This window comes from Lentibacillus halodurans, assembly GCF_900112045.1.
Lineage (GTDB): Bacteria > Bacillota > Bacilli > Bacillales > Amphibacillaceae > Lentibacillus > Lentibacillus halodurans.
This window is the reverse complement of the sequence record NZ_FOJW01000005.1, coordinates 173,014-273,643: the sequence shown is the minus strand read 5'-3', so window position 1 is coordinate 273,643 and position 100,630 is coordinate 173,014. Positions and strand designations below refer to the sequence as shown.

Sequence of the window (100,630 nt, the reverse complement as noted above, 5' to 3'; positions counted from 1 at the left end):
TCATCTCCATCACTGATGCCGTCTCCATCTGTATCCGGGTTCTCTGGATCGGTGCCTGCTTCGTTTTCTTCCTCATCTGTCAGGCCGTCTCCGTCTGAATCAGTATCTGCAAACGTTACAGTATCTGTGCCATCTAGGGAAGTTAAAAGTTCAAGATCTATAGCAGAGGTGTTAGCAGCAGATCCATATACTGTTACATCACCGGTAAGTTCTGTTGGCTTGTTAATTAATACATCACCATTAATGTTTGTTTCACCGAGCAATTGAAGGCTGCCAGCTTCTTCTGCTATATTCAAAGCGCCATTTTGAATATCTGTAATTAATTCATTCAGTGTTGGCGCTAAAGCATCGATTGACGTTTCAACAGTATCAATTATAGGATTAATTATTGGGGCAAGTGGACCCAGATCATCACCTACAGTTATTTCAATACTGTCTATGGCATTGATAAGATCTTGAACAGTTGAAACAACTACATCTTTTATAGCAGTCTCAATGTGATTATTTAAACCGTCAGAAAAATTAACGACTACTGATCCATCTTCGTTAACTTGCATAGGTGCTGTGTCTTCATACGCCGATAACTGGGACAAGGCGTCATCAATATTATTTAAATTATCTACAGCCGTTTGAAGCTCTGATATTCCGTCTACTGTTAAAACATCAGAATCAGTAGCATAGTCCGATAATTCTATTAACTGATTAATTACGTCGGTTGCAGTTCCCGTTACACCAGAAATTGCACCCTCAAGTGTTGGTAAATCTTCCAATGTAAGAGCAGTTAACTCTACCCTAACAGATGCGGGATTACCATCATCTTGAAGTAACCCTGCAAACTCTTCAGCATAAAATATAGCCGTCTTGTCAGGGTTTACCAATTCAATGCTTGTATCACCGCTTCCAGTCAAATCTAAGTTCAAGTTATATGATTCATCAGACTCTGTTAAATTGGTATCGATTGAAACATCTGTTAATAATTGAACTTCAGATAAACTAGCAGCTTCTACAGTATGATCAGGATTTATTAAAAGAGTTCCTAAGGGCATGCTAGGTGTGGTACTAAAAACCAGCGCTGAAGTAATGGCTGCGGTTGCTGCTATTCTTTTGGTTTTGCGGATATTAATATCATTTAATCTTTTAAGCTTACGTTTGTAATCATAATTTTTCACCAAAAAACCTCCCTATTTTTGAAACAGTTCTATGTCATGTTGAAAGTTTTTGAACTATCCTCCTTCCAGTATGAATTCGTGAGAGCGATAAGGATTGATCTTGTATCACCTCCTTAAGGGGGAGAGTTGATTATGACCATGTTGAGAGCAAACCTTGTTACACGACTAAATGTGAATTTTCCAATTACACGTTAAATAACAATAATCAGCAAATTTCGATTTTATTTGACTATATAGATTCCAGAAGACTTTAAAGCAACCGTTTATACGAAAATTAGGTATTATGTAATAATTTCGAAATATGTACACTGGACCATCATAACTATGAATCGCATAAATATAGTCATATAGAATCATGCATTTCATTTCAAAGATGTCGTAAATGCCAAAACATCATGTCGAATGAGTATCCATTTATTCTATTTCATTCAAGTTAACTTTAAGGAATTCTAAAATGCACCAGAGGAGGTTGTTATTAGGAGAGTGACACGAATTGATTGTTAATAGATTAGTGGATAATTGACAATAAGTTGACCGTAATGTAAGTCAAACTAGTAATAGAATTATTTCTCTTTTAGAAATAAGTACTAAAACTCGCTCTAAACTGGTAAGTACACTGTCATTTAATATGAGTTTTGGATCATGAAGAGCTCCTCCGTTTTGATGAACTATTCCCTCACACAGAATAAAGCGGGGAAATACCTGATTTTCATCGAACGAAAGACACTATTACCTTCGTCCTCCAATAGCTTTACGTATTACTTCCAAATTAAACTTGTTTTTTCCATGAGAAAAACACCTTCCACGAGCCGTTCATATCATGTACGACTGAGAAGGTGCTTTGTCCAATCAGTAAGATCTTTCCAAATTTTTTGTTTAACTTTTTTTATTACTTATCTAAAATAGTCCGGGCAATATTCCCATCCAATTCCTCAAATTCCGCCAATGAATTGATGTCATACAGTTCATCCCGTGTCTGCATATCCGAGAGTCCTTCTTTCTGGGTGCCTTTTTCCATAATGAGCTGGAATATGCGCTCATAGGCCTTCGCAGCTACCCTTAAGGACGTAACTGGATAAATCACCATACTAAAGCCCATATCCTGAAATTCCCGGGCGGAGAAATACGGTGTTTTGCCGAACTCCGTCATATTGGCGAGCAGCGGGGCATTAATCTTCTCCGAAAATAGATGAAACTCCTCTTCCGTCTGCAGAGCTTCCGGAAAGATGGTATCTGCACCTGATTCCACATAAAACGCAGCCCGATCGAGTGCTGCATCAATACCTTCAACGGCTTTTGCATCGGTACGCGCCACAACCACCAGAGACGGAGCCACTTCTTTGATCGCCTTGATTTTTTCGGCCAATTCTTCTTTCGCAACGAGTTGTTTTCCATTCAAATGCCCGCACTTTTTCGGGAGCTGCTGATCCTCAATTTGAACGGCCGCTACTTTAGCTTCAACCATTTCGGCTGCAGTCCGGGTGACATTCAAAACCCCGCCGAATCCTGTATCAATATCAACAAGCACCGGAAGATTGACAGCTCGAACCAATTCCTTGGCACGATCCGCCATTTCTGTGGAAGTAACTATACCGAGGTCAGGCAGTCCAAGGCTTGCTGTATAAGCACCACCTGACAGATATAGAGATGAGAAACCGGTTTTTTTGGCAACAAGTGCTGCCATCGCATCATGGGCACCAGGAATTTGCAAAATATCATTTTTCATGATTAGTTCCTTAAACTGATTCGCCAATTCTTCCTGTGTTGATGATTGTTCAACAATCCATACCATTTTCATTGTCCTCCTTTGCTAAGGGCGCTCATATTCATAAATTCCTCCGGGGCAGCGCGAAGAATTCACGCAACCCCACTTTGAGGATCTATTTATTTTGCACCTTTGACAGACAGCTTTCTATCAGACGAATAACGTCATAAATTCATTCACATTCATCGCTGCTAATCTTTGATAATCGAAACTGACTTCTTCTATTTCCTGTAATTGTTTTTTCGAGTATTTTGTTGAAAGATTATTCATGTATTTTTTCCGAATTTGCGGTATTGCTTCCTCGCGTCGAAACCGGTGACCCAATGGGTATTCACAAGCCACATTTTCGGTTGATGTCCCGTCTTTAAAATGCACCTGAACTGCATTGGCGATGGAACGTTTTTCCGGATCAAGGTAATCCTTCGTGTATGTTTCATTTTCCTGCAAAATCATTTTATTTCGCAATTCATCAATATTCGGATCAGCAGCTGCTTCTTCTTCGTAATCCTCTGCTGTTATGCCACCTTTTAAAAGCCCGGTGGCGGTGATGTACTGGATGCAGTGATCCCGGTCTGCCGGATTATGGAGCGGTCCTTTTTTATCAATGATTCTGATGGCGGACTCATGGGTCGTGATCGTGATCTGATCAATTTCATCCAGGCGATTCTTCACTTCGGGGTGCAATTGTACAGCGGCTTCTGCAGCAGTCTGCGCATGGAATTCAGCCGGATAGGATACTTTAAATAAAACATTTTCCATAACGTAACTATCAAGTGGCTGGCTAAGCACGAGCTCCTGCTTGTTAAACAAAACATCCTGGAATCCCCAGCCTGGTACACTCAAAGCCGATGGGTAGCCCATTTCCCCGTTGACAGCCATCATCGCCAGACGAACCGCCCTGCTAGTGGCATCACCCGCAGCCCATGATTTCCGGGATCCGGTGTTCGGTGCATGCCGGTACGTGCGCAGGCTGGCATTATCAATCCAGGCGTTGGATAATGCATTGATTATTTCTTCACGTCCACCACCCAGCATTTCCGTCACCACAGCCGTTGTGGCGACTTTTACATATAATACGTGATCAAGCCCGACAAGATTCAAGCTGTTTTCCAGGGCAAGAATTCCCTGAATTTCATGTGCTTTAATCATCATTTCCAGGATCTCTGCAACCTTCAGCGGAGGGTTCCCCTTACTGAGACGTTCCTGACTGACATAGTCTGCAACAGCCAAAATCCCGCCAAGATTATCGGACGGGTGCCCCCATTCAGCGGCAAGCCATGTATCGTTATAGTCGAGCCAGCGAATCATAGCCCCAATATTAAATGCTCCCTGAACAGGATCCAGTACATAAGACGTCCCGGGTACACGCGTCCCGCTTGGCACATGCGTACCAGGCACAACCGGCCCCATGAGCTTTGTGCATTCGGGATAGTTCAGGGCCAGAATCCCGCATCCCAATGTATCAATCAGCACATAATGGGCAGTTGAAAAAGCTTCCTCGCTCGTAATCTCCTTATTTAACACATAATCGGCAATTTCCTCCAAAATGGCATCTGCCGTCTTTTGTTCTTCCAATTTAACCATCATCAACTTCCTTTCCATCGGTTGGGAGAACCGGATATGGATCTCACTATAAACCGTATAGTCATACCCACTAGCGGATCAACAATCTACAAATACCGCTCGCCGGTATATTTCACCCTCGGCCTGAACAGACGGTTGTTGACATGCTGTTCAATAATGTGTGCACACAACCCTGCCGTTCTGGAACTAAAAAAGATGGGTGTATACAACGGAATTGGAACCCCTAACATCCAATAGACAGGAGCGGCATAGTAATCGAGATTTGGGTACAACCCCTTTTCCTGAGCCATGACCTTTTCCCCGGCTTCACACATATCAAGCAAGAGCGAATCACCTTTCAAGTCACATAGATGCTTGAGGGATTCTTTCATCATCAAAGCTCTCGGATCCATTTTTTTCATATAAACACGGTGCCCAAAACCCATGATTTTTTCTTTGCGCTTCAGTTTATCCCAAAGTATTTTTTCGAATTTATCAACCGAGTTAGCAGCATTCAGCATATACATGACTGCTTCATTGGCACCGCCATGCAAATTCCCTTTTAGCGAGGCAACAGCTCCCGTCAATGCCCCGTACATATCCGAATGTGTGGAAGCAATCACCCTTGATGTGAAAGTTGAATTGGGCATCTCGTGTTCGCTGTATAATAGAAGCGAACGGTCAAAGATTTCCGCCTCCAATTCTGTCGGTTTTTTGCCGGTAATCATGTACAAGAAGTTAGCACTGTAAGGAAGTGCCGGATCCGGATCAATCGGTTCCTCGTTATGCAGAATCCGGTAGCTGTTCACCGTAATGGCCGGGAGCTGCCCTAATATGTCATATGCCCGGGATTTATTCGCCTCAAGCGTCCGGTCATCAAGCCCCTTATCATATCCGGCTGAAGCCGATATGGCTGTCCGTTGTCCGTCCATTGGATTTGTTTCTTTCGGAAGCAATTTCAAAATATCCATGACAGCAGCGGGCACTTCATAATTGACCTTCAATTTTTCTTCAGCGGCCTGCCGCTCAGTATCTGATGGCAATGTCCCCTCCAATAACAGATAAATCAGATCCGCATATGTTTTGCTTGTTGACAAGTCAATCAAATCATAACCTCTAATAATGATCTTTTCCTGTTCCGTATCTAAAAGTGAAATCCCCGTTTCCGACGCAATAACACCTTCAAGTCCCGGAACAAATCTATCTTCCGTTTTCATCGACAACTTCCTCCCATCCGTTTTGAAATCCCTTTCAAAGTAATAAAAAATGCTTTCCGAACTTGGACTGTATTTCATCTATAAGTCCATTATAAAATTGAAATAGCAATCAGAAAAATATATAATTTTAATTATCAGCCATAGTTTTTTTCAATATCAGTGGGATGGATGGAGGATTTTCATGAAGCTTCAGGACTGGGAGATGCTGAATGCCTTATATGTCACAGAGAACATCACGAAAGCGGCAAAACGTCTTTTTCTGTCACAGCCTACATTAACGTCAAGAATTCAGAGCCTTGAGGATTATTACGAGGTCAAACTCATTATCAGAAAGCAGCGGGGGATTACGTTCACACCTGAGGGGGAAGAGCTTGCCCGCCATGCCCGGCAAATGCTGCATGAACAAGTGAGAATTGAGGAAAAACTGAACAACATGAAACAGCAAGTCTCCGGCACGTTAAGGGTAGGTGTTTCCAATTTCTTTGCGCTCAATAAAATGCCCAAATTACTGCGCCTGTTCAAACAACAATTTCCAAATGTCGAGTTTCAGGTTGTGACTGGCTGGAGCAGTGAAATGTACCGTCGCCTCCTGAACCACGATGTTCATATCAGCTTCATCAAAGGCGATTATAATTGGAAGGACAATAAGGAGCTGCTTTATGAAGAAGAAATATGCATTGCGTCCCCATGGGATTTTTCGTGGGACACGCTCCCCGATTTACCCCGCATTGATTATAATACCGATGAAAAAATGCGGCAAATCGCTGACAATTGGTGGTACAGCAACTATAAGCAGCATCCTAATATCAATATACATGTTAATCAGGTGGAAACGTGCAAAGAAATGCTTATCAACGGTCTTGGTTATGCAATATTGGCAAACCTCGTCGTGCGGCCACATCCCGAACTCGTGACCAAGCCGCTGCACCTTCCTTCAGGTGAGACCATCACACGCAAAACCTGGATGTACTACCATGATGATTCGCTGCAGATGAATATTGTCCATGCATTTGTCAATTTTATTCGGGCGCTCGATGTGAAGGCGTTATAGAGTTGGGGGATGAGCGGGAACAACAATTAAGACATGGATCTCGACCACATACCTGAAAAATGCAAGAGATTAAACCCTTGAGTGAGTTGAATGATCATGTTTATACTCGTGATTGCTTTGAGACCTAATCCCACTACCACCAGCGTGAATTGTTTATTATTGTTATTCAGTCATAATTAAAGCTTTTTATATTTTTCCTGTGATTCCTTATACCAGTCTCTTCCCTTCGAATCATTAATCACCATACAAGGGAAATCTTCAATTTGTATTTTTCGTATTGCTTCCGTGCCCAAATCTTGATATGCCACTGACTCTACCGATTTTATTTTCTTCGCCAACAGTGCACCAGATCCGCCTATAGCTGCACAATAAACGGCATTATTGTTAGCAATTGAATCAATGACTTCTTGACCCCTATAACCTTTACCGATCATTCCCTTTAATCCTCGCTCGAGCAAAGTGGCTGTAAATTTGTCCATTCTGCTGCTGGTCGTTGGTCCTGCCGAGCCAATAACTTCTCCAGGCTTTGCAGGCGTTGGCCCTACATAATAGATAACTTGATTTTTCAATTCAAAAGGAAGTTCTTCTCCTATTTCTATTTGTTCTGCCATTCGTTTATGTGCTGCATCTCTGGCAGTATACATGGTACCAGACAGCAAGATCTGATCCCCTGCTTTCAATGATTTAACAGTTGCTTCATCGAGAAACGGGACATTTATTTTTATTTGAGCCATGTAATTCCTCCAAAAACCTAGTTTTTTTAAAGTATGACATGCTTATGCCGGCTCGCATGGCAATTTAAATTGACAGCAACCGGGAGTGCAGCTATGTGACATGGGGAAATTTCTATCTTTATGTCAAGTGCCGTAGTACTTCCTCCCATTCCCTGTGGTCCAATACCTAATTTATTAATGTCTTGCGTTAATGTTTCTTCAAAAGCAGCAATATCCTGATTGGCGTGTCTTTCCCCAACTGGCCTAAAAAGTGATTTCTTGGCCAAGTAAGCACAAGATTCAAAGTTGCCGCCTATTCCTATCCCTACTACTAGTGGCGGACATGCATTGGGTCCTGCTTCCTGGACCGTATCCAAAATGAACTTTTTCACGCCTTCAACTCCATCACTGGGTGTAAGCATCTTAAGAGCACTCATGTTTTCTGCACCACCACCTTTTGCAGTCATGTGAATCTCAAGATGATCACCGGGCGTAATTTCAGTATGAATAACAGAAGGTGTATTATCCCCCGTATTTTTTCGGTTAATGGGATCATCCACGATTGAATAACGCAGGTAACCATCCTCGTATCCTATCCGCACGCCTTCATTAATTGCGTCATACAGGCTGCCGCCGGTGATATGACATTCTTGCCCCAGTTTTACAATAAAAACGGAGACGCCTGTATCCTGACACATTGGAACTCGATTCTGAGTGGCAATATTAGCATTGTCTATCAATTGATTCAGTACGTCTTTACCGGCCTCGGAAGATTCAGTTTGAACCGCCTTCTGGAATGCTTTTACAACATCTTCTCCCAAGTCATAATTTGCCTCCTCACACAGTCGTGCCACATTCTGAACAATATGCTTGTAATGAATCTCTTTCACTTGAACCACCCTCCTGTATTATTCAGTATTGGGGTTTATTTTTTTCCAGAACGTTCGCTAATAACTTATTTTCTTTTTTTGGTGCATAGTCTTTTTTATAAATCATAAATGTCCGTTTAAACGTAATGACGATTTCGCTCCTTTGGTTATAGCCGCTTGTTTTGACATTCACAATACCGACGTTGGGACGGGATTTGGATTCCCGCTTCCCAAGCACTTCTGAAAAGGAATAAATGGTATCCCCCTCGAATACCGGGTTTGGCAGGCGTACTTCATCCCACCCAAGATTGGCCATGGCATTCTGGGAAAGATCTGTAACGGACTGACCTGTAACTAAAGCAATTGTAAACGTTGAATCCACCAATGGCTCTCCAAACTCAGTCTGTTCAGAATAATAACTATCAAAATGAACCGGATTCGTATTTTGTGTCATTAACGTCATGTAGATATTATCTGTTTTTGTCACCGTTCGTCCCAGCGGGTGTGAATAAATATCCCCATTCTCAAAGTCCTCATAAAATCGCCCATTCCAGCCTTTTTTAACACTCATTAAATGTTCCTCCTCACTTTAAACGATTACTATTTAACCTTTCCGGAATACATGCCAATTTCATCTAAAATATGATCAGTATGCTCACCAAGGGCAGGAACCGGTTTCATGATTGACTCTACACCATTCATCGTAACAGGAGGTATAAGAGCAGAAATTGCCCCTTCAGGTGTTTGTACCTGTTCCCATCTCTTGCGTGCAGTCAATTGTGGGTGCTCAAAAAAATCCCTCATATTATTCAGACGCGCGTTGGCGATTTTTGCTTTCTCCACTCTTTCGATAACATCCTCAGAAGTCAATTCTTTGAAACGATCTTCAATTAGTGTTTTTAATTCTTCCCGATTGGCAGACCGCTTTGAATTATTTTCAAATCTTGGATCTCCAGCAAGCTCTGAATTTTCCAGTACAAATTCACAAAAATGATTCCATTCACGTTCATTTTGCAGCCCGATAAACACCGTTTTGTCATCACCGCATTTGAATGGGCCATATGGATAGATGGTTGAATGACTTGCGCCGGTACGTTTAGGTTCTGTTCCGCCGTATACTGCATAATAGGCTGGATATCCCATCCATTCTCCAAGCGCCTCTAACATGGATACTTCTATAATTGTACCTTTTCCTGTCTTCGTACGATTCAGCAAGGCTGTTAAAATACCGGTGTAGGTATACATGCCGGCAGCTATATCGGCAATGGAGATTCCAGCTTTGGACGGTGTCTCTTCACTGCCAGTTATGGAAACAAGGCCCGCTTCACACTGTACTAACAGATCATAGGCCTTCTTTTCTTTATAAGGACCATTCTTGCCATATCCGGATAAGCTGCAAACAATCAGCTCCTGATGTTTTTTGGTTAGTTCCTCCGGGTCAAATCCTATCCGCTCCAAAGCACCCGGGGCAAGGTTCTGTACGAGTACATCAGCTTTTTCAAGCAATCGGCTAAGTGCTTCTTTACCTTGGTCAGATTTCAAGTCGATCTCAACAGACTCTTTCGAACGGTTGCACCAGACAAAATGACTCGACATTCCATTAACAGCCGTATCATAATTTCGAGCAAAATCGCCTACTCCGGGTCTTTCCACCTTTATAACACGTGCACCCAAATCAGCCAATTGCCGGGTAGCAAACGGAACAGCAATTGCTTGTTCCAGGGCAATAACAGTTACTCCTTCCAAAGGTAACATACGATTCCTCCTATAATTTAAGTCTATAGTATAACCTTCATAAGAAAGCGCTTAGAAAATTATTGAAATTTTATTGGATATTGTGATATTGGATACAATTTATTTTAGTATACTCCCCTTTGTTTGTAAACCCAATTTTAAAATTTTTTCGACATTTATTTATATACTGTCTTTTTATTTCTTTAAAATAAAATCAGACCCTCAAAGGATTACCAATAAAGGATCTGATTGCTACTATACATTTATTTTATTTAAAGTCTTTATTTTCCAAAGAATTGAGCAATTCCTCGCCAGTTCTGCTAATATGATAAGTCAAATATTCAACAGCTTTTTCTTCATCTTCATTTAAAATAGCGTTTAGTATATCTTCATGTTCTTTATTGGATTTTTGAATTTGACCGGGAATAATTTGAGGAGTATCCTGAGCAAATCCGCGTGAAATAGTTCCAATAAATCCAAGAAGCCGGGGACTTTGACAGCGGCTGGAAAGCAACTGATGAAACTTTGCGTTCCACTCCACATATTCTTCCCCACTTTCATTCTCTATCATAGATTGATGATATGTTTTCAATGCCTCAAAATCATCTTTAGAAAAGTTTTTTATACTCTTTTTTAGGGCTAGCGGTTCCAAAACTGATCGCAGTTCGTAAATTTCCTGAATATCCTGTTTTTTGATTGGACGGACTACAGCTCCCCTGTGAGGTTCCATTTTAACTAACCCTTCTGTCTCAAGTGTTCTCAGAGCTTCCCTAATGGGCATCCGGCTGACACCGGTTAACTCAGCCAGTTCTGTTTGTACTAACCTCTCACCCGGTTCAAAATCACCTTTCAAGATTGCACTTCTCAGAACACTACACACCTGATTGTGAAGCATTTCACGGTTACCAATTCTTAAATCTACTTTCTCAGACATAGTTCAGTCTCCATTTCATTATAAGTGGATATTGTATACTAAATTATATCGTATGCCAGAGTTAAATTGAAGTCTTATTTTACAAAGACTTATATGTTTTAAAATTTTCCGAACCAAATTAATCTCAGGTTACTTTGCTTAAACTTAGAAGATTTCTCACAGTTCCAAGCTGCTCTAGATTCAAAACCATTGTCGATAATCTCTCCCTGTCACTCTCAGACCATGTTTTTCCCAGACGCCTAAATTTCTGTAATAATTCATGCTTTGAAACAGCATTTTCCGGATCTCCCTTTGGATAATCTGTTTCTTTTCTAATGGTCTCTCCGGTTTTCAAGTACACTTCTACGATTGCTCCCCACTTCGACGGGTATCGGGCATCGATTTCCTCATCAGCAATCACATCCACACGGCTCATTAATTTTCGAACATCTTCATCCCACAAGGTATTTTCATTAAAGATCTCCAGATTGCCCTGCCCCTTCAGTAAAGCAAGTGCTGTACAAAATTGCAAACTGAATTTTGACTCATATTGAGTGACAGGCTTTTTATTATCTGTAATATTTATAGCGACTTGATAAGTTTTCACCATAATTCGGTCAATGTCTTCTAACTTGATATCTCTTTCATTTGCCAATTCAATCATCAGGTCAATGGAATGATGCGTGTGCCGGCAGGAAGCGTGAATTTTGAAAGAATTTTCCAGTATCTTGTACTCATCTCCCAGATTATCTGTGATTTTGGATACATTATAACCCTCACTCATGGCTTCAAAAAAACCGCGTTTTCCTTCCAGAATTTTTTGGGCACTAGTAAAATCCTTTTCAGCCAATAATGCACTAATCAGTCCATTCATCGCTGCTTTCCCTGGGTGCAATTGTTTTGACATGGCTCCATCTTCAATAAACTCCCAGAGACCCGCAGCCTGGGTCCCGGCATTTCCCAGCGTATGAACAATTTGTTCTTTACTTAATTCCAGAAGCTTTGCCACCGCAGCAGCAGATCCAAATGTACCGCATGTAGCAGTATTGTGCCAATAATAGTAATGTGATGATGATACCGCTTCGCCGATTCGGTAACTAACTTCATAACCCACCACCACTGCATTAATTAAGTCTTTACCGGATAGATTTTTCCATTCAGCAACAGCTAAAGCTGCCGGAATCACGACTGTTGCCGCATGAATAATCGATTCTTTATGAATATCATCCTGTTCGACAATATGACTTGATGCACCATTCAGTAAGGCTGACTGATACACTGAGGAACGTCCGCCAGTAATTAGGGATGCCTGTGACTTGCCACCCATTTCCCTGACTAATTCATCAATTTTCTGAATTGGTTCCTTCTTTGACCCTGCAATGGCAGATCCAAAATAATCCAACATGCATAGCTTCGTAAATTCTACGACGTCTTCCGGCAAATCGTCATAATTTGTATTGATGATATAGTTAGCTAGCTTTTCACTTAAATTCATTAAAAGTCTCCTTTAAATGGTTAAAATGATCTAGGTAGGCCTAAAACATGCTGTCCTATATAAGTTGTTACCAAATTATTTGTAACAGGGGCAACAATGTATAAACGAGCCTCTCTGAATTTACGTTCTATGTTATATTCTGTAGCAAATCCGTATCCCCCAAATGTGGTCATCGTGGCATTGGCAGCCTTCCAGGTTGATTCTGTTGAAAGGTACTTAGCCATGTTCGCTTCAGCACCACAATCTTCAGCTGCATCAAACAAATTTGCCGCTCTATCCCTCATCAATGCTGCCGCCTCAATATCCATATAAGATTGCGAGATAGGAAATTGAACACCCTGATTCTGGCCGATTGGACGGCTGAATACTTCGCGTTCATTGGCATATTGAACGGCTTTATCGATAAAGTACTTTCCGTCCCCTATGCTTTCTGAAGCAATTAAAATTCGTTCTGCATTCATGCCGCTAAGAACCTGTTTAAAACCCTTGCCTTCCATACCAATTAAATTTTCTGCGGGAATTTCCGCATTATCAAAAAATACTTCTGTGGTCGCATGGTTAATCATTGTATCAATCGGCCGGATTGTAATATTATTTTTCTGATCTTTCATATCCAAAATAAATAAACTCAGCCCATCTGTTTTCTTCACTACCTGGTCCTTTGGTGTTGTACGTGCTAATAGAAGCATTAAATCCGAGTACTGTGTACGTGATATCCAGATTTTTTGACCATTAATAATGTATTTATCGCCTTCTCTTACTGCTGTTGTTTCTATGCTGGTCGTGTCACTTCCAGCTGTAGGCTCCGTAATACCAAAAGCCTGCAACCGCAATTCACCGCTAGCTATTTTTGGAAGATACCGCTGTTTTTGCTCCTCGCTCCCGTGTCTCAATATCGCTCCCATTGTATACATCTGTGCGTGTCCTGCACCGGCATTTCCCCCAGAGCGGTTTATTTCTTCCAATATGACGCTTGCTTCATACATTCCAAGGCCTGAGCCGCCATATTCTTCCGGGATAAGGACAGATAGCCATCCCTCTTTTGTCAATGTTTGAATAAATTCTTCCGGATAAGCTTTCTTTTCATCGGTCTCCCTCCAATAAGATTCAGGAAACTTTGAACAAAGTAAACGTACACTTTGACGGATCATATCAATTTCTTCAGCAGTGCTTACAGTCATATGAAAATCCCCCTTAAATATTTTTTCTACAAATCAACAGTAGCTACCTCCAAATTCATAAAAATAGCGCTTACATCATTATTTAAATAATGATTTCAAATCATCCTATTCAAAACATTTAGGATATTGAATATTGTATCCAGTATTACTATAAGTTTATTTTATATTTTATAAAAAGTCAATATTTTTCAACATTTACGCTAATGATACAATAAAGTCGAAAAAACACTTACTGGAACTATACGTTTTAGATATTTATCATGGATAGATATCTTTGGTTAAACGAAAAAGAAATGAGGTAAAATCCTTCACTTCTTTTTCGTTTTTGTTCCTTATTATATATGTTCTCTTTGTTTTTCTGGTCATCAGAGTAAAACTTTTACATAATTGGTTGGTGATTTTTAAAATTACTATAATCATGAAAAATTAAGAGAAGATTAATTTCCATATGGTCAAAAACCCAGACCAGTAGAGAAATTATTTCTATCCCAGCTTCTAATCCTTAATCTCCAGACCGGACATTTCTTCAATCAGCTTTGCATATACGGAATGATCCGCTCCTTTCTCACTTTTCGACTGGGCATATTGCCATAACTGATAAACTGTATCCGAGACAAAGGCTGGCATCTTCTCATTTCTAATGATATCCGTAGCAATCGTTAAATCTTTACACATTAAATCCATTGCAAAGCCTACGTCAAACTTTCTCGTCAATACATGCTGCGGAAATTTATTCTCGCTTGAATTGTTTCTTCCGGTACTATGATTGATCACCTCAAGCATTTTACTTGGACTGAGTCCTTTTTTAATACCAATGGAAAGTGCTTCTGCGGTAATGGCAAAGGTTGTTGCGGAAACCAGATTATTCAAAACCTTTATGGTATGTCCGGCTCCTAATTCTCCAACATGGGTTATATTTGATCCAATATCATTGAGCAGAGGCAAAACTTCTGAAAAGGTTTTCTCATCTCCGCCTGCCATGACGGCTAACTCTCCTTCTTCAGCCCTTTTCAAACCACCGCTTACGGGGGCATCCAGCATCCTGATCCCCCGCTGATCTAATGATTCACCGACTTCTGTTGTGACGTCTGGCACAGAACTTGTAATATCAATTAACACATTGCCGGGTTCCATTCCGGTAATCAGCCCTTCTTTCTCCAGAACAACACTTTTGACTACATCAGCATTTGGCAAGACCGTCATGACATAATAGCAGCTCCTAGCGAGATCAGGTAGTGAATCTGTTGTCTTTGCGCCTAATGTTCTAAAATCCTCTAAAAGATCGGAGTTAACATCGTAAACACATAGTTGATGTCCCCGCTCCATTAGCCGTTTGGCAATTCTGCCCCCCATATTTCCTAAACCAATCAAACCGATATTCATGTTAGTTACACTCCTTAAATAGCTGTCTTATTCATCCTCTTCCGCAAAGACTTGCTGAGCTGTTTTAAAACTGTCCAAAGCTGCCGGAACGCCACAATAAATTGCGGTCTGCAGGAAAATTTCTTTAATTTCTTCTTTTGTAACCCCATTCCTTAGTGCCCCTCGCAAATGAAGTTTTAGCTCATTCGGACGATTCAGAGCCGTTAACATGGCAAGATTAATAATACTTCGTGTCTTTTTCGGCAGCCCTTCTCTTGTCCAGATTTCACCCCAACAGTATTCGGTAACTAACTCTTGCATAGGTTTTATAAAATCATCCGCATTCGCAATCGATTTGTCAACATACGCTGCTCCCAAAACCTCTCTTCGAACCTTAAGACCCGCATCAAATTTTTTCTGATCCATTATAATTCCCCTCTCTAAAAAAATTAATGATTAAATGATTATTAATAAAAGTGACCTACCTCGCTTAAATTTTTGCTGGAGGCACTTTATTATCTATCTATTCAGCAACGGAATGAAGGAGCTTCATTAAATCCGACTTTGCTTCAAATCCAACTCCAGGTACATCAGGCATACGAACGTACCCTGATTCGACAGGAACATCATCAGCAAAGCCACCAAACGGTTCAAAAACACCAGGGTAAGATTCATTACCGCCCAATCCCAACCCAGCCGCAATATTCAGAGACATTTGATGACCACCATGAGGAATACAGCGACGAGATGACCACCCATATTTCTTCAACATATCCAGAATACGTATATACTCAACTAGTCCGTAACTTAAGGCGCAGTCGAACTGAAGATAGTCACGGTCCTGCCGCATTCCGCCGTAACGAATCAAATTTCGTGCATCTTGCATTGAGAAAAGGTTCTCTCCAGTAGCCATCGCGTTTTTATAATGTTTCGTCAATTCTGCTTGAAGTTCATAATCAAGCGGGTCGCCAGCTTCTTCATACCAAAATAAGTTATAAGGTTCCAATTTTTCAGCATATTGAATGGCTGTTTCCAAATCAAACCGTCCATTGGCATCGACCGCAAGTGAACGTCCATTTGGCACGATTTCCAGTACCGCTTCGATTCGGTGAAGGTCTTCTTCCAGGGAGTTCCCTATTTTCATTTTCACGACAGAATATCCATCATTGAGATAGCCGCGCATTTCATCTTGAAGCTCAGCAAGTCCTTTCCCCGGTTGATAATAGCCTCCGGCAGCGTAAACGAATACCTTATGATCAGGTTTTCCGTCGCCATATCGATCGGAAAGCAATTGATACAAAGGCTTGTCTTCAATTTTTGCGACAGCATCCCATACGGCCATATCAAGTGTACCGACGGCTACCGACCGCTCTCCATGTCCTCCAGGTTTTTCGTCTGTCATTAAAATATCCCAAATTTTATATGGATCAAGGTTTGAACCCTCGTCATTTACGTATTCTTTTGAATCAGCTTCAACCAGTCGGGGAATAAAACGATCATGCAATAAACCACTGGGTGCATAACGGCCATTGGAATTAAAACCGTAACCGACTACCCGTTTTCCGTTCTTTTCTACATCCGTAATAATAGCCACAACCGAAGCCGTCATTCTGCTGAAATCGATATAGGCATTGCTGATACTTGATTTGATCGGAACCACTTTTTCTTTAATATCTACTATTTTCATATAATCAATCCTTTCCTATACAGAAGCTTTGTTCCAAAAGTTAAAAGGTTAATAAGGGGAACAAATTCAATTGAAGTTTTATTGTTGCAAGTCAATCATTTCACTCGAGCCTAATACTTGTTGCAAAACATCAATCATATCATCGTAGTTTTCCAAAACGTAAACTCCAGCTTCTTTTAACTTCTGCATCTTTATGGAAGGACGGCCAAAATCACCTGATATCATTGTACCTGCATGACCAAATACTGTCCCTTCTGGCATCGATTCTGTAAAGTGGCCAGCAACGTATGAAATAATCGGCTTGGTAACCCCTCCATTTTTGATAAATTCTGCTGCATCTTCTTCAAAAGATGTACCAGGTTCTGAAAAAGTGACAATGGCCTTTGTATCTTCATCATGCTCAAATAAATGAAGCAAATCTTTGATGTTGGTCCCTATTAAACTATCTCCTCCAATACCGATCGTCATTGAAACACCATACCCTGCCCGTTTGATCATCCATGAAGTCTCGTTTGCCATTCCCCCGCTTCTGGAAATGACACCCACGTTACCTGGTACAAAGGAACGTTCGGGATAGTCTCCTCCGATTGAGCCTAACTTGATTTGATCACCAGGATTCACGACTCCGGCTGTATTCGGGCCAATAATGTAAACCCCCTGTTTTTTCGCAACGGCAAGCATTTTAATAACATCTAATTGCGGGACATTTTCCGTGGTTATCACAAGAATCTTAATTCCGTTATGGATTGCCTCAAGTACTGCATCAAATACAAAGGGAGGCGGTACGACAATCAGACTAGTGTTCACTTGATGCTTCTTAACTGCTTCTTTTACAGTGTCATAAACGGGAACACTGTATACGCTCTGTCCTTTTTTGCCGGGCGTTACACCGGCCAGAATTTCAGTCCCGTAGTTAATTGTGTGTTCTACAATCATTGCCGCTTCCCGTCCGGTAATTCCCTGAACAACAATTCTTGAATGTTTTCCGATTAAGATTGCCATCCGTATACCTCCTCCATGCGCTTAACCATCTTTAAGGCAGCTTGCTCAATCGTAATTTCCTCACCATAATATGTTACATTGGCATCCTCGAAGATTTTTCTTCCTTTCTCATCATTTACACCTGCTTCCCTTACAACCACCGGAAATGTTACGGGATCAATTTTCAACTCATTCAATGCTTTGATAATCCCCGCAGCCATTACATCAATCTGTGTGTTGTTTGAAATGTTATGAGCCACGTAAAGTCCTTTGACTTCCTCTTTCGACAATATCCCTTTGGTTAATCCGTACACTTTTTCAACAGGTGGATTACCTCCAGTTTCCGTATAGTTTGCCGGTTTTCCTCCATGTCGAGTTAAGGCGTCAAAACTTACAAGACTTCCTCCACCTCCTCCACACATAAAACCGATATCCCCGCCTTCTATTTCGGTATAGCGTGCAGTACCGCGATAATCCGCATCATTGACTTCAATCATTTGTTTTTCCAATTCTGTTAATGGCCGCCATGATCTTTCACTGCCAACTTCAACCATTCCTGCTAACTCCGATTGACGATAAAGGGCCGTATCGTCTACTCCCATAACTGAATCAGCAACAACAATGTTTCCATCTTTCGTCAGGGCTAAGGGATTAACCTCAAGAATAAAACAATCGTATTTCCAGAAGATATCGTAAAGCTTGGAAAGCACTTCTGTAACACGAACAAGCACTTTCCCTGTTACCCCCAGTGAACTCCATAATTCCTTAATCTGAAACGGGTGAATCCCATCAAACGGATCTACATGAAGGGTGGCAATTTTTTCTGGGTGGTCTTTAGCTAAATCTTCAATATCCATACCTCCATATGTCGTTACCATAATGACAGGTTTTTGCTCTTGGCTGTCTATACTGATGGATACATACCATTCTTCCTTGATGTTTAGTTTTTCTTCAACCAGTACTTGGTTTACCGGGAAATTATGAACAGTCATTTTTAAAAGTTCCTCGGTTTGTTGTTCAGCTTCCTCAGCTGTTTCCGGAAATTTAACTGCGCCAGCTTTTCCCCGTTTTCCAACGGGAACGAGAGCCTTTAACACGATGTTTTTATTAAATATGATGTTTCGGGCTTCATAGCCCCTTTCGACGACCCAGTTATCCGGGGTATTCACGCCATTTTTACGAATTAATTTTTTACTGAAATGTTCCAATATCTTACCCATGTTTTATCCTCCAATTTTCATTTGTTTCTAAAATGAAACGAGACCAACCCATCTCCACCAGGTCAGAGCTATAAAAATGGTTAATCCCATCATTAGCAATGTCATATAAATGCCAGGTATCAAATAATCACGTTGCGATATTTGTCCCGAACTATGAACAATCATGTTAGTCATGCTTTCAACGACGAGGATATAACCGTGTAAACAAGTCAGGGCTGCTGTATAACTTATGAGTATCGGATTACCCCCCGCTTCGACGGAAAGACCAATATAAATTGGTATTAATGTAACAACCGCAGTTGAGACATTGGAAATCAACAAGTGGATTATCTGGGTTGCAATCAGTACAAAAATCAATGCCAATATTGGTTCTTGCATTAAATATAAAATCCAGGAAGCTTCACCAAGCAACTCACCGATTTGTTCGGCAGCACCGGATTCATTCAGAGCATATCCCATGGAAAGTGTTGCTCCCAGTAATAACACAGTATTGAAGTTAATCTGCACAACATTTGTCCAATCGGCACAACCAATTCCGGGAAACGTCATCAGAAATACACCAATCAAAGCAGGGACACTGGGGTGCAGTCCGTGAAGCGGTTCGGACATCCACATCACAACTGTCAATGACAGAATGATCAAGCACCTTATTTCTTTCTTATCCAACGGGCCGAATTCTTTTACTTTTTGCTGTATTTCCAATTTCAAATGTGGAAAGGAATCATCTTTTTCTTTCAATGGAAAACATTTCAACAATACAAACCAGCTTCCCGGAATCAGTGCCAACCACAGTGGCAATGAATAAATGAACCATTCAAAATAGGTGATGTTAACATTGCGTATTTGATTAAGTATATCCACTGCCAAAATGTTTCCAATTGCTGCTGTCATCACAGCAGTACCGCTTATCGTACATCCGAAAGCGACTGCAAGTAAAATCATTTTTCGCAAAGGACTGTCCCGTTTAGCCCCAACTGTGTCAAGTACATTCAACGCCACCGGCAGCAGTAAACTTGTGCGGACGGCAGTGGCAGGAATAAAAAATGCTTGCACTTGTGGAATCACCAAGATACTTCCAAGTAGCCCTTTGGCATTGCCACCCCACCTGGACAATATAAGATAGGTAATGCGTTGTGCCAGCCTCGTTTCATTTACTGCTTTGGCAAGCATCATTCCACCGATAATCAAAAAAACGGCAGGTGAAGCAAATCCGCTAAAAACAACTTCGACAGAGACGGGATGAAGCAATAGCATTAACAGAAGGACTAAAATAGCCGTTAAACCAATCGGTATCGTTTCAGTTACCCAGAGTACAAGACAGCTGGTAACAATCGCTATTATCTTTCTTGATGCCAGATCAAAAGAATCCGGTAATCCAAAATACACCAATGAAAAAGCGATGACTCCCGCCAAAATCCCTATTAACTGATTTTTTTGCCCTAAGGAGCTATTTTGGTTTAAAAGATAGGTATCTTTTTCCTCTGTGTACTTGGCTTTTCTCTGAGAAACATTACTCATATTCAGCCCTCTCCAATGAAACAACATTCACTCCTCGCAAAAGAACAAAATCAGTTGTAAGACCCTCATTGGTTAAAATGAAAATGCGAGGAATGATTATCTGATAAACTATGATGTTATTAGTTTAAATCCACCATTTCTTTGGCCTTTTTATATACTGGATAATCAACAAGTTTGCCATTGACAGAAATGGAAGCTAAACCCTGAAGCTCGGCCTTTTCAAACTCCTCAACTATTTGTTCGGCCTCTCGTAACGCTTCTTCTTGGGGCGTGAACACCTTGTGGATGTGTTCGATTTGTTTGGGATGAATGATCAGTTTTCCGCCGAACCCAATCCTTTTAGCCAATATTGCTTCATCACCTAATCCTTCCAGATTGTCCAAATCAAAATAAACAGTATCGATAGGCTTGCTTATTTCAGCCGATCTTGAAGCAATCACAATTCTCGAACGAGCATAAAGAAGTTCATGTCCGCTTGCGGTCAATTCACAACCAATATCCAATGAAAAGTCGATGGAGCCGAAAGCAAGGTTGGATACGAAAGGGTGTGAATTTGCAATCTCATATGCAAACTGGATTCCTTTTGCAGTTTCCAATAGCGGAATGACATTAAAGTCTATTTCTTTCTCATTCAGCTCCATTTTTTTTAAAATGTTATAGGCCTCCTCGCAAACCCAACGAACATCTTCTTCACTTTCAGACTTCGGAATAATGACACCATTTGCTCCATATTCAACTGAAGCGACCAAGTCCTTTCTCCAGTATGAAGTGGATATATCGTTGATTCTTACATAGATTGATTTTTCATCCGTAAATGCTTTCAAAGATTCTTTGACAAGTTCTCTACCACTATCTTTTTCCGAATAAGCCAGCGCGTCTTCAAGATCCAGAATAATACTGTCAGCATCAGAACCCACGGCCTTACTTATCATGGATCTCTTTTTGGCAGGTACAAATAAATAAGAACGTCTATTATTCATGTACAAATATCCCCTTTCTAGACTCTACTAATCATTCAACAATCAACAGTGAAATTTGCGGGAACACGATGATGAGGATCAATACAATAACAAATATTGCAAAGAAAGGTACGACACCCCGTATAACTTGTTCGACCCTTTCTTTGGCAATACCACTGACGACAAATAGATTTAAGCCGACGGGCGGAGTGATCATACCAAGTTCCATATTTACAACCATAATAATGGCAAAATGAAACACATTAATATCCATTGTTTGTAAAATTGGCAGGAAAATCGGCAGTGTTATCAAAATAATCGCCGTTGGCTCCAGGAACATACCAAGGATGAAAAACAGGATACTTACAATGAGCAAGAACGTCCACTTGTTGAATCCACTGTCAATCACCCATTGTGCAAATGCTTGCGGGACTTGCTCAGTGGTTAAAAACATACCAAAAACAAGCGCAGCTGCAATAACCAGGAAAATCATTGATGTCGTATTGATCGATTGTTTCGTTATATTTATAAAATTTTTCCAGTTCATTCCACGATAAACAAGAACTGAAATGATTATCGCATATAATACAGCCACAAATGAGGCTTCGGTAGGAGTGACAATGCCTGTATAAATACTTCCAAGTATCAAAATCGGCATTATAAGTCCCCAAATTGCCTTTATAGATGGCTTCCATCTCTTGGACATGGGCACTTTTTCCAAGCCACCATAATTTTTTCGATTGGCAACAATCACTGCGGCAATTATCAACACTCCACCCAACAAAAGGGCAGGAAAAATACCCGCAGAGAATAGTTTTCCTGTCGATATCTCAGCAACTGATCCGTAAAGAATCAAAGGGATGGATGGTGGCATTAAAATTCCCAAAGTACCTGCTGTAGCAATAAGACCCATCGAGTATTTTTTTTCATAGCCCGCTTGCACCATCATTGGAATCATAATCGCCCCAATGGCTGCAGCAGTGGCCGGGCTCGATCCGGAAATCGCCGCGAAAATCATACAGGTGATGATTGTCACGACAGACAATCCGCCTTTCGTATGCCCGATCCACGCACGAATACATTCAATCAAGTATTTGGAGATACCGCCCTGCGCCATCAATAATCCTGCAAACACAAATCCGGGGATGGCCATTAGGGTAGTACTGTTAACACCTGTGAACATTTTCTGGATGACAGTATCCAATGAAAAGCCGACCATCCATAAGGCGATAATACTGGAAACTCCCAAACTGATTGCGATTGGAACCCGCAGAAAAGCCAATACGAATAATAAAGCGATTAATATTATTGTTGCCATTCCGTATTGCCCTCCTTATGTATATCTTCTTTTTTAACAAAAAAACGAAAGGCTTTTTCAACGAAACGTGTAAATAAAAGGGTACCACCTATTGGCATAATCAAATAGTTGATCCAAATAGGAAATTCAGCATCAAGTGTGGTGATTTCCTGTTGATATGCTGTTATAACCATTTCAATTCCTGTCCATATAAAAAAGATACTGAAAGCGATTCCAATAATGAGCGTAATAAATTCCGAGATCTTTTTCATAGCAGGATTAAACCGATCATAAAGGATATCTATTGTAATATGCTTATCATCCCGTAAAGCAGTTGAAAAGCCGATAAAAATTGCCCACACAAGCATCATGGTAAAAAATTCTGTAGCCCAGGACTGTGAACTATTCATCACGTAACGCATAAAAACGGCGTATAAGCTGATAGTAATCCCTGCCAGAAATAAAATTATAGAAATGACATTTTCAATCTTACCTAGTAATTTCATTAAGAGCCCCTTTCTTTTCTACAGATTCCATTTTACGTACTAGTAGTTGGCTTATAACCACTTTTTACATCAGATTAAAAACCACTCCCTACTCCTTGTATTTTGGATACAGATATTTTGGATACGATATAAAAATATAATAATACAATTCAATAATTATGACAAGTCAAAATAAATTAAAATATATTAATTTATTAATAATTCTTTACATTGATTATGAACTATGGTAATTTAATGATTAATCATTGTATCCAACATTCAAAATCCAAAAAAGAGGGTGATAGCAGAAAAAATGAAAGCCCTTTCAAAATTATTACAACCTACATCTCTACAGGGGGTGATAATTGATGGTGATGAATCGGTTCTTGTTTGTTTGATTATTATTTTCAAAACCAATACTTAGGGGGTAATAAGTTCATGAAAAAGAAATTGTTTAGTTTAATGATTTTGATACTTGTATTAGTTTTAACTGCATGTGGTGGTGACGAAAATGCTTCGGGAGAAAGTGATGATAGCGGAGGCAATGAAATTCAGGAAAAGACAATTAAATTCTCCCACGTAGTAGCAGAGAATACGCCGAAGCATCAAGGTGCTTTAGCCATGAAAGAGTATATTGAGGAAGAGTCTGACGGTAAAATTACGGTAGAAATCTATCCAAACAGCTCACTTTTTGGCGATCAGGATGAATATCAAAACTTAGTTTCAAACAATGTACAATTTATCGCACCTGACATATCAAAATTTGTTGGAAATAATCCACAATTTAACGTTCCTTCTTTGCCCTTCGCATTTGATAACGATGCTGCAGCTCTCGCATTCTGGGATGGGGATAAAGGGCAGGAAATTATGTCCAGCCTGACTGACGATGGAGTCCTTGGTCTTTACGTTTGGCCAAATGGCGGGAAGCATCTTACAAACAATGAACGACCAATTGAATCACCAGATGATTTAGAAGGATTGAAGTTCCGTACACAGGGAGGGCAGGTGCTTGAAGCCATTTATTCCGAGATGGGAGCCGGCTCTGAATCAATTCCATTTGGCGAATTGTATACCGCCCTTGACCAAGGTGTTGTAGAGGGACAGGAAAATACGTTCAGCAATATTGAATCAAAAAAATTTGACGAGGTTCAGAAGTATATGACTGTGATGAACCATACACGCGTCGATTATGGGCTTTTCACAAACACAGAGTTCTGGGACAGTTTAAACGAACCAACAAAAGAGATTGTGGAGGCAGGTGTTGAAGAAGGAACCGAAGTTGCTCGTGAAAAGGCCAAAGCGTTGAATGATGAAGGATACGAAATCATCAAAGAACGTGGAAACGTGGAAATTACCGAATTATCTCCTGAACAAGTTCAGGACTTTCGTGATGCTCTTCAACCAGTTTGGAACGAGTATGAAGATGAAATCGGTTCTGATGTATATGAAGCAGTTCGTGCTGCAAACGATGAATATGGAAATTCTACAGAATAATCTTTTGTGTCATACTCGATCATTTAACAGAACATTAATATTGTATTGCACATCTGTTGGTCCATAATCAATAAACAGTCTTGCCCGGAACATCACTATAAATGGCAGCTGCCCCACTCATATAAAAGCAGTTGCCATTTATCACTTTTTTAAAAAGAGGATTAAAGAGAAAGTAGTATACTTTCAACTATCCTTTTTATCCCCTGCATAAAGCAGTTATTTCTTCAATACTTTCTACATCTTCAAATCTTTCTATTTTACGAATTACTTTCTTGCCCTGTTCATCTCCTATTATTGGTTTAGTGAGGGCAATAAATTTATCAATAAGTGACGCGCGAGACATTGGATTTTCAATACTTCCCGTAGCATGTTCTATTGTTACTTTATGTTCTGTTCCATTGTTTAAAATTACTTTTGCAATGGCTTTATCCTCATTTATATCATCGTTGATACTTGGCTTTATCTTCGAACGAAATGCAACAATATTAGGATCCATAACTTTTTCATCATCATATTGGGCTTGACCGGCAGCTTTTTCCAAGAAGCCAACTGCAGCCGAGTGATAAATACTAAATTTTCCTTCAAGCCCTGTTCGAGGCTCCTTTTTTCCCGTTAATTCTAGGACGGATGGGTTGACGATTAATTGAATTTCCTGGACATTCATTGGTTCAGCAAAATTCCTTAATTGTATACATGCATCAATAGAGGGATGTAATACGATACCACACGCATAAGGTTTAAATGAATTCTTAAGTAATTCCCATTGTTTTCCCCAATTTTCATTTACACGGTCAAGATTGAATGTAGGTGATAGTACAGCCGAGAAGCCCCGCTTTGCCTCCAGCACTTGATTTGAACTTGTGAAGCCTTTTTTGGCTAACATTGCAGCCAATAAACCATTTTGTGCTGCTTTGCCCGGATGAAATGGTTTGGTCATTGTGCCAAACATTTCCCTTAATCCACTCGATTGCGTACCCGCAATTCCTAAAGCCTGAAGTAATTGTTCCTTATTAAGCTTTAACAACAAACCAGCTGAAACTGCAGCACCAAAAACTCCTACAGTACTGGTAATGTGCCAACCTAAATCATAATGGGCTGGATAAATCGCATTGCTTATTCTTAGTTCCACCTCAGACCCAAGCACGAAAGCTCTTAATACCTCTATTGGATTTAGATCATACCATTCACCTAAGGCAAATACAACTGGAGCAACAGGTCCACTTGGATGATGTATTGTATCAAGGTGAGTATCATCAAAGTCAAAAATATGTGAAGTCATTCCATTCGTTAATGTTGCTAACAGTATATCAGCTTTTTCAGATCTACCTAGTATTGTTACCTGTTCAGACGATTGTAAGTCATTTTTTAAATCTAAAACCATGCCGACAGATGGATGATTGGCTGAACCGATAGCTACCCCTGCCCAGTTAAGTATACTTTTTTTGGCATGTTCCTTCACATTCTCAGGAATACTCTCGTAATCAGTATTAAATAGATTGTTGACTAAAGATTCAGTAGTCATTTGATTGAAAACCCCTCCACTCCCTTTATTTAGCCACTTATATTTTATAGGATTTTCTAAAACAAAAAAATTTTTGCTTCCCATTCCATCTCTTGCCAAAGTTTTTGTGAACGCAGCGCAAGCGGTACATACTTTTCCCCCTCCCCATATGCATGACGAATAATTCGGCTTTCGCCATGATGAGAGCCTTCTGAATGGGGCGAGTCATATTTGTCTATTAATGCAATAGATTTATTCGCTTTACTGAGATAATAACCAGCAGCCATTCCCATTGACCCTGCTCCGATAATGACAACATCATAAGTCATATTTTAGTCACCTTTCTTTTAATTTAATCATAAATTTGGCAGAAATAAAGAGACTTCCGGGAAATAGGTTACGACAATCAATGTCGGCAGCCAGGCAAATAAAACATAATAACTGTAGGTTTAAGCATCTCATTTTATAGGTGACTTTTTCTCTTCAGTAGAAGACTCGACTGATGTAAGTTCTTTCTATTTCACGATTGTATCGTCCTTCTCCAGCATTTTCGGTGTCGGTTGAACGATGTCGGGGTACTTTATTCCAGCCCCTGTATTCAGGGAAACAACCGTTTCATCCTTACCAATCCATCCGTTTTCCCTCAATCTGCGGACTGCTGCAAATGCAGCGGCACCCTCCGGACAGATAAAGCTTCCTTCCATACGCGCCACTTTGGTTTGTTCCTGAATGATCGACTCATCATCCACGGCAATGGCAAAGCCATCGGTATGATCAATCGCATCCAATACCAGGAAGTCCCCCAACGCTTTCGGAACATTGATGCCAAAAGCAAGTGTTTCAGAATTCTGCCAGAACTCTGATTCACGTCTGCCTTCTTCCCATGCCTTGACAATTGGCGCACATCCTGTTGATTGAACAGCTGCTAATCGAGGCAGCTTCCCTTTCACCCAGCCTAATGTTTTTAATTCTTTTAGAGCCTTATAGATACCAATAAGGCCAACGCCACCGCCGGTCGGATATAGGATGACATCAGGCATTTGCCAATTGAGCTGCTCTGCGATTTCCAGCCCCATTGTTTTCTTGCCCTCAATCCGATAAGGTTCCTTCAATGTAGATGCGTCATAAAGGTCATAATCCTTTACCGCCTTCCCGACAATCTTTCCGGCATCACTAATAAGACCATTGACCACATAAAGATTGGCCCCTGATAAGGCGACTTCGTTTCGTGTAATCTTAGGCGCATCATTAGGCATCATAATGGTAGATTCAATTCCTGCCCTGGCAGCATACAACCCCCACGCTGCGCCGGCATTTCCATTTGTCGGCATCGCTAGTTCTTTAACACCAACTTCTTTCGCCTTCGATACCCCGACAGCTGCTCCTCGTGCCTTAAACGTACCGGTTGGGATCAGCCCCTCATCTTTCATGAACAGATTGCCAAGCCCCATGTCTTTTTCAATTTCACACAATGGAATGAGCGGCGTCATCCCTTCCCCTAGCGACACAACATTACTTTCATCTTCAACCGGCAGTAACTCATGATATCTCCATAAAGTCGAATCCCTTGATTTTAATTCAGCAGGTGCTAAAATTTTTTTCAATTTCTCTAAATCGTAGTCAACTAATAAAGGGGAGCCGCATGTGCAAAGCTGATGCTGCCCGTTGGTTCCATATGTATTCCCACATTTCGGGCAATAAAGATGTGAAACGTAACTGTATTTCAAAAATATCCACTTCCTTATTCATTTTTAGTTATTTGTAATTTTACTTTTTCCTTTCAAAGGATTACATTTAGGGACCCGGCATACGGTCCATGGGCCCGTGTCCTGCCAATTTCCAGCACTCAACGGTTTAATTGTTTGGAATAAATAGATTGCTGTAACATGTTGCTTATATCGATAACTTCTCCGGTTTTGATGGAACGTTCAGCTGCTTCCCGACAATAATTGACCAAAAACCTTCTTCCACTGTAGCTTTATGTTTATGATTTCCTCCATATTATCAATAAAATACTTATGCTCAAAATAAGTAGCGCCGTTATAACCACCTTCCTGTATGACGCTTGGATAGCAAGGATTGATTTTTTGGATGTGGTATTTTCGCCGTTTAACACTTCCAGATACGTTTTAATTCATTGTCTGGATATGATTGTCGAAAAATTGACATTTATTTGCTATACTGTTTTCATTAAGATTAAATATACCATTAATTGTAGCCTTTCCCTCCAGCATTGTATCCCTTATATGCTCCGGGTGATCATATCGGACCCAAAAAAAGGGGGGAATAAAATCCAGCTGCTTTCACATTTATTTTTCCGAATATAGGTAATGTTTATTAAATGGAGGTCAACAGCATGATTACAATTATTAAAAATGCAGACATTTACGCACCAAAACCAGTAGGACAAACATCGGTTTTACTCATCAATCAAAAAATTGCAAAGATAGGTAATGTAGATGAACGGGCAATAGAGCGTTTGGGTATCGAATATAAGATTATCGACGCAGAGGGATCAATTGCAGTTCCAGGCTTCATTGATCCTCATGTTCACTTAATTGGCGGTGGTGGAGAAGGCGGATTCGCAACGCGTACACCGGAAATACAACTCAGTGACATAGTCAAATCGGGAATTACCACAGTAGTTGGTCTCTTAGGTACAGATGGCACCACCCGGCATATGACATCACTGCTTGCCAAGGCTCGGGGGCTTGAGGAAGAAGGCATGTCAGCATTTATTTATACAGGAAACTACGCCGTTCCAACTACTACGATCACATCAAATGTAAAGGATGACATTATTTTAATTGATAAAATCATTGGAACAGGAGAGATTGCTATCTCAGATTCCCGTTCAGGGCAGCCTTCTTTGCATGAATTGGCTAAACTAGTTGCCGAAACACGGGTTGGCGGTATGCTGAGTGGAAAGGCAGGGGTAACCCATTTTCACACAGGCCCTGGTAAAGCGTATTTATCACTTTTACATCAACTATTAAAGGATTATGACATTCCTCCTTCCCAGCTATACGCTACCCATATCACCCGTAGTCAAGAACTGTTCGACGACGCAATTTGCCTTGCAAATAAAGGAGGATACGTGGATATTACAGCAGATGATAGAACGGGTGAGTGGATTACGTACTATAGAAAAAACGGTGGCAATATGCAGCACCTGACCTTATCTTCAGATGGGAATGGAAGTCTGCCCAAATTTAATGAATTGGGCAATCTTTTAGGTTTTGACGTGGCGAGTACTCAAACATTGTATCAGCAGGTGATTGCAGCTGTGAAAGATCACGGCATTCCTTTAGAGGAAGTTCTGCCGCTCGTGACTGCAAACACAGCAACTGTATTAAAAATGACAAATAAAGGAAGAATCCAAGAATCAAATGATGCCGACGTCTTAATTTTAGACAAGGAATCTCTAGCCATTCAGCATGTTTTTGCGAAAGGCCGTCATATGTTTAAAAATGAAAAACTTCTTGTTAAAGGAACGTTCGAGAGATGAGAAACTAGTAGTTATACCGAATAGATAGGAGGAAAAAACAATGAAAAGACAGCCGAATTTATTTGAGGCTTTTTCACCGATCGTGGTTATGCTGCTGTTGTTAGCCATTGGTTATGGCGTATATGGCTTTAATCCTGAACCCTTACTGATTTTAGCTTCCGTATATGCAGGTATCATTGCTCTTCGTTTAGGCTTGAAATGGGAAGATATGATGGAAGGTATCCAAGAAAAGATTAAACAAGCGATGCCTGCCATCCTCATCCTCATTTCCATTGGAATTCTTATTGGAGCATGGATGATTTCCGGTACGATTCCAATGATGATATACTACGGGTTAAAAATAATTGATCCAACCTTTATTGTACTTATTGCATTTGTCGTATCTGCCATTATCTCGATTGTCACTGGAACCTCTTGGGGTTCCGCTGGTACTGTTGGTGTTGCATTAATGGGGATTGCAACGGGACTAGGTGCCAACTTGCCGGCAACTGCCGGGGCAATTGTAGCGGGTGCCTATTTTGGGGATAAATTGTCACCGCTTTCAGATACAACGAACCTTGCTCCTGTGGCGGCTGGAAGTGAATTATATGAGCACATCCGCCATATGCTTTGGACAACCATCCCTGCAGCTGTTGTCAGTATTCTGGTATATTTATTTGTTGGTTTCAACTTATCTGCAGATAATGTTTCCACACCGGAAACAATGAATGTAATGCTTCAAACGTTGACGGAAATGTTTGATTGGAGTATTTGGCTGCTGCTTCCTCCGGCTATCATTCTATATGGATCTATTGGAAAAAAACCAACATTGCCGACCATTATCCTTTCATCTTTTATTGCTGCGCTTTTGGGAAAATTCATACAAGGATTTAACGCTGTCGACATTTTTGCATCAACGGTATCAGGATTTGATGTATCCATGGTGAACCGTACAAATTTTGATGCAGACGGTGTTATATGGGAAGTGACAAGACTTGTGAATCAAGGCGGTATGCAATCCATGACAGGAGTTGTTTTAATTGCCTTTAGTGCTTTTATTTTTGCAGGAATTATAACAAAATCGGGTTCGCTTGAAGTCATCATTCAAACCCTTATGAAAATTGTTAAACGAACGGGAGATCTGATTTTGACAACTGTGCTCTCGTGTATAACGATGGCACTTGTCACCGGAAATTCGTATCTCTCTATTATTGTACCTGGGGAAATTTATAAAGATACGTATCAGAAAAATAAATTACGTGCAAAAAACCTTTCACGGACTCTAGAAGACTCCGGCACTGTTGTTGTGCCGCTCGTTCCTTGGTCTTCTGCAGGAGTATTTATGGCAGGGACACTTGGCGTCTCTACCCTCAGCTATGCACCATGGGCGATTTTGTGTTATGTCGGCTTCATCTTTGCCATCACACTTGGATACACAGGACTTGGAATTGCAAAAGATGTTGAAGCAGACAGTTTTAATGAGCCAGAAGATAAGACGGTTCTTTAATATGCCTTAAAACAATTTTTCAGAGACTAGTATATTTCTGGCTTTTCCTACTCAGTTCTACGCTTATTGAATAATCCTATAGAACTTGTTGGACAAAATTCGGCCTTACCAGTATCATTCATTTTTGAATGATACGGTAAGGTTCTTTTTTGATACTATGATGCTGTCGGTGATAAATATCACTACGCCCGAAATTTGAAATGACGATAAAAACCTCATGTTCCACTCAATTCCTGATCGGTAAGAACAGCATCGGATCTAAAAAACTCCAAAACTTTAACATAATTTCTGCCAGGATAACAGATGAAGGCCCCTTAAGGACCTCTCATTAAACTGGCTATAAATGGCTGATTATAGCAGGATCTCCATATCTTTTTACTCAATCCAGTTGTACAGGCAACGCTCTTTCCTTCATAAATCGGTAAATAGGCAGGGTATCCCCAACTTCGCTTGGAATATAATCCCATGTCACAAAACTGGCTGGGGATTCCGGCTCGAGTGTAACTGGAAGTTTGTTTGAAGTTGGTTGAGCCATCGAATAAACGTAACTTCCCTCAGGTATATCAACTTCCTGGGATGTAACTTCAGTTTCGACGTGCACTTGGTTAACGCCCTCAAATTCCCATTCATCCACTTCTTTATCGGTCACAGTATAGGTTTCCACTTCAAGTTTCATAGGTTTTTTTGTTTTCGCAACATCTACACCCATCAATTTAAATTTATCCGCCAGCTCGTCATATTCGGGTGGCATAATGTATTTGGTCGGACGTACTCTTTCCAAGGTCGGAATTGCTTGTGTAGAGCTCAAATATTCAACTTTAAGGTCCACGGACTCCCCCGTTGCAATATCAGTAACCGTGAAATCCTGGTCATTCACCTGTTTCCTTTCCATCGTTATAGCAACTTTATCGTCTGTATCTGCTTTTCTCCCATTTTTCACAGTATTCTTCCGCGCATTTTCTACTACTTTTTTAACCGTTTTTGAATGCTGTGCTGTTGTTTCCAGTATACTCATTTGTGCCGTTACCGCCGATCCGACACGTCTTTCAAATGACTCCCTGCCGATTCCAATACCTCTTGTTTCCGTAATAAACGAAATCGCGGGCTGCAGGCCTAAATTACTTGGGCCTCTATCCGCACCATAAGTAGGTTCATTTATGATTAGCTGTCCTTCTTCATTACGTCCAGCAACCGTGTAATATATATCATTGGAATAACCACGTTCTGTCAATTTGTCTCTGGCATTCGAGATAAAGAGATCAAATGACATATCCCGAATTTGCTCAGGTATGCCCAAATTTCTGCCTGATTGCAATAAAATATCATGATACGCAAGCGACCCCTGTTCCCCAATATCTTTAAAAAGTTGGCTATTGTGTTTTATACCGTATTCGTGTCCGACAATTGATACCTCGGGCTGCTTGTCATTAAAAGCTTTATGGACTGCTTTAATCACCGGAGATTCCAATTTGATGTGGTCACGGTTGAGATCTAAGCCGGTTACGTTCTGTCTCTGAAAATGGTAGGAACCATCGACATTGACTCTAGGTACCATCACAACATTGATTTTGTCGAGAATTTTTTCACCACGTTTACCAGCTAATTTGTTGGCTATAACTAGTGCCGTCTCACCCGCAGCTGGTTCATTGCCATGAATTTGGCTATGTATCCAAACTGTTGGTTTTTGTTTTGAATTATTTCCTTTTTTAAATTCAAGCATCGGAACTTTTCTTCCTTCAACTGATTCTCCAATGATCGTCATTTCTATGAAACGCTTTTTTGCATCCAAATCACGAACAAAATCCATCATTTCCTCTTGAGATGTAAAACTTTTTCCGTCAGTGGTGAAAGCCGGTGTATCAAAGTCTGCACCCGGATCAGGGTAAGAATCCAGCACTTGTTCAGGCTGTGAATATTCTTTTCCATAATATGGCTCAGAAGAAGCAACAACGGGAACCGATAAAGAAACCGTAAGCAGGATTGAGCTTAAAAATAACAATAATGTTCTAAACTTTAACACAAAACAAACCCCTTTCTTAAAAATTTTCGTGATGAACAATAAATGTCTTTATTCTACTTTATCACTTCCCTTATTAATTCATACTAATTTGATGTGTTTAATTATTTTTAAACTATCATGGATGCGTCATTTTATCAATCTATGATTTCGATACCCTGATGTTCCACAAGTTAACAACTCAGTCTTCAATTTTGACTGCGTACCCCGAATATTATGTAAGGAAAAGCTCTAAATATGATTCCTCAACTGATATACAAAAAAAGCCCACAAAAAGCAGACCTTTAAATTATGTATAGCCTCGTCGTGTTTTTGATAAAGGCCATCAGATGAACCTCATCTATATTATAAGAAACCTTAAAACTTCCTCCAGGCATAATTGAAAATAGAACCGTCTTGAGCCAAAGTTTACCGATTCCGCTGCTGAATTTAAAAACATGAGCTAAAAAACCACATGCACCCCATCATTTCTCCCAATTTTGAAAACACTTCGATTGAAACGAATCACCTATTCTGCCTGCAAAAGAAGACTCGCGATCTGTTCCCGTGCTGCATTACCACCTGAAATAACGGAACAGACGTTTCGTCCATATAAGCCCGCCTTATTCGTCATGGCTGCAGCAACCGCCACAGCAGCAGAGGGTTCAATCAGCTGCTTCATGCGCTCAAGAACAAATACAAACGCCTCTTTTATCTCATCTTCGGTAACAAGCACTATATCATCCACGTATTTCTGGATCACAGGAAACGTGAGAGCACCAGGCTGCGATGTCCTAAGTCCGTCGGCTATTGTGTCGATATGGTCAATAGCGGTAATTTCGTCTCGTTTTATTGATAGAGATGTATCATTTGCCTGTTCGGGTTCAACACCAATCACTTTGATACCGGGCTTTGATTCTTTAATAGCTGTCGAGATACCAGAAATAAGTCCTCCTCCCCCAACAGGTACGTAAACAACATCGACATCAGGAATTTGTTCGAGTATTTCGACTCCAATAGTACCCTGACCCGCCATAATGAAGGGATCATCGTAAGGCGGAATGAACACTGCCTTCTGCTCTGCTATTAGTGATTCGGCCTTGTTTAAGCGCTCCGTCGACGTTGTTCCATAGGCAATAACATTTGCGCCATAACCACGGATCGCTGCCACTTTACTTGAGACAGCATTTTCAGGTACAACAATGGTTGCCTGCAGGCCAAGTTTTTCTGCAATATATGCAACTGCCTGACCATGATTGCCTGATGATGCAGTAACGATATGCTGTGCCCCTTCTTTAGCAACCGCCTTCACTTTGTTTGTTGCACCTCTAATTTTAAAAGCCCCCGTTAGCTGTAAATGCTCACCCTTTAAAAACATTCGTTTATCACTCAACACCGACAATGTATGAGACGTTAGTACAGGTGTCCGGTGGATTACGTCTGCTATACTGCCGGCAGCATCGTCTATATTTTTCATTGAAATCATTGCATTGCCTGCCTCCCTGCCTTTTTCTGTTTTTGCGCTATTAATAGACGTCCCTGAATATAGTTTAAACACCCATTTCCAGTACCCGAAAAAATTTTTCTTCTTGAATAGACAGATTCTGTGCTTGATTTACGTTAACCGGCTTGAAGTATATTTTACCGCCCGGGGGCAGTTGTGCCACTTTCGGTATATCAACGGAGATAACTGTGGCAATTCGCGTATAGCCCCCGGTTGTTTGCCGATCCGCCATTAGGATGATTGGCTGCCCATTTGATGGTACTTGTATGGTTCCAATTGGTACAGCGTCAGACCATATATCGGCACCATGTTTATGCGGAATCTCCATTGACTCTAATCGATAACCCATTCGATCTGATTCAGGTTTGATTTTATGCTGCTGATTATAAAATGATTCAATTCCCTCTTCAGTAAACCGATCAATATCAGGGCCGTCCATCACTCTGATAGTCCTTGTATGAGGATAATCTGGGATAACAGCATGTTTTAGCCCCACACCGGGACGACCCCTTACACGGAATCCATTGATAACCATATCCTTTTTAATGACCGTTCCAATATTGGCCCGTTCATATGTGGATTTGCTCCCCATTATAACCGGTATGTCATACCCGCCCGCAACAGCAAGGTAGGCACGTACTCCCGATAAAGGGCGGCCAAAAGAAATCCGGTCACCTTCCTGGACTTTAAACGCTTTCCACATGGGTGCCCTTCTGCCATTGACTGCAGGGCTTAAATCGGCACCACAAATTGATATGACAGCTGGTGCTAATACATCAAGTTCCGGTCCCATCAACGCTATCTCAAGGGTGCCTTCATCCCGGGAGTTGCCAACAAGCAAATTCGCTACCTGCAAAGAAAATGGATCCATTGCACCGGAAACGACAACGCCATATTGTTGGAGACCTTGTCGTCCTATGTCTTGAAACGTGGTTTGCAATCCTATGTTTCTGAATTTGAAAAGTGGCTGTAACAATGGATTATGCACCGACACGCCGAATGTCGATTCCTTTCTCAGATAAGCGCCCGCGCAATTGTTCAACAAATTTCAGGGCGTGCGGATTATCACCGTGAACACAAACCGTATCAGCTTCAATGTCAACAGGTGTTCCATCAACAGCCACAACTCGGTTATCGTAAATCATTTGCAGCACCTGTTGTACCGCTTGATCCGGGTCCATTATCATGGCCTCTTCCTCTGAACGTGGGGTCAGCATTCCATTTGGCTGATATGTCCGATCGGCAAACACTTCTGAAGCAGTCATCAGACCATGGTTTTGTCCAGCACGAATCAATTCACTTCCTGACAGACCGAATAAAATAAGGGTATTGTCAACGTTTTTAACAGCTTTAGCAATCGCATCAGCAATGGCGGGATCAGTCGCTGCCATATTATAAAGAGCTCCATGTGCTTTCACATGATTCATCTCGACATTGTGCACATGACAAAAGCCTTTTAATGCACCGATTTGATAGGTAACAAAATGGTAAACATCTTCCGGATCAACCGTGATATGCCGCCGTCCAAATCCCTGCAAATCAGGCAATCCAGGATGAGCACCGATTCCAATACCATTTGCTTTCGCTGTTTTAACGGTAGTGTACATCGTATGATGATCACCTGCATGATAACCGCAAGCGATATTGGCTGATGTTATCACTTTCAACACGTCTTCATCCAGGCCAATTGTATAATGGCCGAAACTTTCACCAATGTCACTGTTCAAATCAATTTGATAGCCTGTCATCCGATCACTTCCTTTTCAATTTGAAACGTATTGTGAACAACTTGTTTTTTGATTTTGTCGTAGTCTCGTTTTGAAATGGGCACGAACCTTATTCTGTCACCTGCCCTGTACAAAAACGGCTCCTCACGATCCGGGTTAAATAATTGAACAGGTGTTTTCCCAATCAAATTCCAACCCCCTGGTGACGCCAATGGATATATCCCTGTTTGATTGCCGGCAATGCCGATCGATCCTTCAGGAACATGACTTCTCGGATTATTCAGCCGCGGTGTGGCCAATGTTTCCGGTAATCCTCCAAGATACGGGAAACCAGGCAAAAAGCCAATCATATAAATAAGGTAATCCACACTTGAATGTTTTTCAATTACGTTTTGTTCACTTAGCCCGCTATTCTCAGCCACTTGTACGATATCCGGTCCGATTTTGCCGCCGTACAATACAGGTATTTTCACGAGTGTTGATGATTCCTCATCAAGCTGTAAGTCCTTGTTGGCCAAATTCAACAGAATATCACGGAGATTCTCATATGAAATGTGGTAAGGATGGTAATACACAATTACTGAATGATATGCAGGTACCCATTCGATCACACCCTTAACGGCTTGTTCTTTTAATTTTTTACAAAAAGATTTGATGTTGCGGTTTAATTCAGGAGACACCTTTTCATGAAATGTCACTCGAATAGCTGTATCTCCTGCTGGTTGACACGTGATGTTTGTCATATTAGATCACCTTCTGTAAAAAGCTTAATTGAATAACCAATCGAGTATACCGAACGATTGCAGTGCTAATATCACCGTTATTACGAAAATCAACCAGCCAGCTACATTTATCCACGTCCGGTTCACATACTCACCGAGTAGTTTTTTATTATTCATAACCACCATGAGCAGCAGAACGATAACTGGTAATATTAATCCATTCGCATATTGGGCGAACAGAATTACTTGAATCGGCTCATATCCTAAGCTTGCAAAAATAACACCAACCAATATAATTGATAACCAAACCAGCCGAAAGCGAGTAGATTTTAAGTGACGCTCCCAGCCCAGTGCGCCGGATGTAGCATACGCTGCTGCCAATGCCGCTGTCATCGAAGACGTGATCCCGGCTGCAAAAATCCCGATAGAAAAAATATACTTGGCCCAAGAACCAAGTAAAGGTTCCAGCTGAACTGCCATTTGAGCCGGGTTATCAAGCGCTGTTCCAATCGGAAACGCAGCAGCTGCGGTTAAAACAATGGCGATTGAAATGACCCCACAAATAACCATAGACGCGATGACGTCAAACCGGCCGTCTTTTATAGCATCTTTGCCTTTCCAACGCTCTTGAACTGTGGAAGTTTGTAAAAACAGCGTATAGGGTACGATGGTTGTCCCTATAAGCGATATTACCAATAATCCTGCTCCATCCGGTACTGAGGGAATGAATATCCCTGCAAACATAGAACCGATATCAGGCCGCACGACGATTGCTGTTATCACGAAACAAAAACTCATGGTGAGAATGAGTACGATAAAAACCTTTTCAATGAACTTGTAGTTACCTGTCCACAGTAAGAGACCGGCCGCAATACCAATGAGTAAGCTCCAAGCAGATACAGGAACACCGGTAATTGTCGCCAACCCAATGGCCCCACCGGTAATATTACCGGTTTCATAGGCAGCATTACCAATCAAAATCGCAGTAATAATAAGTATAACCGTTACCACTTTTAGTACCGGATGACTGAACTGCCCCTGCATTACAGTACCAAGTTCTTTTCTGCTTACAATTCCCAGCCTGGTAACCATTTCTTGCAGGAACATTGTCGCAATGATTGAAAAGGCTAGTGCCCAAATGAGTACATAGCCGAATTCCGCCCCTGTAGCAGAAGCCGTTGTAACCGTACCAGGGCCGATAATAGACGCTGCAACAAGTGTTCCTGGCCCAAGTGTTCTTAGTCTTTCAAAAAACCCCTTCTGCCTCATATTCCCCTCCTGAATTTGTATATTTATAACAGTTCACTTTTAAAATGATAAAGATAATTATAATCGGTATATACTTATTATTCAAATAACTATTTTCATCACGTATAACCTCTTCTATCAGACCGAATCGGCTAGCATCCCTGAGAATAGCGGGATTGTTTCATCTAGCTGCCACCTCCCCCATTCTATCAGCAACATAAAAAAAAGACTGTCATATATGAAGACAGTCTCAAACCCAAAAGTTTATCAGTGATTCAAGAAGAAAAATAAAACGTGACATAACGTTAGTTAAATATTTCTCTAAATAACGCCCTGAAACCTTAGAATAATTTCGGCTACGATAGCAGATCCTAAGAATGTCCCAAGTAACACACACATACCAACGACAACTGTTTTCCAGCCTAATTTAACAAAATCTGTCCATGAACGGCCAATTGAAATTCCGGCGTATGCTAAAATAGGTGTCGCTATAGCTAATAGATTCACCTGGGATGTCCAGTTAACAATCATTTCTGAACCAGGAACACCAGGAATTGTTAGGATGAACGCCAAAATACCGATATAGGCAATGCTCGGTATTTTATCGTAATTGACAAGTTTGTGGATCATCAAGCCCATCAAACTGATAAGTGCCAAAACAATAACCCCAGGCACTGCTTCAAGTGGCATAATGCCGTATCCAATCCAATTCCCTATGATGATCGTAAACCCAATAATAATAAAGAGCAAACTCCATTCTTGAACACTTTTCAGCATCATTACACCACCTTTGATTGATTGCCGGAATCATCATTTTTTCTTCTCGTCAAGACTTTATACAGCTTTTCCGTTAAAGGTAATCCAATAATAATACTAGCGTACAGCCCCGTTACAGATGTAAGAAGATTACTCGCACCAGAAAATGCAGTAATCGTATCGCTCATTTCAGGAAATGCAGCAACAAGCGGTCCCAGTGAAGCTGCAGCCAAACTGCCGCTTCCCACCCCTGTTGCCATTGCAAAGGAATACGGGTGCAGAGGGGTAATGGTCGCCAACAGACCAGAAGCAAGCCCCATAAAAACAGATCCAAATACGGTACCAAAAATATAAATAGCCATAACACCGCGACCCTCCGGTGAAGACAAACCATATTTATCAGTGATAAGCGCCAAATTCGGTTCCCGGCCTACCGAGTGGGTCATGCCAATACTTTCACGCTTTAATCCTAGAAAAAGTGCAAGTGGAAGTGCCAAAAAAATGGTTCCCAAATTTCCCAGCTCCTGCAGTACGATAGCTGCTCCCGCTTCAATTAATTCCGGCAATGCAGGACCTGCTTGTACACCGAATTTTGCAATAAGAAGTGTTACCGATATAAATACGAGCGGCTCTGCATTAATCGATTGTTTTTCCTTTATCAATGGTGTGAAATATATGCTAATTCCTATAATGACAGCATATAACATAGGTAATAACAAAATAACACCTGGGCCTAGGGAAATTTCATGTGTTCCTATAAATTCTGTTACGATAACAATTAAAAATACAATCAAATGTAAGCGCCAGTCTTTCCACATATTAATCACCTGTTCAGCCATTCCATTATCTCCCCCTGTCGTTTAAATCGCTTCAAAACTGCTTTTTTATAAAAACAGGAGCCCAAAAGAGGCTCCTTTGAGTAATCAGGATCAACCAGCTTCATTCAACGAATCACTTGAATGTTCTTCCATATATAGCAATGCAGTTTTCCCGAGAACCTTCGCAGCTGTCAGCAATGCCCTCTCATCAATATCAAATTTAGGATGATGGTGCGGATACGCTTTTTCCCACTCTGGATTTTTGGCACCTGTAAAAAAGAAGGTTCCTTTAACGTACTGCAGGTAAAAAGCGTAGTCTTCACCACCCATAATTGGCGGTGTCTCAGTAACTTTTTCAACACCCGGAACATTCTGGGCAGCTTCTGCAGCAAATGTTGTTTCCTCTTCGTGATTCACAAGCGTTGGATATCCACGTGTATACGTATACTGATAATTGGCACCAGAGACTTGGCATGTTCCCTTAATCACTTCTTCTATCTCTTTCTCAATGAAGGTTCGAGTTTCTTCTTTAAACGTACGGACAGTCCCCGTTAATTCAGCGGTATCCGCAATGACATTATAAGAATTCTTTGCTTCAAAGTTACAAATAGATACAACCGCTGAATCAAGCGGATCTACCCTCCTGCTGACAATTTGCTGTAAATTATTGATAAGCTGCCCGCCAATAACAATACTGTCTTTTGTATTATGCGGATACGCCCCATGTCCTCCTTCACCTTGAATTGTAATATCAAATCGATCTGGGGCTGCCTGAAGCGCACCTGATCGATACCCAATCTCACCAAGCGGCATTTGTGCTTGTAAATGGGTACCAAATATGACATCCACATCATCAAGACAGCCATCTTCAATCATGGAAATAGCTCCCCCGGGCGGAAGCTCTTCGGCATGTTGGTGGAGAAAAACAATTGTGCCTTCTATTTCTGAATTCATTCCATTCAGCACTTTTGCAAGACCTAATAAAGCTGCTGTATGCCCGTCATGACCACAAGCATGCATAACCCCGTCATAAACGGATTTAAACGGAACATCGGTTTGCTCATGTATTGGAAGTGCGTCAAAGTCTGCACGTATAGCAACTGTAGGACCTGGCTTTTCTCCCTTTAGATATGCCAAAACCCCATTACCCCCTACATTGGTGCGGACATCATGACCTAACTCCTTATGGAAATTGGCAATATATGCTGCCGTTTTCTCTTCTTTAAAAGACAGCTCAGGGTGCTGATGAAGATGTTGGCGTATGTTTACCATTTCATCAAATACCGCATCCAATTTACTGAATAATTGTTCCATTTTATCACTCCCTCAGTTTAATTATTAATACTTATACTAATACAAATGTTCAGATATTTACAGGGGAAACCTTTAGAAAACATCACACTTATTTGATTTTAATGTTTGACTGCTCCCTCTTCCAACTCACTTAACAGCTGATAAATGGCCGAAGAATCCAAAATACCTTTCCCTTGATCATTGGCTAAATGGAAAAGGTGGTGAACGTTGTGGCTTGCAAATGCGGGTAATTGATTCTGTTCTGTAAGACTGCGATATAACTGAATATCCTTGCTCATATTAGCTAACGAAAATTTGACATCTTCAAATGTATGATCGAGAATGTTCGTCCCAAACACGTCCATTGCACGTGTATGCGCCGAACCTTTTTGCAATATGGAGGCGAGCTTTTCTTTTGATACACCAGCTTTCTCACCAGTCATAAATGCTTCACTTAATAACGTAATCACACCACCAACCACCATGTTATGACAAAGCTTGACTATTTGCCCCGATCCAATATCACCGATATATTCGATATGATCGCCAACGGATTGCAGAACAGGTAAAATTGATGGAAATGATTTATCATCTCCTCCGACCATAATGGTTAAAGTCCCATTCGCTGCACGTTCAGGGCCACCGCTTAATGGGCAATCAAAAAAGTCAACGCCATGGCTCTTCGCCGCATGATACAGTTTTCTTGTCATTTGAACATCATTGGTACTCATATCCAAAATAAACGCGCCATTTTTCATAACATGAATAATACCGTTTTCCTTATCCATTACCGTTTTTTCGATCAATTTCGGTGTAGGCAATGATAAAATCAGAAAATCTGTTTCTTCTGCCAGCACGTCTGGTCGATCGACGGCAATGGCCCCATTCTTTTGAAGGTTTTCAACAGCCCTCTGATCAATATCATAAACATACACATCGTCGTAATGCTTTAATAAATTCCGTGCAATACCGCTTCCCATCAGACCACAGCCTATTATTCCTGCTTTTTTCATATGACAATCCCTTTCTACGCTTTTATATAAACTGTCTTGTAATCTGTCCAAAAATCAAGTGCTGTAGATCCTTGTTCACGGGGGCCTATGCTGGATGACTTTTTTCCTCCAAACGGATATTGATTTTCGAAATAATTGGATGGTATGTTGACATGCGTCACACCTGACTCAATATTTCGAACAAAATGCATGGCTTTCTTCAGATCATTTGTATAAATCGTCGAGGACAATCCAAAATCACTGTCATTCGCAATGGTCAAGGCGTCCTCATAGGAATCAGCTTCAATGATCGCAATTACTGGCGCAAAGATTTCTTCATGAAAAATGGTATGCTCCGAAGTAACATTGCTGAATACTGTAGGTGCAACAAAATAGCCTTTATCCCTGCCATGATCGGTTAAACGTTTGCCACCACACTCTAAAACGGCACCTTCATTAATGGAAACATCCACATAGTGCAAATACGTATTCAGCTGATTTTCATCAATAACCGGACCGTTATCCACGTTCTGCCCAAAACCGTTCCCAATATTGAGTGAATTGGCTTTAGCTACTAGCTTTTCAGTCACTTCTTTTGCGATTGACTTTGGTACAATCAGACGACTTGTTCCTGTACATCGCTGACCATTATCCAAAAACCCGCTTATAACAATATTTTCAATGGTCTCATTAATATCGGTATCCTCCAGAATAATAGACGGGTTCTTACCTCCCATCTCTGCCTGCATCCGTGCCCCTCTATTGGTTACTGATTTTCCTAACGAAAGACCTACTTCAGTAGAACCGGTAAACGACACTCCTTTTATTTTTGGATGATTGCCAAGCACCTTGCCTATCACACTTCCTGAACCTGTCACCATGTTGACCACACCAGCCGGAACACCTGCCTTCTCGAGCAATTCAATCATTTTAACACTAATTAATGACGTGTTACTTGCAGGTTTAAAAACAACCGTATTACCGGCAATAATGGAAGGCGCAATTTTCCATATGCCGATACCAAGTGGGAAATTATATGGTGCAACCACACCAACCACCCCCAGTGGCTCTCGTACTGTGTAAGCAAAAATATCACTATCCTGGGATGGTACTGTTTCACCATCAAGACGTGTCGCCTCTCCACTGAACTGTTTCATGGCTTCAATTGTTTTCTTCACTTCACCCTGAGCATCATGATATGTCTTCCCTACCTCTTTTGTAATCAAAGTTGCCAATTCATCTTGTTGTTCTTCAAGGAGCTGAATTAACCGAAATATTACCTCTCCACGTTTAGGCGCAGCGATTCCAGACCATTCCGGAAAGGAACGTTCACCAGCAGCAATCGCTTTTTCAACATCCGCTTCATTTGATGCCTGAAAATAACCAAGAATATCTTCTGTTTGAGCAGGGTTAATACTTGAAAACAGTTCACCGGTTACGGATGAAATCCAAGTCCCATCAATATAGTTAGAATATGTCGTTGTCATCAGTGTCCTCCTTGTAAGCGTTTTAATCATTATAATAATTAAAATTGTACAAATAAATGTGGCGGGCAACAAAGATTCCATTTAATTTTTGTTGCTCGCCACAAATAGTCGTAAAGCGATGACGATATCAAACCAGTCTTGTTCATTTTTTAAATTGATATCAAGTAACGCTTCTATTCTTTTGAGCCGATAATAAAGTGTATTAACATGAATATGAAGATACGCTGCGGTTTCATTATGCTGCTTATGATGGTTGGCAAATGCTTTAAGTGTGTCCAGAAGAACACGATCTTTAATAAGAAGTTTGCCGAGTTTGTCCCGGATAAACAAGTCAGCCGTAGAATCATCAATATTATGCAATAATCGTTCCGCTCCAAGCTTTGCATATTCTACAATATTGACATCTTGACTTGACTTGGCATAACCAATCGAACGGATAGCTTCTTGGTAAGAAGTTGCTATATGGTGTATTGTTGTCTGCCGACCCACACCAAAAAGGAGCTGGTTCGCTGTTCTACAGATGGATTTTATATTTTTTATGATATTATGCGTAGTATCGACATGCAATGAGGGGAAAATCACAATTAATTGAAAAGCTTGTGTTAATATTAAACTATGACCACAGATATCGGTGATCATGTGTTCTATCGATCTGACAAGCCTTTCCTTATCTTTGATTTGATCGTTCCGCCATAATGGTTCATCATTACCTTCAATAATCATGCACTGTACGTGCCAATCTTCATCCCAGTTAAAATAATGAATAATACGGTGAATATCTTTTTCCGAAATACCCTCTATCATCTGATTAAAAACTTCTTCACGGAATTGCAGCTCGTTTTCAAGTAATGCATGATCTTTCATTAAATCGATTGCTATAGCTAAACTTGCATTCTCTATAGCAACTTGGTCGATTCTGCTAAATTCGTTAAACGGTTGATCCAGCTTCAAAATACCCAAAACTTCATTGCCGCGTTTTATAGGGAAAACTGTTTGATCTTCTTCATAATGATTTGTCGGATAATGGGCTACTTTTGAATCAATTAATGATTCCAGCAGGGAAATAATTTCATTCATCCCCCCATCAACCGATAATATTTGGTATGAATTGAAATAGATTGGGCTAACAAATCATTTTTTTCTTTCAGATTGTGATAGACGTTTGAATTCTCGATAGCAATCGCACTTTGCTCGGCAACCACACGGATGACTTGCATATCTTCCTCTGCAAAAATGCCATTCTCCTTAAAATTATCGACTACAAGGACACCAAGACAACGATTTCGATTTAATATAGGCACACAAAAAGCACTTTTGATTTTTTGTTTATATACCCCTTTGTAATAATACCGATAATTCACTTTCGACATGTTGCTCATATAGCGATCAATTTCCTGTTCGGACGTAAACAGTTTAGGTTCTCTATCCCTAAACACTTTCCCGGCTATTGACTCTCCCGGATCAAAAGCAACTTTTTTTAATGACTCTTCATGAATGCCTTTGCCTTCAGCTAACTTAAGTTTATCTGCCGATTCATCATAAAGATAAACGATAAACGTATCAGCTATCTCTATTAATTCACTGGCAGCCGCTATAACATTTTGCAATACGCTTTCTAATTTCAGAGACTGCGTTAATAATTTATTAAGTTCCAAAAGCTTTGAAGCTGTTTGTGGATTAAAATTGTATTGGTGTCGCATGGGTCCCCCCCTTATGGGTTACCAAAAAAACAAACGTTTATGTTCAATCTTTTTCACTCGTATTAATTGATTTTAATAGTTTGTAAAAGCTGGACATTGGCTTTTATGAGATTATAGATCTTCATCCAATTATCGGTATCAAATCCACAAATTACCCGCATAAAATTCAACGGAAACTCCTGGAAAATAAATGATTCGTGTGTTAATTCACTTTGACATCCGCTTTCACAGATTCACCATCTTGAGATTTCTTTTTAGGAACACCCACACCAGTGTAAATATAAATTAGAGCAAATATTATTCCAAGATAGGTCATAGGTGCATATAAAATAAACTCCCCTGTTGAAACTTCAAGTGTATCCACAATAAATGCGCCTGTTACTCCCCAGGGTATCATTGGAGACAAAGTAGTACCGGTATCCTCCATGGTTCTCGACCAATTTTTACGATAAAGTTTGTACTTATCATATAAAGGACTTATAATCGGCCCTAAAACTGCATATGTGACATAGTAACTTCCCGTTATTGTAAAAAGTAACCCGTGCAAACCCAGAGTGGATGTCATGATTGTTTTTGAATTTTTGGCCGCATGCATAATTTTATCAAGTAAAGTAGATATAACTCCAGCTGTCTTTAATGGTGACCCGAAGATTGCTGCACCTATTAGAAGTGAAACAGTACCCAACATGCTTGCTAAGCCGCCTCTTTGCAATATTTCATCCACTAGAGGAATATCGGTAGAACTAATATACCCATTCTCTAATACATTAATAAACTCTAAAAGGGTACTTCCTTGAAAAATAATTGCCAGCAATACGCCTGCTATAATACCTGCTGCAAATGCGGGTAATGTTGGCTTCTTGAAATAAATCAATGTTAAAATAATAAAAGGCGGAATAATCAATATCGGATTTAGATTAAAATTCTCTTGAAGTGTATTTACAATCATATTAATATTTTCCTGCTGTTCCGTTCCACCGCCATATTGAATTCCCAAAATAAAATACAGCACTAATGAAATCACAAATCCTGGTATCGTTGTCCAAAGCATATGTTTTATATGATCGATTATATTAACGTCTGCCATAGCAGATGCCATGACAGTGGTATCTGATAAAGGTGAAAGTTTGTCTCCAAAAAAGGCACCTACCACAATTGAACCGGCAGTGTACTCAACAGGTATCCCAAGGCCAATAGAAACACCCATTAATGCAACCCCTACCGTACCTATTGTTCCCCACGATGTCCCAGCCATAACAGACATGACCGCACAAATGATTGCCGTGATAACTAAAAAAAATAGCGGATCGATACTTAACAATCCATAATATATAATTAAAGGAATCGTTCCAGATAACATCCAAGAGCCCGTTAACATCCCAACTGCCAACAGTATTAATATGGGCTTAAACATTGACTTTAACGTTTCCATTAAATCATCTTCAATAGCCTGCCATTTTATGCCCCATATCATAGATAGAATAATAACTGACATACCTGCCAAAATAAGAATTATGTTAGTTGGCGCATCAAGATAAAGTACCCCGCCTAGTACCACTAAAAAAGATACAAACAACAATGTAAGCACTTTCCCTAATGACAATACTTGATTCATTAAAATACTCCCCCCTTATTAAAAATATTTTTAAGATAATTTCTAATTATCTTAATTTATATGTGCCAAAGTGTCAATATTTTAAATAATTAAATTAAGTTTTATAGAGAATCCACGTAGCTCTCGTTTCACCCCAGGTCACCTTGGGAATAATTTGTACAAGTCCATGCGCCCACTAGATAACGGCAGGACTGCGAGCGGAATACATGATAATACATCAGCGGTTGTACTCGTATCAGAAACTTATGTCAAACAACAAAACAACACCCCTGGTACGTATCGTTTCATGGGGAACCGCGGTGTCGATCCAACTATTATAGGAATCGGACCAGTTTCTTCTATTAAATTGGCATTAAAGAACGTCGTTTTAACATTGAATGATAGCGATAATAGAGTTAAATGATTAAATTAGCCGTTAAAAAGAGTCCAAAAATAACAAATAGCTAAAAAACATCCCGCATCACTATAAAAGTTATACGGGATGTTTGGCTTTAAAATCGTCTTCATCAAGAGTTAAAGCCCATTATTCTTATGACTTTCCGAGCCAATGTCTAACATGATTATTTACCTGTCTGTCAACGGTATATCATCATATCTTTCAACATCTAAGTCATGAACTTTCCCTGTTGCAAAGCTATTTAATATACCGTATAAACCATTTTTGACTGCTTTGTTCAGTTGTCCCATTTTCTTTTGTCCGAAGTCTTGTGTTTGTCCGGTTATTTCAAATATGACAGTGCCGCTTCCATTTAATGCAAAGGAGCCAAGTGCTGTTCCAGGTAAATCCAAATCTTGGGGATATAATGAAATGTTTCCAAATGGTGAATTCCCCATTTGTTGTAACGCATCATATGCAGCAACATTCAATTGCTTGGAAAAATCAACATTATATTGGTCTGCGTATTCACTGTATTTCTCGCCCTCTTCAGTATCTGGATGTGGTACGAACACGCCGGAAAGCGAGAGGGTAACTGGATCATCCGTGCCATCTATGACATATTCTCCTTGATGGTGCAAATCTACGAAAACATCGACGGTACCAAATTGATCCTGCAAGTCTTTATAAACATCTCGCACCGTTTGGGATTCAGGTGTGATATACCATCCCGGTTCTGAAGATGAACCTGGAAAATCCTCAGGCTGTGGCGTGTAATTCAAATCAGGATTGAAGTCCCGATTCACATCGAAGCCTGGATTGGATTCATAATCCCAATATTGGTTTTTATAGGTATAATAGTTCCAGGAAGGTTCGGCAGTTTGCAGTTGTGGAAATGCTGATGTCACTTCATCCCATGTCATTTCATTTCCACGACGATTCAGTTCTGTCGCATCCGGGTTGATCATCGGCATGGCAACAATCGTTAATTCTTCCCTAAGCTGTCTCATTTCAGGAGAATTATTTGACCCAATCTGTTTGATCATGTCTAGCAGCGCTTTTGTACCAACTTTTTCATTGCCGTGAATTTCACTTTGAATGAATGCCACTTTATCCCCCGACCCAATCGTTGCTTTGTAAATTTCACGGCCTTGATTGGAATAACCAGCAACTTCTACCTCCACATTTCCTTGACTCGTTTGCTCGATCTGATCTAATTTTTGAGTCAGTTCATCATGGCTTATAAAGCCCGATACCGGTGGTTTTTCCATAATAGAGGAAGCTGGGTTAGCTTTTACTAGTGAATCATACGTGGGAGCCAACATCCCTGCGCTTAACAAAACAGCACTACAAGCCAATGCAAGCCTCTGCTTTTTTCTCCTCATCTAAAAAATCCCTCCATAATATTCATTTAACTTCCACTTTATCTATTCTTTTTCAAATAATTAAATACCTTCCGTAAATTAGAAAATGAATCTTTAGTAACTGAACTTATATGCAATTGGACATCGTATGAATGGGACAAATGTCAGGTACAATACTTTCGACCTGTTAAGGGATTGTCACTTTCCTGCTGTAATAAGTGGCTACAATAGGCAAATATTTATGCCCGGAATTCGAAACAGCGAGAACAGCATCGGCTCTAAATAACGCCCTGAAACCTTAAAATAATTTCTGCCACGATAGCAGATCCTAAAAATAACCCAAGCAATACACACATACCAACAACAACTGTTTTCCAGCCTAATTTAACAAAGTCTGTCCATGAACGGCCGATCGTAGGTCTTCTCCACCCATAATCGGCGGTGTCTCAGTAACTTTTTCAACACCCGGGACATCATGGACAGTTTCTGTAACAATTGCTGTTTCCTCCTCATGATTCACGAGTGTTGGATATCCGCGTGTAAACGTATACTGATAACTGGCACCGGACACCTGACATGTTCCCTTAATCACTTCTTCTATTTCTTGCTCGATAAAGTTGCGGGTTTCTTCTTTAAAGGTACGGACAGTTCCCGTCAATCCAGCGGTATTCGCAATGACATTATAAGGATTCTTTGCTTCAAAGTTACAAATAGATACAACCGCTGAATCAAGCGGATCTACCCTTCTGCTGACAATTTGCTGTAAATTATTGATAAGCTCCCCGCCAATGACAATGCTATATGCGCCTGTCCCTTCACCTTGGATTGTAATATCAAATCGATCGGGGGCTGCCTGAAGCGCACCTGACCGATATCCAATCTCACCAAGCAGCATTTGAGCTTGTAAGTGGGTGCCAAATATGACATCCACATCATCCAGACAGCCATCATCAATCATAGAGACTGCTCCCCGGGCGGAAGCTCCTCGGCATGATGGTGGAGGAAAACAATTGTGCCTTCTATTTCAGACGTCATCTCATTCAGCACTTTTGCAAGACCTAATAAAGCTGCTGTATGGCCGTTATGACCACAAGCATGCATCACACCATCATGAACAGATTTAAACAGAACACGGAACATCGGTTTAACTCATGTATTGGAAGTGCGTCAAAGTCTGCACGCATCGCAACTGTAGGACCTGTCTTTGCTCCCTTCAGATACGCCAAGACCCCATTACCCCCTACATTCGTACGCACATCATGACCTAATTTTTTATGGAAATCAGCAATATAAGCCGCCGTTTTCTCCTCTTTAAAAGACAGCTCAGGATGCTGATGTAGATGGCGTCGTATGTTTACCATTTCATCGAATACAGCATCCAACTTAGTGAATAATTGTTCCATTTTATCACTCCCTCAATTTAATTATTAATATTTATAGAGAAAATTTTTATAAAACATGATCTGATTTAATGGTTGACTGTTCCTTTTCCAACTCACTTAACAGCTTATAAATGGCTGAGGAATCCAGAAAAACTTTTCCTTGATATTTTGTCACTCTACTATTATTAAAAAAAACAAAAAATAGGCGGAAACGTTGCTTCAATGCCGTACCGCCCGGAGATGACAACCACGCTATCTCAAAATCTGCTCAATCCAAAATTCGAAATATCTATATCGGGTTTATTCTTTAAAACCATCTGTGATAAAACTTCCCCTATTGCACTGCTGAATTTAAAACCATGTCCGGAAAACCCACAGGCTACCATAATATTTTGATAACCTGGCAGTCGATCAATAATAAAATCGCCATCAGGGCTGTTCGTATACGTACAAACCTTCCCTTCTTTATGTTGGGCTTTTTGAGAAAAATACTTTTCAGCAAAACTTGATGTCACTTCACTGTCTTCAGAATATGTCCCAAAAACCTCCAATTTTTCATTCGGCCGAAGCTCGTGACCCCCATCATGCCTTCCAATTTTCACGCCACTGTGATTTAAGCTTGGAAAACCATAATAAGTACTGTTTTCATCGTTAAATGACCACGCCGGGAATACTTCCGGACTATATAAATTTTCATCGGAATGAAACCAGGAAAAAGTTTTTCGTACTGGAGTAATCGGTAGTTTTCTCTCAAGATGAGCTGTAACTTGATTAGTTCCTTTACCAGCCGTTATAATAAGTTGGTTGCCTTCAATAACCTGGTCATTTAGGTTAACTTTAACCTTATTATCATTTGCTTCAATCAATTGGATTTTTGAATTTGGATAAATTTCAGCTCCATCTCTAACAGCCAGTTTTCGAAAAGAATTGATTGCCTTTTCACTCATTAATATACCAGAATTTTTTTCAAAGCATCCCATTAAATTTCCGGGAAGACTGTAACCTGGCCACCTTTCATTAATTTGTTGGGATGTCAATACTACAGCAGGAAGAGAAAATGTTTTTGCCGATTGGATAACATTTTTTAAAAATAAAGATTTCTCCGTACCAATATTTAAAACACCAGTCTGCAAAAAAACGCTCGTACCAGCTTGTTTTTCCATTGCTTGCCAAAGTTCCTGTGAACGCAAGGCGAGTGGTACATAATTTTCCCCTTCCCCATAGGCGTGACGAATGAGTCTGCTTTCTCCATGATGAGAGGCCTCTGAATGGGGCGGGTCATATTTGTCTATTAGTGCAACCGATTTATTCGCTTTGCTTAGATAATAACCAGCAGCCATTCCCATCGATCCTGCTCCGATAATAACGACATCATAAGACATAATCTAACCACCTTTCTATTAATCTAATAATAAGTTTGGCAGAAATAAAGAAACCTCCGGAATATAGGTTACGATAATCAGCGTTGGCAGCCAGGCACATAAGAGAATAATCAACGTTGGTTTAAGCATCTCATTTATCGGGGCCTTCGCTAATTGACCTCCAAAGTAAAGTAATGGAGCAGTTGGCGGTGTAATGTTCCCCATTCCTAAGTTCACGGCCAGAATTGCTGCAAAATGAACAGGATCTACGCCAAGGTTTACAACAATTGGAAGCAGAATAGGTGTAGTAAGCAGCGCCCCACTAACATCGTCCATAAGCATCCCGATAATTATCATAAATACATTAATCATAAGCATTAATAGAATCGTATTTTCGGTTACTGAGAACAAAATATTTGTAATAAGCTCAGGAATATCTTCCATAACATAAATTCTGCTAAGGATCATGATCGCAAACACCATAACCATAATGATACCGGTTGTCGTGGCCGCATCAACAAATACTGTTTTAAAGTCTTTGAATTTCAGTCCTTTATAAACCCATAATCCGATTGGAATGGCATAGAATGCTGCCACAGCAGCTGCTTCGGTTGTAGTCATGATACCACTGTAAATACCTCCAAGAACCAGTATTGGCATGACCAGGCCTGGAATAGCAACAACTGTCTTAATTCCGAATCTTTTTGACTTGTATTTATTAAACTCTGTATCGAGCACAGGTGCAGAAGTTAATGTTTTATTTCTCATATACACAATATTGATAATACTTAACAGTACAATTAAAATAACACCGGGAATCACTGTTGATAAAAAGCTTGCCAGTACAGATTGATTACTGAGCCATGCATATAAAATCATAATACCGCTTGGTGGAATTAAGAGCCCTAAGACAGAAGAATTGGAAACGAGAGAAGCGGAATAGCCTCTTGGATATCCTCTTTCTTCGAGTTTGCCAAACATAATTGACCCGATAGTAGAGAGGGCCGCCATCGCACTTCCCGAAATAGATCCGAAAATAGCACAGGCAAATATAGTTACAATGCCGAGCCCGCCTTTAACTTTACCAACTATGATTTCTGTCCAATCGATAATGACCTTGCCCATACCCCCATATTCCATTAGCTTGCCAGCAATTATAAATAAAGGAATAGCTAACAGAACAGTAGAACTCAATTGACTATATCCATATGGAAGTAAAAAGCTGGGGTCATAATCCTGAGATATCACCAAATAAAGTGTTGCTCCCAAAAATGCGAATACAGCCGGTACACCAATTAGCAATAATACGATTAAAAGTGATAGTGCAATCAGCAAGATAATTTCCATCGTCATAACCCCTTACCGCTACGAGCAACTAAAATTTTTGCATCATTAACCATCTTCACTGCCAAGTATAGTGACATTAGTATGAATCCGATCATTATGGCGCTTTGGGGAATATATAGTGGGTATTTCCAAGCACTTGAGTTGCCGCCGCTGTTGATACTCCATATAACAAAGCTATTGGCCCAAAAAGTAAAAACAATAGCTATAACAAGGCAAATAACCGTGTTTAGCAACTGAACCATTGATTTTATTCGTTCATCTTTAATGTAGACTTTTGTGAGATCCGCCGTAATATGGGTATCAAGGTGGGTTCCATAAGAAGCTCCCATAAAATACATCCAAAATGCAGGGATAAGAATTAACTCTTCCAGGCCATATAAATCAGCCTGGAAGATATATCGCAGCAAAACAGTCGCTACCAGACCCAGCAATATAAGTATGCTTGATATAATCATAATTCCTTTTTGCAGATTTAATAGGAAGTTCCAAATGGAATAAACATATTTTTTCAAGGTTTCCCCCTCCCTATTGAACGTTTTCAATTAATTTATCCAATAATTCTCTTCCGATCGTTTCCTCTGCTTCCGGCCATACGTTTTCTCTTGCTTTTTCGGCCAATGTAGTCAATTCTTCATCCGTAAACTCATACACTTCGATACCTTCTTCTTCCATTTTTTCTCGGTACATCTTTTCATTCTCTTCTGCCACATCAAAACTTTCTTCAGTCAATACATTACTTGCTTCCTGTATGGCTTTCTGATCTTCTTCACTTAAACCATCAAACAAATCCTTGTTAACCAGCAAATGCGTCGCTTCAAAGAAATCATTATACTGGTAATAATGTGTAATAATATCACTATACTGCAAATAATTTACGAGTGGATGACCGCCTGTCCAACCTTCAGCAGTGCCTGACTGCAGCGCTGTGTAGAGTTCTGCATAAGGGACGGATACTGTATTAAACCCTAATTGTTTGGCATTCTGTGTCGTGATATCAATTTGAGGCACACGAAGGAGTACGTCTTTATCCGCTCCATACTCTAATGGGGCCGTTATTTCTTTCGTTGTACCAATCCCTCCAAATCCTTCCGCAAAGAAACCTAGCAATTGAATATTCTGCTCATTGTGTATTTCTTGTAAAGTTTCTCCAAAAAAAGTATCCAGTTGAAAATGCTCCCTTACCTGGTCGTAATTAGTAAATAGATATGGGAGAATATTCATTTCAAGACGACTGTCCAAGTGGGTAGGCGTAGAAATTAATCCCATGTCCACCGTGCCTTTTCCAATCTCTTCATACATTAGCGTATAATCTCCCAGCTGATTTGCAGGATATACTTCCATCTCAATGCACCCATCTGTTTTTTCAGAAACTGTTTCTGCCATCTTTTCAAGTGCAACTGTATTTGGGTGATCTTCATTATTCTGACCAGCTACTCTTAAGGTCATGTTCTCACCATTACTATTATTTGAAGCTTCTGAAGTTCCATCATTCCCGCCGCAAGCTGCGAGTAATAAAAGAAATATAACACTAACAGAAAATATAATCGTTTTTCTCATGGGATCACTCCTTTTTTATTTCATTGTTAACAACCGACGGATGATCATCCGCTTTTGTCAAATCGATCAGGGTTTAAATGTTCAATACTATGCTCCGTCCGATCATCCAAAATTAATTCTGAAGCAACTTCTCCCATAACCGGGGCTAATTTAAAACCATGACCGGAGAATCCTGACATGACGATGACATTAGATTTATCATTCAACCTGCCAACCAATGCGTGATCGTCAGGAGTATAAGCGTCCATATGTGCACTTAAACGAACCGGATCGGGGTTGAGATTATTAAAATAAGAAGAGGCAATTTCGATTGGAGCCGCTATTTCTTCCATACTAATGTTGTTTTCCAGTAAATCGGGATTGTTTATTGCCTCCTCAGAACCAATTAATGCAACTTTGATCATGCTTTGATCTAAAGTTGGTATACCGAAAAAATCATATTTTTCCGTCGTTCTGGCAAATGTAGGAAAGTTTTCATCCTGGAATTTACTGAGATCCTTAGGGACAAACCATGTCATAATAATTCTCCTTGGTTGAATAATCTTCTTATACTGTGGTAACAGTTCTTTCACCCAGGATCCTCCCGTCACAACCACCTCATCAAAGGTAAATCTTTTCCCGTTAGCAATAACCGTGACTCCTTGGTCAGTGTTTTCTATATCTTCAATTTTCGTATTACGCTTGATAACAGCTCCATGTTTCTCAGCTTGGTTGATTGCTGCAACGACAGCGAGTTCCGGTCGCAAATAACCAGCTTCCTTGTCAAGAATAATGGCATCGTCAGAATCAAATCTATGTTGAGGGAATAACGGTTGAGCTTCCTTCACATCATATAATTTATGTTGAATATTATAATCAAGAATGCTTTTAAGGACGTTTCTAACATTTACTGAATCAGCTTTACCAATTGTGAGACCACCAATGAGTGACAGTAAACGGTTGCCGCTTTGTTCTTCCAAGTCACACCACAATTGTCTGGCCCGTCTTAAAAGGGGTACATATTCCGCACCTTCACGGTATGCTGTCCGAAACAACCTTGACTCTCCGCCCACCGCTGAACGGTCATGACCAATTCCAAATTGTTCAAAACCAGTTACACTGACCCCTTTTTTTGCCAGTTGCCATGAAACCATACTACCCATCGTACCCAAACCTATTACCGCTACGTTTTTCTTCATAATTAATGCTCCTTCGGGAAAAAGTACTTAACAAAATAGAGAGTGAACGTTCACTTTCTAAATATAATACCAATATCTATTTATTTGTCAATAAAAAATATTAAAAGTTATCTAAAACTTTTATCAGGAATAAAAAGTGATCCAATAATCATATATGGATCAGCTTCAATTTTTTATTCAGTTTTTGCCAAAAATGGAGTTATTGAATCTAAGATAAATTCAATTTTCCTCTTATTTGTTAAGTTTTCTTCTGGTGTCATTCGAAGAAAGAAACGGAAGCGTAGATCATGATAATCCGAAACAAGTGAACTTAAAAACAAAATAAAGTAATTATCCAGCAAGAGGGATAGCTCGTTCTCGGATATATCCAATAAAATTTCGCCATTTGCTTTCGCCTCAGATACCATATTATGTATATAATTTGCGGATTTGGTAAAAGGACTGTGCAAATTTTTTAAGAAATGCTCAACGTTATTTGAACCCAAGTTTGCATAAACCTTAATGTAGTTCGGATACTTCTGATGGATTTTTACAATCTCTTCCAAATAGTTTTCAACTGTATGTACAAGCGAATGTTTAATATGTGTATACTTTTCGTATAAATTTTCCACCAGGATTTCCTGACATTTATGTAGTACAGCTAAAAACAATTCTTCTTTATTTGTAAAATACTTATAAAGCGCACCATTTGATATATTAGCTTTTGAACAGATCTCCTTAATGCTCGCTCCATAATATCCTTTATCTGCAAAGCATTCTGTCGCTCCATCCAAGATAGTTGTCTGCTTTTCTTCTGATAGCTTTTCAAAAGTATTCATCTATTTTCTTAGCTCCTTCTATTATTTAATGAATTACTTAAGTTAGAAGAACGTAATCCTTCTCCATTCATTCTATATTTATTTATTCGAGTTTCTGTTATATTAATATGGAAGTACTGCCTATTCAAGGTTTAACCAATTTCAGTTTAAATTTACGACAGCGCATTTCCGATATCTTTACATCACCTGCCTACTTATTTCGACATCTTTCCCTAAACTCCTGCTGATCATTTGCACCATACAGGAACCTGCCACACTGGTCCTGCAAAAACCGAACATTTATGTTTATTTTCAGACTAAACGTTCATATTTACCCTTGATCATCCTCTATGAGTCTGTTATATTATCACCATATTAGAATTGAATATTAGCACTCGTATATCCTCAGTAATATGGTCTGAGCGTCTCTACCTGGTTCCCATCGCAAGAGCCGGACTACGGGGTAAAGTATATCGGTGTCTGGTCTATTGATGCTGTTCTGCTAATCAGAACCAGTGTCTAACTTGCCACGCTATGGTTACTTTAACTTTCATTAGTCCGGGAAATAGAATCATTCTGCTGTTTTCCGGACTATTTTAATAGGTCCCCGTCCATAGCTGCGGTGGGAGGAAATATTTAACTCAGCCGTGATGACAAATGATTAAACAAAGGAGCGTGGCACCATGCGTCGATCAAAAACACTGGATAAATTCTTCCGGTTATCCGAACATAAATCAAATCCCCAAACAGAAATAACAGCAGGACTAACCGTTTTCATGACAATGCTTTACGTGCTAATCATCGTCCCAGGGATGCTGGAAGAGGCCGGGATTCCCAAAGGTCCGGTCACCGTTTCGGTTATTCTCATGACAGGTTTTGTTACCATTCTCATGGGATTATACAGTAATCGCCCGTTTGCGCTGGCTCCCGGCCTGGGTTCAGTCGCATTTCTGGCTGTCACCCTGGTGGTCGCTGAGGGAGTTTCATGGCAGACTGCGTCAGGAATGGTCTTCGTTTCCGGTCTTTTGTTTATTTTATTCACAATTCTCGGGTTGCGCCAGCTGATCGTCCGACTTATGCCGCCTGCCATCAAATTATCGATCGGTGCAGGTGTAGGGTTATTTATTGCACTGATTGGCTTTCGCAATGCTGGACTCGTCGTAGCCAGTGAAGATGCGAACTCACTGCAGCTGGGCGATATTGGAACATCCAGTGCGATACTTGCGCTGATCGGCTTTCTTATTATGAGCGTACTTCTGGCAAGGAATGTTCGAGGGCATTTGCTGATCGGCATTGTAGCAGTTACTTTGATTGGGGTACCGATGGGGGTTACCCAACTGCCTGATTCGATTTTTTCACTCCCTGAAAGCCCTGGTCCTGTATTATTCAAACTGGATATTATGGAAGCATTGAAAATTGAGTATTTCCCATTTCTGCTGGCATTTTTTGTACCGGACTTCTTTTCAAGTCTTGGCACGATGCTTGGTGTCGCTGGTAAAGGGAACATGCTTGATAAAAACGGGAACTTACCCCATATTGACAGACCTTTTCTTGTCGATGCCGGCGGGACCACGGTGGGCTCTCTGTTCTCGGTACCTGTTATGACCACATATGTAGAATCCGCCACCGGTGTGGAAGCCGGCGGACGTACAGGGTTGACCGCTGTGACAACAGGCTTGCTATTTCTGCTCACCCTATTTGTCACGCCGTTGATTATGATCATCCCGACAGAAGCCACAGCACCAGCGTTAATTCTGGTCGGACTGACAATGCTTTCATCCGTAAAAAATATAAACTTTGAAGATACAACGGAATCGCTGCCGGCATTCATGACCATTGTCATTACGATTTTTACATTCAACTTCGGAAATGCATTGCTGCCGGTATCATTATTTACGTGCTTGTCAAAAGCCTGTCCGGTCGCTATAAAGAAGTTCATCCCGGTTTGTATATTTTACTGATTCCACTGGTGATTTATTTTATTACACTGGCACACCAATAATGGAAGGGAAAGGAGAAAAACATGATATACTCACGTGAGCACCTTGTGGCGGCAGCCCATGGTAATGAGCGGATGGATAAAGTAATCCGGGAAGTACAGCTTGTCAACGTGTTTACCGCCGAAATCTATATAGCTGATATCGGCATCAAAGAAAATCGTTTTAGTGCGATTGCCCGTTATGAGAACGATGAACCTGTCTTCTTCATGGAAGGGGATGTCGAAATTGACGGAAAAGGTAAATATGCCGTACCCGGTTTTATCGATTGCCACGTACACATTGAAAGTACGATGGTTACCCCGGATATGTTTGCATGCGCCCTGTTGCAGCACGGCACAACAACAGCGGTCATTGACCCGCACGAAATTGGCAATGTGATGGGTGCGGAAGGCGTTCAATACATGGTGGATGCCAGTAAGGATCTCCCAGTACAAATCTTGACTACCATCCCATCGTGCGTGCCCGCTGTTCCCGGGTTGGAAACATCCGGTGCAGCTTTTGGCCCGAACGAAATTGCCTCCCTACTAGATATGCCCGGTGTTGTGGGAATCGCCGAATTGATGGACTACGTCGGTGTGGTTAAACAGGATCCGCGCATGGCAGGTATTGTGCAAAAAGGGCTCGATAAAGGCGTTCTGAATGAAGGGCATTTACCAAGGGTGACCGGAAGGGATTTACATGCTTATCTCGCTGCTGGGGTAAATTCGGACCATGAAAGCCGTACAAAAGAAGAAATCATCGAAAAACTCCGTGCCGGCATGCTTATCTATATCCGCGAATCCAGCGTCAGCCAATTTGCCGATATCGCCGCCAAAGCATGGGAAGTCTTACCATATGCTTCCAACATTGCCATGTGTACAGATGATGTCGAACCGAATGATATGCTGAAAAACGGGCAGATGAATCGTGTTATCCGACGCTGCACCGAGGAAGGCATTCCGGCACCGCTCGCCATTCGCTTTGCCTCGTTAAACGGAGCGACCCGCTATGGCCTCCGTGACCGTGGTGCCATCGCTCCCGGATATCACGCTGATTTTTCCCTGGTGGATTCACTGGATATGATGCAGGTGGCTGATGTCTTCATCCAGGGCGAACAGATGGTGAAAAACGGGGAATTAACCGTGGACATAACAAGCAGCACACCCCCGCTAAGCCAAAACACGGTGCGCCTGCCGAAACTAACAGAAGAGGATTTTAAGATCCAGCCGCCGATCGAAAACGGTACAGTTATCATCAATACAATGGAAATGACAGCCATCGGCACCACCCAAAAAGGGACCCTGGAACTGGAAGTCACTAATGGAATCATCCAAGCACTGCCAGAAGATTACGTGTTTGTTTCTGTCACCGGACGTCACGGCCAAAACCGAAAACCATTCGTGGGCATTCTGAAAAATTCCGGCCTGAATAAAGGCGCCTATGCCACAACCGTGGCACATGACAGCCATAATTTGGTGGTCGCCGGTACAAATGTGCGTGATATGCTTCTTGCAGCACAACAGCTGGAGCAATCCGGCGGAGGTCTTTGCCTGGTGGAAGACAGCGACATCAAGGCACAGGTTGATTTGCCGATCGCCGGCCTGATGGCTGCAGAACCAATTGAGGTACTATCACCGAAAGTCGAACAATTCAATGAAGCAGCAACAAGTATGGGAATACAGGTAGGCAGGCGCTCTCCGTCCATGGCCCTGTCCTCCCTGACGTTATCCGTCATACCCGAAATCCGCATAACCGACCTCGGATTGGTTGACGTGACAAAACAGGAATTTATCCCATTATTTGATGCGGAACATTAAACATGGAACAACGGGGACAGATCCATTGTCCCCTCCTGTTTTGAAGTTGAAGTCGTTCCAGATTGATTTATAAAAATTTACCCCCGGGACCTAAGTAGCCATATCTCATCTATAGCGTTTTTTCAAGAGCCAAAGTAATAATTGCCCCTCTATTAGAATCACCCGTGAAGTTAAATGAATTTCTGCAAACTGATAAAGGATAGAGGACACGAAAGTTGAAAAGACCGCACTAAACGCTTGGGCGGTCTTTTTGAGAAAGAGTTAATATATTTTAGCGGAAATAATTAATATAAATGAAAACATTTCTATACGTTCAACTGAAGCCTTAGTTAACATGAACCTCATCTAACACTCGAAAATCATATGGGTAAGCGAAGAATATTACACTTTTTCCTCCGTGGTTTCTGGCTTTTCTGATCTATTATCTGTATGTTCAAATTTAACATATTCATCTTCTGGATCACTCACTAACTCATTGGTTGATTTCTTAAATTGATACAGCGTTTGTCCGAAAGCCTTACCAATTTCAGGTAATTTCTTAGGACCAAAAATAACTAATGCAATGATCAGAACGAGAATTAAACCTGGAACACCAATATTAGCCATCGTATCCCACCCTCCCTATAATAAAAACATTAAATCATTTCTCTTTTCATTTTGCCTTTAACAAGCTGTTCATTTGAATCCATAAATGTCACAATACCTTCAGCAGCACGATATGCCAAGGCTCCTACTGTTCCGGTTGGATTATAGCCGCCGTTGTGTGCAAAAGCTGAAGCGCCAACAACAAACAAATTGTCTACATCCCACATTTGCAGATAGTTGTTCACCGCTGACGTTTCTGGATCACCTCCCATAATGACCCCCGGTATTATGTGTGGACTGGTATGGGACGATATCATAGTGTTTAGCCATTGTTCTCTTCTCAACGATGTCCGCCCCCATCTTCTCCATTATTTCCGCTGCTCGTGCAGAAAGATATTCTTGTAATTTCCTATCCTGCTCCGTAAAATCATAAGTTAATCGAAGTAACGGGTTCCCATGAGCATCAGTATATGTCGGATCCAGATCCACAAAATTGTTTTTATGTGGCATGGATGCCCCTTGTGCCCCGACAGAAAGCGAACGATTAAAGTAATGGAGGCTCTTCTCTTTAAATTTACTTCCCCAGGCTGGTGTATCCTTTGGCACAGGATTACTTGCAATCGGACGTCGCCCCGTTTGAGAAATAGAGATAACACCACCGTGGATAAAATCTAAATCGGAGTGATCAAAATTATCTCCATTAAAATCGTCAATTGAAGCCCCAAGTGCTCCAGCACCCATGTATGTGTTAAATTTCTCTTTTTCAAAAAAGCCGGTTGCTCCAGCCATAATTTGGTAGCAATAATTTTTTCCAATTACACCAGTATTACTTTCGGGATCATAAGGCATTCCTAATTCAGAGAGAAGTAATAAGCGGACGTTATTAAATACATAGCTCGTCAGCACTACGACATCAGCTGGCTGAATAAATTCCTCCCCTGTTTTTACATCAAAATAACGAACCCCTGTCGCTCTTCCATCTTCGTGTAGAATTTCAACGACATTGGCATCTGTACGCAATTCAAAGTTCCCTGTCTGCTTAGCAGCCTGAACAACCGTCACATTAGGTGTGGATTTAGCTCCATACTCACAGCCGAATCGTTCACAAAAACCACAATATTGGCAGGCATTAATCTGCTGTCCATCAGGATTCTCATAATTCTCGGATAAGTTGGCGGATGGACTTTGAATTGGATGAAGTTCCAGACTTTTCGCCGCTTCCTTAAATCGATTGAGGATGAGAGTACCTTTCATTGGCGGTGTAGGATAATCATTACTTCGCGGCGCTCCCAATGGATTCTCTTCCCCACTAATACCAGTGGTCTCCTCGAACTTGTAAAAATACGGTTCTAATTCCTCGTAAGTAATTCCCCAATCCTGTATAGTATAATCGCTCCCAATTTTGTCCTCACCATACTTTTCATCTGTCATTGTTTTGATTTGAAGATCATACGGGAGGAACCTCCAAGTCTGCCCATTCCAATGAACCCCTGCTCCTCCAACTCCTTCACCAGGAAGGAAGGATCCCCATTCTCGGATTGGCAAAGCACGTTCATCCTTATTATTTCGAAAAGATAAGGTTTCTTTTGAAGCATCCTGCATTAGTCCATACCGCATTGCATAACGGTACTCATCATGGATATATTGGAAATCTTCGGTAGTTCGGTTTTGACCACGCTCTAGCCCAACAACCTGTATGCCTTGCTTGGCTAGTTCGGCAGCGATAATTCCTCCCGTCCAACCCACTCCCACTGTAACAACATCAACTTTGTCTAATGAGGTTACCATATGATCCCCCTTGATTTTAGTTTATTGATTAATGCTCGTGCTGTCTCCTTAGAGATTGAGGTTCAATTTCTATAAATTCCTCATTTTCAATTTCATTTATATAGCTCATCTGGTGACCCGGGTACTCTTTCATCTTCCACCCTTCCATATCCACATTTCCGCTATACAATGGATCTGCGTAAGCTCCTGCCAAAGTAGCGGTCGAAAGCAACTGAAAAAATTCCCCAGACTTGACTCCTTTCATTTTGACATCACTATTTTCAAATTTTTGTAGAATGGCATCCTGTTGCTCGCCATCCAGATCAGTGAAGGATGTATTGTATTCCTTATTGCTTTCCCTGTCTATTGCTAATATTCCTTCCATAAAAATTTCGTGTCGTTTCAATCGAGTTTGGTATCCCTGAAAGTCCGATCCAGGAAAAAACGGTCCTTGCATGTACTCACGATCATTATTTCCGTACGCACCTGCCAGCTGATGGTCGATGAAATAAGGAACACCTAACTGGATTGCTCCTGGGCCATTCTCATCTTCTGGGAAAATTCTTTCAGTGGCTGCACTTAATATCTCAAAATCCTTTTCTCTTGTGAAATACATAAGAGCATGGTGTGGGTTTGTTTGCTGTACTATGGTGGTAGATGGCTCTGGTTCACCACCAAAATTCATTCCAAAAATCGATCCCAGTATTCCTCCTCCGATGACACCCCCAGCAGCATAACCTGAATTTTTCAGAAAGCGACGCCTCGACAAGTCTTTTCCATTACTTTCATTTGCCATGTTTAAAACCTCCCTATAATAATGATGACGCTTTCAAAAGAGGAGAGTTTTATAGTATTGTATTAAGCAGATACGTTATTTATTACTTGCGAATGAATGTTGTCGAACAATAACTTAATGGGAATTGGCATATACAATGTAATTGGAAACCTTTTACTGGAGGGAGGATTTGACTAGCGAGGTAATTTTATGGTTGAAGAATGGCTAGCCACTCCAAACAAAAACATCAAGAAATCCTTAGTAACTGTGGGAATGAAAGAATTTAAGAGGATAAATGTTCTAGAATGTTAAGCTAATAGCGAATTCTTTCCCTGTTCCTTATTCTGATTCCGCATCAGATCGATCATGCTGCAGATCATATAGTTGAAATACGTTGCTTGTGTAGCACGGACATGCCCCAAATCGCTAACTTTATTTACACTAATGTCCCTAAATCAAGCAACATACCAGTCTTATCATCTTTCATTTTCAGACGGGGGTATGTCACACACTCAGGATCACTGTTTTCTCTATTCTCCACTTCATGAAGCAGTCCGTCCAGCCCGGAATGAAAGGCAATAGCCGCGGATTGCTCCCAAGCGTCACTTTCTTCCAATTCCGTTGGCAGCATTAGCCCATCACTCAATAAAAGAATCCCAGTAACCTTTTTCAAGGATAGCCTACCGCTTTCCAAATGATTTAAAGTAGCATCACTTCCATCAATCACGCCATATCCATCGTAGGTGTTAAGCAGGGAGCGGTTTTTCATCAAAGTCGGCCGTACCTCTTCTCTTGCTTCAGCCATGCTTGTCTGTTCATCTTTCTTATGTCTCAATTCCACCATTTCATTGATGGCTTTTTGATCAAAATGGTGAAGCAGGTCGTATGTCACTTGACGGATATCACCGTTCTCATATTGCAAAAAAATCATGCAATCTGCGGCCTGGAAATAATCAAGGAATAAGTGATCCATATCGATTGAAATTGCTGCAAGCGCGCATGTACCCTTTTTTTCTTTTGGTACATCATCAATCGTCGCACTGCCATCCAACCCAAGATATTTCACGGTTTCCTTACCGACCAAATGATTGGCGGTTTTCACCCTATTTTCAAAAGACTCCCCCTCTATCGCCGCATCCAGCACACTCTGAACGGCACCTGATGCAATATGGCCCGGGACACCCTCTAGTCCCGTGGCACCATCAATTACCGCAAAGATTCCTGCTTTTTTATTTACAACATAAGCGTCTTCATTTACGCTTCGATTACCATTCCTGTACACCTTGTTTAATTTCATCCAATCCCTCCTTTCCATTATCGGCTGCTTTCCCTGTAAACCAGTTCCGTTCCCAGCGTAACCGTTTTGGATACGGTACGTTGCTGGAAAAGCCGTTCCTTCATTAAAGATACGGCTGTTTCTCCCATCATTTCCGTATATACCCTGACGGTGCTTAATGATGGCGAGACATACTTTGCCACACTGGAATCATTGAATCCGATAATGCTAACCCTCTTCGGAACAGAAATCTCGTGCTCATGCAAAGCACGCAATGCACCGACAGCAATGGTATCATTTGCGCAAAAAAATGCAGTGGGAAGGTCATCCTCTAACATACGTATCGCACTATCCATCATGTCATAACCGGAACCCACGGTAAAAGCTCCCTTAAAACAATACTTTTTATTGAATAATCCTTTTGCTCTCATGTAATCACGAAAGCTTTCATATCTCGGATCTCTCAGCACCTCAGATGTGCCAGGAACCTTTTCCTCACCAGCCAGCATCCCGATTCCTGAATGCCCCTGCTCCATAAAGTGTGATAAAACACTGGTAGTCGCCTGATTAAAGTCAGCGATCACAGCATCACAGGAAGACAGTGCATGCATATTATCAACAAAGCAAATATTGGAACTCCAATCTTTCAGCTGCTCCATTTGACGGTGTGAAAATTTGCCAATTGCGATAATCCCGTTTATTGTTACGTTGGGTTTTTTATCCACATTTTGAAACAGCCGAATATACTCATACTGGTCATTTTCCAGTTTCTTTTCCACACCTAGTCGAATCGAATAGTAATACAAATCATTCAGCTCTTCCGTCTCGGTATACCAATGAACGATCGCAATTCGCATACGCTGCTTTGTTTTCTTTTGAATGTGTTTTTTATAATCAAGCAGTTCAGCAGTGTCAAAAATTCGTTGCTTTGTTTCCGGGTTTACTGATAGTGTCGGGTCATCATTAAGCACGCGTGATACAGTTGCAATCGAGACATTTACATGATCCGCTATATCTTTTATCGTCGCCATTTTGTCAACTCCGATCGATTAGTTATGCCAACTAACATTACTATTTCCATTGCTCGTATTCGAGGTACGATGCCGCAAATCAGCTTCAATTTCTTCCAGACTCCGCCCACGCGTTTCCGGCAGATATTTCACAACAAACATCAAGGCTCCAATTCCAATCACTGCAAAAATCAGAAATACCTGTTCAATGGACATTACTTCGGTCAGCAATGGGAAAAGTTGGGCGACAAGCAGGCTTCCGATTGATAATGTCAGGGCGGCGATACCTGTCGCTGCTCCCCGCGCACGCATAGGAAATAGCTCTGGAAGCATAACCCATAATACTGGCCCCCACGTGAAAGCGAAAAATATAATAAATAACGTCAGACAAGCCACAATAATCCAGGCACTGACAGTTGAGTCAAGACCGACTGTCCAAATTAAACCTGCCATGATCACTAACGATCCGACCATCCCGATATTACCGGTGATCAGAAGTTTCTTGCGATCAATTTTATCAATAATCATAATTGCAACGATCGTAAAAATGACATTAACCGTTCCAATACCGACTGTCCCTAAAATGGACGTGACATCCCCAAGTCCAGCTTCATTGAAAATCGTTGGTGCATAATAAATGATAGCATTGATGCCAATAATTTGCTGAAGCAATGCGAATGCACAGCCAATCATCAGCGTTGGACGCAGCCAGGCCGATTTTAATACATTCCATGTGCTGTCAGAGATACGATTAATTTCTATCATTTCACTCATTTCTTTATCGATTTCACTTGGCTTTCTGGTCAGTTGCATAACACGTCGAGCTGCTTCCTTGCCACGGTGTTCAAACAGTCATCTCGGACTTTCAGGCATAAATAGAACACCAATCATTAATATAAGTGATGGCACCACAGCAAGTCCGACCATCCAGCGCCATCCTTCTATTTCAGCAAACGCATAGTTTACCAAGTAAGAAGAAAGAATACAATTGTGATCATTAGCTGATTCAATGAACTTAGCGATCCTCGTGATTCTGTCGGCGCCATTTCTGATAAATATACAGGGACGATAGCGGTCGAACCACCAACAGCAACTCCAATAATCAATCGGCCAACTACGAGTGTTACCATATTCGGAGCAAAAGCCAATGTAAGCGCTCCAATAATAAATAATATACAAATCATAAAAACCAGTCTGCGTCGCCCAATTTTATCTGACAAAGGACCACTCGATCCCGATCCAAAAATAGCTCCTATCAACATTGAGCTGACGACAAGACCTTCTGTAAAACTCGTCAGCGGAATATCATTTTTTATAAATAAAAGCGCCCCCGATATAACGCCCATATCATAGCCATATAGGAGCCCACCTAAAGCACCGAGAAAAAATATCATTTTTTTTACCTATTTTTTACCGCCCATTATCCAAGCCCCCAAGTATTTTAATTTAAAATTCAGTATATGCTTTCATAGAATTCGTGTAAAGCATCAATTTATTATTGTGCCTTTTTAAAGTGATCATCCAGCACCATCTTAAGTTAAAATTTATTATTTTTTTACTAAAATAAATCAACAATTTTATTGTGAATATAATAACACTATAGTAAACTAATTGTAAGCGTTTTTAATAGAGACAGGGGGAATTCCATGAATAACCTCACCAAGGAGTTTCAGAAATTATTTAATCGCAGCGAAGAACCACATGTATTTTTTGCACCCGGCCGAATTAATTTAATCGGTGAACATACCGATTACAACGGGGGACACGTTTTCCCCACATCAATTTCTTTTGGAACATACGCGCTAGGAAAAAAAAGGACGGATCCGCATTTCCGTTTCTACTCGATGAATTTTCCCGAAGTGGGTGTGATTGAATGCGACCTTTCCGATTTAAGATTCAATCAAGTGCACGATTGGGCAAACTATCCGAAAGGCATGATCCATCAACTTATTGAAACAGGACATTCGATAGAAAGTGGTGCTGACATCCTGTATTACGGTAACATTCCCAATGGTGCCGGTCTCTCATCCTCTGCATCAATTGAAATGGCGACCGGGGTCCTGCTGGAACATTTATTTGAACTAAACATTGACCGTATCGAAATGATTAGACTTGGACAGAAGGTTGAAAATGACTATATCGGAGTAAACAGCGGCATCATGGACCAGTTTGCCATTGGCATGGGAAAACGAAATCATGCCATTCTATTAAACTGTCAGACGCTTAATTATGATTATGCCCCCATTGAACTGGGAAATCATGCGATTATGATTATGAATACCAATAAACAGCGCACGCTGGCCGCATCCAAGTACAACGAGCGTCGCCAGCAGTGTGAGCAGGCGCTTGCCGATTTAAAAACAGAATGCTCCATTAACAGCCTTGGTGATTTAACAAACGAGCAATTGGAACAGCACAAACACCTCATCTCAAACCATATCAACCGGAAACGTGCCAAACACGCTGTGACGGAAAATAAACGCACACTAACAGCATTAAGTAAATTACAGAGTGGTGATCTTAAAGAATTTGGCCAGTTAATGAACGCATCACATCAGTCACTCCAACATGACTATGAAGTAACCGGCGCAGAATTGGACACTGTTGTAGAAGCTGCGTGGAAACAAGAAGGTGTGATCGGATCAAGGATGACAGGCGCTGGATTTGGCGGTTGTGCTATCGCCATTGTGCAAAAAAATAAAATTGATGATTTCAAAGACAATGTTGGACACATCTATAAGCATCGATTTGGCTATGCAGCAACATTCTATACTGCCGCACTTGGCGATGGCGCCAAAGAAATAACAGAAGGGGCATTTCAATGAGTATTCTTGTATTAGGTGGAGCAGGCTATATCGGCTCACATGCAGTACATCAGCTAATTGATAAAGGAGAGAAGGTTGTCGTTATTGATAACCTGGAAACAGGGCATAAAGAAGCCATCCATCCAAACGCCGCTTTTTACCAGGGGGACCTTCGCCATTTCGAATTTCTTCGCGATGTCTTTGCGAAAGAATCCATCGATGGGGTCATGCATTTTGCAGCCCATTCCCTTGTCGGAGAATCAATGGAGAATCCGCTTCAGTATTTTGATAATAACGTGTACGGTACACAGGTGTTGCTGCAGGCGATGGTTAAGCACAATGTAAAACAAATCGTTTTCTCATCCACTGCTGCAACATATGGTGAGCCAGAAGCTATCCCGCTTACCGAGACAATGCAGGCAAATCCTACAAGTACATACGGAGAAACAAAACTGGCGATGGAAAGAATGATGAAATGGACTAAACAGGCACATGGCATCAACTATGTTTCCTTAAGGTATTTCAATGTGGCAGGGGCAAGGCAATCCGGTGAAATCGGCGAAGATCATCGGCCCGAAACACACCTTGTCCCCATTATACTGCAGGCTGCACTCGATCAGCGTCCAAGTATTACCATTTTTGGTGATGATTATAACACGGAAGATGGAACTTGTATCCGGGACTACGTTCATGTAGAAGATTTGATTCAGGCACACATCCTGGCAATGAATTATTTAAAGAATAGCGGCCAAAGCGATATTTTTAATCTCGGCAGCAGTCAGGGATTCTCTGTAAAAGAAATGATCGATACAGCACGGAACGTAACCGGCAAGGAAATTAAAGCAGAAACCGGGGAGCGTCGTGCCGGTGATCCAAGCGTACTGATCGCAAATTCCGACAAGGCAAAAAAAGTGCTTGGATGGAACCCGACTCGAACAGCCATTACAAAAATTATGGAAGACGCATGGAAATGGCATTCAAACAATCCCAATGGATATAAGCCAGAGAAGGAGTAGATATATCATGATTTATCAGCAATTGAATAGCCTAATTGAAAAAGCTATCCAAACCGGGCTGATTGAAAAGCAGGATCATATTTACGTACGCAACCAAATCATGCAGCTTCTTAAGCTCGATGGGGACAGAGGGACAGATTCCACATCCCATTTTGATGCCCCCATCCCCGACTTGCTGGAAGAGTTGGTTGACTACGCCGTTGGTCACCATGTGATTGATGATGTTCTTGACGATAAAGAAATACTGAAAGCCAGCATCATGAATTGCTTTGTTGCCAGGCCGTCAGTCATAAATGACATGTTTCAGGAAAAATACAGCATTTCCCCTGTTGAGGCAACGGACTTCTTTTACCAGCTTAGCCAAAACAGCAACTACATTCAGACGAAACGAATCGAAAAAAATATACATTTTACGACCGAAACGGAATACGGAGAGCTGGACATCACCATCAATTTATCTAAGCCGGAAAAGGATCCGGAGCAAATTAAACGGGAACGGGGAAATAAGAAAAATATTGATTATCCGAAATGTGTTCTCTGTGTTGAAAATGAAGGATATGCCGGTCGCACCGGTTATCCTGCACGGGCGAACCATCGGGTCATCAAAGTTCCATTGCTTGGGGAAAGCTGGTATCTGCAATATTCCCCATATGTTTACTACAACGAGCATTGTATCTTGCTCGCTGAAGAACATCGGAATATGAAAATAGATAAACAAACGTTTAAACGGCTGCTGGCATTTATTGATCAGTTACCGCATTACTTTATCGGATCAAATGCAGATTTACCCATTGTCGGCGGGTCGATTTTAACGCATGACCATTATCAGGGCGGCAGATACAAATTTGCTATCACAGATGCGAAAAAAGCTTTTTCATTCAAACTGGAAAACGATGATAACGTTTCTGCTCATGTTCTGCACTGGCCCCTGTCGGTTATCCGGCTAAAAAGCACGGATCAAGAACAACTGATCAATGCGGCCAATCAAATTTTGCAAACGTGGAAAAATTACACAGACGATGCGGCCGACATTCAAGCGTTTTCCGGCGACAAACCACACAACACCATCACACCGATTGCCCGGCTGCGTGATGGAGTCTATGAACTTGACCTTGTATTACGCAATAACCGCACATCTGATGAACATCCATTGGGTATCTTCCACCCGCATGCAGACGTCCATCATATAAAGAAAGAAAACATCGGACTGATTGAAGTGATGGGGCTGGCTGTACTGCCTGCGAGATTAAAAGATGAACTCGCTGAAATCACGAACTGCCTGCTTGATCAGCCCAGCAGCGTAGCAGACTATCATAATGAATGGGCTCAATCCATCAAGCAGAAACACGGTACGATTTCCAACCCGGATGATGCAGACCATATATTGCAGCAAGAATTAGGCCTGAAATTCCAAAAAGTGCTTGAAGACGCTGGTGTATTCAAAGAAAAACCGGCATTTGATCGATTTATCAGTACGTTGAAAAGCAGGTGAACATTTTGGATATTACAACGATCAATGTTCTAAACAAATGGGAGAAATCAGCAGCATTGCCGCTTGAAGGAAAGTATCATATTGGCCTCAGGGGAAACGTATCACAGCTATATAAAATACGCATTTAACGAATCAAGGGGACAGGGGACACCGCCCATCCCCAAATCGACAATACCTTATCCTTTCACAGATCCTGCCAGGAGTCCGCGAACGAAGTATTTTCCTAGTATGATATATACGAGCAGCGTTGGGAGTGCAGCAACAACTGCCCCAGCCATCTGTACATTCCACTGCACAATCTGACTGCCGGAAAGGTTCTGCAATGCCACCATAACCGGCTGCGTTTCATTTGTCGTCACAGTTACAGCAAACAAGAACTCATTCCAAATGTTCGTGAACTGCCAAATTGCCACAACGACAAATCCGGTAATCGATAATGGAATCATGATATGTCTGAAAACACCAAGAAAGCTTGCACCATCAATTTTAGCCGCTTCAATCATCTGATCCGGAATATTGGCATAAAAGTTACGGAACATCAGGGTTGTTACCGGCAGTCCGTAAACAACATGCACCAGAACCAGCCCAGCAATCGTATCATACAATCCAATGGTACGTATAAATTGAATCATTGGAATCAGGATGCTTTGATACGGAATAAACATGCCAAACAAAATAATCGTGAATAATGTTTCTGATCCTTTAAATTTCCATTTGGATAAAACATATCCATTCATCGCACCCAACAATGCAGATAAAAGAGTTGCAGGTATGACTAAGTAAACACTGTTCATGAAGTTTGGAGCAAGTTCCTCAAATGCCCGGGCATAGGAACTGAAGTCAATCGAAGTAGGCAATGCCCACATATGCTCAAGTGATACTTCATCCAATGGTTTCAAACTCGTTACAATAATGACATAAACCGGCATTAGAAATAAAAAAGCAAAGAATACTAAAATGATATACTTCATTGTTTTTCCCATTGAGAATGGTGCCATTAATTATCACCCTTTCTGCTGTTCCATAAATACGGAATGATAAATACCGCCACCACAAGCAGCATGATAATTGCTATAGCAGCACCATTTGCATAATAATTGCCTTTGAAAGTCGCTTCATACATGTATACAGCAGGAACATCGGTGACAAAGTTTGCCCCTGATCCAGTCATGGCATAAATTAAGTCAAATATCTTCAATGAAATATGAGCCATGATAATAATCACACTTACCGTTATCGGCATCAACATCGGAATAACGACTTTTCGATATATCTGGAATTCACTTGCTCCGTCCATCCGTGCTGCTTCACGCAGTTCATTGGGGATCCCACGCAATCCGGCTAGGTACATCGCCAGTGAAAAACCTGTCATTTGCCAAACCGCTGCGATAACTACTGCAATAATTGCTACCGGCACACCGAACTCTATCTTACCCCACTCAAACCCCGCAAGAATATTCGTATCCGTATACCATTTTGGGGTTATTCCAAAAAACTGAAAAAATTGATTAATTCCTGTCGATGGGTTTAGCAGCCACTGCCACACGACACCCGTGACGATAAATGAAAGCGCCATTGGGAATAAGAAGATATTGCGAAAGAATGATTCACCTTTTAACTTTTGGTCAATCAAAATACCTAACCCCAGCCCCATAACAATAACCAAACCAATGAAAAAGATTGTAAAAAATACTGTATTCCGTAAATCTGCCTGAAAACGGAAATCCTGGAATAAATAGATATAGTTTTTCAGCCCGGCAAAGGAAAAATCAGGAGTCAGTGTATTCCAATTACTGACTGAAACATATCCTGTCCAGCCAATAAAACCATATACGAAAACAAGAATCAGGATAATAGAAGGAATGAGAAATGCCACTGCTGTCCATTGGTCTTTTGTGAATCCTTTTTTGTGTTTTCTTTTGCTTGGTGCTTCCTCCAAATTGCATCCCCCTTACTTAGAAGCCTTTTCCAAAATTCAATAAGAGGCTGTCCCCGATTCCAGGCAGCCTCACGGTTCAAATGATTACATTTCTTGTGATGCGGTTTTCAACGCTTCAATAAAGTTATCAACATCACGCTGTGTAACAAAAATGTTCACCGCCTGGTTTGCTTTGGTTAAAAACCCGGCCGCCGCTGCAGATCCGTGTGCAAGACTTGGTACGAGACGTGATTCACCAAAGTCTTTCATTGCTTCTTTTCCATATGCATCATATTTTGATTCATCAGCATCTGTACGAGCAGGGATTGAACCTTTTAATGGGTTGAACACATCCTGTGCTTCGGTAGATCCCAGGAATGTCAGGAATTTCTTAACTTCATCGGGGTTTTCTATGCCTTTAGGCAACCCAAATGTATCAGTAACAACCTGGAACTCACCTTTTGTACCTGGGAATTCAAAGTAACCAAAGTCTTCATCTGTTTTCATTTCCAGATCGTTTACAAAATAACCTTTTGCCCAGTCACCCATATTAAGCATGGCCGCTTCGCCATTGGCAACCAGCTGAGCTGAGTCCTGCCAGTTTCGTGCTGCATGATCCTCATTGATGTTGTCAAGAATCTTTCCGAATGTTTCTACCGCTTCAACGACACGTTCATCATCAAACGGAATCTCGCCTTCGAATAATTTTTTGTAATCATCCGGGCCAAGCACGCCTAACAGAACGTTTTCGAAAATTTGTGTCGCCGGCCATGAGTTTTTATCACCCAGTGCCATTGGCGTAACTCCAGCATCTTTTAATTTTTGGGATGCTGCAAAAAATTCTTCAAACGTCTCTGGTTCTTCAATACCATTTTCTTCAAATACTTTTTTATTGTAGAAAATCACATTTCCACGATGGATATTGACTGGCACGGAGTATATATCTCCATCTTTACTTACCAATTCAATCAATTCTTCCGGGAATTTTTCCTCCCATCCATTCTCTTCATACAGGTCATTAAGTGGTTGCATTTTATCAGCTGCTACCCAACCTTCATTCAATTCGTCGCCGCCGTGAACCTGGAATGTTGATGGTGGATCATCGCCTTCCATGCGTGTAGCAAGTACTGCTTTAGCATTCGTACCAGCACCACCGGCTACTGCTGCGTTTTCAATTGTCAGATCAGGATTCTCTTCCTCAAATAAATCAATTAATGCAAGTAACCCGTCCTCTTCACCGGCACCAGTCCACCAGCTGAAAATTTCAACTGTGCTTGAACTTTCTCCACCCTCTGAATCTGAGTCCGAACTGCCTTCTGCATCATTAGAACCACTGCTGCACGCGGCAAGCACGAGAACCAATGACAGTATGAAGAAAAAACCATATAATTTCTTCATTCAATTCTTCCCCCTTTTGTTTTGATAACGCTTTCAAATATCATTATAAAATTTCCTGCATAGTGATTGGACATTAATGACTGCATTTTATTATGATTACCTTCACTTTTTAAAGATTTGCTGCTGGAATTTTTTCGGGGACAATTGATAGTGCTTTTTAAACACCCGGCTGAAATAATTCGGGTCATGATAGCCAACCATATAACTAATTTCCTTCAGGGAGTAATCATTTTCCATGATCAGACGTTTCGCCTCATTCAGTCTTCGTCCAGTTATGTATTCAACAAACGTTGTTCCAAACACTTTTTTAAAAACATTTGAAAAGTAATTCGGGCTTAACCCAACGTGCCCAGCCATCTCTTCCAGCGTGATTCCCTGCTTATAATGTTCATCAATATATTCGGTCACCTTCCGCATAAGCCTTTTGGATTGATAATGTTCCCGGAATTTCAAACAGCAAAGCGTTATAAAGTGATGCCATTCTTCATTGGTATCCAGTTCGGAAATGGAGCTTCCGGGTAACGCAAGATTCTGATCCTCCATTAAACGTTTTACATTAAAATAAAATTCCTCAAGTTCATCTGCATAGAAAAAGTTCCGATTATCCTTATACAATTCTACGGCTTCATGTTCATTCCCTTTTTCGACCTCTGCCAGCAACTGTACAACAACATCCGAATTGTATAGTTTATGATCGCTTTTTTCACTGAATCCGTATTTTCTGTTATCCATCTTTTCAAGCTGAAATACTGCAGTAAGCGCATCATGATATGATTTTGGAAAATTTTCCAAAGCTGAATATGCGTACCCTAAGCCGACATAACAATCTTCACCGAATACCAATTGTATTTTGCGAGCTTGCATTAACATGTCAGACTTGCTTATTTGCGAATCTGCCAGTATACAGCAAACAACCCGGCCATCTGCGACATCGACTATAAATCGATGCTTCACATGATTGGCCAGCTTCGTCTGAATCACCTCTTTTTCAGGCAAGTCGGACATATGAACTACCAGAAAAAAGCCACTCTTAAACGAAGGAAAATAATTCCTCAATATCGTGTGCGCCTCTTTGTCCAACGGCTGCTGCATCAATCTTGAAATAAAACGCTCTTCAATTAAATCACGCTTTTCCTCCTGTTGCTTCCGTTCATGCTTAATTTCCTTTTTCACCCGTAAAATCGACGAAACAATTTCTTCCTTTTTACCGGGTTTTAAAATATATTCCTTCACACCGTAATGCATTGCCTGCTTGGCAAAATCAAAGGAATCATACGCAGATACTAAAATATATTTACTGAAAGGACTTATTTGCTGAATTTCTTCAATCGCCTCAAGTCCATTAATACCAGGCATTTTGATATCCATAAAAATAATATCAGGCGTGAGCTGTTTTGCCTTTTCAATCGCTTCCCGTCCATTCGCAGCTTCGTTAATGGTATCGATATCTGAAAAATTCTCTGCAAGGAATTTGCACATTGACTTTCGCTCCAGTAATTCATCTTCGGCAATTAGAATCCTCATTCTCGGCCCTCCTTATCATATGGCAGTATTATCCTGATCACTGTTCCTTTGCCAGGTTCGGAATCCATTTCAATACGATGGTTCTCCCGAAAAACAAGCTCCAGCCTTCTGATTACATTTGTTAACCCAATCCCAGTTGAATGGCCGACACCTTCTTGTTGCTGCCTTGTCAGGGAAATGATTTGATCCATTTTTGACTGACCCATGCCGACCCCATCATCACGGACTTCCACAATCACATTTCCGTGCTTTTGATAGATGACCAGTGAAATTGTTCCACCTTCTTCTTTTCCTTCGATTCCATGGATGAAGGCATTCTCAACCAATGGCTGTAATGTCAATTGAGGCACTTCGATATCAAGACACCTCTCATCTATTTCCAGGTGAAACGTCACTCGTTCAGAAAATCGTATTTTTTGTATGTGAAAATAATCCTGAACAACCTTCACTTCATCCTTCAATGGAACACGATGATCAATTTCTCCAAGACTATGCCTGAGCAATGCAGATGCAGAATCGATTAAGCCGGAAGTTGATTTGGCTTCTTCCATATATGCCATTTTGGAAATCGTATTTAACGTATTAAATAGAAAGTGCGGATTCACTTGATTTTGCAGGTGCTTCAATTCCATTTCTTTAACTAAACGATCAAGCTCAGACTGATCCTGAACTTCTTCAAATAGGTCATGTATTTTTGCACGCATTTGGTTAAATGTATCTCCGAGCAACCGTAACTCGTCATTCGTTCGAATATGAATCGGCTCACCCTGCAGTTCTCCACTAGCTACTTCCTCAGCTGCAGCAGATAGTTTTTCTAAAGGGCGGGTAATTCCTTTTGAAAACCATATTGCAAAAAATACTGCTAAAAGAATCGTAGTTAAAAACAGAAAAACGATAAATAGGATAAAGTTATTGTTACGCAGCTGCAAATCGTCATAAAAGGACTGATAAGCAGTTAATTCCAGCCTGATGATTTCCAACGTTGATTCGGAAATATAGTCTGATGCATTTCCTGCTTCCTCCAGATGATTCATATACTGCTCAGTATCATCCCTTAATACAAAGCCAATCGTAAGACCTGTTTCATGAATGAATGTTTCGATCAGGTTTATATAATTCTTCATTTCAATTGTCTCAATATAATAGAATGTTTCCGATAACCGGTTCAGATTGTCTTCCAGGTTTGCTTTAATTTCAAAATAATCGCCGGAATTTCCCGTATTCGAGTCATTAACAAACGATTTCGTTGCTGTGTACAATTCAGATGCATTTTGGGAGATTTTGTTCAGCAGCAGAAAACGCTGAAAACTATCATTATAAGTATTTGTTAGCTCATTGGAACTGACAAAGATTGATATAGCCGTTATTTGGAATAAAAATATAAAGACGAAAAAATACACAAGCAGCTTGCCACGGATAGTCTTCATTGGATCTCACCTTCTTGAAGGGGAGGTAAATCGCCTTTTTCGATAATTCTCGTATCTGTATATATTTTATCATCCAATATATCCTGTTCCTGCAATTCAAATAATACATTTACCGATTTTTTTCCCATCTTGTTCGGATATTGAGCAATGGTGGCATTCATTGCTCCTTCCTGAAGTAAATGTATTGTTTCCGGAAGCAGGTCAAATCCGATAATAGTAAAATCTTCATTGGCTGCAATTTCCTCAATCCCGTCCACAATCCCAATTCCATCGAGTGCACTGGTTCCGAGGAACATGTTTATCAATGGATATTGTTTCAAAAGTGAATAGGTCGCCTGAGCGGCACCAATTGACGTAATATTGGATTCTTCTATATCAACAACATGAATACGAGGCGTATCTTTGATAGCTTCTTTAAAGCCTTTCAGCCGTTGTTGCTGATTGATCGCATTAAATCGTCCTGTAACAATTCCTACATATTGCTCCCCGGTGGTATTGTCGATAAGTGCCTTTCCAGCCAATTTTCCTGCCTGGAAATTATCTGTTCCAACATAAGCTTTCCGCTCACTGTTTGGAACATCGCTATCCACAGTAATAATCGGTATCTCCCGTTCAACCGCTTTATGTACTAAATCCACAAAACGCTCGCCTTGAACACCTTGAACGATAATCCCGTCAACTTTAGCGGAAATCATCCGATCTAATAGCTTAAGCAGTTTATCGTTATTCGCCCTTGTTGGAGCAAGATATTCCAAATAAATATTGTGCTTTGCAGCAGCTTCTTTGGCTCCTTTTTCAATCTGCCGCCAGTATTCGTTATCCGCTTCCTCGGCAATCAGCGCAAAATGATAGGAATAATCGGCAGACTCAACTTTTTCTGTTTGAATAAAAAATGTCTTATAGCCATAAATAACCATACCTATCAAACTAATACAAAAAACAACTCCACTCAGCGTATAAAGCAGTAACTTGGAATTACTCACAGCAACTCCCCCCGGATATTGAGACAGTGGGACAGGATGGTTGTCCCCCTTGGCCCAATCATTTTATAACAATTCTACTTGCTGATCTTTTTCAATAGATTCATAGCAAGCATCAATCACCCGCATGTTATTTATTGTATTTTCAACGTCATGGTATAACTGATTATGACCATCCAAAATCACCTGTGACATATGCGCTGCTTGGCTGAGGTATTAAAATAAAAAACCAGCCCGCACGAATTGAACATCCCCGATTTCATCGGAATCTATGATTTGATTGACTCGTGCATACTGCGGATGGAAATGATACATATACATCAATGCTTCCATGAAAAGAATACCTTGTTCTTCACAAACTTCTTTCATTTCCAATACATCATCGGCATTCATTGCTGCCAGTTTTTCACATAAAATATTGCTTACCTTTTTTGGCAGCCTCCATATTTGTTGTTATGTGTGATTATACATAAAGCGAAGGAAATTGGGGAGGGGATCGTACATATGGAAAATTAAGAAGGCTTCTCATACGGTGTTGTGAGAAGCCGGGGGTGAGTCACCTCCGACCTCTCGATTCTGCTACGAACCAATTCAAATAAGTTTATTCTGATGAATCACTCGTATAAAGCTGCTGAATCTCTTCAGGACTGAGTGCCTCTTTGTACATTCGGATTTCATCTACCAGGCCGTTTGTCTGAAGTCCTTCAGGTCCCCACGGAGCACCCCCTATAATTAATGGATTGTCATTTGGCTTAATAGGGGACGACCCTGCTGCAACGCTGGCAACTTCTTCGCCATTAATATAACCAATAACCCGACTGTTCTGTTTCCATGTTAATGCTAAATGAGTCCATTCATTAGAAGGTATCGATCCATTATTAAACGTAAACCTGCTTCCATTATCATCCCATATTTCTGGATAAAGGCCACCGTCTGCACCAAGAACGTAGCCGTCTCCAATTGCTGTTTTGCCTATGATTTTTTGATCTGTATCTGCATTTTCAAGGTTAACCCAAAAACCAATTGTAAACGCATCATGGCCATTTAACAGTTCTGCAGAAGGTATTTCCACCCAGCCATCATTCAGTTGAAGGGCGTTACCGATGATCCCCTCAGCATACGAAGCATCACCATGTATCGTCCCGTCATGTCCATAGGGTGAAGCATCCTCGACAGTTTGATCACTTTCATTTTCAAAACTCAGAGACAATACTGGTCCATCATGCAACGCTTTCAATAAGCCCGTCAGTTCACCGATTTTAACGTTATGCAAACCAAGTGCTACATCACCGATGGTGAAACGAACCGTTTTACTGTCACCTGGATCAAGGGTAACCGTTTTCGTTTCTATATGCTCACCATCTAAATAAAAGTCAATAGCTTTGTCACCAGATAACAACCCTATATTTTCAACATTCACTGACATCACAGCTTCCTCACCTGGTTCAATAGCTGGAGTAGTAAGTTCGGAAATATCAAAAACAGGTACCTGTTCTACCTCATCTTTATATTTCCAGTCTCCGTTATCTGGATTTCCATAAGTTGTTAACCTTTCAACAGAGATAATGAGTGCATTTATATCTGCACTTAATTCCTCTTTAACATGTTTTGTTATATTTCCAGATTTCTTATCCATAAACTTCAGCAAATCATCAAGCATTTTGGCAGCCTGTTTAAAATGTTCTTTTTCAAAATGGTGTTCGGCCTGATCCAGCTTGGCATCAAATTGCTTTATTAATGGACCTTTAATATCGCCGGAATTGCGGTAATCTTCATATTTGCCTCTGACCTGCTGCAGTTTGTCTTTCGTATTTCCATAACCGAGAAATTCAACTTCAGCAAACGAAACAGAACCATCTCTTCCATTTTCAGTAACCTTTAGTCTATAGTAAGTGTATTCGCCAGGATTCTGAATAATAAATGGTTTTGTGAATCGGCGCCATTTAAAATTGATGTCCGACCTTTCATCAAGCACTGTCCATTCTTCTCCATCCACAGACCCCAATAGCTTCCAGTCCTGTGGGTCTGACTGGTCGTTTTCACCCGAAGTAATGGTGTACATTAACGCACGTTCTTTGCCATCCTTAAACTGGTACTGAAACCAGGGATTATCATTTTCCAATGTTAATGTTGTCTGAGAGGTGTTATCAAAAATTTGATCTGCTACCCCTTTATCACTATGAAAAGCTACACCGCTATCATCATTTGTTAAATCCTTTAATGCATCAGGAAGTAACGAAGAACCATCAGTTGAACGATCTGTAACAGATTCGGGTAACGAATCTTTACCAGTTCCCCAATCAGAGGGTTCTGAACCCATATCAAATTCAAGCGTTGCGCCCTCTGCTAAAAGATCATGAGGCAGCGTTGTCTGATTATACGGCTCCCCATTCACCTTTAACCCCTGTACATATTTATTCTCTTTGCTTACATTTGGTGCTTTAATAACAAGATCTTCCCCATTTTCCAAATGGATTGTCATTTTCTCAAAAAAAGGCGATCCAATTTCATATTCCGGATTCCCCATTTGTAATGGATAAAATCCAGCGGCACTGAATATATACCACGCAGACATTTCACCGTTATCCTCATCACCTGGATATCCCTGACCAATTTCACTGCCTATATAAAGACGTGATAACACTTCACTAACCTTTTCCTGAGTTTTCCAGGGCTGGCCGGCATAATTGTACATGTATGGGATATGGTGTGCTGGCTGATTGCTGTGCCCGTACATTCCCATTCTTACATCTCTGGCCTCACGCATTTCATGGATGACGCCCCCATAATGACCTGGATTTAAGGCAGTTTCTGGCGTTGAGAAGAAATCATCTAGCTTATTTGCTAGTTCTTCACGGCCACCATATAAGTTAGCTAACCCCTGACCATCCTGAGGAACGTGGAAAGCCATATTCCATGCGTTTGTCTCCGTATAGTCCCCACCCCATTGTTCAGGGTTAAAATCTTCAACTGATGCTCTCCAATTACCCGAGGAATCTTTTCCCATAAAGAAGCCTGCTTCCGGGTTAAACATTTCTGAGTAGTTTTGGGCACGCGACAAATAGTATTTATAATCAGCTTTATATTGGGCGTATTCCGGATCATCTTCGTCTGTGTTTTCGAGCATTTTTTTTGCCATATTTGCGATAGCAAAATCATTAATATACCCATCTAATGCCCATGACATTCCTTCGCTGGTAGACGTGCTTGTATAGCCTTCAAAAATAGACGTGGACAGCCCTTTCCGGCCGACGCTCTGATCGTCACTTGCAACTGCACCATTTTTTAATGCTGATTCATAAAAAGCCTCAACGTCAAAGTTGGTTACGCCTTTCTGATAGGCATCACCAAATGCCACATCTGAACTGGTGCCAACCATTAAATTTGCATAACCTGGCGATGACCATCTTGAAATCCAGCCACCGTCTTTATATTGCTGTACAAAGCCATTGATCATTTCGCCTGCATGTTCCGGTGTCAATAATGAATAAGCCGGCCAGGTTGTTCGATACGTATCCCAGAAACCGTTGTTGACATAAGGCTTTCCTTCTACGATTTGAGCACCTGTCTCTGTCGGAGTGTTCTCACCTACTGCTTCAGAGAAGGGGCTGGCATACTGATAGACCGGGTTATCCTCTGTACCCGTATTTTCGTAAGCTTCATTCGGATATAAGAACAGACGGTACATATTTGAGTAGAATGTTACAAGCTCATCATCCGTTGCCCCTTCAATGTCAATAATACCTAATTTTTCATTCCAGAGCTCTTTTGCCCGTTCTTTTATATCGGTAAACGTATCATCAGATGTCGTATCCTGTTCCAAGTTCTTTTTGGCTTGTTCAACACTAATCAGCGATGTCGCGATTTTCATGGTGACAGTCTTATCGGAGCCGGTAGTATCGAACTGCAAAAATCCTGTTACATTGTCTCTTCCCTCTCCAGTTAAATGACCACTATCGGTTACTGGCTTATCAAATGTTGCATAGACAAACATTCTCGTAGCACCTGCAGAAAGACCACTGCGAACGTCCGAAAAACCTGTGATTGTCTGATTATCCGGGTTCAACGTTAGTCCACCACTATTATTGACATTGTCAAAGATAAGATTTGAATGATCTTCTGTAAACGTGAATTTAAACATGGCTGCCCTATTTGTCGGTGCCATTTCTGTCTTAATGCCATTTTCAAATTTCACACTGTAGTAATGAGGCTTTGCGATTTCATTATTATGTTTAAAAGGAAGCGCACGTTCATTGCGATCAGCACTTGGATTTTCTCCAACAGACGGCATGACTTGAAACGTCTGTCGGTCACCCATCCAGGGACTTGTTTCATGGCTCAGAGAGAAGGCTTCAATTTCCGGCAAGTTATTTTCATTATTGGATTGTTGATAACTATAGAGCCAGCTCGTAGAACCAGCATCCGTGACCGGTGTCCAAAAATTAAAGCCATGTGGAACTGCTACCGCGGGGAAGTTATTGCCACGTGAAAACGTGCCATTGGAATTTGTCCCCCTCAGTATATCTACGTAATCCACAGCACTCGAGTAAGTTTTTTCCTCAGGGCTGCTGTCAATACTTATATCGTCAATACTTCCTTTAAAGACACCCGGGCCTTTCGGATTTTTATAAGCAACAAGAATTCTGTCAATAACTTTTCCCTCAGCGACTTCACCAATATCAACGCGTTTATGGTTCCACTGTTCAGGATAAAGTGTTTTGGACTCCCCTTGTTTCAGTGGATCTAACACAATATCATGCTGATCTTTTGCTTCAAGTTCGCTTAAATAGGTTCCATCGGCAAATGCCAAATCAATCGATACATAGGTACTCGAATAATCCAATTCATTCTCATCCATGAACTGTGGATGAATATAATAAGACAACTGGGTTTCTGGTGTCACTTCAACATCCACGTCAGCTATCTTATTGTAGGCATACGCTTCCCCAGAATCCTCATGACTGCCTTCATAGGTTAACGCCTTTCTGCCTGTCCAACCAGCATTTGTATTAGCAGTATAACTGCTTGCAGGCCCGTCACCAACGTAAGTTTTGATGTCTGAAGCAATTCCTGAATATTTCTCATTCCCATCGCTGTCCTTCTCCGGTGTGTTTTCCCAATCAAGCTGTGGATCTTCTGATTCAAAGGATGTTGAAAAACCATTTGCTGCAGCAGTTACTGTTAAGGCTGTTTTCCCTGATATAGATGACAACACAGGGAATACTAAAACAACACAAAACATTACTAAAATCTTCCTCATCACTCACCCTCCAAAATTTTTTGAGATACCAAATGCCTTATGCGATGGTCACCTCTATAATGATCAGCTATCATACGCTTTTCTTTACACATTGACAGGGTTCAGCCACCGGACTACCGAACGATCTACCCCTCATCCAACCCGGCCAATTAACCATGAACAAGTAATTTCCTAAAAGAGCGCTGACAAAACCGTAATAAATGCACCCGCAAACGTTGTTATTGGTAATCCGTAAAAGACATGGACAAGTATCACTCCCGGGTTTGGACAGCCCCCCAATCATAGCACCTGGCAGGGCTGACAAAACCGTTGCAGGCACTACAAAATAAATACTTTTCATAATTTCGGTGCTGTAGGGTTCCACATAGGAAATGAATCAAAGTGGGCAAAACCCACATCTGGTTCAAGGAAAATTTATCCAGCTGTAACAGGACTGAAGTAAACTGGCATGATATATGACTGCTAAAAAAATTTGTATTTAAAGTATTTGAAAGCTTATCCTATACGGATACCGAATAGATATTGCGTCCTTGCTGACCAGGTCAATCAATTCTTCCGGAAATTTCATCATCCAACCGTTTTCTTCATAAAATAACCCCTCCTTATTGACACCGCTTTCACAATTGATTATAAATGCATGTAGCCATTCCGAATATAAAATTTACTGCTTTTTCTTACGATTATCTTCATTATTTAAAGATTTCCTGCCGAAAGCGCTTAGGCAATGCCTGATAGTACTTTTAAATAAAATAATTTGCTAAAATATTGGGGTCCTTATAAAATAGCGGAAATCTCCATTCGTCCACAAGATGTGAAACATGTACGTCAAGTCCATTTCAATGGGAAGCGTTATCTCATGATTGAAGTAGAAGAAAATATGGTGAGTGAAGGCTTTGAAATGATGCCGGCAGCTTTGTTTCAGAAAGCGCCAGAAGATGAATGATTTGTAAAGATACAAAACCTTCCGGAAATAGAGCGCCTGTCTTTTTTCTGTAAAGGGGGAGAGAAACACACTAGTTGATCAACCGGCTCCCCCATTAGCTGTAGAATTTTTTCTTAATAAGACTCCATACGGCGTCAGCGGCCAATGTGACGCTGTTAACATATGCAGAAGCTTCCGTTGCAAAAAAATAGTGCAATATGGGCAATATCACCATCTACTGTTCCTCCTCTAGGCATTAAGTTTGTTCCACATGTGGCAGCTTCCATACCAAATGTGTCCACATTGACCATAGACGCCGCAAAGCCTGTTTGCACTTTGCAGGGGCAATCGCATTACAGCGAATAGAAGAACCCCCAATGGTTGAAGGTTCACTTAATTGTAATCACTTCAGCAAATAAGCAACTCCAAATCCCTCGGATAGTATGTGAGCATTTCAATACCATTTTCCGTTACCAATACCGTATCTGAGTGCCTGAAGCCTCCAACGCCTTTAACATAAATGCCCGGTTCAACTGTGACCACCATACCTGGTTCAATAATGGTGTCATCACCTAAATCAAAAAATGGTGCTTCATGAATAAGCAATCCAATATTATGACCCGTGTGATGTTTCGTCAGCTCTGTGAGACCTTCCTGTTTAAAGTAAGCCTGCACCTGCTCCTCAACAGAGGCATATGTAGCACCAGGTCTAATGGCATTGAAGGCAACTTCCTGTGCATTGTACATATAATTGAAATATTGTTCCTGTTCCCTGGATACTTCTTCCACAAACATTGTCCGCTCAAGCTCACTGTCATAACCGAACACCGCTGCAGCCGCCCCGGTCACCAGCGTATCCCCCTTTGACATGATAACGTTTTGTGTAACCGCATGCGGAAAGGCGGATTCAGGACCTACCTGACCCCTGAACGTCGCAAATGCTGTCTGGCCATGTGGTTTATAATCGGATCCCAATGTCTCAATCATAGCCATTGTCGCTTCTGTGGACGCCTTTCCGGTAATTTCGATTTCACTTATCCCTGATTTTGTATATTTTTGCAACAGCCTGTGTGCCAAGTTTCCCCAACGGCACGATTCCTTGATTAATTCAATTTCATTCGGTGATTTCACGAACCGCATTTCCTCAATGACACCATAAATCGACACAAAATCAGCTTCGATCAAGGTATCAATTGTTGATCCGCGATACCCCATAGGTGAACCATATCCGATTGAATCATACCCAATTGTTTTTCCTTCGAATCCATATGACTGCAGGACTTCTTTTACATATTCCATAGGATGCTTCGTGCCAGGATATTCAGGATAGGAATGCACATGGTCAATAACAGCATATTCTTCTGCATGCTCATGCTCCAGTCGGGGTACGAATAAGTGCCATTGCTCATTTGGATCAACAAGCAGACTGATCGGTCGTTCTGTTGCAATGAAATGGAATCCTGTCAGATAAAATATATCAGTCGCCGCAAATATAACAGCAGCATCGCATTTCTTTTCACGCAACTTGTTAAGAAAATCCCCCTGACGTGTCTTAAATTCTTCATGTGGAATGGCTAATAACATATTCCGTTCCTCCTCTGAATCAGATTATGTATACAAACAATCATTCACCGAATACTGCCCTCAACGATCTATCTTCCTCCAACACTGGGGTCAGCTCTCATTTTGTTTCAATATCATTTCTATCTGACGCATTGCTTGAACTAATAGATCGATTTCTTTTTCGGATATCCCTGCAATCATGTTTTCGACATTTGCGTTTGCATGTTTCGTCAACTCATGTAAGTCTCTCTCCCCTTTTTCAGTCATATTCAGATATTGTATTCGACGATCTTCTTTTGACGGAAGCTTTTCGATCATACCTTCTTTGAAAAGTCGTTTTAATAGACGGCTGATATACCCTTTATCCAATAAAAAATAATCCGCTAAGTATGAAGCCGTACATTTTTCAGTTGCATGTATTTCAAAGAGAATCATCGCTTCCGTTGCGGAATAGGTACTTTGATCATCATACTGTGAGAATAATCCCATCATCCGCAAGTAGAATCGGTTGAAGCGCCTTATTTTTTTAATATTTTCCTTATTATTGTCCATTTTGATTGATTCCACTTTTTTAATAATTTACAATATATCATATCACTTTAGTTGCCTTTGTCAACTGTCGTACGAAAAGATGAGATTGATCGGTAATTGAAAGCGTTTTGGTCATGATTCGGAGGGTAACGACAAACAAGAAAGGGGCTTTGACATTGAGTATTGAATCAGACGTATCGTTATTGTGGTATGTAGTAGGATACGGAATTCTTATGGTTATGCTTGGTATCTATTACTCGAAAAAGATCTCAAAAAGTGAGGATTACATTTTAGCAGGAAGAAGTCTCGGTACACTTGTGTTAAGCGGTACACTTCTGGCCACTTGGGTTGGAAGCGGCAGTATAACCGGCGGTCAGACATCGATGGCATACAGTTTCGGTTTAATTCCCGCTTTTCTATTAACGTTCCCGGTCATTGCGGGCATTATTTTACTATATTTCATCGCCCCCAAAATACGCAACCTGGGGAAATACACTGTCTCCTCAATCCTGGAAGAAAAATATGGACCAAGTGCCAGATTATTGGCGAGTATTATCATCATTCTTGCCTATATCGGGATTGTTTCGTACCAAATACAGGGAGTGGGGTTTATTTTAAACGTTACAACCGGGCTTTCAGTCGAATGGGGCGTCATTATTGGCGGCGTTTTAATTATCTTTCTCGCCACCATCGGAGGTCTCAGATCTGTTGCACCGACTGATGCACTGAGTTCAGGATTCATGGTGCTTGGACTATTGATTGCCCTTCCTTTCATGATAACGATTGCAGGGGGATGGGATGAAATTACATCAAATGTGCCAGCGAGCCACCTAACTGCAACAGGATCTCTCTCAACAATTCAGCTGCTGGGATACTTGCTCCCACCTCTGTTTTTAATACTAAGTGACCAAAATATGTACCAGCGATTGGCCGCATCTAAAGAGAATCGCACAACCAAAAAAGCAAATATCGGATGGATCGCCGGTATTCTTATTGTGACACCTGTCATCAGTTTAATTGCGTTTGCTGCCAGTTCCATGTTTCACGATATTGACCCCGGGATGGCTTTAATGGCCTCGACATTAGTGTTGCCCAATGTGGTCGGCGGAATTTTATTAGCTGCAGCAACAGCCTTTATTATTACAACCGGCAACTCTTACCTGCTATCCGGGGCGACCAACGTCACCTATGATATTGTCCATAAGTACTTCATGAAGAATGCAACGGATAAACAATTGATGAATACGACGAAAATCTTTGTGATCGCAATGGGCGTCCTCGCTTATATATTAATTAACTATTTCCCGACCATTCTCGATGTACAAATGTATGCCTATACGGTATATGGTGCAGGTCTCACACCAGCTGTTTTGGGTGTGCTACTCTGGAAGCGTGTCAATAAAGCTGGCGGATTTTCTTCCATGATTGCCGGCGTAGTCACAACATTATTGTGGGAAATCGTACTTGGCAAGCCATTTGACATTAATAGTTCCGTTATTGCTGTCCCTGTTGCTATATTGGTGCTGATCTTTGTAACGCTTGCGACTGCAAAAAGACAAGTCAATACAACATGATCCCTTATGCCCCATGAGTCTTTGTATCATGGGGCTTTAGTTCTCAACGCCTATTCGACTCATGCGTTCGATAGCAAACTGCCAAAACGCCAATAGTAGATAATAACATTGATTTACATAATCCCTGTTTTATGAATGTACCTATATGAACAGCAGTCCTTTCCGTACATCTTCTGATAAGCGAATATCACTTAGCGCTAGCACACGCAATGTCCGTCTGGCGCCCTTCCCCCAGCTCTTCACAGCCTCAATCGTAACGCCTTCCTGCTCAGCAATTTCTCTTATCGGCATGTCCTCGATAAGATGATGTCTTACCCATTTCCACTGATTGTCCGAAAGTTGACCACGTACCTCCTGCCAAAACGCCGAATAGCAGCCATCCGCATCCGTATCGTCCTCCTGTTTCACCATCGGATAAGGCAGCCCCCCATTTCGATAATAGTTGCCATCATCAAACGCCACCCGGTATTCATATGCATAATGCGCCGTCTTTTCATCCTCTTTATTCTGCTTCCGGATCAAATCAATCAGGCGGTTGCGGATCATGTAGTTGAAATACGTCGCCATCGGTCCTTTGTCAGGCTTGTAATTTTCGTAGGCATTCCACATAGCAACTAAACCTTCCTGGTAAAACTCCTGATGCGGATCCCGGATATTCAGCCGGTGAATGTGATAATGAATCCGCCGCTCGTTCTGTTTGAAAATCTCCTCAAACGTGATCTTGTTTTTTTCCACATTTATTCCCCCATAATGTCCAGTAAGCAAAGCTCAATAGACTCCCTATTTATAACTATAATCGAAAATTTTAAGGATTTGGGGGCGTACGAATGAAAAATATTTTTAATTTTTTTCGGACGGAAGACGCCACTTTTTGTGGGTTGGTTTCGATTGTAGGGGTGAAGAAGAGTTGGATTGGTCAGGATTAACACGTGATGAATGGATGATGTAATCCGTATGCCGGTCATGCCCCTTAGCTGATGACTTACCGAAAGCCATGTGAGCTTCCATGCGAATTTATGTTAAACCGCCTAAGATATCGCGAAATTCACGTTTGTATCGAACATACAGGACAAAAAATTAGTTTCAAAAATTCAATGGTGATTTATTACCTAATTATATCCCGTATTCTATTTTGTCTCTTCACTGATTTCCCTCTCCACCTTTTGTATCCGTTTAAATTTTGCAACGGACGATAGGAGGTCTATTCCCACCTTTTTATTAACGGTATAACTATAAAGCAACCAATAAACAATCAAAACCCAGGAACGCTTGTTCGAATAATAAAAAACCAAATTAAATTTTAGATGGGAAGTAAAAGTAATAATCAACATCGCATCTTACTTGTAACACATGCTCTGATACGAAAAAAATACTTATTACCAAATGTAGTGCACCTTCGATAATAAGTACCTCGTATTACAGAGAACAAATACCTCATTACGCTTTTTTGTATTTTTTTATTCTGTTCACTAGTGGGATTATAAATGCTAAAAGAGCTAATCCTAGAAGAACTCCGCTAATTGGCCTTGTGAAAAAAATACTTATATCCCCTTGTGACATTTGTAATGCTCTTCTAAATTCTTCTTCAGCTATTGGCCCTAAAACAACTCCCAAAATTATTGTGGCAAGAGGAAATTTCATTCTGTCTAAATAGTAACCTATGATACCGAATATCAACATAACCCAAATATCAAAAACTGAGTTACGAACAGCAAATGTTCCGATTATACAGAAAATAATTATAGCAGGGCCTAAAGCAGAATATGGCACCTTCATAATTTTTGAGAACATACGAATAAAAGGATTAGCAAATACAATTATTAAAATATTAACAGCAAGTAAAGAAATAAAAATGGTATATACTAAACCTGGTTCATCTGTCATCAGCATCGGACCAGGTTGAAGTCCATGAAGAACAAAAGCGCCAAGAATTACTGCTGTAGTAGCACTTCCTGGAATTCCGAGTGCAAGTAGTGGAACCATCGCTCCCATTGCCCCTGCATTATTTGCTGCTTCTGGAGCTGCAATCCCCTCAGGTATTCCGGTTCCAAATTCATCTTTATTTTTTGACCAACGTGCAGCCTCACTATAGCTAATCATAGCCGCAGTTGTGGCACCGACCCCCGGTAATATCCCTATTGATATACCTAAGATTGCAGAGCGAAAAATTGTATTTTTTATCCTATTAATAATACCACTATCGAAAACTTTTGTTTTAACTTTTTGCATTTCCTTTTCTATAGTATGATCTTGTTTGCTTTTTCTTAAGACTTCAGAAATAGCGAATAAACCAATTAAAACGGGGATAAGATCAATTCCACCTATTAGTTCAAGTGTACCAAAAGTGAACCGCTCAGTACCTGATAGTGGATCCATCCCAATGGTGGCCACAAACAGCCCTAGTCCTACTCCAATAAACCCTTGTATTAAATTTCCGCTACTTAAAGAGGCTACAACTGTTAATCCGAGTATTGCCAGTGCAAAATATTCGGGTGAAGAAAAATTTAATGCAAAAGACGCGAGTATGGGAGTTAGAAATATTAGAAATAATGTGCCTATAACCCCTCCGGTAGCAGAACTTAGGATCCCTATACCTAATGCTTGTCCAGGTTTGCCCTTTTCTGTCATTGGATAGCCATCAAAAACCGTTGCTACAGCTTCTGGTGTTCCTGGAGTTCGAAACAAAATTGCACTAATTAATCCAGAAAAAACAGACGCAGCATAAATAGTTGTGAGAAGTATAAAGGCAGAAATTGTATCTAAGCCATATGATACGGGTAATAGAATAATAACCAGCATTGTACCAGAAATCCCTGGTAATGCTCCCCCCAAAAAACCGATCATCATAGCTAGTAACAAAATAAGGATATGTAACGGTTCAAAGAGGTTGTCAATACCCATAAGAATTCCTTCTAACATCCTCATCCTCCCCTTTCTTATGAATGTTAGTAGATTAAAAAGCTAAGAGATCGAAATATGCCTATTCCTCTTGGAAATGGAATACCTAGTAAATGTATAAATAAAACAACAAAAACAATGTTACTAACAATTGTTATAGCCGCAACTTTTAATAGTCTTCCCATCCCTAATAACCAAGCAAGAAAAAAGAACAAAAACGGTGTGACGATAATAAAACCGAGTATAGGCAGTAACAAGACATATATTGCAATAGATACTAAAATATAAAAATGTCGGTTTTTTACATGGAATTTTTCTTTTGTCACCTCATTTTTATCAGAACTTTGAATATCGTTATATATTAACTCAGTTTTTTTCCTTCCTTTTAGCCAGGTATTGAGTAATAAAAGAACTCCCATCACTAAGGAAAAAAGGAGAATCATGATTGGCCATCCCATTGGACCAATGGTGGTTGTTGAATTTGTCTCAGGCATTTGAAAGGCAACAACTAAGAAGAATGCTGAAACAACTATTGTTATAATAGCTAGCAAATAATTTGCCCGCATATTAGCATCACTCCTTTTAATGAGAAGGGGGATATTTCTCCCCCACTCTATCGATACAAACTACTCTTCTATCTCAGCAAGGATTTCTTCATATTTTTTAATATCTTCTTCTAGCTTGTTCTTAAAATCCTCTGAACCCATCCATCCATCACGTAAATCCAAGTATGAATTCTCAGCGTACTCTTGATATTCTTCTGTTTCCATTGCTTCTTTAGAAGCATCCTCTAATTTATCAATAATCTCTTGTGGGGTATCAGCTGGAGCCATAAGGTAACGCTCAACTCCATCTGTTAAGTCCCAACCTTTCTCTACGGTTGTAGGCACCTCTGAAAAATCATCTATACGTTCTTCAGAGAAAAAAACAAGAGGTTCAAATTCTTCATCTTCTATATAGGACATGGTCGGTCCAACCTCTTCAAGCATGACATCAATATGTCCTCCCAAGATTCCTGAATGCATTTCCCCCGCACCTTCCATTGGGATATAATTCATGTCAACTCCAGCTTCCTTCATAAAACGACGCGCTGTAATCTCATCAATCCCCATAGTTCCTACTGCCCCGATTCGTATTTTTCCGGGGTTTGCTTCGGCATAAGAAACTAATTCATCAATACTTTCAAAGGTTCCTTTTTTTACCTGAAGAGCATAAGTATCACTTTGTACACGAGCTATTGGGACTACTTGATCTAAACCATACTCATTTGTACCAGCAGCAGTTGTAACAGCATAGGCTGAATCACCAATAAGTGTGTAACCATCAGCAGGTTGTTGCATAGCATTTTGCATAGCAACAACCCCTGATCCCCCTTCTTGGTTAATGATGTTAAATTCCCCATCTATAATATCCGACATTTGGTTAGTAATCGTACGGACAAACGTATCCGTTCCTCCACCGGGACCATGACCTACATATACTTCAATCTCTCTTTCAGGATAATTATCCGCCTCATTACTTGCTGAATCACCCGTATTAGCACAGGCGGTTAACAATATCAATGTTAACAACATAGTACTCAACACTAAGTAACTTTTGCTAGCTAAAAAATTTCTCCTCATTTGAAACTCCTCCCTCATTTGTTTTACTTTTTTCGTGATTTGTTTAAGCAGAAGCCATTGTTACAACCATATTAATTGCGGCTATTGTAGCACCAGGATCTGCAATTCCCTTTCCAGCAATATCAAACGCTGTGCCATGTGCTGGCGTTGTTAAGGTGATGGGTAAGCCCCCACTCATAGTTACACCACGATTGAAACCTAATAACTTCATCCCTGTTTGTGCTTGGTCATGATACATTGCAAGTAAACAATCAAATGGGTCTTTATCTAATCGTAAAAATAAAGTGTCTGCAGGGTATGGTCCGCTAACATCTATACCTCTTTCGCTTGCTGATTCTATTGCGGGTGTTATAAATTGAATTTCCTCATCACCTAACATACCGCCATCACCAGCGTGTGGGTTCAAGGCCGATACAACTATTTTTGGTTCTTCAATACCTGCAGATTTTAAGGCTTGATGTGCAAATAGAATACGTTCTTCTACTTTTTCTTTTGATATGTTTCCGCTTACATTTTTTAGTGGAATATGCGATGTCACTCTTGTTACCCAAAGATCATCCATAACATTAATTTCACTGAAACCCTCATTACAATCTAATAGGTCTGCAAAGAAATGAAGTTCGTCCTGGAAGTGATGTCCCCCACGGTGAAGGGCTTCTTTATTTAAAGGTCCATAAATTACCCCGTCTACTATATTTTTCTTAGAAAGGTCTAATACGTATTTAAGTGTTTCACCCGTGATTTTTCCGGATGATACAGATAGCTTGCCGAGTTTATAATCCTTGGGGTTAATGTTTGCTAAGTCAAAAAAGTATAAAGTTCCCGCTTTGTTTTTAATTTGATTAATATCAAATATTTCTGTAACATCTAATTCTAACCCTGCAATATTCTGCCCTTGTAGGAGAACTCTTTTATCTCCTACAAGTATCCATGTAGCTTGTTTACGGACTTCCTTTTTTTGAAATGCCTTTACTATTAATTCAGGTCCAATACCCGTTGCATCACCAAGTGTTACTCCAATAGTTGGCTTTTGTTTTTCCACAGAAAGAAACCTCCTGTCTGTTTAAACTTTATAAAATGTTTTACTATATTTTGCTGCTAATTTAATGCATTCCTCCATGCTCACACTGCTTGCTTTGCCGGTACCTGCAATATCAAATGCTGTTCCGTGGTCTACGGATGTCCTTAAGAAAGGTAATCCATTAGTGATTGATATTGTTCTTTCGAAATCAGTCATCTTAGCAGCAATATGACCTTGATCATGGTAGAGTGAAAGAACAGCTGCATATTTCCCTTTTAGAGCATGATAGAAAACTGAATCAGCAGGTACTGGTCCCTCAACTTTTATTCCCTCCTTCACAGCTTTTTTAATACCAGGAGTTATTTCATCAATTTCTTCTGTGCCAAATAATCCATTTTCCCCGGAGTGAGGATTTAGTCCGGCCACTGCGATAGTACGATCATCCACCCCTAGACGTATAAGTGCTTCGTCACAACGTTTTAAGTAATCATAAACACGATCTTGTGTCATCTGACTTATAGCATCTTTTAATGATAAATGACGAGTCAGAAAGAAGATTCTCATATTTAGAACTTCAAACATCGTTAATGGGTCTTTTGAGTTGGTTAACCCTTCCAACATCTCGGTATGACCAATATAAGGCACTTTTGCAGCTTGAAGTGATTCTTTATTAATTGGAGTAGTTGCTAATGCAGCTACTTCTCCATCCAAAGCTAGTTTGATGGAAGTTTGGATAAATTCAAACGCTGCCGCTCCTGCTTGTGCTTGAACCTCGCCCATCTTCAAATCATATGTGTCCAAGTTACTAAAAGAAATGATATCAATCGTTCCAAACTCATATTTACCCTCGTTGGGGTTAGAGACTTCGTTAATTTTCAAGGTTATACCGGTGAATTTCATTGCATTTTCTAAAACCTCTATATTACCTACAACCAGAGGGGCACACTGTTCATAAATTTCTCTGTAATTCAATGCCTTAACAGTAATTTCTGGTCCAATGCCTGCCGGATCGCCCATTGGAATAGCAATTATATTATTCATCAATTGAAACACTCCTTATCTTTATTAAGCTAATGATTGCAAAAATTTAATACTATCGAAAAGTGCAGTGTGATCGCCGACCATCCCCCCTTTTGTCACAACAGAAAGGCTATCAAATTCACCTCCAAGTAGTTGACCATATGCTACTAATGGCATAACTTCATCTTTTAAGTCTATGCCGTTTGCGCCGACAATTTCACAAAAAGAGGCTGTAACATCTCCCCCACTAAATAAGCACTTATTAATTTTATTATTAGATTTAACAATAAGTTTTCTTGATATCTCCGCTAATCCCTCTGTAATACGTTTTGCTAATAGGTCTTTAGAAACACCTTCCACCGCTGAAGTCTTAGCTAAATCAACGATATTATTATGGTCCGGTGTATTCGTAGTGACTAAGAGGAATGATTGAGTCCCCAGTAATTTTTCTCCTTCTTGTACAGCACGGTTAACTTCTTTCTCCCACAAGTTTGAGAAAGTTGCTAATTTATCAGGGTGAACTATAATCGGGTGGATTTTCAGTTCTTTTAATAGATATTTGATTTGTTCAGTTGTAACAGATGTAACACTTCCAATTGTGATAAGATTTTTAGTTTTTTTATGTCCCTCTTTATTTCGTTCGTAGTTGATATAACAGCTAGTTAATGGTCCTGGATCCACAGGAATTAATTTATTACTTTTAATTTTTGACATTGCATAAGCAACATCATCAATATGTTTTTCTGATATAGCATCACAAACAATGACGCGAAAGCCTTTTGAGATGAACCTTTCTAACTCTGATTGAATAACTTCACTACCCTGTGTAATATGTTGAAGGGTTATTAATGCCGCCTCTTGATTACTTTGATCTTCCAATAAATGTGGAACATAAGAACTTTTTAGTGGTTGAACGGGATCATTTGCAACATCTGTATCCTGTACCAACATGTTATCCACTAATAAAAAACCACCTATCGTAACCCTCCCAGACTCTGGATATGAAGGAGAAACAATGGTTACTGCATCATTCCCTAATGTTTCAAGCATTTTGTTTAACTCGCACCCAATATTTCCACGTAAAGTACTGTCTATTCTTTTGCAAATTAAATCTGCGTTCCAATTTCGGAACTTTATAAGTGCCTCTTGCACACGCTTCTTAGAAATAGCATAAGAAACATAACGGGTATCGGTATCAATACAAGCGGCCATTTCTTCATCTTTATCCGGTATTGTTTCATTTCCTAAAAAGGTAGCTGAGAATAGACCTTGTTTTGATAACTTTACACCTGTTGCATTTGCGCCAGTTAAATCATCGGCAACCACGCCAACTCTCATTCATGACTCACCTCCATATAATACGGGGATTTTGGTTTCAAGTTGGTAACTTAAGGATGAGTCTATATTCAAATCGGTTATTAAGCCTTCTAAATCACTAAAAGAACAAACACTTGAAAATGCCCTTTTGCTAAATTTACTATAATCTGCTAAAAGCCAAGTCTCTTGGGAAGCATCAATCATCATTTGTTTAATTAGTGACTTATCAAATGTCGGTGCAGTAACACCATGATTAATATCTACCGCATGTGCCCCCAAGAAAAATAAATCTGCGTGAATAACTTTTAAAATTTGCTGTGTAACAGCACCGAATAATGTACCTAATTCTTTTTGCATCTCACCGCCGGTTACAATGACTTTATTCAGACTACTTACTAGCTCTCCCGCTATTTTTATATCATTTGTTACAATAGTTAAGTCATCTCGACTTTTTAATAACTTAGCAAGTTCTAAAGTAGTAGTTCCCGAATCTAATATAATCGTAGACCCCTGCTTGATGATTGAAGATGCTCGCAAGGCTATTGATCTTTTTTCATTAATGTTTTTCCCCTTTTTAGAAGAATACGGAACTTCTGTTATTAAAGAGTCAGGCGAAATTGCTCCTCCATGTGTACGAATGACTTTATTTTCATTCTCAAGTTCTTTTAAATCCCTTCTTATTGTCATAGACGAAACATTTAATTGCTTTGATAAGTCTTCAATATCAATTTTTCCATGCGTCAAAATTTGTTGTTCTAACCAGTTTCTTCGTTCTAGTGGTAACATTTTATTCCCTGCCCTATGTTTACTTTTAACATTTATCATGTTTAATTATGATATTTTTGTTCGATTTTGTCAATAATCATTAAAAATTTTTTAAATTAAACATAAAATAAATTGAGGACATGCATAACAAGACATGTAGGATCTACCCATGATCTTTCTGACTTTAACGCAAAACTAAATGTATTCCAATAATTGTGATCAATACAAAGGAGACCGATTCGATGAAATATTAATGAAGTATAAAGAGATAGAATTGTAATCAGCTACCATACTAAGGAAATACTTCTATCAATATGAAAGTATTAAACGTGACAAATATAACTTGGAGAACAAGTTGGAGAAGTAGAATATGTAGAACTCTATAAAATGAAACAACAAGGATTTAAAATTAGAAGGAGTGCCAGGACTCTTGACATCTCACGCACAACAGTTTATCGGGATTGACGGGTCCTTTTAGTAACTTTTTTCGATATTATTAACCTCATCAGTTAGTGAAATGATTGAGGGCCAATAATGCCAATGAGTATCCCCGGATTTTCCTGTATTTCCCACCTAAACTTGACTCATCTCTAAATACATGCTGTAAACGTAAAATATAATCGTCCGCATTTTTGAATCCAAAAGTCTTCCATTTTTCAAAAGCTTTCTTTAGCATACTTGCCCCAAAAGAATTAATCATTCCTAACATGCATGGATTCAAAAATCTTGAGTGGCCATTCATTTTTCAAGAACTTCTTGATTAAAAATATTTTGAGGCTCATTATTTACAAAAAACTGATGAATGTTATCAATCGATCCATTCAGGAAATTAGTAAATGTTTCTTCTGTCTTCCACCCAATATGGGGTGTAATAAGGACATTTTCAAAGTTTCGAAAAGAGTGGCCTGATGGCAGCGGTTCTTTTTCAAAGACGTCTAATCCTGCCCCTGCTATTTCTTTGTTTTGCAGGGCTTGAATGAGTGCCTGTTCCTTTATTACCCTGCCACGAGATGTATTGATCAAAACAGCACTAGGTTTCATCATTGCAAAATGCTCTTCTTGCAGCAAATGGGTGGTTTCAGGTACCAAGCGCACATGCAAACTAACAGCATCTGATAATCTTAACAAATTAGGTAAGGTTGTATATTGTACCCCCTCTGTATTCGCTCGTTCTTCCATTAATGTGGGTCCCCACGCCATCACATTCATTCCAAAAGCCTTGGCCATATTGGCTACAGAACGGCCGATCTTTCCCAGTCCAATGATACCAAGGGATTTTCCCTTAAGGTTTGTCCCGATGATTTCCGGCCATGCATTGTTTTGCATCGCCCGATCTGTCGCAGTAACTTTTTTTATAAGGTTAAGCAAATAGGCAAAGGTCAATTCGGTTACCGCTCCTGTCGATCCCCCGGGTGTTGTAGCAACTGGGATTCTCGCTTGTTTCAAGGCTTCCATATCCAAATGAGCGACGCCGGTTCCTGTCTGAGCGATTAGTTTGAAATCCGGAAGCTTTTCAATCAATTCCTTGGTAAATCGGGTTCGCTCACGTATCGGAATTACCGTGTCGACACCCTGTAATCTGTCGGCTAATTCATTAAAGGATGGCTTATCCGTATAAACAGTGACATCAGAAAAGTCCTGTAATCGTCCTAATGATGGATGGTTTTTCATATATTCTTCCCAATCATCCAGGATAACTGTTTTCATTTTTTCACCCGCCTTTTAATGTAATTATGAATACATGACCGTTAGTAATTCAGTTTTTCTTATGGTATATCTCTGTAGTAAAATACATATCTCCCAAGAAAAGGTAAAACACCAAACTGCATTTACTGAGGACTACACAGTTTCTCGTATAAACAATTCACCCTTCATTATCCTTCTTGCCGTTCTATCTAAACCTACTACTGAAACATCTCGGCCATCTTCAGTTAAAGCTGCTTTCACTTCAACTACCCCTTCTGGATGTCCAATTCGCAAAGACTGCGCTTCTCCTCTGTCATTTATCTTTGAATGTTTATTTGGAATTGTATTAGAGAGAAGGGTAGCAGCTGCTAAGCAATATAAACCACTGGCAGCAAATGTACGATGAAACTTCCCCATGGAAACCATCCTGGAAACAATATCTACTTTCTCCTCTTTGATTACTTCACCTTCTGACGTGAGGTATTCTTGTGGAGAGCTTACAATAGCCACTTTGGGTATCGAACCGACTTGTCTTGCTTCCTCAAGAGTCTCAGACATGCCTGCCGCCAAAGCAGCACGTACACGGATTTCTTCTAACTCATTAAGAAAGTGCTCATTTTTTGATAAATCAGCATTGGATTCTATTCCGCTAATTCCTAATTCATCAGAAGAAATAAAAATAAATGGGTTAATAACATCAACAAATGAAATATTGTATTCTTTTAGCTTGGTTTTAATAAGATAATTATTCCCCAATGGTAAAGTTTTGCCTGTTTGTCCGCCTCCTGGTTTCAGGATACTGACAGAATACTTTGCTCCGCTTTGGACCACGCCAGGCATAATAAAATCTCCCGTTACTTTTGCTTTACCATTTACGACAGGAACGGATATATGCAATAACTTATTTATGTTCGTATTATAAACAGAAACCTTTACATCCCGTTCAGTTGGATCATAATTAACAAGACCTTCGTCCACTGCGAAGGCTCCAACCGCAGCCATCAGGTTCCCGCAAGTTCCTTCACTATCTGCGGATTCCTTTCCTATTCCAATTTGGTAGAAGGTATAATCTATATCCGCCTCCTCCAAACTGGATTTGGAAATAACACAAACCTTACTTGTGTGAGATGTGCCATTCCCCATCCCATCAATTTGCGATGGATTATACGCATCAATACCCTGCATAAAAATTTGTTTTTGAAGCTCATCATCTTTTGGAAGATCCTTCTCATTAAAAAATAACCCTCTGCTTGTACCCCCACGGTAGACTGCACATGGAACAGAAAATTGCGCCACTAAAATCACCTCGTTTAATAGCTGGCATTGTTTCGGTCAGGGATTTCCATATCAACTATAGGACCGTGCTGCTGACCGCCAAAGACATCGGTATCTCCAATGTCCCCGGAGATAACTGGTCTATTAAATGATATTTTGATAGCAAGAATAGGATCACAAGTATAAATGTCGATATCGGCACTATTTAATTTATAAACGTTTGCAATTGTATCAACATTAAAATCAGGCGAATTCTTAACTCTATCATAATAAGATTCATGTTCAAATAAAATATCAATTGTCATTGAAAATGGACCAGCATTTTTCGAACGAATTAATTTTGCCATTTCTCCAATTTGCATGTTATCCTCCAATCATTTCAGCAAAAGCTCATAACCTGGAAATGTTCATTTCGAAAAGCTCCAGAGGGTCTTCCACTTCCATTATATGGTTTAGTCCAAATCGATAAACCGGACCCATATCAGAATCAGGGGGTGAAAAAGGAAATGCCAATTGGCTAACGAGTCCTGACCACTCTTTAATTGGATGGTGCAGCATCGTGTGCCACGCAATGGACATAATCGATTGGCTGTTAACTGCGGAATCGGCAATAACTTCTGTCAACAATCCAACTTCATGGTTCATCTTTCCTTGAAAGGGTTCCAATTCACCCATTACGCCTGAATCGCCGTAAATACGAAATAAAATCTTAAAATTTTCTTTTTCTATATTCAGGCTTTCTTTGACTTTTTTGCTAATCACATTTTTACATTCCTCAAGGAAGTTTGGTAGCTGCCTTAATATGAATGGATCCCTTATTCCAGCTATTGCAATTCTTCGATACCCTATATGTTCTACGCCTTCTAAACGTACTGTATACATTGATACCGGCTCAAACTCGCTGTTTGTTACTTTTACACCACGCTCGTTAAAACTTTCATAGTGTGCATCAGAGGTGTTTAACATGCCACCTGGTTCATATAAATGGTAAGGATCATAATTCTCATATAACAAGTGAGA

General features: G+C 40.5%; 83 protein-coding genes, 4 pseudogenes and 1 riboswitch (1 of these 88 cut by a window edge). Of the genes and pseudogenes, 12 read left to right on the top strand and 75 right to left on the bottom strand.

Translation table 11 applies throughout. The features are described from left to right. The 4 genes from BM195_RS08155 to mmgD form a co-directional block, all read right to left on the bottom strand. Positions 1-1,169, bottom strand: a 1,169-nt coding sequence (locus BM195_RS08155; protein ID WP_244535705.1) for an adhesive domain-containing protein, incomplete at its 3' end; no start/stop codon positions are given. 889 nt (positions 1,170-2,058) lie between these two features. Next, entirely contained in the window at positions 2,059-2,961 is a 903-nt protein-coding gene (gene prpB, locus BM195_RS08150; protein ID WP_090236333.1) for a methylisocitrate lyase, read from the bottom strand. A gap of 123 nt (positions 2,962-3,084) precedes the next feature. Then, positions 3,085-4,518: a bifunctional 2-methylcitrate dehydratase/aconitate hydratase gene (locus tag BM195_RS08145; RefSeq protein ID WP_090236330.1), complete on the bottom strand. Its 1,434-nt coding sequence runs from the start codon at positions 4,516-4,518 to the stop codon at positions 3,085-3,087. 86 nt (positions 4,519-4,604) lie between these two features. Further along, on the bottom strand, positions 4,605-5,714 hold the full coding sequence (mmgD, locus tag BM195_RS08140) for a citrate synthase (RefSeq protein WP_090236326.1): 1,110 nt from the start codon (positions 5,712-5,714) through the stop codon (positions 4,605-4,607). Positions 5,715-5,895: 181 nt separating this feature from the next. Here mmgD and BM195_RS08135 point away from each other — a divergent pair, with 181 nt between their 5' ends. Then, positions 5,896-6,765 carry a LysR family transcriptional regulator gene (locus BM195_RS08135; protein ID WP_090236323.1) on the top strand — a complete coding sequence of 290 codons (870 nt, stop codon included), beginning with the start codon at positions 5,896-5,898 and terminating at the stop codon, positions 6,763-6,765. 176 nt (positions 6,766-6,941) lie between these two features. Here BM195_RS08135 and BM195_RS08130 read toward each other — a convergent pair whose 3' ends face one another. The 16 genes and pseudogenes from BM195_RS08130 to BM195_RS08055 form a co-directional block, all read right to left on the bottom strand. After that, complete coding sequence (locus tag BM195_RS08130) at positions 6,942-7,499, bottom strand: Fe-S-containing hydro-lyase (RefSeq protein ID WP_090236321.1); 558 nt, start codon at positions 7,497-7,499, stop codon at positions 6,942-6,944. Positions 7,500-7,525: 26 nt separating this feature from the next. Continuing rightward, a complete protein-coding gene (locus BM195_RS08125) occupies positions 7,526-8,368 on the bottom strand; it encodes a fumarate hydratase (RefSeq protein WP_170848194.1) in 843 nt (280 codons plus the stop codon). Positions 8,369-8,390: 22 nt separating this feature from the next. After that, positions 8,391-8,918, bottom strand: coding sequence for a MaoC family dehydratase (locus BM195_RS08120; protein ID WP_090236316.1), 528 nt, complete (start codon positions 8,916-8,918; stop codon positions 8,391-8,393). 29 nt (positions 8,919-8,947) lie between these two features. Further along, on the bottom strand, positions 8,948-10,102 hold the full coding sequence (locus BM195_RS08115; RefSeq protein WP_090236314.1) for a CaiB/BaiF CoA transferase family protein: 1,155 nt from the start codon (positions 10,100-10,102) through the stop codon (positions 8,948-8,950). Positions 10,103-10,349: 247 nt separating this feature from the next. Then, positions 10,350-11,015 carry a GntR family transcriptional regulator gene (locus tag BM195_RS08110; RefSeq protein ID WP_090236312.1) on the bottom strand — a complete coding sequence of 222 codons (666 nt, stop codon included), beginning with the start codon at positions 11,013-11,015 and terminating at the stop codon, positions 10,350-10,352. 124 nt (positions 11,016-11,139) lie between these two features. Further along, entirely contained in the window at positions 11,140-12,489 is a 1,350-nt protein-coding gene (locus BM195_RS08105) for an MmgE/PrpD family protein (protein ID WP_090236309.1), read from the bottom strand. Positions 12,490-12,509: 20 nt separating this feature from the next. Further along, entirely contained in the window at positions 12,510-13,670 is a 1,161-nt protein-coding gene (locus BM195_RS08100; RefSeq protein WP_090236306.1) for an acyl-CoA dehydrogenase family protein, read from the bottom strand. A 495-nt stretch (positions 13,671-14,165) separates the two neighbouring features. Beyond that, positions 14,166-15,056: pseudogene (locus BM195_RS18990) on the bottom strand (NAD(P)-dependent oxidoreductase); the annotation flags it as partial. Positions 15,057-15,080: 24 nt separating this feature from the next. Further along, complete coding sequence (pcaC, locus tag BM195_RS08090) at positions 15,081-15,458, bottom strand: 4-carboxymuconolactone decarboxylase (RefSeq protein ID WP_090236303.1); 378 nt, start codon at positions 15,456-15,458, stop codon at positions 15,081-15,083. 97 nt (positions 15,459-15,555) lie between these two features. After that, positions 15,556-16,719, bottom strand: coding sequence for a mandelate racemase/muconate lactonizing enzyme family protein (locus BM195_RS08085; RefSeq protein ID WP_090236302.1), 1,164 nt, complete (start codon positions 16,717-16,719; stop codon positions 15,556-15,558). 78 nt (positions 16,720-16,797) lie between these two features. After that, on the bottom strand, positions 16,798-17,721 hold the full coding sequence (locus tag BM195_RS08080) for a succinate--CoA ligase subunit alpha (RefSeq protein WP_090236301.1): 924 nt from the start codon (positions 17,719-17,721) through the stop codon (positions 16,798-16,800). Beyond that, positions 17,709-18,920: an ATP-grasp domain-containing protein gene (locus BM195_RS08075; RefSeq protein WP_090236297.1), complete on the bottom strand. Its 1,212-nt coding sequence runs from the start codon at positions 18,918-18,920 to the stop codon at positions 17,709-17,711. The genes BM195_RS08080 and BM195_RS08075 overlap by 13 nt, the downstream gene beginning before the upstream one ends. Positions 18,921-18,947: 27 nt before the next feature. Beyond that, complete coding sequence (locus BM195_RS08070) at positions 18,948-20,438, bottom strand: SLC13 family permease (protein ID WP_090236293.1); 1,491 nt, start codon at positions 20,436-20,438, stop codon at positions 18,948-18,950. 119 nt (positions 20,439-20,557) lie between these two features. Continuing rightward, a complete protein-coding gene (locus tag BM195_RS08065) occupies positions 20,558-21,418 on the bottom strand; it encodes an HpcH/HpaI aldolase/citrate lyase family protein (protein ID WP_090236291.1) in 861 nt (286 codons plus the stop codon). A gap of 31 nt (positions 21,419-21,449) precedes the next feature. Further along, the gene (locus BM195_RS08060; RefSeq protein WP_090236288.1) at positions 21,450-22,715 is read right to left on the bottom strand and encodes a TRAP transporter large permease; all 1,266 of its coding nucleotides are present in this window, start codon (positions 22,713-22,715) and stop codon (positions 21,450-21,452) included. Continuing rightward, positions 22,703-23,200 (bottom strand): TRAP transporter small permease, encoded by a 498-nt coding sequence (locus tag BM195_RS08055; RefSeq protein ID WP_090236286.1) that lies wholly within the window; start codon positions 23,198-23,200, stop codon positions 22,703-22,705. Before BM195_RS08055 ends, BM195_RS08060 begins: the two co-directional genes overlap by 13 nt. A gap of 369 nt (positions 23,201-23,569) precedes the next feature. On the opposite strand from BM195_RS08055, the gene BM195_RS08050 reads away from it, so the two are divergent. Further along, entirely contained in the window at positions 23,570-24,673 is a 1,104-nt protein-coding gene (locus BM195_RS08050) for a DctP family TRAP transporter solute-binding subunit (RefSeq protein ID WP_244535704.1), read from the top strand. Between the two features lie 196 nt (positions 24,674-24,869). Here BM195_RS08050 and BM195_RS08045 read toward each other — a convergent pair whose 3' ends face one another. The 3 genes and pseudogenes from BM195_RS08045 to BM195_RS08035 all read right to left on the bottom strand — a co-directional run bounded on the left by BM195_RS08045 (position 24,870) and on the right by BM195_RS08035 (position 27,901). Next, positions 24,870-26,279 (bottom strand): MmgE/PrpD family protein, encoded by a 1,410-nt coding sequence (locus BM195_RS08045; RefSeq protein WP_244535703.1) that lies wholly within the window; start codon positions 26,277-26,279, stop codon positions 24,870-24,872. Then, positions 26,255-26,503: pseudogene (locus BM195_RS08040) on the bottom strand (FAD-dependent oxidoreductase); the annotation flags it as partial. The pseudogene BM195_RS08040 and the gene BM195_RS08045, both read right to left, overlap by 25 nt. Positions 26,504-26,689: 186 nt before the next feature. Next, a complete protein-coding gene (locus BM195_RS08035) occupies positions 26,690-27,901 on the bottom strand; it encodes a threonine synthase (protein ID WP_090236279.1) in 1,212 nt (403 codons plus the stop codon). Between the two features lie 629 nt (positions 27,902-28,530). On the opposite strand from BM195_RS08035, the gene iadA reads away from it, so the two are divergent. Together iadA and nhaC (BM195_RS08025) are read left to right on the top strand one after the other, a co-directional pair. Continuing rightward, the gene (iadA, locus tag BM195_RS08030; protein ID WP_090236276.1) at positions 28,531-29,682 is read left to right on the top strand and encodes a beta-aspartyl-peptidase; all 1,152 of its coding nucleotides are present in this window, start codon (positions 28,531-28,533) and stop codon (positions 29,680-29,682) included. Positions 29,683-29,722: 40 nt separating this feature from the next. Next, on the top strand, positions 29,723-31,168 hold the full coding sequence (gene nhaC / locus BM195_RS08025; RefSeq protein WP_090236273.1) for a Na+/H+ antiporter NhaC: 1,446 nt from the start codon (positions 29,723-29,725) through the stop codon (positions 31,166-31,168). 379 nt (positions 31,169-31,547) lie between these two features. Here nhaC (BM195_RS08025) and BM195_RS08020 read toward each other — a convergent pair whose 3' ends face one another. The 24 genes from BM195_RS08020 to BM195_RS07910 form a co-directional block, all read right to left on the bottom strand. After that, the gene (locus BM195_RS08020; RefSeq protein WP_090236270.1) at positions 31,548-33,188 is read right to left on the bottom strand and encodes a M14 family metallopeptidase; all 1,641 of its coding nucleotides are present in this window, start codon (positions 33,186-33,188) and stop codon (positions 31,548-31,550) included. Positions 33,189-33,693: 505 nt separating this feature from the next. Next, positions 33,694-34,650, bottom strand: coding sequence for a threonine/serine dehydratase family protein (locus BM195_RS08015; RefSeq protein WP_090236267.1), 957 nt, complete (start codon positions 34,648-34,650; stop codon positions 33,694-33,696). A gap of 64 nt (positions 34,651-34,714) precedes the next feature. Then, the gene (locus BM195_RS08010) at positions 34,715-35,608 is read right to left on the bottom strand and encodes a 5-oxoprolinase subunit C family protein (RefSeq protein WP_244535702.1); all 894 of its coding nucleotides are present in this window, start codon (positions 35,606-35,608) and stop codon (positions 34,715-34,717) included. A 40-nt stretch (positions 35,609-35,648) separates the two neighbouring features. Continuing rightward, complete coding sequence (locus BM195_RS08005; protein WP_090236263.1) at positions 35,649-36,416, bottom strand: LamB/YcsF family protein; 768 nt, start codon at positions 36,414-36,416, stop codon at positions 35,649-35,651. Continuing rightward, positions 36,413-37,138: a 5-oxoprolinase subunit PxpB gene (gene pxpB / locus BM195_RS08000; RefSeq protein ID WP_090236260.1), complete on the bottom strand. Its 726-nt coding sequence runs from the start codon at positions 37,136-37,138 to the stop codon at positions 36,413-36,415. Before pxpB ends, BM195_RS08005 begins: the two co-directional genes overlap by 4 nt. A gap of 24 nt (positions 37,139-37,162) precedes the next feature. Next, the gene (locus tag BM195_RS07995) at positions 37,163-38,386 is read right to left on the bottom strand and encodes an Nramp family divalent metal transporter (RefSeq protein WP_090236256.1); all 1,224 of its coding nucleotides are present in this window, start codon (positions 38,384-38,386) and stop codon (positions 37,163-37,165) included. A gap of 300 nt (positions 38,387-38,686) precedes the next feature. Further along, positions 38,687-39,142, bottom strand: coding sequence for a hypothetical protein (locus BM195_RS07990; protein WP_090236253.1), 456 nt, complete (start codon positions 39,140-39,142; stop codon positions 38,687-38,689). Positions 39,143-39,144: 2 nt separating this feature from the next. Next, the gene (locus tag BM195_RS07985; protein WP_090236248.1) at positions 39,145-39,960 is read right to left on the bottom strand and encodes a DUF3100 domain-containing protein; all 816 of its coding nucleotides are present in this window, start codon (positions 39,958-39,960) and stop codon (positions 39,145-39,147) included. Positions 39,961-40,050: 90 nt separating this feature from the next. After that, positions 40,051-41,253, bottom strand: coding sequence for a M20 family metallopeptidase (locus BM195_RS07980; RefSeq protein WP_090236246.1), 1,203 nt, complete (start codon positions 41,251-41,253; stop codon positions 40,051-40,053). 98 nt (positions 41,254-41,351) lie between these two features. Next, on the bottom strand, positions 41,352-42,296 hold the full coding sequence (locus BM195_RS07975) for an NAD(P)-dependent oxidoreductase (protein WP_280141248.1): 945 nt from the start codon (positions 42,294-42,296) through the stop codon (positions 41,352-41,354). Continuing rightward, positions 42,260-43,711: an aldehyde dehydrogenase family protein gene (locus BM195_RS07970; protein ID WP_090236243.1), complete on the bottom strand. Its 1,452-nt coding sequence runs from the start codon at positions 43,709-43,711 to the stop codon at positions 42,260-42,262. The genes BM195_RS07975 and BM195_RS07970 overlap by 37 nt, the downstream gene beginning before the upstream one ends. A gap of 81 nt (positions 43,712-43,792) precedes the next feature. Further along, entirely contained in the window at positions 43,793-44,788 is a 996-nt protein-coding gene (locus BM195_RS07965) for a PucR family transcriptional regulator (protein ID WP_090236239.1), read from the bottom strand. Next, positions 44,785-45,411, bottom strand: coding sequence for a GAF domain-containing protein (locus BM195_RS07960; protein ID WP_090236236.1), 627 nt, complete (start codon positions 45,409-45,411; stop codon positions 44,785-44,787). Before BM195_RS07960 ends, BM195_RS07965 begins: the two co-directional genes overlap by 4 nt. Positions 45,412-45,613: 202 nt before the next feature. Further along, positions 45,614-47,026: a Na+/H+ antiporter NhaC gene (nhaC, locus tag BM195_RS07955; RefSeq protein ID WP_090236234.1), complete on the bottom strand. Its 1,413-nt coding sequence runs from the start codon at positions 47,024-47,026 to the stop codon at positions 45,614-45,616. A 564-nt stretch (positions 47,027-47,590) separates the two neighbouring features. Next, positions 47,591-48,787 carry a M14 family zinc carboxypeptidase gene (locus BM195_RS07950; RefSeq protein ID WP_090236231.1) on the bottom strand — a complete coding sequence of 399 codons (1,197 nt, stop codon included), beginning with the start codon at positions 48,785-48,787 and terminating at the stop codon, positions 47,591-47,593. Between the two features lie 358 nt (positions 48,788-49,145). Beyond that, complete coding sequence (locus tag BM195_RS18985; RefSeq protein ID WP_342028024.1) at positions 49,146-49,724, bottom strand: M20/M25/M40 family metallo-hydrolase; 579 nt, start codon at positions 49,722-49,724, stop codon at positions 49,146-49,148. Further along, positions 49,721-49,906 carry a M20/M25/M40 family metallo-hydrolase gene (locus BM195_RS18980; RefSeq protein WP_342028023.1) on the bottom strand — a complete coding sequence of 62 codons (186 nt, stop codon included), beginning with the start codon at positions 49,904-49,906 and terminating at the stop codon, positions 49,721-49,723. The genes BM195_RS18985 and BM195_RS18980 overlap by 4 nt, the downstream gene beginning before the upstream one ends. Further along, on the bottom strand, positions 49,867-50,169 hold the full coding sequence (locus BM195_RS18975; RefSeq protein WP_342028022.1) for a zinc-binding metallopeptidase family protein: 303 nt from the start codon (positions 50,167-50,169) through the stop codon (positions 49,867-49,869). Before BM195_RS18975 ends, BM195_RS18980 begins: the two co-directional genes overlap by 40 nt. Positions 50,170-50,405: 236 nt before the next feature. After that, positions 50,406-51,530: an N-methyl-L-tryptophan oxidase gene (gene solA / locus BM195_RS07935; protein ID WP_090236224.1), complete on the bottom strand. Its 1,125-nt coding sequence runs from the start codon at positions 51,528-51,530 to the stop codon at positions 50,406-50,408. A gap of 18 nt (positions 51,531-51,548) precedes the next feature. After that, on the bottom strand, positions 51,549-52,856 hold the full coding sequence (locus tag BM195_RS07930) for a TRAP transporter large permease (protein WP_090236220.1): 1,308 nt from the start codon (positions 52,854-52,856) through the stop codon (positions 51,549-51,551). Between the two features lie 2 nt (positions 52,857-52,858). Further along, positions 52,859-53,368, bottom strand: a complete 510-nt coding sequence (locus BM195_RS07925; protein ID WP_090236214.1) for a TRAP transporter small permease — start codon at positions 53,366-53,368, stop codon at positions 52,859-52,861. Positions 53,369-53,381: 13 nt separating this feature from the next. Further along, complete coding sequence (gene dctP / locus BM195_RS07920; RefSeq protein ID WP_090236209.1) at positions 53,382-54,413, bottom strand: TRAP transporter substrate-binding protein DctP; 1,032 nt, start codon at positions 54,411-54,413, stop codon at positions 53,382-53,384. Between the two features lie 44 nt (positions 54,414-54,457). Beyond that, positions 54,458-55,591 (bottom strand): N-methyl-L-tryptophan oxidase, encoded by a 1,134-nt coding sequence (gene solA / locus BM195_RS07915; RefSeq protein WP_090236207.1) that lies wholly within the window; start codon positions 55,589-55,591, stop codon positions 54,458-54,460. 173 nt (positions 55,592-55,764) lie between these two features. Then, on the bottom strand, positions 55,765-56,409 hold the full coding sequence (locus BM195_RS07910) for a TetR/AcrR family transcriptional regulator (RefSeq protein WP_090236206.1): 645 nt from the start codon (positions 56,407-56,409) through the stop codon (positions 55,765-55,767). 354 nt (positions 56,410-56,763) lie between these two features. Beyond that, positions 56,764-56,867: riboswitch (purine riboswitch) on the top strand. Between the two features lie 204 nt (positions 56,868-57,071). Between BM195_RS07910 and BM195_RS07905 the strand changes: the two genes are divergently transcribed. Beyond that, entirely contained in the window at positions 57,072-58,349 is a 1,278-nt protein-coding gene (locus tag BM195_RS07905; RefSeq protein ID WP_211772916.1) for an NCS2 family permease, read from the top strand. 62 nt (positions 58,350-58,411) lie between these two features. Further along, positions 58,412-60,184, top strand: coding sequence for an adenine deaminase (locus BM195_RS07900; RefSeq protein WP_090236205.1), 1,773 nt, complete (start codon positions 58,412-58,414; stop codon positions 60,182-60,184). Positions 60,185-60,565: 381 nt separating this feature from the next. Here BM195_RS07900 and BM195_RS07895 read toward each other — a convergent pair whose 3' ends face one another. The 6 genes and pseudogenes from BM195_RS07895 to glcP all read right to left on the bottom strand — a co-directional run bounded on the left by BM195_RS07895 (position 60,566) and on the right by glcP (position 66,991). Beyond that, positions 60,566-60,790: a twin-arginine translocase TatA/TatE family subunit gene (locus BM195_RS07895; protein WP_090236204.1), complete on the bottom strand. Its 225-nt coding sequence runs from the start codon at positions 60,788-60,790 to the stop codon at positions 60,566-60,568. A 29-nt stretch (positions 60,791-60,819) separates the two neighbouring features. Then, positions 60,820-62,557, bottom strand: a pseudogene (locus BM195_RS07890) (GMC family oxidoreductase). A 28-nt stretch (positions 62,558-62,585) separates the two neighbouring features. After that, a complete protein-coding gene (locus tag BM195_RS07885; RefSeq protein ID WP_090236202.1) occupies positions 62,586-63,332 on the bottom strand; it encodes a gluconate 2-dehydrogenase subunit 3 family protein in 747 nt (248 codons plus the stop codon). Positions 63,333-63,747: 415 nt separating this feature from the next. Next, entirely contained in the window at positions 63,748-64,608 is an 861-nt protein-coding gene (locus BM195_RS07880) for a protein phosphatase 2C domain-containing protein (RefSeq protein WP_170848193.1), read from the bottom strand. Positions 64,609-64,625: 17 nt separating this feature from the next. Continuing rightward, positions 64,626-65,618, bottom strand: coding sequence for a LacI family DNA-binding transcriptional regulator (locus tag BM195_RS07875; RefSeq protein WP_090236197.1), 993 nt, complete (start codon positions 65,616-65,618; stop codon positions 64,626-64,628). 18 nt (positions 65,619-65,636) lie between these two features. Continuing rightward, positions 65,637-66,991: pseudogene (gene glcP, locus BM195_RS07870) on the bottom strand (glucose transporter GlcP). Positions 66,992-67,243: 252 nt separating this feature from the next. Here glcP and BM195_RS07865 point away from each other — a divergent pair. From BM195_RS07865 to BM195_RS18835, 4 genes are read left to right on the top strand one after another with little or no spacing between them, the layout of a single operon-like run. After that, the gene (locus tag BM195_RS07865) at positions 67,244-68,422 is read left to right on the top strand and encodes a galactokinase (protein ID WP_090236194.1); all 1,179 of its coding nucleotides are present in this window, start codon (positions 67,244-67,246) and stop codon (positions 68,420-68,422) included. Beyond that, the gene (galE, locus tag BM195_RS07860) at positions 68,419-69,417 is read left to right on the top strand and encodes a UDP-glucose 4-epimerase GalE (protein ID WP_090236191.1); all 999 of its coding nucleotides are present in this window, start codon (positions 68,419-68,421) and stop codon (positions 69,415-69,417) included. The genes BM195_RS07865 and galE overlap by 4 nt, the downstream gene beginning before the upstream one ends. Before the next feature lie 7 nt (positions 69,418-69,424). Beyond that, positions 69,425-70,909, top strand: a complete 1,485-nt coding sequence (gene galT / locus BM195_RS07855; protein WP_090236188.1) for a UDP-glucose--hexose-1-phosphate uridylyltransferase — start codon at positions 69,425-69,427, stop codon at positions 70,907-70,909. A 5-nt stretch (positions 70,910-70,914) separates the two neighbouring features. Continuing rightward, entirely contained in the window at positions 70,915-71,037 is a 123-nt protein-coding gene (locus BM195_RS18835; protein WP_280141247.1) for a hypothetical protein, read from the top strand. A gap of 48 nt (positions 71,038-71,085) precedes the next feature. Here BM195_RS18835 and BM195_RS07850 read toward each other — a convergent pair whose 3' ends face one another. The 8 genes from BM195_RS07850 to BM195_RS07820 form a co-directional block, all read right to left on the bottom strand. Further along, positions 71,086-71,892, bottom strand: coding sequence for a carbohydrate ABC transporter permease (locus tag BM195_RS07850; RefSeq protein ID WP_244535708.1), 807 nt, complete (start codon positions 71,890-71,892; stop codon positions 71,086-71,088). A 14-nt stretch (positions 71,893-71,906) separates the two neighbouring features. Then, positions 71,907-72,848, bottom strand: a complete 942-nt coding sequence (locus BM195_RS07845) for a carbohydrate ABC transporter permease (protein ID WP_090236183.1) — start codon at positions 72,846-72,848, stop codon at positions 71,907-71,909. An 84-nt stretch (positions 72,849-72,932) separates the two neighbouring features. Next, on the bottom strand, positions 72,933-74,225 hold the full coding sequence (locus tag BM195_RS07840; RefSeq protein WP_090236180.1) for an ABC transporter substrate-binding protein: 1,293 nt from the start codon (positions 74,223-74,225) through the stop codon (positions 72,933-72,935). A 102-nt stretch (positions 74,226-74,327) separates the two neighbouring features. Beyond that, the gene (locus BM195_RS07835; protein WP_090236176.1) at positions 74,328-75,749 is read right to left on the bottom strand and encodes a helix-turn-helix domain-containing protein; all 1,422 of its coding nucleotides are present in this window, start codon (positions 75,747-75,749) and stop codon (positions 74,328-74,330) included. Then, the gene (locus BM195_RS07830; protein ID WP_090236173.1) at positions 75,746-77,176 is read right to left on the bottom strand and encodes a sensor histidine kinase; all 1,431 of its coding nucleotides are present in this window, start codon (positions 77,174-77,176) and stop codon (positions 75,746-75,748) included. Before BM195_RS07830 ends, BM195_RS07835 begins: the two co-directional genes overlap by 4 nt. After that, positions 77,173-78,159: a sugar-binding protein gene (locus BM195_RS07825; RefSeq protein WP_244535701.1), complete on the bottom strand. Its 987-nt coding sequence runs from the start codon at positions 78,157-78,159 to the stop codon at positions 77,173-77,175. Before BM195_RS07825 ends, BM195_RS07830 begins: the two co-directional genes overlap by 4 nt. Before the next feature lie 213 nt (positions 78,160-78,372). Further along, a complete protein-coding gene (locus BM195_RS18300; protein WP_170848192.1) occupies positions 78,373-78,525 on the bottom strand; it encodes a hypothetical protein in 153 nt (50 codons plus the stop codon). A gap of 232 nt (positions 78,526-78,757) precedes the next feature. After that, entirely contained in the window at positions 78,758-83,416 is a 4,659-nt protein-coding gene (locus tag BM195_RS07820) for a GH92 family glycosyl hydrolase (protein WP_170848191.1), read from the bottom strand. 754 nt (positions 83,417-84,170) lie between these two features. Here BM195_RS07820 and BM195_RS07815 point away from each other — a divergent pair. After that, positions 84,171-84,359 (top strand): DUF4317 family protein, encoded by a 189-nt coding sequence (locus BM195_RS07815; protein WP_090236170.1) that lies wholly within the window; start codon positions 84,171-84,173, stop codon positions 84,357-84,359. Between the two features lie 387 nt (positions 84,360-84,746). On the opposite strand, the gene BM195_RS07810 is transcribed toward BM195_RS07815, so the two are convergent. Further along, positions 84,747-85,922 carry a M24 family metallopeptidase gene (locus BM195_RS07810; RefSeq protein ID WP_090236168.1) on the bottom strand — a complete coding sequence of 392 codons (1,176 nt, stop codon included), beginning with the start codon at positions 85,920-85,922 and terminating at the stop codon, positions 84,747-84,749. A gap of 90 nt (positions 85,923-86,012) precedes the next feature. Further along, complete coding sequence (locus BM195_RS07805) at positions 86,013-86,453, bottom strand: MarR family winged helix-turn-helix transcriptional regulator (RefSeq protein WP_090236165.1); 441 nt, start codon at positions 86,451-86,453, stop codon at positions 86,013-86,015. Between the two features lie 155 nt (positions 86,454-86,608). Here BM195_RS07805 and BM195_RS07800 point away from each other — a divergent pair, with 155 nt between their 5' ends. Next, positions 86,609-88,006, top strand: coding sequence for a sodium:solute symporter family protein (locus tag BM195_RS07800; RefSeq protein ID WP_090236161.1), 1,398 nt, complete (start codon positions 86,609-86,611; stop codon positions 88,004-88,006). A gap of 141 nt (positions 88,007-88,147) precedes the next feature. Here BM195_RS07800 and BM195_RS07795 read toward each other — a convergent pair whose 3' ends face one another. From BM195_RS07795 to BM195_RS07735, 12 genes are all read right to left on the bottom strand, one after another. After that, a complete protein-coding gene (locus BM195_RS07795; protein ID WP_090236158.1) occupies positions 88,148-88,741 on the bottom strand; it encodes a sigma-70 family RNA polymerase sigma factor in 594 nt (197 codons plus the stop codon). A 702-nt stretch (positions 88,742-89,443) separates the two neighbouring features. Further along, positions 89,444-90,925: a tripartite tricarboxylate transporter permease gene (locus BM195_RS07790; protein WP_090236156.1), complete on the bottom strand. Its 1,482-nt coding sequence runs from the start codon at positions 90,923-90,925 to the stop codon at positions 89,444-89,446. Positions 90,926-90,951: 26 nt separating this feature from the next. Beyond that, complete coding sequence (locus tag BM195_RS07785) at positions 90,952-91,470, bottom strand: tripartite tricarboxylate transporter TctB family protein (RefSeq protein ID WP_090236152.1); 519 nt, start codon at positions 91,468-91,470, stop codon at positions 90,952-90,954. Between the two features lie 60 nt (positions 91,471-91,530). Next, positions 91,531-92,526: a tripartite tricarboxylate transporter substrate binding protein gene (locus BM195_RS07780; protein ID WP_170848190.1), complete on the bottom strand. Its 996-nt coding sequence runs from the start codon at positions 92,524-92,526 to the stop codon at positions 91,531-91,533. Between the two features lie 43 nt (positions 92,527-92,569). Next, on the bottom strand, positions 92,570-93,568 hold the full coding sequence (locus BM195_RS07775) for a 4-hydroxythreonine-4-phosphate dehydrogenase PdxA (RefSeq protein ID WP_090236147.1): 999 nt from the start codon (positions 93,566-93,568) through the stop codon (positions 92,570-92,572). Between the two features lie 21 nt (positions 93,569-93,589). Further along, positions 93,590-94,588 carry a 4-hydroxythreonine-4-phosphate dehydrogenase PdxA gene (pdxA, locus tag BM195_RS07770; RefSeq protein ID WP_090236144.1) on the bottom strand — a complete coding sequence of 333 codons (999 nt, stop codon included), beginning with the start codon at positions 94,586-94,588 and terminating at the stop codon, positions 93,590-93,592. Positions 94,589-94,612: 24 nt separating this feature from the next. Continuing rightward, on the bottom strand, positions 94,613-95,905 hold the full coding sequence (locus BM195_RS07765) for a four-carbon acid sugar kinase family protein (protein WP_090236141.1): 1,293 nt from the start codon (positions 95,903-95,905) through the stop codon (positions 94,613-94,615). Then, positions 95,906-96,670: a DeoR/GlpR family DNA-binding transcription regulator gene (locus BM195_RS07760; RefSeq protein ID WP_090236138.1), complete on the bottom strand. Its 765-nt coding sequence runs from the start codon at positions 96,668-96,670 to the stop codon at positions 95,906-95,908. It abuts the gene before it with no gap. A 717-nt stretch (positions 96,671-97,387) separates the two neighbouring features. Then, positions 97,388-98,356 (bottom strand): D-2-hydroxyacid dehydrogenase family protein, encoded by a 969-nt coding sequence (locus BM195_RS07750; RefSeq protein WP_090236132.1) that lies wholly within the window; start codon positions 98,354-98,356, stop codon positions 97,388-97,390. 132 nt (positions 98,357-98,488) lie between these two features. Beyond that, positions 98,489-99,631 (bottom strand): PrpF domain-containing protein, encoded by a 1,143-nt coding sequence (locus tag BM195_RS07745; RefSeq protein WP_090236130.1) that lies wholly within the window; start codon positions 99,629-99,631, stop codon positions 98,489-98,491. 14 nt (positions 99,632-99,645) lie between these two features. After that, complete coding sequence (locus tag BM195_RS07740) at positions 99,646-99,972, bottom strand: DUF4387 domain-containing protein (protein ID WP_090236127.1); 327 nt, start codon at positions 99,970-99,972, stop codon at positions 99,646-99,648. A 28-nt stretch (positions 99,973-100,000) separates the two neighbouring features. Beyond that, on the bottom strand, positions 100,001-100,630 hold the end of the coding sequence (locus tag BM195_RS07735; RefSeq protein ID WP_090236124.1) for an acyclic terpene utilization AtuA family protein. It continues 738 nt past the right edge of the window; 630 of the gene's 1,368 nt are visible here — the last part of the coding sequence; its start codon lies beyond the right edge, outside the window; the stop codon is at positions 100,001-100,003.

Coding starts and splice junctions, on each gene's coding strand:
- BM195_RS07995 (WP_090236256.1), bottom strand. CDS start 38,386: ATGAGGCAGAAGGGGTTTTTTGAAAGACTAAGAACACTTGGGCCAGGA.
- BM195_RS08005 (WP_090236263.1), bottom strand. CDS start 36,416: ATGACAGGCTATCAAATTGATTTGAACAGTGACATTGGTGAAAGTTTC.
- BM195_RS18300 (WP_170848192.1), bottom strand. CDS start 78,525: ATGAAAGAAGTTTGTGAAGAACAAGGTATTCTTTTCATGGAAGCATTG.
- BM195_RS07790 (WP_090236156.1), bottom strand. CDS start 90,925: ATGTTAGAAGGAATTCTTATGGGTATTGACAACCTCTTTGAACCGTTA.
- BM195_RS08100 (WP_090236306.1), bottom strand. CDS start 13,670: ATGACTGTAAGCACTGCTGAAGAAATTGATATGATCCGTCAAAGTGTA.
- iadA (WP_090236276.1), top strand. CDS start 28,531: ATGATTACAATTATTAAAAATGCAGACATTTACGCACCAAAACCAGTA.
- BM195_RS07850 (WP_244535708.1), bottom strand. CDS start 71,892: ATGGGAAAAACAATGAAGTATATCATTTTAGTATTCTTTGCTTTTTTA.
- BM195_RS07765 (WP_090236141.1), bottom strand. CDS start 95,905: ATGAGAGTTGGCGTGGTTGCCGATGATTTAACTGGCGCAAATGCAACA.
- pdxA (WP_090236144.1), bottom strand. CDS start 94,588: ATGAATAATATAATTGCTATTCCAATGGGCGATCCGGCAGGCATTGGA.
- prpB (WP_090236333.1), bottom strand. CDS start 2,961: ATGGTATGGATTGTTGAACAATCATCAACACAGGAAGAATTGGCGAAT.
- BM195_RS07930 (WP_090236220.1), bottom strand. CDS start 52,856: ATGGAAATTATCTTGCTGATTGCACTATCACTTTTAATCGTATTATTG.
- BM195_RS07880 (WP_170848193.1), bottom strand. CDS start 64,608: ATGAAATTAAACAAGGTGTACAGGAATGGTAATCGAAGCGTAAATGAA.
- BM195_RS18975 (WP_342028022.1), bottom strand. CDS start 50,169: ATGGAACAATTATTCACTAAGTTGGATGCTGTATTCGATGAAATGGTA.
- BM195_RS07760 (WP_090236138.1), bottom strand. CDS start 96,670: ATGTTACCACTAGAACGAAGAAACTGGTTAGAACAACAAATTTTGACG.
- BM195_RS08145 (WP_090236330.1), bottom strand. CDS start 4,518: ATGGTTAAATTGGAAGAACAAAAGACGGCAGATGCCATTTTGGAGGAA.
- BM195_RS07865 (WP_090236194.1), top strand. CDS start 67,244: ATGAATAACCTCACCAAGGAGTTTCAGAAATTATTTAATCGCAGCGAA.
- BM195_RS08045 (WP_244535703.1), bottom strand. CDS start 26,279: ATGGGAAGCAAAAATTTTTTTGTTTTAGAAAATCCTATAAAATATAAG.
- BM195_RS08065 (WP_090236291.1), bottom strand. CDS start 21,418: ATGAATAATAGACGTTCTTATTTATTTGTACCTGCCAAAAAGAGATCC.
- BM195_RS07895 (WP_090236204.1), bottom strand. CDS start 60,790: ATGGCTAATATTGGTGTTCCAGGTTTAATTCTCGTTCTGATCATTGCA.
- BM195_RS07885 (WP_090236202.1), bottom strand. CDS start 63,332: ATGGCAAATGAAAGTAATGGAAAAGACTTGTCGAGGCGTCGCTTTCTG.
- pcaC (WP_090236303.1), bottom strand. CDS start 15,458: ATGGATCAGAAAAAATTTGATGCGGGTCTTAAGGTTCGAAGAGAGGTT.
- BM195_RS07875 (WP_090236197.1), bottom strand. CDS start 65,618: ATGGCGACGATAAAAGATATAGCGGATCATGTAAATGTCTCGATTGCA.
- nhaC (WP_090236234.1), bottom strand. CDS start 47,026: ATGAATCAAGTATTGTCATTAGGGAAAGTGCTTACATTGTTGTTTGTA.
- BM195_RS07830 (WP_090236173.1), bottom strand. CDS start 77,176: ATGAAGACTATCCGTGGCAAGCTGCTTGTGTATTTTTTCGTCTTTATA.
- BM195_RS18985 (WP_342028024.1), bottom strand. CDS start 49,724: ATGATTGATGATGGCTGTCTGGATGATGTGGATGTCATATTTGGCACC.
- BM195_RS07740 (WP_090236127.1), bottom strand. CDS start 99,972: ATGCAAATTGGAGAAATGGCAAAATTAATTCGTTCGAAAAATGCTGGT.
- galT (WP_090236188.1), top strand. CDS start 69,425: ATGATTTATCAGCAATTGAATAGCCTAATTGAAAAAGCTATCCAAACC.
- BM195_RS07905 (WP_211772916.1), top strand. CDS start 57,072: ATGCGTCGATCAAAAACACTGGATAAATTCTTCCGGTTATCCGAACAT.
- BM195_RS08130 (WP_090236321.1), bottom strand. CDS start 7,499: ATGGCTCAAATAAAAATAAATGTCCCGTTTCTCGATGAAGCAACTGTT.
- BM195_RS08120 (WP_090236316.1), bottom strand. CDS start 8,918: ATGAGTGTTAAAAAAGGCTGGAATGGGCGATTTTATGAGGACTTTGAG.
- BM195_RS07970 (WP_090236243.1), bottom strand. CDS start 43,711: ATGACAACGACATATTCTAACTATATTGATGGGACTTGGATTTCATCC.
- BM195_RS07910 (WP_090236206.1), bottom strand. CDS start 56,409: ATGAATACTTTTGAAAAGCTATCAGAAGAAAAGCAGACAACTATCTTG.
- BM195_RS07835 (WP_090236176.1), bottom strand. CDS start 75,749: ATGAGGATTCTAATTGCCGAAGATGAATTACTGGAGCGAAAGTCAATG.
- BM195_RS07785 (WP_090236152.1), bottom strand. CDS start 91,470: ATGCGGGCAAATTATTTGCTAGCTATTATAACAATAGTTGTTTCAGCA.
- pxpB (WP_090236260.1), bottom strand. CDS start 37,138: ATGACAAACATCACGTGTCAACCAGCAGGAGATACAGCTATTCGAGTG.
- solA (WP_090236207.1), bottom strand. CDS start 55,591: ATGAAGAAAAACGTAGCGGTAATAGGTTTGGGTACGATGGGTAGTATG.
- BM195_RS08135 (WP_090236323.1), top strand. CDS start 5,896: ATGAAGCTTCAGGACTGGGAGATGCTGAATGCCTTATATGTCACAGAG.
- BM195_RS07950 (WP_090236231.1), bottom strand. CDS start 48,787: ATGAGGAGAAAAAAGCAGAGGCTTGCATTGGCTTGTAGTGCTGTTTTG.
- mmgD (WP_090236326.1), bottom strand. CDS start 5,714: ATGAAAACGGAAGATAGATTTGTTCCGGGACTTGAAGGTGTTATTGCG.
- BM195_RS08075 (WP_090236297.1), bottom strand. CDS start 18,920: ATGGGTAAGATATTGGAACATTTCAGTAAAAAATTAATTCGTAAAAAT.
- BM195_RS07840 (WP_090236180.1), bottom strand. CDS start 74,225: ATGAAGAAATTATATGGTTTTTTCTTCATACTGTCATTGGTTCTCGTG.
- BM195_RS07980 (WP_090236246.1), bottom strand. CDS start 41,253: ATGGAACAATTATTCAGTAAATTGGATGCGGTATTTGATGAAATGGTA.
- BM195_RS08085 (WP_090236302.1), bottom strand. CDS start 16,719: ATGAAAATAGTAGATATTAAAGAAAAAGTGGTTCCGATCAAATCAAGT.
- BM195_RS07965 (WP_090236239.1), bottom strand. CDS start 44,788: ATGAATGAAATTATTTCCCTGCTGGAATCATTAATTGATTCAAAAGTA.
- BM195_RS08015 (WP_090236267.1), bottom strand. CDS start 34,650: ATGATTTCAATGAAAAATATAGACGATGCTGCCGGCAGTATAGCAGAC.
- BM195_RS07960 (WP_090236236.1), bottom strand. CDS start 45,411: ATGCGACACCAATACAATTTTAATCCACAAACAGCTTCAAAGCTTTTG.
- BM195_RS08115 (WP_090236314.1), bottom strand. CDS start 10,102: ATGTTACCTTTGGAAGGAGTAACTGTTATTGCCCTGGAACAAGCAATT.
- solA (WP_090236224.1), bottom strand. CDS start 51,530: ATGTCTTATGATGTCGTTATTATCGGAGCAGGATCGATGGGAATGGCT.
- BM195_RS07750 (WP_090236132.1), bottom strand. CDS start 98,356: ATGAAAACAGTTATCCTGGATGATTGGGAAGAATATATGAAAAACCAT.
- BM195_RS08080 (WP_090236301.1), bottom strand. CDS start 17,721: ATGGCAATCTTAATCGGAAAACATTCAAGAATTGTTGTTCAGGGAATT.
- BM195_RS18980 (WP_342028023.1), bottom strand. CDS start 49,906: ATGTTCCGTGTTCTGTTTAAATCTGTTCATGATGGTGTGATGCATGCT.
- BM195_RS07805 (WP_090236165.1), bottom strand. CDS start 86,453: ATGGACAATAATAAGGAAAATATTAAAAAAATAAGGCGCTTCAACCGA.
- BM195_RS08110 (WP_090236312.1), bottom strand. CDS start 11,015: ATGTCTGAGAAAGTAGATTTAAGAATTGGTAACCGTGAAATGCTTCAC.
- dctP (WP_090236209.1), bottom strand. CDS start 54,413: ATGAGAAAAACGATTATATTTTCTGTTAGTGTTATATTTCTTTTATTA.
- BM195_RS07810 (WP_090236168.1), bottom strand. CDS start 85,922: ATGTTATTAGCCATTCCACATGAAGAATTTAAGACACGTCAGGGGGAT.
- BM195_RS07900 (WP_090236205.1), top strand. CDS start 58,412: ATGATATACTCACGTGAGCACCTTGTGGCGGCAGCCCATGGTAATGAG.
- BM195_RS08060 (WP_090236288.1), bottom strand. CDS start 22,715: ATGGCAACAATAATATTAATCGCTTTATTATTCGTATTGGCTTTTCTG.
- BM195_RS07990 (WP_090236253.1), bottom strand. CDS start 39,142: ATGCTGAAAAGTGTTCAAGAATGGAGTTTGCTCTTTATTATTATTGGG.
- BM195_RS07820 (WP_170848191.1), bottom strand. CDS start 83,416: ATGAGGAAGATTTTAGTAATGTTTTGTGTTGTTTTAGTATTCCCTGTG.
- galE (WP_090236191.1), top strand. CDS start 68,419: ATGAGTATTCTTGTATTAGGTGGAGCAGGCTATATCGGCTCACATGCA.
- BM195_RS08070 (WP_090236293.1), bottom strand. CDS start 20,438: ATGAGTAATGTTTCTCAGAGAAAAGCCAAGTACACAGAGGAAAAAGAT.
- BM195_RS07985 (WP_090236248.1), bottom strand. CDS start 39,960: ATGGCTGAACAGGTGATTAATATGTGGAAAGACTGGCGCTTACATTTG.
- BM195_RS08055 (WP_090236286.1), bottom strand. CDS start 23,200: ATGAAATTACTAGGTAAGATTGAAAATGTCATTTCTATAATTTTATTT.
- nhaC (WP_090236273.1), top strand. CDS start 29,723: ATGAAAAGACAGCCGAATTTATTTGAGGCTTTTTCACCGATCGTGGTT.
- BM195_RS08105 (WP_090236309.1), bottom strand. CDS start 12,489: ATGAATTTAAGTGAAAAGCTAGCTAACTATATCATCAATACAAATTAT.
- BM195_RS07780 (WP_170848190.1), bottom strand. CDS start 92,526: ATGAGGAGAAATTTTTTAGCTAGCAAAAGTTACTTAGTGTTGAGTACT.